We start from the raw sequence: 115,343 nt of genomic DNA, 5'->3' as shown, positions 1-115,343 counted from the left end.
TTTCCAAGGGTCACGGACCTGAATCAGGTTCACCGGACCGTGGTAACGCGCGCCTGGGCGGTACTGCGTTTGTCTGGCGGCATAAAAGGTTTGCCACGGACCTTGCAGTAGCCGGGCAGACGAGTTGGCCGGGATCTTCCCTGCACGACTCAGGTGCTGATGTACGGCCGACAACATCTGCTCAATGTCATGACGGGCATAAAGCGATTCGTCTATTTCCAACGGCATCTCCAGCGTGAACCCGATACTCTCAACATACTCACGCATACATTCGGCCCTGCTCGGTGTCACTGATGATGCTTTGTGGCCCAAGGGGGCTTCGGAGTCGATGATCGTCAACGACGCCACCACACCGCCTTGTGCTTCCAGCCGACTCGCCATGTCGAACGCCACCTGTCCACCAAAAGAGTGACCCAGCAGATGAATCGGCGTCTTCTCACCGAGACCGGCCTGATGAAGCGCCATCAGGTTACGCAACGCTGCCGCTTCGACCGAGGGATCCGGTTCACTGGCGCCATCCCCTCCTTTCGGCATTAACCCATAGACCGTCTGCTGTTGGGGTAGCGCCTGTATGAAAGGCAGGAAATCCGTCACGCTCGCCCCGGCCCCCGGCACACAAAACAGCGGGATGCTGGTGCTATCGCCCTTCTGTAAGGTGATAAGTGGCTTGAAATCATCAGCCGCCATGCCCACCACCGGTAATGCCCCCACGCGCGCTGCCATCCCCACCGGTTTTGCCTGATCAGGCATCGCCAGCTGATGAATAGGCGCGTTCGGATTGGCGACTACCGCCTCTAGCATCGCGAGATAACCTGCAGCCATACGCTCGGCGGTTTCACGACGGAACAGATCGACGGCATACTCCATAATGCCCGCCAGCCCCAACGGTTCCCCCGTCTCGCTGTATTCTTCATACAGCGTGAAGTAGAGATCCCACTTGGAGTGCCCGCTGTGCACGGGATAAAGCCGCGCCTTCAACCCAGGAACGTTGAGGGTTTCCGAGGGGGCGTTTTGCAAGATCATCATGGTCTGGTACAGCGGGTAGTGAGACAATGGGCGCTCCGGCAGCAACTCACTGACCAGTTTCAGGTAAGGAATATCCTGATGCCCATACGAACTGAGTGCCTGCGCGCGCACCCGGGCGAGCACCTCATTCACGGTGGGTTCGCCGGAGGTATCAACACGCATCACCCACTGCGTCAGGAAGCACCCCACCAGGTTATGTAGCGCTTCATCGCTGCGACCGGCTGAAATCGCACCCAGCGGAATATCGGTGCCTGCACCAAGCTGGGTGTAATAGATGCCGAGTGCCGCCTGCAATACCATCGACAGCGTCATGTTGCGCTCACGAGCCAGCTCGTTCAGCCGCTGGTGCAAATCGACATTGATCTGCAACGGCACCAGTTCGCCACGATAGCTGGGTTTAGCCGGGCGTGGGTAGTCTTGCGGCAGCGCCAGCGTTTGCGGTACCCCGGCAAGGGTGGTTTTCCAGTACGCCAGTTGTTCCGCATACAGGCTGTTCGCATCATCGGGGTCGCCGAGCAGCTCGTGGTGCCACACCGCATAGTCGGCATACTGCACCGGCAGCGGCGTAAACTGCGGTGCATGACCGGCCACACGCGCCTTGTAGGCCAGGGTGAGATCCCGCGTCAGCGGTGCCAGTGAAAAGGCGTCACAGGCAATATGGTGAAATAGCATCACCAGAATGTGTTTTTGCGGCCCAACCCGCAGTATTGACGGACGGAACGGCAAATCTTTCGACAGGTCGAATAACGAGGTAATCGCCGTAAACACCGCCTGGGGTACCTGCTCGGCTTCCACTTGCGTATACGGGATATCGAGATGAACCTGAGCAAAGGGCTCGATGACCTGAACCGACTGGCCGTCCACCACCGCAAACCGGGTGCGCAGCGGTTCATGCCGTTCCACCAGGTCGTACAACGTGGCCGTTAACGCGACCACATCCAGCTCGCCTTCAAGCGAGACCACAATCGGTGTATTGAGTGACGAACCTCCACGGACAGTATGCCCCACCCACATCAGCTGTTGGCTGTAAGAGATGGGCAACGGATCCGGTCGCGGTTCCACACGGGTCAACGGTTTGCGCACTTTGACGTGCTCATCCAGCTGTTTCGCCAGTTTCTCGACCGTCGGGTTCTCAAACAGTAACCGCACCGGCAGCTCAATCCCCAGTCGACCACGGATACGGGCGATTAATCCGGTAGCCAGAATGGAGTGCCCACCCAGCGCAAAGAAGTCATCGTCAATGCCGATTTGCGGCTGCTGGAGCAATTCGGCATACAGCTCGCACAGCACCGCTTCACGCGTATTACGCGGTGCCCGATAGACCGCGGTATCGCTAAACTCCACCGCAGGCAGCGCTTTGCGATCCACTTTTCCGTTAGCTGTCAGAGGGAACTGTGACAGCGCAATAATCCGTGAAGGCACCATGTAATCAGGCAAGCGTTGACCAAGATAATCCTGCACCGCTGATTCAGAGAATGTCGATGCTGCTGCCGCTAGCCCTTCCCCTACGACGTAAGCCACCAGACGCTTGCCGCTGCCATTATCCACCGCCAGCACCAGGGCTTTCTCGACGTGCGGATGTTCAGCCAGGCGTGCTTCTATCTCGCCCAGTTCAATACGGAAACCACGCAACTTGACCTGTTGATCGTTACGCCCGATAAACAGCACGTTACCGTCGTCCTGGTAACGCACCAGATCGCCGGTACGATACAGCCGGGCGTGCGGGTCATCGACAAACGGGTCGGCGATGAAACGCTCGGCGGTTAAATCTTCCCGGTTCAGATAGCCAAGCGCAACGCCATCCCCACCAATGTACAACTCGCCGACCGCACCGACTGGCACCGGATGCTGGTGTTTATCCAGCACATAGAGCCGGGTATTACCGATAGGCCGCCCGATAGGAATGCTACTGGCGGTATCCGTCAGTTCATTGATCGGGTAGGTGGTGGCGAAGGTGGTGGTTTCCGTCGGGCCGTAGCCATTGACCAGTTTCACTGAAGGAACCGCACGCAGTACCTGTGCAATGATATTAGGATCAAGCGCATCCCCGCCGATAAACAGCGCGGTGAACTGCGCGAGAACCGGCGTCAGTTCGGTATAAAGCTGGTTGAACAGCCCCACCGTCAGCCACATTTGGCTCACACGCTGAGAATGCAATGTGCGCACCAGCCGGGCTGGGGTAAGCAGGGTATCCTGATCGATAACCACACAGGTGCCGCCATTGAGCAGCGGCCCCCATATTTCCAGTGTGCTGGCGTCAAAGGCGGTATTGGCTGCCAGCGCCATACGATCGCCCGGCCCAAACACACCAACGCCGCTGTTTATCACCAGCCGATTGATGGCGTAATGCGGCACCATCACGCCTTTCGGTATCCCAGTGGAGCCAGAGGTGTAAATGATATAGGCCGGGGCGTTGGCAGAAACCTGCACATTGACCTCGTCATCACTCGCCTGCATTACTTCGTCACTGTTGATATCAATGACGGTGATATCAATGACGGTGCCATCGATAGCGGGCACGAAGGCATCCGTCGCCAGCGCCTGATGTGCATCACTGACCAAAAACCGGGCGGCACAATCCTCAATAACCCACCGCACACGCTCTTGCGGTGCCTGAGGATCCAGCGGCACATAAGTCGCCCCCACCTTGAGTATGCCAATCGTCGCCGCCAGCAAGGCACTGCCACGCGGCAGCAACAAGGCCACTACGTCACCGGGTTTGACACCACGGGTAACCAGCACCTGCGCCAGTCGGTTAGCACACTGATTGAGGCTGCAATAGCTAATCTGTGCGTCACCTTCGATGACCGCTATCGCATGTGGACTGTGCGCTACCTGCTGCTCGAACAGACGATGAACCGGCGTATTCGCCGGATACGGTACCGTCGTGGCGTTCCAGTCAACCAGCAGTTGGGTGCGCTCGTCAGGCGGGAGAATATCCAGCGCATGCATCGGTGTTGCCGGAGCGTTATCCAGCGCATCCGCCAGGCTTTTCATCGCCTGCTGGAAATACCCTGCAATCCGTTGTGCCGACAACGATGGTGCAGCCAGCACACTCATACGCAGCGTTTCGCCAAAATCATCCACCGATACGGTCAGCGGATAGTCGGTATGCTCCTCAAAACCGTGCCATTCCACCTCATCACGCTCACCCGTGGTATCCACGCTTTCGTCTTCAGACTGCTGGTTATGACGGTAGTTGAATAACACATTGAACAACGGGGTTGGCGGTGCAATGCCGCTACAGCGCTGAGCCAGACTGAGTGAGGCGTGTTCATGACCCAGTAATGCCGCCAGACGTTTGTGCGTTTGACGGACACTCTCTTCCACACCGACGTCGCCCAAATCAAGGCGGATCGGCAGTGTGTTAATGAACGGCCCCATGATCTGATCGGCCCCTTCCCCGGCCTGCAAACGGCCGAGCAGGATGGTGCCGAACACGACAGTATCACTGTCGCTGGCACGCGCCATCACCTGTCCCCACACCAGATGGCAGAGGCTGCCCATGCTAACGCCAAGACGGCGCGCCTGCGCACGCAAACGAGCGACGACAGCCGGCTCGACATTCTGGCGTAACTCCGCCACCCCAGTATTATCCGCCGTGCCGGTCGACATACCGAATGCCAGCGTCGGCTCATCAATATCACCCAGCATCTGCTGGAAGAATTGCTCATGCTCCGCCTGCGTCGTCCCATTGCGCACACTGGCAATTAACCGGCGGAACGGCTGCGGTGCTGGCAATGACTGACCCTGTCCCATCAGGAAGGCGCGGATATCACGGATCATGATCTGCAACGAGGCGATATCATCGATCAGGTGATGCAACAGCATCAGCATCTCGAAACGCCCGCTTTGCGGGTCATGCGCGGTATACAAACTCAGCAACGGTGCCCGGGTCAGGTCAATACGGTAGTGCGCGGGGTTATAGCGCGCCACCAATTGCGCCATGATGGGGCCATTGGCTGGATCAAGCTCAACTTCCGTCACCTGCACCGGCGCATGACGCAACACCACCTGCGCGGTACGCGATACCCCGTGCGAGAAAAAAGCGGTACGCAAAATGTCGTGCCGATCCACGGTCTGTTGAACCGCCTCGATATAGCGCGTCATCACCTCACGGTTAGCCAACGAAATACGGGCAAACTGCAGGTACGGGTCCCCTTTTTCGCTCAGTTGGTGCAAAAAGAGGATCCCTTCCTGTAACGGCGTCAATGCATAAATATCCTGCACATTCGCCACGCCACCCGGCATATTGGCCACAATATGCGCAATATCCTCCTGGGTCAGCTCGATCAACGGCAACATATCTGGCGTCAGGTGGGTCGTCTGCGGCGTGATCAGGTTCGCCGGCACCCTTGAACCCCCACTCCCGTCTTGCGAGGAGAGCGCTCTTCCCTGGCGCAGGGCGTCAACGAGAGCCGCTTTGTGCTCCCGCAACGCCGCTTTGATATCAGGGGTCAACGACCCCTTTGCTGCCTTGATGACCAGTGCATCACCGTCAAGTGATAAGGCGATGTTGGCCTGATCCAGTATCTGCAACATGTCATCAAAATCGGTCATAATCTCATCTCGTCGAGTTCAATGGTACGAGCGGACAGTTCCGCCAACGTCGGGCTATCGAACAGGGCACGGATCTCGGTGCTCAAATCGCGCTGGCGCAGGTGTTCCATCAGTTGCACCGCCAACAGTGAATGCCCACCCAACTCAAAGAAGTTGTCGTGACGTCCGATGCGTTCGACACCCAGCAGTTCCTGCCACAGTTCCGCCATCGCGATTTCAATGTCACCCTGCGGGGCTTCATAAGCACGACGGGAGAACGACGAGTCATCCGGCTGCGGTAACGCTTTGCGATCGAGCTTGCCATTGGCGGTCAGCGGCAGTTGCTCCAGCGTGACGAATGCCGCGGGCACCATGTATTCAGGCAACTGAGCCGCCAGGCTGCTACGCCACTGGGCGATATGATCAGAGGTGCTTAACCCATCAGCCTGACCTTCTGCGCTCAGCACCACGTAGGCCACCAGACGCAGATCACCCTGAGCATCCGCACGGGCCACGACGACGGCATCACCGATAGACGGTTGTTTGAGCAGTTCCGCGTCAATTTCGCCCAATTCGATACGGAAACCGCGAATCTTGACCTGGTTATCGTTACGACCCAGGTACTCGATATCGCCGTCCGACAGATAACGCGCGATATCACCGGTACGGTACATCCGCGCATCGGCGTTGCTGGCAAACGGGTCGCGCACGAAGCGTTCCGCCGTCAGGTCAGGACGGTTGAGGTACCCACGTGCGACACCGACCCCACCGATATACAGCTCGCCGACGACGCCACGCGGTACCGGACGCAGGTGCTGGTCCAGCAAATAGATACGCAGGTTAGCGATAGGACGGCCAATCGGTACGGTGGCGGTTTCAGGCAAGTTTTTCGGACAGGTCCACGCCGTCACGTCGATCGCCGCTTCGGTCGGTCCGTACAGGTTATGTACCGCCGTGTCCGGCAGCAGTTTGTAGCAACGGGCCACACTGGCGGAACTGAGTGCCTCACCGCTGCACACAATACGGCGCAGTGAACGGCAGGCTGCCACGCTGTCGTTTGCCAGGAACAGGTTCAGCATCGACGGCACAAAGTGCATGGTGGTGATGTTGTTGGCCTGAATCACCTCAGCCAGCGCCTGGGTATCTTTGTGTGCGCCCGGAGGAGCCATGACCAGCGTTGCACCAACGGAAAGCGGCCAGAAGAACTCCCACACCGATACGTCAAAGCTGAAGGTGGTTTTTTGCAATACGGCATCGCTGCTGTCGAGCTGATAGGCGTCTTGCATCCACTGCAAGCGGTTGATCAGACCACGGTGTTCGTTTTCTACGCCTTTCGGTTTACCGGTTGAGCCGGAGGTGTAAATCACGTAGGCAAGGTTGCGTGATGTCAGGCCCAGTTCAGCAGGCGACAGCGACTCCTTCGACAACGCAGAATCTGCCAAAGACGCGGCATCCAGCTCCAGCGTGACGATACCGGAGGTATCAAGCTCAGCGGTCACTTCACGACCACGTTTGTCGAGCAGCAACAGTTTCGGCGCGGAATCCTGCAAAATGTAGGCAAGACGTTCCTGCGGGTAATCGGGGTCAAGCGGTACATACGCACCACCGGCTTTGATAATCCCCATCAGGCCTACGACCATCTCGATGCTGCGGTCCAGACAAATCGCTACGCGGTCATCGGGTTTCACCCCTTGCTGGTGCAAATGGTGCGCCAGTTGGTTAGACAGGGCGTTCAGTTCGGCATAGCTCAGTTCACGATCGCCAAAGCGCAGCGCCGTCGCCGAGGGAGTCCGTTTCACCTGCTCTTCAAACATCTGGTGGGTATAGGCAACCGCCGGGTAAACCTTGTCGGTGTTATTCCACTCTTTCAACAGCAAGTTGCGTTCTGCGGCCGGCAAAATATCAATCTGCTGCATCGGCGTAGTGGGCGCGTTATCCAGTGCCGTGGAGATGTTTTCAAGCGCTTGTTGCGTGTAAGCGAACAGCAGTTCCGGGTCCAGCGACTCCACCACCTGAATATTCAGGCCCAGCGCGTTGCCGTAGTCATCCACCGACAGCGTGATCGGGTAGGTGGTGCGCTCTTCAAACCCATCCCACTGGTCGGCTTCCGGCACCACGAAATCCAGCGAATTGCTTTCCGACTCGCGGTTATGGCGATAGTTAAACAAGGTGTTGAACAGCGGCGTAGAGCTGTTCACGCCACTGCAACGCAGAGCCAGCGCCAGCGAGGCATGCTCATGACTCAGCAATTCCGCCAGCCGTTTGTGGGTGGTACGCACGCTTTCCTCAACGCTGGCACCTTGCATATCCAGGCGGATAGGCAGCGTGTTAATGAACGGCCCCATGATCTGGTCCGCGCCATCACCGGCATGCATACGGCCAAACAGGATAGTCCCGAAGACCACCGAATCCTGACCGCTCACGCAGGACAACACTTGCCCCCAGGCCAGATGGCAGATACTGCCGAGGCTCACCCCCAGACGACGCGCATGCGCACGCAGGCTGTCGTTCAAACGCTGGGGTACTTTGCGGTTAACTTCGACTATCTCGAAGTCATCCAGCATGTTGACCAGGCCGTAAGGTGCGGTAGGTTCATCAATGTCGCCCAGCGTCGAGCGGAAATAGCGTTCATGTTCCTGCGGGCTCTTGCCAAGCCGTACCTGTGCAATCAGGCGGCGGAACGGCTGCGCCGGGGGCAGCGTGTGACCACGGCCCGCCAGGAAGGTATGAATCTCGGCGGAGAGAATCAGCACGGAGGTAATGTCATCGATCAGGTGATGCAATACACGGAACATTTCCCAGCGGTCGTTACGCTTGTCATAGGCGACAAACGCATGCAACAACGGCGGTTTAGCCAGATCGATGCTGTAGTGTGAGGGGTCAAAGCGCTCAGCCAGCTGTTCGGCGATCGGGCCATCGGCGGGATCCAACTCCACATCCAGCACATGCAGTGTCGCCTGACGCTGAACCACCTGGCACGGTGTCGATACCCCTTCCCAGTAAAAACCGGTACGCATGATATCGTGGCGATCGACAACCTTTTGCACCGCGGCAAGATAGTTGTCGACTTTTTCACGGCTATCAAACGTCATCTGCCCGGTTTGCAGGTACGGGTCGCCTTTGCTGGCCAGCATGTGGTGGAACAGGATCCCTTCCTGCAACGGTGCCAGCGAGTAGATATCCTGAATGTTACTCACACCGCCGGGTACCTGTGCCACCACGTGGTCGATATCTTTTTGGGTCAAATCGATAAGCGGCAGCAGTTCAGGGGTAATCGCCGTGGTCTGCGGTGTAATTTTGTTTTCAGGAACCACCACTTCAAACGCGTTTGACAGGCGTTTCCCATTACGCAGCGCATGCACCATAGTGGCTTTGTGCTCGCGTAACGCACTCTTAATCTCGCTGGTGAGCGCACCTTTGGCTGAGGTAATAACCAGGTCCTCGTTATCCAGCGATATCGAGATCTTTGCCTCTTCCAGGGTCACCAGTAATTGTTCGAAATCGCTCATTTTTTATCCTCCGTGATCATAACGTGTAGTCGATGATGCTTGACGTAATGCAATGCAACAAAACAGCCAGGGCTATGCAGCCAACCTACGGGAAACAGCCTGCTCACAGTCGAGTCTCCGCCAGTTCAATGGTTCTGGCCGCAATGTCTGCCAGAACCGGTGTATCAAACAGCGTGCGTATCTCGATGCTCAGCCCCCTGCGGCGCAACTGCTCAATCAAACGCACGGCTAACAACGAATAACCTCCCAACTCGAAGAAATGATCCTGACGGCCGACCCGCTCGACGCCGAGCAGCTCTTCCCAGATAGCGGCCATCGTGATTTCCATCTCCCCCTGAGGAGGCACATAAGCGCGACGGGCGAACGACATCTCATCCGGCGCGACCAGCGCATTGCGGTCTATCTTGCCGTTCGGCGTCAGCGGCAACGCTTTAAGCGTCACAAAGGCTGCTGGCACCATGTAATCCGGCAAGGCATCCTGCAGGTGCTTACGCAGCGCCTGACGGCTGAAGTGGCTTTGCACCATGTTTTTGAGCGTGGCCACGTGTTCCAGCGCCGCTAACGTATTCTCCGGCACAATCCAGTCGATCAGACACGACACCTCATCGACCCCGGCTTCCTGCAGATTCTCCGCCACAGACAGCGCGGACTCCGGCGTACCGATAAACGACAGTTCACGGGTATAACGCCTGAACGCGAACTCCAGGATGCGGTGTTTGTCTTCACTGGGCAGCGTGTCGAGATTGATGTTCTGTTCTTTAAGCCACCCAGACAGCAAGCTGAGGTGACCTTCCAGATAACCCAGGAACGGTCCTTTCGCCTGTGTCAGTACTTCGTCCAGGTTCTCTCCCAGATAGGTGTGGATCATCACCGTCACGATGCCGGTGCGAGGATCAAAGCCTGCTTTTTCACGCGCCTCACGGTATATCGCGATATGCTGGGCCAGACCTTCGATGTTCTGCGTGAGCAAGTGGGTCAGCAAATGCGCACCACTACGCCCGGCATACTCAAAGGTCTCTGGCGCACCCGCCGCCGTTATCCAAATCGGCAATTCTTTTTGCACCGGTGCCGGGTAAATTTGGACGTCGATGTGATTGCCGTGATGATCCCGGCGAGAAACACTGCCGCCCTGCCACAGCGTTCTCAGTTCCTCAATACGGTGTTGCATCACCGCGCGGCGGTCGTCGTAATGATCTGGAGCCAGCACAAAATCTCGCTGATTCCAGCCGGACGCGATGCCGATACCGATACGGCCGTTCGACAGGTTGTCGACTATCGACCAGTCTTCCGCCACGCCGAGCGCATCGTGCAGCGGCATGACCACACTGCCCGCACGCAGTTGGATATGACGTGTTCTGGCCGCCAGCGACGCGCTTAACAACGCCGGATTCGCGAACAACCCACCCACACCGTGGAAGTGACGCTCCGGCGTCCAGACGGCGGTAAAGCCGTGCGTATCGCCAAACTCCGTCACCTCGGTGCAATAGTGATACCCCTGCAGGGCGTCGGTATGTGCACCGAATAAAAACAGGCTGAAATCCAGGCTTTCAGAACGGGAAGAGGGTTCCTGTTCGCTTTTTTCGCCACGGCCGGGCACCACGTAGGCCACCAGTCGGGTCGCCCCGGACATATCTTCTCTGGCGACCACCACCGCTTCACGCACTGACGGATGACTCAACAACCGGGCTTCGATTTCCCCCAGCTCTATCCGGTGCCCACGTAATTTCAACTGGTGATCGGTACGGCCGAGGAACACCAGCCGCCCATCGTCCATCAGTTGCGCGAAATCACCGGTCCGGTAAAGGCGTGCCGCCGAATCGGTTGAGAACGGATCGGGAATAAAGCGTTCAGCGGTCAGTTCCGGACGCTGATGGTAACCACGGGCCACCCCATCCCCACCGATATACAGCTCGCCGATAGCCCCCATCGGCACCGGTTTGCCATGCTTGTCCAGCAGATAGACCTGGGTGTTGGCAATCGGGCGACCAATCGACTGGTTGTATTGCGTCACATCCCCGGCATTCACGCGATTACAGGTTGACCACACCGTGGTTTCCGTCGGCCCGTAGAGGTTCCACAGGGATTCCCCGAAGGCATGCAGGCGCGTAGCCAGATCGCTGGGTAACGCCTCACCGCCGCACAGAATCTTCAATTGCTTATGCGGTGTCGCGTCGGCATCCACCAGCAAGCGCCAGGTGGTGGGGGTTGCCTGCATAATGGTGATATCGAGGGTTTGCAGCAGCGCCAGCAGCGCGTGGGGATCCATCGCCTGTGTGCGGCTTGCCAGCACAATCGATGCCCCGGTCATCAGCGGCAAATAGAGCTCAAGCCCGGCGATATCAAACGAAATACTGGTCACGGAGAGCAGGCAGTCGCGGGTGCCCAGTTGGAATAGTTGCTGCATCCCGGTGAGGAAGTTGACCACCTGACGGTGTTCAACCATCACCCCTTTCGGCTTGCCGGTAGACCCTGATGTGTAAATTACATACGCCAAATGTCGGCTATGTTGCGTTGCTACCTCCGGATTGCCACCTGGCAGTTCGTCCCAGCGCGCGCTGTCACGTTCCAGATCCACCACGGTGACATCATGCCCTGTCTGCTCACCAAAGACTTCGCGTCCACGGCTGTCGACCACCAGTACCTTCGGTGAGGCATCGTCGAGAATATACGCCAGTCGTGTCGCCGGGTATTCCGGGTCAAGCGGCACGTATGCGCCACCCGCCTTGAGGATCGCCAGTAAAGCGATGAGCATGGTTTCCGAGCGTTCGGTACATAACGCGACACGTGTATCCGGCACGACACCCTGCGCTATCAGATAGTGAGCCAGACGGTTAGCACGCTGATTCAATTCGGCATAGCTCAGACGCACGTTGCCCATTTGCAGCGCCAGCGCCTGCGGTTGTTGCGCGACCTGCTGCTCAAACAATTGGTGAATCATCGTGGTCGCCGGGAAGGCCAGCGCCGTATTGTTCACGGTTTTCAGCAGGTGCTGGTGTTCTTCAGGCGGCAACACCGTCAGTTCATACAACGGAGCGGAGGCAGAAGACGCGGTACTGGCAGCTTCCAGCGCGGTCACCAGGCTCAGCATGCTCTGCTGGAAGTAGCCCCAGATACGCTCGCCCGACAGCGATTCCACCACCTGAATACCAATATCAAAGCCAGTGTCAGCATCATCCACCGAAACGGAAATAGGATAGTTGGTACGCTCGTTAAAACCGTGCCATGCCACACCGTCAAACTCGATCCCGCCTAACACGTCCACATCGGTCGGGCGGTTACGGCGGTAATTGAAGACGGTACTGAACATCGGCGTCGGTGCCACAATCCCGCTGCCTTGTTGCGCCAGCGACAAGGTGGTGTGCTCATGCTTTATCAGCGCAGTCAGGCGCTGATGGGTCTGGCGCACCGCATCGACGACCGAAACGTCACCGACATCAATACGCAGCGGCAAGGTATTAATGCACGGGCCCATGATTTTATCGCTGTTTTCACCGTGCATACGTCCTGACAGCACGGTGCCGAACACCACAGTATCGTTGCCACAGGCGGCGCTCAGTACCTGCGCCCAGCTCACATGACACAGGCTACTGACGCTGACGCCAAGACGGCGTGCCTGTGTCCGCAACCGTTCACCCAGCGCGCCCGCCAGCGGACGCCGGGTCTCATGGATACGCTGACCGTTGAGGTGGCCATTACGCAGATTAAACGGGGCCGACGGCTCGGTGATGTCCGACAGCATGTCACGGAAAAAGGCCAGTTCTTGTTGCGTATCACGACCGTGTTGCAAACGCGCCACGTGATGACGGAAAGGTACCGGCGCGGGCAAGCTCTCGCCCTTGCCAGTCAGGAACGTTTGAATGTCAGAGAGCAAAATCTGCAACGACGGGATGTCATCCACCAAATGATGAATATACATCAGCGCTTCCCAGCGGGCCTGCTGGTCGTCGTAAGCCACCGCCATGCGAAGCAGCGGCGGCTGCGTCAGATCAATGCGATGGGTTTGAGGATCGAACTGCGCTTTCAGTTGATCGACTACAGACAGTTGATCGACCACCGGGCCTTGCTGCGCATCCAGATTGAGCGTGGTGACGTGCAAGCGTGCATGACGCAGCACAACCTGTACCGGCGTTTCCACGCCTTGCCAGATAAAAGCGGTACGCAACACATCATGGCGGTCAATGACGCACTGAATAGCATCAAGGTAGCGGTCCAGCATCTCGCGGTGTGCAAACGACAGGTGACCGCACTGTAGGTAGGGGTCTCCGGCTTCATCAAACAGATGGTGAAAGAGGATGCCTTCCTGTAGCGGTGCCAGCGCATAGATATCCTGAATATTGGCCACACCACCCGGTATCCGCGCCACAATCTGGTCTATCTGCTGTTGCGACAGCGACACCAGCGGGAAAAGCGCCGGGTGCAGCGCGGTGGTGTCCGGCGTCACCTGATTTTCTGGTATCACCCATGTCTGCGAGGCGTCGTCTTCATCGCGAACCTGTTGCGCCAGGTCAGCCAGCACCGGGTGGGCGAAGACAGTCGGCACATCGGTGTAGTACTGCTGCTCACGCAGCATCGCCTGCAACTGCATCGCCATCAACGAATGGCCACCCAGTTCGAAGAAGTTGTCCTGCCGCCCAACCTGATGCACGCCCAGTATGGTCTGCCATAACTGCGCCAGCACGGTTTCGATACCGGCATGGGGCGCTTCAAAGTCACGCTGCACGTAGGCGTTGTCGTCCGGTAACGGCAAGGCTTTGCGGTCAATCTTGCCATTGGCAGTCAGCGGCAGTGATGCCATCACTACAAACGCCGACGGGATCATGTAACCGGGCAGTTGCGTGGCTAAAACGTCGCGCCATTGCGTAATCGCACCGTCGCTGTGGTAACCGGCCTCGGGTACCACATAGGCCACCAAACGCGCCTCGCCGCCATCCGGTGTGATACCGATAACCGTCGCGTCTTTGATATGCTCCAGTGCGGTAATACGTGACTCAATCTCCCCAAGCTCGATGCGGTATCCGCTCAATTTGATTTGGTGATCGCGCCGACCGAGGAACTCGATACGCCCATCGTCAAACCAGCGACCGATATCACCGGTGCGGTAGACGCGACCTCCGGCAACCCAGGGGTCGTCGATAAACTGCTGCGCCGTCAGCTCAGGACGGTTCATGTACCCGACCGCAACACCCTCACCGCCGATCCAGATTTCGCCCGCCATCCCCGGCGCGCACAGCTGCCCAAAATTATCGACCACGTACATCCGGGTGTTGGCAATCGGCCGTCCGATGCTCAGGCGCGTATCCTGGCTTTTCTCAAAGCCACGCATCCACGCCGACGACATAATGGTGGTTTCTGTCGGACCGTAGCCATTGATGTAACGACAGCGTTCACTCCAGCGTTCAATCAGCCCCAGTGTCGGCGCTGAACCGGCGGTCAAAATGGTCATGCCTTGCGGCACTAAAGCCGGATCGAGGTGCGTGAGGTAGGGCGGCGGGAATGCCGAGAAACGGATGTCGTTTGCCGTCATGTAGCTCATCAGCGCCGGTGGGTTCTGAATCAACGCGTTCGACAGCAGATGTAATTCACACCCGCGGGTCAACGTACCGAAAATTTCCCCCGCCGAGGCATCAAAGGTATAAGGCGCGAACTGGGTAATCGGCTGCCCGACGCTGAAAATACCGATGTGTTCACACCAGGCACAGAAGTTAATCAGGCTGCGATGGGCGATCTCCACACCTTTTGGCGTGCCGGTCGTACCGGAGGTATAGATAACGTAGGCAATCGTGTGTGAGTCGATAGCGTCAAACGCGCTATCGTCACGCAGGTCACCCTGCGGTTGCTGATGGAGATAATCCTCGACAAAAAGCAGCGTACTGCTTTCATCGTCACTAAAATCTGACTGATTGGCCCGGCTGGTCAGCGTCCAGCGCACGTTGGCGTCGTTAATAATAAACGCGCGACGCTCGCTCGGCGCATCCAGAGCGACAGGCACATAAGCCGCACCCAGCCTGATGATGCCTAACATGGCAGCGATCAGGTTCGGCGTTTTGTCCATACTCAGTACGATGCGATCGCCTTTCTTCACACCGACACGACGCAGCCCTGCGGCGATAAGCCCGGCGCGCTCGGCAAGTTGCCGATAACTTAAGCGTTCATCATCAGCCACCAGTGCGGTGGCCTCGTTTCTGGCCGCCACCTGTTCAGCAAACAAGGCGTACAGCGAGCGATCCAGCGCCACATCCAGTTGCGTGGCATTCCATTCGTGGACCACACGTTCAACTTCAGCGCTGTTGAGCAGCGACTGCGCCCCCACCGTGCGATCAGCGCCCTGACCAACACTCACCAACAGTTGTTGCAGGCGTTCGAGAATGTTATGCGCATCCGCATCGCTGATATCACCTGCGCGGTAATGCAGTGCCAGCAACAGGTTATCCCCGGTGTGCGCGACAAGATGCAGCGGCACAGACTCGTCCAGATTTTCCGGTTCCGGGTGTTGATCGTCACGCACACTGAGCAGTGATTCAAACAGTGGCTGGTTTGAGAAACCACTCACACCTTGCGATAAGGCGTCTGGCAGCAACCCGGCATATTGCCGATGCTGCTCAAACACGGCGGCGATATCACGAAACCACTGATGCAACGTGCGCCCGCCATCGAGCGTTAGCCGCAACGGCAACGCACACGCGTCCCCGGCCTCACCGGCGGCGAAGCGCTTGCCGAACAGCACCTCATCCTCACCGCTGTATTTACTCAACAACAGCGCCCAGGCAGCGGTCAGCAACACCTCCCAGGAGGTGGACTCACGCTGCACCAGCGCCAGTAATTCTGAATTCAGCGCCCGCCCAACGTGGGAAACGAGCACACGATTTTCCTGCGTAGTGGAGGCGGCCGTCTCCCCACTCTCAGTGGTATTAACAAAGTTGGCATTCGCCGTCCTTTGCGCGCCGGTAAGATGATGCTGCCAATACGCCACAGCTGTTTCCTTACGCGACAAGAGCATATTTTCCTGCGTGATAACCATCGGTTACGCTCCCTCTGTGACAACTTTTATAGAATTATTTTTTAACGTACTCAGTAAGTTGGATACGCTTTCGGCGTTCCTGCCGAATTGATTGATGGCTGCGCCGTGCTGAAAACGCCCGGCAAAACCGTATTTAATGAACGTCGACAAGGTGCCGGTCGGGCTGAGATCGACAAAGAATGTGCCGTCTTTCACCTTCAGCGATTGCATCAGGCGGTAAAAGTCGACAGGTTCGCGCAACACACGCCAGAAATACTCGCTGTCCCACCGTTCAACCGAGGTGCCCAACAGGGAGGAGTACACCGTCACTTGCGGTGTGTTTTTCGCCAGGGTATCAACCAGTGCGCGGAACTCCGTCTCGATGGCGGCAATGCCGGACGAGTGGAACGGTTGCTCAACCGGCAGCAACATCGAAATCACGTCCTGTTGCGTCAGACGCGTTTTAAGTGCCGACAGGCTGGCCTTGTCACCGCTGACCACAAAGTTATTCTGGAAGTTAATGCTGGCAAGCTCAGTCCCCTGATACAGCGCGGGGTTGCTATGAAAGTGCGACACCGGCGCCAGCACGCTCATCATGCCGCCGCCAGCCGTTTTCTCATGCAGCATGTGCGCCTGCGACACCACCAGCTTCATGGCGTCATCCAGCGTCAGTACGCCCGCGACGACAGCGGCGATACACTCACCCAGGCTGTATCCCAGTACGGCGTCGGGTTTGATGCCTTCGGCGTTGAACATGTGGGTCAGGCTAACCCCGACACTCAGCAACGCCACATTCGACAACGCCACATCCGAGAGCGGCAGTTGACGACGGGTATCGTCATACAGTGTTTCCACCAGACTGTAGCCGGTGTGTTTACGGCACAGCGCGTCGCAGCGATCCATCTGACGGCGGAACGCGTCATTACGGCGATACAACTCCTGACCCATGCCGTAATACTGCGAGCCCTGCCCGCCGAACATAAACACCACCCCAGAGCCAGTGGCATCTGACGCCGGTGAGTGGCGAGTGGGTTGCGCTGCGGGGGCGTTCGTGTCATCAAGCGCCATCGGTTGTGCTTTGATTTTCGCAAACAACCCGGTGAGCACTTGCCCCGGCCCGATTTCCTGTTGCCTGACCTCACCGGATGCCAGTAACCGAGACATACTTTCGTACCAGCGCACAGGGTGGCTTATCTGGCGCGTCAGCAGTTCGAGGTAATCCGACGTGGGGTAGTCGTGCGCGGTGTAGTTGGAAATCACCCGCGCCTTGAGCGGGTTGAAGGTAAAACGGCCAGCGAATTGCGCGAATTGGGTTTCAATGTCACGCATATAGCGGGAATGGAACGCCGCACTCACATTCAGCTTGATGTAACGCGCCCCGGCTGAGGTAAACAGCGACTCACAGGCAACGATGTCATCATACAACCCGGAAATAACGATTTGCTGCGCGCAGTTGATATTGGCGATATCGATACCGCTGAACGGTGACGACGCCAGCAGCGCCATCACCTGATTCAGATCGATACCCAAAATCGCCGCCATCGCCCCACGTGGCGCTTTCGACATCAGCAAGCCGCGCTCTCTGACTAGTGCAACGCCGGTGGCAAAGTCAAACGCCCCTGCCGCAAATAGCGCAGCGAACTCACCCAGACTATGACCGGCGTAGCAATCCGGCGCGTCTGCGCCGTCTTGCCGATTAGCCAGAACGCCGAGCGCTGAGACAACAAACAACGCCGGTTGGGTGAATTCCGTTTCACCCAGTACGCCCTGAGGATCGCTAAGACACAGATCACGAATCGAGAAACCGAGCACCTCGTCGGCCTCCCGAACACGCTCGGGGAAACGCTCAAACAGCGCACTCCCCATCCCTTTCTGCTGCGATCCCTGACCAGGAAATACCCAAATTGAAGAAGGCATAAATCCCCTATTACTGTTCCCCAGTATTGTCACTTAACGTTGCTTGCTGCTCTCACCTGCCATCCGCGGGATCAAGACTTGAGCGCGTCTTCCGGTAGATGAGCTTCAATCGTGCTGACCAGGTCGCCGAGCGTGTAAATACCGCGCTTATCGCCGTCATTGACCTTGATGTTGAGCCGCTTTTCTATCTCGTACCACGACTCCAACATCTCAACCGAATCCACCCCGAGCTCACCGCCAATAAAGGCATCCAGCTCCACCACATCGGGTGTAAACCCGGTGTTTTTGATGCCATTAATGATGCCGAGCACCACCGCGAGAACGTCTTTCTGAGCGTCCATTTCTTCTCTCCTTACATCCAGTCCGTTAGAGCGCGTCAAACTCGCGCGCAACCTCAGTGATAATCTCAACGACCTGATCGATCTCTTCACGGGTGTGGGTCGACATGACCGAGATACGCAGACGTTCTTTATCGGGGGGAACCATGGGGTATTCCATGATGTTGGCAAACACGCCGCGCTCGAAAATGCGGCGATTGATGTTGCCCACCACAGAGAGCTTGCTAAAGAAAATGGGAATAATGCCCGACTCGCCGCGCAGGATGTTGAACCCCTTCGCTTCCAGTTGGTCTTGCATGTAACGCACATTGTCGTGCAGACGGGCGATACGCTCAGGCTCACGCTCCATCACATCCAGCGCTGCGGAAATCGCCGCAATCGTCGGCTGAGCTAACCCAGAGGTGAACAAGTAGGGGTAAGAGAAGTTGCGCAGCATAAAGATGTGCTCGCGGCTACCGGAAATAAACGCCCCTTGCGCGCCCAACGATTTGCTACAGGTGGACATACGCAAGTCAACCTGACCCAACAAATCCAGATGCTCAAGCGTGCCTTTACCGGTCGGCCCCATGGTGCCCAGGCCATGCGCGTCATCGAGAATGATGATGATGTCATGCTTGCGGCAGATATCGATGTAACGCTTCAGGTCGATGATCGAACCGTCGGTAGAACGCACACCTTCCACGGTGGAGAAAATCTGGGTATTCGGTTTGGAGCGTGCCCGAATTTTAGGCAGCATCGCTTCAAAGTCATCCAGACGTTCCGGGTCGAAGGTAAAGAACGGCACGTTAGTCATTTTGACCGCGTTGATAACGCTGGCGTGGCTGTTCTGGTCATAGATGATGATATCGTTACGGTTCATCAGCCCATTCACCCAGCACAGGTTCGCCATATAACCGCTTGGCAGCAGCACCGCATCTTCGTGGCCCGCTAACGCCGCCAGACGCAACTCCAGATCACGATGCTGCTTGGTGTAACCGGAAAACGCCGGTGATCCACCGGTGCCAATGCCGTATTTTTCTACGGCTTCCATCACCTTACTTTTGACGTAAGGGTGATTCGCCAGCCCCAGGTAGCTATTCGAGCCAAACACCAGAACGCTTCTGAAGTCATCGCTGTACAGATCTTTGTATTGCATCTGTGCATCGACAGGCCCCATCCCCTGGCGGCTGAACATAAACCCTTTTTCGAGTTCTTTTAAATAGGTGCCATAGCGTAATTTTACACGCTCTTTGAAGGGCTTACGTTCAAGTTCGATCAGATCATGAAAATCCATTATAAAAACCTCCTTGATGATTTATTCTCTTTCAGAGAATGACTCCGCCTGCTAAGACGCAATAAAGCCGTTGACCCGATACCAGGACACACACTCATCCACCATCTGGCTTAAGGGAGAGGGCCGATAGCCCAACTCACGCTCCGCTTTTGCACTGCTAAAGTAATAAACGCCACCGAAAACACGCAGGCGGTAGGCATCCACCACCGGTTCGCCGCGTACCAGCCAAGGCAGTTTTTCCTGAAGCCACGTTTTCAGATAGACAGATGAATAAGGGGTTTGAGGCCGGTCGGCTTTACAGGGCACGACCGCTTCAATCGTGTTAATCAGTTCGCTATAGCGCGTATTGGCCCCGGCAATCAGATAGCGCTCGCCAACCTTACCGTTGGTTAAGGCGCTGACGTGCGCCTCGCCAACATCGCCTGCGCCGCAAAAGCTGGCACCGCCGGGAGGCAGGAACGGTAACTGGTTATAGGCAACCGCCAGCACCATACGCCCCCACTGCATGGAATAGTCATACTCACCCAGCACCTCTGCCGGATTAAGGATGACGGCGGACAAGCCGCGATCGCAGGCGCGATACACCAGCTCTTCTGCCTGCAATTTGCTTTGGGCATAGGGGTTTTTGGCACGAAAACCCGACAGCGCAGTGTCTTCGGTGGCTTGTGCCGCAGGATCGTTATGCGCCCCTATCGTCGAGCTGGTACTGGTATAAACCAGACGAGGTATCGCGCAGGCCAGCGCCGCGTCAATCACGGCGCGCGTGCCTTCCACATTCACCGCCGCCAGCAGCGGCCAGTCGCGTGGATTACTGCTGGTATTGCCCGCCGTATGGATAACCCCATCATGCCCTTCCATCGCAGCGCGCAGGCGCTGACCGTCATGCAATTCGCCACGCACCAGGGTGACGCCGAAAGGCTCCAGAAAGCTCACATTGGAAGACGCGCGCACATACGCTGTGACCTGATGGTTGGCCGCCAGCAGCGCTTTTACCACGTTGAGCCCGACAAATCCGTTTGCTCCGGTGATCAGTATTTTCATGGTGTTTGATCTTGCTGGTTAAGTTTCTCAAGCGTTTTCAAAAAGGCCTTACGCCCTTCCCCTTTGCTGCGCATCGGCAATGCGGCCGGATTTTTATCTGGATGGAGGGCAGCGCCATCCAGCAGCAGCACGAACTGTTCAAGCAGGTGATTAAGCTGCGTCTCCTGGATATCCATACCCCGGCATACCAGACGCACATGCACACCGTTCCCCTCAAGGCGCACCAACAGCGCCAGACGCAGTGACGGGTGTGTCGCAAACAACGCAGAGACCGCCGGGTTCACCGCGACATCGTCCGTCAGCAACGCCACCGTACTGTCGAACAACGCCACATCACCGCCCCACTGAGTCAGTTGTTCTGACGTGGCACCGCCATGTTCAAGACATTGACCCAGTTGTTTTTCAACACCCTTGAGCCAGGCGGCGGTCTTATGACGTCCCACCACCTGAATGCGGGTAGGAATCAGGCGGGGTTCATCGCTCTCAAGGTGTCGAATCAGACCAAACTGCGCCTGTTTGACCCGCGCATGGCGATTGATGAGCAGTGCCCAACCGGCGGTTAATAACGTTTCCACCGCAATTTCCTGACGTTGCGTGCAGGTCTGCATCGCCACCACGGTGTCAGGATCGATGTGCAGCTCGGCTGACAGGAGTGGCTGCTCCGCGTCGTCATCCAGTACGGCGGCGTCACCGAGCAAGGCTGATGCTGTCAGCGAGCCTACGTCCTCGTCGGCCTGCAACAGCCCACGCCAGAACGCCTGCAATGACGCGTCATCCTGGGTTGAGGTGTTGTCCACTGGCACGGCATACGCAAACCATGCCTGCGGCACAACCGGCGAGACTGTCGCCTCAGCGTCCAGCGCGGCGGTCTCCTGCCGTGGTGTTTGTCGCACTGGGGCATCAAGGCGCAACGCGGCGTACAGGTCGCAAGGCTGGCTGGCAAACGGGTAGCCGGGGAACGGCACACGCTGACGAGGCTCGCCGTCGTGCAGCAGGCTCCAGTCGATATCGCAGCCGCGAATCCACAGCGTGGCAACGTTGGCAAACTGCCGGTTTTGCACCAGTTCGCGGACAAAGTGCTTACCGGCCTCGCCAGCGATGAGTTGTGACACTTCTTTGCTGTCGTGGACGTTGCCGCTGTAGGTCTCCCGGCGGCTATGGTCGGCACCCGGTTCGGCAATAAAGCCCTCCAGTTTCGCCAGCAAGTCCTCCTGACTGGTTGCGACGATAGCCAAACGGTGATCCAGCATGACGCGCCCCGTCTGGCTGGTGTAGGCCAGGTCCGCGAGCGAAAGCACACGCCCTTGTTGCTGTTGCTGCTGGATAAAGTCACGCAGTTCACTGGCATAGGCGACGACACGCTCCGCCTGCTGAGCCGACAGCACCACTATTTGTGTGTGGGCAGGCGCGTTTTCTTCTCTGCTCGCCCGTTGGTGTGCGTGCGGTCTGACCAGCGCATCGGCCGACTCCACCACGACAAAGGCGGTCGAACCGCCCATGCCATAGGCGTTAATCCCGGCCAGACGAGAACCTCTGGCGTTGGTCTGCCATTCCTGCGCCTCACGCGGGAACACAAAAGCGGATGTTTCATGCTCAAACGAGGTGTTGATGCGCTGCAGGTTGACGCACGGTGACACACGCCCGTGTTGCATGCTCAGCAGCACCTTAATCAACGAGCAGATGCCCGATGCCGCTTCCATATGCCCCAGGTTGGCTTTGGTACCCAGCGCACAGAAATGTTGCGCCTGAGTCTGGCGACGTAACGCGTTAGACAGCGCCTTCAGCTCAATCGGGTCGCCCAGTTCCGTCGCCGCACCGTGGCTTTCGATGTAAGTCAGTTCGTTAACATCGATACGTGCTTCGTTGATAGCCCGCACGGCGGTTTCTTCCATTACCGTCAGGTTCGGCAGGTATTGCCCTGCACCGGTACCGGCATGCCCAATGCTGGAGCCACGCAACACACCGTAGATGTGATCGCCATCGGCCAGCGCACGGCTCAGACGTTTAAGCACCACGATGCCGCTGCCTTCGCTCGGAATCAGGCCGTTGGCCCGTTCATCGAAGGTGTGCTCCTTGCCGTCGGCAGACAACACCTTCATCTCCTGCAACAGCATGTATTTGCTGGGGTGTAGACTCAGGTTGACGCCGCCTGCCAGCGCCATATCGCACTCCCCACCGAGGATGGCTTTACGGGCGATATGTACGCTTGTCAGCGATGACGCACAGGTGGTGGCGATGCTGAAACTCGGGCCACGCAGGTTCATCAAAAACGAGATGCGATTCGCCAGCTCACTGACGACCGAACCGGCACCGGGGTAACGGCCTGTGCGGGCATAAATCTCTGCCATCACCCAGGTGAAGTCTTCGTTCATTGCCCCGACATAGACGCCCACCTGCTGATCGCTGAGCGCCGCCGGGGTATAACCGGCATTCTCCAGCGCGTGCCAGGCACTACGCAGTAACACACGCACTTGTGGATCGAGGCGACTGGCTTCTTCACCGCTCATACGGAACATCTCTGGATCAAAGACGTTCACGTTGCTGAGGAAGCCGCCGCGATTCACATAACGCGGGTTGCCGTTATCTTCCGCAGGGAGCGTCCAGCGCGCATCCGGAATGGCACTCAGGCTCTCTTTGCCCGCCTGAATGTCGGCCCAGAAATCAGCCAGACTCGCCGCACCAGGGAACTCACCCGCCATACCAATAATCGCTACCGCGTCACTATCGGCCTGCATGCTGGCCGTTGACGACAGCGATGAACGCATCGGTGCCCGCATCGCTCGTGAGCGCAACGCATCCGTAGCCGCAGCAGGTACCGTCCGTTTGACAGGCGGTGCAACAGGTGCACTGGCGTGATGGTGGCTGATTGTCTCTGTACGCTGCGGTGCGGCCTCTGGGGTGTGAACCACCGGTGTCGCGCCATAACGCTCGCACAGGTATCCCGCCAGCTTCGCGGTGGTGTTGTACTCAAACGGCGCGGTTTTTGGCAGCCCGTCGTACTCTTTTTCCAGCACTGCACGCAGTTCCATCAGCATGACGGAATCCATCCCGAGCTGTTCAAAGGTGGCATCCACCGCGATATCGCTGGCAGGCAGCTTGGTGATGGCTGAAATCCTCTCTTTGAGCGCGCTCTCGCTACGTGCATACGCACTGTCGCCAGCCGGTGTTGCTATCTCCGGTATTGCTATCGCCGCTGTCGGTTGCGGACGCGGTGCCTGTGTCAGCGTCGGCACAGCGATTGACGGTGCGGGCTGCACGGTTTCCTCAACCTGAATGCGCAATGAACGGGCAACCTTGTTGCGATCGCCAACCGCGACCAGCAGTTCCGGGCGTTGTTCAAGCAGTGCGCGTTCGAGCGCGATAATACCGGCCTCCTGGCCTAACGCCGCCATCCCTGAAAACTCGAACAGACTGGCATCATCTTGTTCTATGTTCATCTGCCCGCTGGCCCACAATGGCCAGTTGACAGAGAGCGTCTGACCGCTGCGTTGTCCCTTTTTCACCTGCTGGGTACGCCATAGCGCATGGCTATCCATAAAGCGGTTACCGGCGGCATACGCGCCAGACCCCAGATCACCCAGCACCGCAGAAACGGAGGAGAAGTTGATAAAGACAGCGAGTGGTTCTTGTGCGGTAGCACGGTCAAGGGCCACCAGACCGTCAACTTTCGGTCCGATCAGCGCATCAAACTCGTCATCCGACAGCTCAGTCATCGGTGTGGCACTGGCAACACCGGCGCAGTGCAGCACACCATCGAGTGCACCGAACGCCGCTTTAGCCTGCGCAATCAAGGCGTCGGCCTGCCCGTCCTGCGCCACATCGGCTGCGACGTAACAGACTTCAGCCCCCAGCTCACGCATCGCGGCCAGTTGCTGCATGACCGCCTCACTGGGCCTGGCCGAACGGCCGCTCAGCACGAGACGAGCCTGATAGCGGGATGCCAGATACTGCGCCATCAACAATCCCAGCTTGCCCGCGCCACCGGTTATCACATAGTGACCATGCTGGACGAAGCGCAATTGCGGCTGGCTGCCCTGACCATCGGCTGGCGGCGGCGTGATTGCGCCAGCCTGACGCTGATAGCGAACACCCTGCCGATAGGCCACTTCAAGCCCGGCAAGCGCCTGCGGACGTTGCACGAATTCCTGATACACCGCATCGGCCAGCGACGCGGCGTCATTCGCATCGCTACGCAGCGTGAACAGCTCGAAACGATGGTTGATGGTCAGCAATGAACGGGCGTACCCGCTGACCGCCTCCTGGTGCGGTTCCACCTGGTCATCAGACGCGGTATAGACGTTGACGCAGCGCAGCGCTTGCCCCGGATTGACCGTTTCCAGCGCCACAAACAGGTGCCGTAACGACTGTAATGGCGCATGCAATGGCGATGCGTTGCCAATGGCGGTGACATCATCAAAATGGTTATCGGTGCCAATCGCCTGCACGATGTGGGTCGGCCACAGCTGCTGTTCGGCCAACTGCTCACACAACGCCCGCATGCTGGAGGCCGATTGGGTATCAACGCTAAAGCGGTGGCTATCATGCTGGGCGAACGCGCTGGCCGCTGTCGCGGTGATGAGGCTGGCGTCATCGCCATAGCGTGCACGCAGCGCTTCAGCCAGGCTCTCGTTATCGCTGAGCACCAACACCCGCGTCGTCGCGGTACGCGTTGACGCATCAGAAACGACCGCCGGTAACGGTGATGCCTGCCATTCGTAGGCATAGTACTGTACGTCTTGCGATGCCGAAGGCTGTGCCGAACGGGCATCCTGCTCCAGTCTGCGGGCGGCGAAATCACGCAGCCGCGCCAGCACCCGACCGGTGGCATCCAGCAACGTAATATCGTGTTTCTGAATGGTGCTGCCCACCTGCTGACCCCCGGCTTGCGACTGGGCTGGTGTCACATAGGCATAGCACTCCGTACCGAGCGGATGGCGGAACTCCAGTTCCCCCAGCGAGAACGGCACGATAGGCGTGGCGTATTCCACCTGCTCCAGCCCGACCGCCAGACAGGTACGCAGTGCCCCATCCAACAGTGACGGGTGCAGATAAAACGCATCGGCATGCACGCCCTCCGGCAGGCACAGGTGGCTCAGCGCGGCGTCCGCGAAGCGATAGCGCTCACGGGTCACCTGATAGCTCGGGCCATACGCGAAGCCCATGCGAGCAAAATCGGCATAGATAGCAGCCTGATCGCTTTCGTGTTTACCGCTGTTACGCAAGGCTTCAAGATCGATCCACTCCTCTTCCGGCTGTTCCGCTTGCGGGCGGTAGACCAGTTCGGCCTCCAGCGAGAGCACATCGGTATGGCGGTTACGCACAGCGACCTGTACGTTGTCGTCGCCGGTATGCGCCAGTGCGATCTCCACCTCCACCGGCTCGCTGTCCACCTCAAGCGCGTTCATCCACATCAGGTTGCGGATTGCCGCTACCGTCCAGTCGCTTTCCATCGCCAGTTGACCGGCCGCATGGAGCATTTCGATGTAGGCCGAGCCGGGTAAAATCATCCGCGCGTCACGGCTACCGACCACATGGTCACGCAGGTAACGCTCTTGCCCGGTCAGTTGCTTGGTAAATTTCTGCTGCGCCAGCGTTGAAATATTCTGATCGATCAACGGATGCAGCGATGTCGCACGGTGTGAAGCGTCCTGAGTCGACGGCAGCGCCAGCCAGTGGCTACGCAGCATCAGCGGTAGCGGCGGGAACGACACCCGACGCACCGATCCTGCCGTTGTGCTGGTGGTGCTTCCGCTGGTGGTCATTCCCTTGGTAGTAAAAAGTGACGGTGCAAACTGCTGCCAGTTCACATCCAGCATCGTGGTCCACAACCGCCCTAAACGCAGCAGTTGGCGTTCCTGCACCAGACTAGTGATCAGCTCATCAAGCTGTTTGCCTTCAAGAATGGTATCCAGACGCTCGCCACCGCCCGCAAGATGTCCGCGGAACAGTTGCTTCGCCGCGCCGTCGCGCTGGTACTGCTCAAGCTGGTTCAGCAGGTCGTCCAGACTGCTCGCCACCACGGCCAGACGTTCCGTCATGGCATCGCGACCGACCAGTGAAGAGAAGGCCAGCGAGTCAAAATCCGGCGCGGTGTGTGGTTCACGTACCGCCTGGCGCAGGAAGTGCACCATCCGCTCGACATACAGCGCTAAACGCGCGTCGCTATCTGCCGAGAGCACAAACAGCCGTGGTTCACCCGGTTGCAGGTAGGCCGAAGCCCGCGTCGGTGCTTCTTCTATCAACACGTGGGCGTTGGAGCCACCTGCCCCGAAGGCGCTCAGGCCAGCACGGCGCGGGTGATCACTTGCGGCATCCCACGGTTCGAGCGACTGCACCACGCGAAATGGCGACGCGGCAAAGTTAATTTTTTCATTCAGCGTGTATGAATGCAGCGACGGTACTATCTGACGGTGACGCAGCTGCAGCAGGATTTTGGTCAACCCGGCGATACCGGCGGCAGACTCCAGATGCCCGATATTGCTTTTCACCGAACCGATGCGGCACTGCCCCGGCAACAGCGCAGGCGTGATGCCTTGCTGTGCGTGGTGTTGATCACGGTAATGTTGAGCACTGATGCGTGAAAAGGCTTTGGTCAGGCCGGAAATTTCAATCGGGTCACCCAGCATGGTGCCGGTGCCGTGCGCCTCAATGTAATCGACGCTGGCAGGATCCCAGCCTGCACGCGACAGCGCAGTACTGATAACGTTGCTCTGCGCCGCCTGATTCGGCACGGTAAAGCCGCTGGTCTTGCCGCCGTGATTCAGCGCCGTTGCCTTGATAACACCATAAATCTGGTCGCCATCGGCAATTGCCTGCTGCAACGGTTTGAGCAACACCGCCCCCATCCCTTCACCGGGAACATAGCCATCACCGCCTTCGCCGAAGGCACGGCAACGCCCATCGCTGGACAGGAATTGGTTCTGCCCCAGTTGGTAGTACTTCATCGGGTGCACAATCAGATTGATGCCACCGGCTATCGCCATGTTGCAATCGCCGTTTTGGATCGCCTGACAGGCCATATGCAGCGCCGTGAGCGAGGACGAGCACATGGTATCCAGCGCCACGCTCGGGCCATTCAGATTGAAATAGAATGACACGCGGTTAGCGACCGAGGAATGCAGCGACATCGCCCAGCCCGATTCATGCTGTTTTTCCGTCGTTTCAATGCATTGATAATGCGACCACATCACCCCGACATAGACGCCGACCTGAGCCTTACTCAGCGCCTGGCGAGAGTAGCTGGCGTCTGAGATACATTCCCAGGCGGTTTGCAGGAACAGTCGCTCTTGTGGGTCCAGCAGTTCGGCTTCGCGCGGCGAAATATTGAAATACTGGCTGTCGAACTTATCCACATCATCGATAAATCCGCCCCATTTGCTGTACACCTTGTTCTTCGGCCCCCGCTCTGGCGAGAAGTGCGGGTGATAATCCCAACGCGACAGCGGAATTTCGCTAACGCTATCAACACCGCTGGTCAAATTGGCCCAGAACTCATCGACATTGCGAGCGCCCGGATAACGTCCACTGAGCCCGATCACGGCAATATCGCTGCTCGCACCGGCTTCACCCGAGGTATGGCGTTTCAGCGCATCGATACGCGAATGGTTTAACAAACTGGCCAACGTCGGGCGTGCCGGTGTGGCCGATACCCCGTTGGTGTGTGCGGGTGCCGATGCTGGCTGCGGTGCAACCTGCAGCGTGTCAGCCCATTCCGCCAGCGTCTGATAACGGTAGACGGCGCTGGCATGCACACCGGTAAAGCGTGCGTCCAGTTCATGCTGCAGACGAATCAGGTTGACGGTATCGAGCGGCCATTGCCACAGCGGCGTCTGTACCGACAGGTTGGCCGCCGTCGTGCCGATCGCCGCCGTCAGACTGTCGAACAGTCCACGGCTGGCCGTATCATCGTTCCCCTCGGCATCGCCTGTCGCAGCAGACACCCGGCTTTCTTCTGGCAGCGTTAATGCCACCGGTGCCGGTGCAACCGCTGTCGTTGGCTGCAATGCGGCAACCTGTTCCGGGTAGCTTTCACACAGGAAATCAGCCAGCGAGTCGATGTCCGGGTATTCATAAAACAGGGTTTGTGACACCTCACCAAAGGTGGCCGCCAGCTTACCGTTCAGCGCCAGAATCATCATCGAATCCAGGCCGTAATCCGACAGTTGCGTGGCCGGTCTCACTTCGCTGGCATCCAGCTTCGTGACCTCCACGATATTAGCCATCAGATAATCCAGCACGCTGTCACGCACCGAAAGGGTGGGTGCTGTTGCGGATGCGATGGCTGGTGCAGTGGCTTCTGTTGATGCTATCTGTGGTGCCACCGCTTGTGGTGCGGCCGCGACGACGCCCGTGAACGCCGTTACCTGCCCAGGGTAATTCTCCAGCAGATAGTCTGCCAGCGAGGCGAGGTCTTCATATTCATAGAACAGCGTTTGTGGCAGCCCCTCAAACGCGGCGGCAAGTTTCTCGTTCAACGCCAGGATCATCATCGAATCCAGACCATAATTCGATAACGGCCCGCTGGCGGTAACTTCACCGATGTCCAGTTTGGTCACATCGACAACCTGAGCAATCAGCGTACTGACCAGAGCGTCACGGGCAGACACTGCCCCCGAGGATTGCTGCGATGCAACCGGTACTGTCGATGCAACCGCAACCGGCTGAGGCGCACGGGTGACGTCGGCACGCATCGGCGCACTGGATGTCGCTTTCACCGCCCGTGAAGATTTCATTCCCAGATGCGGCACCGCCTGCGTCTGCAATTGGGTGAGCCGGACCACTACATTACCGATGCTATCGAGCAAATCGATGTGGTAGCTCGCCGTCGCCCCACCGACGGCGTTATCACGACGCGCATAGGCATAGCAAATCCCGTCAATCGGCTTGAATATCTGCAGTTTTGCCAGCGCGACCGGGACTTCCAGCGTATTCGCCGTGGTGCTAAAGCCACCAATACCCAGCGCGGTGCGCAGTGCGCCGTCCAGCAGTGACGGTGGCAGGATAAACGGCTGCACAACCGACTCGGCTGACAAGCCATCAGGAAATTTCAGTTCTGCCAGCGCTTCTTCGGCATTGGCATACAGACATTCAATCACCTGAAAGGTCGGACCCAGCGTAAAACCACGTTGCCGGAACGCCGCGTCAATATCGTTACGCTGGTAAACCTGACCATTCGCCTGCAAGCGTTGCAGGTTAGTCGGTTCCGGCTGGGGAGACGCGTCTTCGCACAAGCGGCCGCTACCGTAGACATGACGTTGCTCGCCATCCGCACGGTAGATGTCAAAATCCAGCCCCCCTTGCGACGGAGTCAGCGCGATCTCCACCTCCATATCATCACTGTCGACCAGAACAGGCTGACGCCATTGAATATTCTGTACCTGCGACAACAGCGGCCGTTCGCCAGAGGCAGGCAACGCCCGGCCCTGCAACGCCAGCTCGCTGGCGCTCAGCGCCATCTCGATATACGCGGCACCCGGCAAAATACGGTTATCGCCAAGACGGTGATCGCTCAGGAAAAACTCCTCTGCCCGCAGCCGTTTGCGAAATGCCTGCACGGCCAGCGTGGAGATATTGGCGTCAATCAGCGGGTGCAGCACGCCAACCCCTGACGCAGCGTTAGTCAGCGATGCCGTGGCAGGCAATGCCGGTGCCCAGCAGTCCTGACGCTGGAAGGCATAACCGGGCAGAGACAGACGCTGGCGGCGTGTTGTCGCATGCAACTGGCTCCAGTCCACCTCATGTCCGTTCGCCCAGGCTTCACCCAGCGCGCCAAGACGCCCTTGTTTTAACCACTCAGCCAACGGCGGCGTTGACGTTGCCTGACGTGCATTCGTTTGACGTAGATTGTCCCGATGTCCGGTGCTCAGGCCCGATAATTGCTGTTGGGTATAGGCGCGCAACAGGTTGACCGCCTCGGTTGCCGTTTCAGCGACAAACGCCAGACGATACTCATGCGCCACACGCCCAACTTGCAGCGTATAGGCCATATCCTGTAACGACAGTGCCGGATGTTGTGCGATGAAATCGGCCAGTTGCCCAGCCATCGCCTGCAACGCTGGTTCACGACGTGCAGACAACACGATTAACGCCGGTTTACCTTTATCGGTATCAACGCTGGCTGATGGCGGTGCAATGTATTCCTCGACGATCAGATGGGCGTTGCTGCCACCTGCGCCAAACGAACTGATACCAGCGATACGCGGGATTTCCCGAGTCACGGACTGACCGTCCTGCTGTGTGACTTCCAGCACCGGGCGCTGCCAGTGTTCCAGCGATTGCTGAACCCGGAACGGCCCACTCTGAAAATCGATAAACGGGTTAATCACATCGGATTGGATGGACGGCACCAGTGTCTGGTGCTTCATTTGCAGCAACACCTTGGTCAGCGCCGACATGCCCGCCGCCGCCTCCAGATGCCCAATATTGGCTTTCACCGAACCGATCGCGCAGTATTTACTGCTGTCCCCGGCAATCGAAAAGGCTTTATTCAGGCCGCTGATTTCAATCGGATCGCCCAATTTGGTGCCGGTGCCGTGCGCCTCGACGTAGCTGATATGGCGTGGGTTCACCTTGGCGGTTTCCAGCGCCTCGGCAATCAAATCTGCCTGGCGCTTCGAGTTAGGCACCGTGAAGCCAGAGGTTTTACCGCCGTGATTAACCGCCGTACCGCGGATAATGCCGTAGATGTGATCACCGTCTGCCTGTGCACGCGACAGCGGTTTTAATACCACGGCACCAACCCCTTCACCCGGCACATACCCGGTGCCGCCTTCGCCAAAACTGCGGCAGCGACCGTCCGAGGAGAGGAAATGCATATTGGATAGCAGGTGATATTTATAAGGATGTAGCGACAGGTTGACGCCACCGGCAATCGCCACCGGGATATCGCCGCTGCGAAGCGCCTGACACGCGATATGGATAGCGGTCAGCGACGAGGAACACGCCGTGTCCAGCGCCATGCTCGGGCCTGAGAAATTAAAGAAATGCGATACCCGGTTCGCGACCGACCAGTAAGACGAATGCGAGGTGGTCCATTCCTGTTCAGGGCTGGTGACCGCATGAAGCTGGTAATCCCCCCACATCATGCCGACATACACACCGACGCGATTTTCCCGTCCGGCGTGCGCGGGCGCGAGCTTATCTGCCGTGTATCCGGCATCTTCAATGGCGTGAGTGACGCTCTCAAGGAACAGCCACTCGTTCGGATCCATGATTTCCGTTTCTTTCGGCGAAATATTGAAATAGCGCAAATCAAAGCGTTCCACATCACTCAGGAATCCGCCCCAACGGCTATAGCTTTTCCCCGGTGTGGCCGCCCCTTGCTGGAACCAGCGATCATCCCAGCGATCGGCGGGGATCTCGATAACGCAGTCACGCCCCTGACTCAGGTTGGCCCAAAACTGTTCAAGGTTCTGAGCTTCCGGGTAACGCCCGGCGATACCGATGATGGCAATGTCATCCTCGTTTAGCGTCGGTTGCGCCGCACGGGGGGCCGGTGCCACGGCACGCACGCTATTCGATGCGGATGCGGCGGCATGAAGCGCAGGCGGTACCACCGCCACCGCCGCTGACGTGGCATTCCCTTGCAAACCACGGCAGGCATCCTGACAGTTTTCCAGCAGGAAGCGACTCAATTCATCCATGGTTTGGTATTCAAAAAACAGCGTCATCGGCAACGCGCTGCCAAATGTCTTTTTCAGCTCATTGACCAAATCAATGACCACTACCGAATCAAAACCATAATCACGGAAGAAGCCATGACGTTCGAAATGCGGCGGGATCTGGAGTTTTCTGGCAAACAGCTCGGACAAATAACGGATCACCCCATCCTGCAAGGCGTGCGGGTCGGCCGCCTCCGTCGTGGTTACTGCTGCTGCATCAGGCTGTTGCGGCAATGATTGAGGCGACACGGTGGGTTCAACAACGCCCAACACCTCGTCTATCCGTGCACGTTCGCCCGGCACACCTGGCATAACTACCAGCTGCGAGGCCTGACTTTGCAGGGCATAGTCGAAAATCGCGATGCCGTCTTCGGTCAGCAACGGCACAATCCCGAACTGGCTTTTCAGGAAGCCTGCTTCTTTCTCGGTCAGGCGCATGCCACCATCCTGCCAATACGGCCAGTTCAGCGAGAGGGTTTTGCCGCTGCGCTCACCTTGCTGTTGCCGAACATTACGCTGGAAGGCGAAATAATCTTCGAAGGCATTACCAAAGGCGTAATCACACTGCCCCATGTTGCCCAGAACACCGGTGACGGACGAGAACAACACGAAAAAGTCGAGCGGCAGTTCGCGGGTCGCCTCATCCAGCAACCAGGTGCCAATCGCTTTCGGGGTGATGACCCGCCCAAAGGCTTCCGGGCTTTTACGCAGAATAAAGTTATCTTCGATAACACCGGCTGAGTGGATGACACCGTTGAGCTCATGCCCGGCCGTGCGAATAGCGCCAATCAGACCTTGCACGCTAGCGGGGTCGTTCATGTCACAGGCTTGATAAATGGCGTTGCCACCCAGCGTATTCAGGTCATCAAGCTGCTGCTGGCGTTGTTCATTCAGCGCCGAACGGCCGCTCAAATAGACGGTGGCACCGTAACGTGAGCACAGGAAACGGGCAAAAATCAGCCCCAGCGCACCCAGTCCACCGGTGATCAGATACGTTCCCTGCTGACGCAAAGCCGTCGGCGCGGACACTGGCCGGTTTAGCGCATCGGCCACATTTGCCGTATCCGTTGCCGCGATAGTGCGTGATGACGAGTGAGCTGAGGCGGATGACGGTGCATCGACGACAAAACGGCGCACCAGCCGCACACCCTGGCGATAACGCACATCCGCATCTTTAGATACATCACTGAATTCGGTTTTAATCAACGCCGCGATAGCGGTGGACGCATCCAGTTCGCCATTCGCTACCGCCTCGTACTGCACCACCCGACCGATGTACGCGGGTTTTTCAACACGCAACGTCCGGTAAAAACCGCTGATGGCAGCGACATCCGGCAGGTTCTCGTCGGCAAGATGGAAGTGAACAAAGCGGGCCTTCTTCACTTTACGCATCATTGCCTTCGTCAGCGCAAAAAGGCTATGTGGGCCCTGATTCAGACGAGTAGCAAAATCAACGTTAGCCTGTGGTGCACTGGCCCACAGCACCCGTTCAAAGGTAGCCCCCTGCGCTAACAGGGCATCGACCGCGGCGATAAAGTCATCATGATGACCGGGGCGAACCCAGGCACTTGCGGCTTCACGGTTCACGTCCAGCTCTGAGGCCAGCAGAACTCGCTGCATCTGCGGCGGGTTTTCTGACTGCGCCAGCAGGTTTGCCAGCCAGTCGACATCCTGCTCTTCGCCCACCAGCACCAGTTGCGTCATCGGCTCATCCGCCGCCGACACCGGTTTTTCAATCCAGTACGGCTGATACAGATTGATGCCATCAGATAACGCCGGTAACCGATGTTCCGGTTTCGACCGGTCAGCGGCCGTGAGGGTGTCATCCAGCACACGCAGGCTTAAACCACGGAATACCAGCGCCACGCGTTCAGGGTGGTTTGCCTCGCAAACATGGATATCGACCTTGAAAACACCATCATGAAGCAGATGCTCGTCAGACACGGTGATGGTCGCGGTCATAGCCGAATGGCAAGGGCGTAACAACACCAGCCCTTCCAGTGCGAAGGGGATGACCAGCGCCCCCTGCTGATTATCCTGACGCGAAGCGCGCAGTTTTTCCGTTGCCCAGACCACTGCGGACTGCAATGCACCGTCCGCTAACGACGGGTGGATAACAAAGTCGGTGCTATGAGCATCGGGTAATGCCAGTTGGGCAATACAAGCATGCTCATTGAATTGGATTTGTTGAATGGCGCGCAGCTCGGTGCCATAACACATCTGCAGACTATCAAGCAGTTGATAACTGGCTGTCGTATCACGCACCGCTGCGTCGTCTGTCAACGACACCGCAGGTAACGCCGGATGTTCTGCGTCGGAAAAACCGACCATCCCCTGACAGTAAAGAGCCTGGTCGTTATCGATGACCTGGAACAGCCACTGTTTACCCGGTTGATGCGGATCAAGCTGAATAAACAGATCGGTTGCGGCATCATGAAACTCAAGCGGTTTTAACCAGGCCACCTGAGAGAAACTGAGGGCGTCAGCCTCGTTTAGCGCGATAGCATCGGTAAACGCGGCGCGAACCAGTTCGAGATAAACTACACCCGGCAGTATGGTCTGGCCGCCAATCTGATGACCGGCAATAAAAAACTCATCGCCCTGCAACCGGGCCTGATAGCGAGAGCTGCCAACATTGACGACACGGTGACGCGCACCACGTAACGCTGAGGCAGCGGCGTCGGCACGATAGCTGTCACTCAGCCAAAATGCCGTATGAATAAACGGGTAACCGGGTAATGCTATGTGTGGTGGATTCGCGCCGTCAAATAACCGGGACCACTCCAGTTGCGCACCTCGCACATAACAAGCGCCCAATTGCTGCAACAGCGGCGTCGCGGCAGTCGAATCCGCTTCGCGCAACGCATCAAACAGAGATTCCCCCTCGATGCGGGCATTTTCCAGTGCCTGTGCGTCATCTACCACATGCTCTTGCAACGACACCGGGCCTTGCTCCACTGCCTGCGTCAGCGCCTGAATAATAGCCTGACGGTCACTGCCTACACAGCTATAGCGATAAGCGAGGTGATCACGGCGCAGCAGCAATGTTGCACTTACCGCGCTTAACGACGCGTCAGCATGCTCACGCAACCAGTCGATCAAATCTTTCTGACGCTGCAACAACGCGGCCGGGCTTTTCGCAGACAGTGCAATTAAATAAGGTGTATCCGCCGCTGGTGGGTTTTCCTGATGCACGGCGTTGACCGGCTCAGGCGCCTCTTCCAGTACGATGTGAGCATTGGTCCCGCCAAAGCCAAACGAGCTCACCCCCGCACGGCGAGGCGTGTTTTCTGTCAGTCGCGGCCACTCACGGGCCTTATCGACGAAGAAAAAGGGCGTTGAGGAGGTGTCAATTTTGGGGTTAAGCGCCTGGAAATGGCGCAATGGCGGTAACGTGCGGTGTTTAAACGCCAGTAGTACTTTGATGATACCGGCCACACCGGCCGCGGCTTCAAGGTGACCGATGTTGCTCTTCACCGATGTCACACCGCAATAAGCCTCATTTAACGTCGCCCCTTGTTGCTGGGCGAGCGTACTGAAAGCATGGGTAAGCCCGGAAAATTCAATCGGGTCACCTTTGGGTGTTCCGGTACCATGCGCTTCCACCAGACCAATCGAATCAACCGGTACGCCCGCGTTCGTGTGTGCGGCAATAATGACATCGGCCTGGGCTTCTGCGCTGGGATAGGTCAGCGTGTAAGTGGTACCGCAATGGTTAACCGCGCTGCCTTTAATCACGCCGTGGATGACATCACCGTCAGCCAGTGCTTTATCCAGCGGCTTTAATAACAGCACACCCGCGCCTTCGCCACGGACATACCCATCGGCCCGGCTGTCAAAAGAGTGACAGGCCCCGGTAGGCGACATCATTCCCATTTTTGCAAAAGACTGATGCCGGGTAGAAGTTAAAATAAGGTTAACACCACCGCTGATTGCAATATCACAATCACCACTGGCAATGGCCTGAATAGCATTATGAATGGCATTTAATGAGCCCGAACAGGCCGTATCAATGGCGACACTCGGACCGCGAAAACCAAAGAAGTGTGAAATACGGTTGGCAATAATCGATGTGGCGGTACCCGTGGAATGATGCGCTTCTATCGGCGCGTGGGTATTTTCCTGTAATTCTTTATAATCGTTATTGAAAACACCGAGAATAACGCCGACTTTATGCCCACGTAAGGTTGAGGGCGCAATACCCGCATCTTCCAGGCAAGACCAGGTCAGTTCCAGCATGATCCGTTGTTGGGGATCCATCGTTTCGGCGACTTTTGGGATGACGCCAAAGAATTGGTTATCAAAACCCTCAACATTATTAACAAACGCGGCCCATCGTTTTTCACTGGCATCAGGCCAATGTAACGATCTGCGGTTATCAGGCTGTGTATCGCGGTTAACATCAGCAATTTCAGAAACCGAATTGCGCTGATGGATTATATTTTCCCAGAAATCGCTGTAGTTATTGGCATCAGGAAAACGACAAGAGATCCCTATAATTGCAATATCCATACCCATCACCCATATCCATGTGATTATGTTTATTCTTTCCCGCAAAACAGATGCGAGTTAGCCGATCAAATAGCCCTTTTGACCGCGGTTTTAATCGTAGAACAATGAATTTGATATTCCATTACCATTAAACGGAGGATTCTGATGGATATTGCATTAAAAACAGTCACACATCTAATACTATCAAAAAATTTTTTTGTCAGGATGTTACTCACCCCCCTACCAACACGACAAAAAACAAATCATAAATAACATAACATGTTGTTTTATAATGATAAGTTAATGTAACAAAAATACATAACTCCAGATATAAACAGAATGAAATAGATGAAAAAATAAATCACCAAAATAAAGCATTATATTGAAAACGTTGTGTTAAATATCTTAACAAGATGGAAAATAATTTCAAACGAAATGAATACCATTCAAATCATGTCATCAATTCAATGCAATAAAAGTGCAATAAAATGCAATGAAACTGGGAATGCAATAATTGCTTTAAATGAAAATGGTTATCAAGCTAATATATTAACCACACTCATTCTATAGATGGGCAATAAAATATAATTTCATTTATCCAGAGAACATCGGATACCATAAACGCTGTCACCATTTTTATGGACAAACATTTATTACTTTTTAAAACCAAAACATTTTAAATGGAGTTATTATGTTAGGAATTGTAACGGACATGCCAGCATGGGTAATTATACTTTTAGTATTCTCCGCGCTTTATTGTATAAGTTTTTGCTTTAAAAAAGAGGTGAGTATTAAATTTCTGCTCATTATTCCCGGCTGCTTTATGATTTTCTCGATTATTTCTTTATTGCAGCAAGGTGATGTTATTATTACTGGCTTGATGTGGCTTGTCGGTTGTGTTGTCGGTGGCCTGGCGGCAAGGCGGATATTCTCACCTCAAACTTATCGCCCTGGTCGTAAAGCCGGTACCATTACCGTGCCCGGAACCTGGTCGGTTTTTATCATTTTTTTGCTCTACTTCCCTTTTCGCTATTACATCGGTTATCGCCAGGCGATGGCGGCCGACCATGCTCTCAGCATTCCGCTGATCCTGTTATTAGCTTTATCGTCCGGCGGTGTCGTCGGTTTCTTTACCCTTCGGTCATGCATTATATTCTGGCGTTATAAAAAATTAGCCGTGAAGGAATAGTATAATTGTTGAACATATTAAGTGGTAAATGGTTCCTATTTTCAAAAAATGCTACGGAGTATAAATACGTGCTTGGGTTAAACATAGTAGAGGGGGGGAGGATACCCCCCCCTCACTATGTTACAGGTTAGAGCGCTTGCTTGTACGAATCACGAATACCATCACGATAACCTTCTGCAAAAGCGGCCTGAGGGCTTTTATGACGAACCGTCCCCGCCTGGCTATCAGGAAGTGCTGCCAAATCAACCCAAACCTGTCCTGTGCGAGCTAAACCAGAGCGATAACCCTGATCATAAGCACACCCACAACACTTATGGCGTCCTTCACCACCTTGGTCATAAGGTAAACTAACGAAAAGATTGTCGTATCGGTGAGTCTGTTTACAAACTGTCATAAGTAAATTTCTCCGCTTTATTTAAACTGACTGTTTACATGACCAACCAAGCCGGGCACAATCAAGTCGTCAGAAATGAAGGTGGGGCTAACAATCGTTATGAGTTTGCAGACTCATGGTGGTCATTGCTTCATCAGTCGGATTCACAATTTGTGAGTCCGGCTTTTTGCGCCTTGGAGAAAGATGCACTATATCTTGCGTATCCTTCATCTAGCTAGGCCAAGATAGTGACAAAAGCGGCGTATTGCAAGTAAGCAAAACGCTCTCCTTTTGTGGATAACATAGGGAATAAATGTTACAAGAGCGCTGAACTCCAACCACTGTGCGGCTTCCTTATTTTGTCAATCAATTTGAAAAAAAATAAATATTTTTTCGCTTGCGGCTCTCTTAAGCGTTGGATGACTTTTATGCGACGGATGGCGAGATTTTCAACGGAGACAACAATCAGTAATTGCTGTTGGCAGGGATATTAAACCAATAAGCATTTAAGCTGATCCCGAGCGTATTAGGATAAATGGAATGCCTTCAGCGCTAAATAGCTGCGCCTAACATCGCTACACTTTAGCCAGCCCATGTTTATTGCCGGGAAATGGACTGGCCGAGGCCATAAAATGACGCACTTTTTCCAACAACTGCCACATTGAACGGCACTGATGATTACGGGTTATCGTGTCATGAAGCGCCTGCCATAATCGCTCCACATGATTTACCCACGGCGAGTAAACCGGCTGATAAATCACCTTAAACTTCGGGTTGGCCTCCAGCCAGCACTGCGTTTGATGACTTTTGTGAATAATGTAGTTATCCACAATAAGCGTAATCGTTTTTGCTCGCCTGTAGGTTCTTTTAAGATGCTTTAACAATCTGATGAATAAAGATGAAGCCTTACTGCTGCCACCTACATAGCTAACTTTTCCTGTACCACTGTGCAGTGCGCCCGCAAGGTAGTATTTCTCATTCTGACCCGGCGTGGGGACGCGCTTTTGCCGACCACGCTCCTGCCAGTCAGCGCCGATTTTGGGATTGAGATGAATATCCACCTCATCTTCGTAAAACACGGGATGTGCAGCGCTACATTTATCCAGCGCGTTGTGGATTACTGCCATTTTTTCATCTTTTTTCGGGTCGCGTATGTGTAGGGTTGGAGCCGCTCTGCGCCATACCAGACCCGCAGAAGGTAACCAGCGACGGATTGTTCCGGGATGAAGTTTGCATCCTGTTATCTCATTGATTTTTATTGCCAGAAATTCTGTGCTCCAGCGAGAGCGCTGATAACCAAAATCACCGGGAGAACGACGGACAAGCTGTACCAGCAACGCGCAGATGTGCTCAAACGGCCACCGACGTTCGCGGCCCGGACGCAGTGATAGCAGCCCTTGCGCACCATATAAAGTGAACCAGTTAATCCAGCGGCCCACAGATGAACGGGTACAGCAACGTGTTCTGGCAACGTCACTGACACGGCTCCCTGCGTGCAACATCAACATGGCGGTCAGTCTGCGTGAATAATCCTTGTCCCGGGTTTTATGAATGGTTTTCTGCATCAGGCGTCTTTCGTCACGGGGTATTGGTGCTATGATCGGCATCGCTCAGTCCGGTTGGTGATTCTGGTTGGTTTGGCGATTGATCAGATCGCACAATCCGGGCTGAGTTCCCTCAAAGTGATCTACTATTTGGCGCAGCTATTTAGATCATTTCACAAATCCTATTCTTCATCTCCCGGCAAACGCTACTGAAAATACGATTCACGATATATGGAGCCGAGTTCTGGTGGTAGACGCAATTGACATCGATAGTGACTTTTTTGCATTAGGAGGACACTCACTACTTATCACCAGAGTTCTGGCCTCTCTACGGGATGAACTACATGTCTCTTTAAAAGTAAAAAACGTGTTTAACGCACCCAGTATCCGTGAACTCGCCAGAGTGGTTACCGAACAGCAAGAATCTTCTCAACGCATTGATGATGCACAAGGTGTTTATCTCTAAGCACTCACCTTTTCATCATTATGGTGGTTAAAACTAGTAACAGCTATGCGGTGCGCCATCACGCCATAGCTGTTATCTATCCAAATAGCTATGGTGAAGCTATAGCACTGCAGGCCGATATTTCCAAAAAAGAGCAAGCCATAGAACTTTCGATCTTTTCTCAATACTGGTGCCAGGCTAAATCAGAGAATAACTGCGTGAACCGTACTTATTAACAAGTGTCACGAAGGTTCTACCAGCCGCACACGTTCGTCTCCTCGTCGGATTCGTAGCCTCTTACGATGTTAATCAATTCTTTGACAGCATCCGCCGCCACTGCCGGGTCTTTTAGCGCCGCCAGGGTCGCGAAATCTTTATCAACTGACACACCATTATTGTTGTTGGTCACGCTCAGTACCACTTCGCTGTCATCACCCGTTTTTCCTGACAGCGCACTGATCAAATCCGTCACCGCCTGCGCGGCCACATCCGGCACATACAACGCCATCGGTTTAAGAAACACCCGTTCTTCTCTTTGATGGTGTTCACGGCCTGATAACGCTAAGGAATAACCTTTATTCTCGATATCCACGATAGCTCCCTTACCCTTCGATTAAAATTTTAGGATCAACATAAAAATCGACGTTAAATAACGTGTCATCGGATAACGCTTCTATACGGTGCCACGTTTCTGGCGGGAAGACACCAAACTGCCCGGCCTCAATCGTCAGCGTATCAACAGGATCCGGACTGGTTTCGTCCGCATAACCGTAATAGCGGATAGTCCCCTGCATCACGCATAACCGTGGGTAAACGCCCTGCCGGGTTCCGGCATCCAGATGACGTTGCCAAATAGACGCGGGGGCAGTTTCTTTTGTCCAAAATGGTGTGGTTCGCGTGTGAATATAATGAGCGGGTATGACGATTCGTTGCATAGTTCAGCCTCTCTTTCCCCGATAAGATTGAAATGATGGGAAGATAAAACCATATGGTGCATATCATATACCTCTTTTTGTTTTTGTGGATTAATTTTTACATTCGATTGAAAAAAATAAAATAAAAACAATAAATATCAAATAGATAGAATAAAAACACTATGATATTCATCGATAAAAAACAATCACTTGAAATTAACAAGCCTCATTTAATAGCCTGATATCAATAGGCCTTTCTCCCCAATGGATCTACCCCATAAATACTCAATTGTAGTTATTGTGAAATGGAAACAGGAAGAGTAGAAATTGGCGCTAGAGTTCCGTTAGCAATAGGCATCGCTACGATGAAGAAGAACGTAAAATTAAATTCGTTTTATTATGGATTCCCGGTATTTCTCGTCACCACAATAGATACCAGCAATGGGAGCACCAATATTTCCCCAGTATCGTCATCCATTTCACTGGGGGATAAAATTATTATAGGCATTAGCAAAGGGAGTAAAACTCACAGTAACTTGCTGTCAGGTTCTGACGTCGTCATCAATATTCCTGATTATAATCTGTGGGACAAAGTGGAAGCACTCGGCAAGCTGACGGGAGGAGAAACACTTTCCGAAAGCCAAATAAAATGGGGCGTTCAGGTCTGTCATGATAAATTTGCCCAGACCGGACTTCATACGGAAAAAGCCACCCGCGTCGCACCACCACGCGTGGTTGAATGTCCGATTCAGGCGGAATGTAAAACCGTAAGCACAACGGATAAAGGCCGTTTTATACTCGCAGAGCTCGATATTCTGAGCGTGTGGGTGGAAAACCACCTCCTGGGTCAGAATGATGTTATCGATTCATCAAAATGGAAGCCGCTGATCTACAACTTCCGTGAATACGATACCACCGGCGACGCATTAGGCTTTAATTTTAAATACGGGCATTAATCGCCAGGCTCCCGTTATCCTCTAAATAATTCGAGTTGCAGGACAATGACCGTACCGCCATTGTCCTGCAACTGTATTTAGGGGAGCAACAGCGCTCACACAACGGCGGGAATATCCATCAGGAAATGAATTTCACGCCTTGCTTTAAGACGATATCGCACGCCTTGGTTTTGACCTTTTCCGCGAGTGGGCTGTTGCCAATCGCATTCAGATCAATCTGTTTTCCCTCACCGGTCTTTAACAAACCCGACAATCCTTGCATATAATCTGTCGGTTTTTTCTGTTCCGGTTGAGAAGCCAGCCCCAGCTTGCTCATCAACTGATTCTTGATATTTTCGGTATTCGTGGCCGCAACCAGTTTCTGTTTTATGCAGTATTGCAAAATACCCGCCGCATTATGCATGCTGCCAGCACTCAGCGAGCTCGCATCACTGCTGAGCAGGCTGCCAAGCCCGCTGGCATTGCCATCCGAAGCATTATGCTGGCTTAACTGGCTGGCCGCGCTGGAAAGCGAATCTTGCCAGCTGGCCGCCTGAACATAACCAGAAACTGCCATCAGGGCGGCAATACCCGCCATGTTCACTGCTCGTTTGATTACTGTCATAACACGCTTGCTCTTCTTTGTTATCGAAAACTGCGATGCAGTATACCTGCACTGCGGCAAGCCACCATCCGATAAAACTGAAACAGAAAGCGTCGTCATCACGTTGCGACAACCGAGACAATACGCCAGCGGACAGATAAGTCAGGCTTATTTCCGGTCAAACGGCGCGTAGTATTCCACTTCAAAATACCCGGTATCTATTTTGCCGTTTTCATCTTTCCTGCACCGAATGATCTCCAGCACGCCACCATTAACATGGGTATAGTCCTGGCCGGGTAGGATGTGATGGTAAATCGCTTTCAAAAACGATTTATACTCCTGTTCGTCACCGGAAAAGGCGAAGCGTAAATAACGGCCGTCTGACGTTTGCGCCTGACTGTCAACGTCATCAGCCAGAATGCGTTCATGCCGGTCTAACGTACTCATCTGGTATGTCACGCGCACATGGCGATTAACCCGATTTTCGTCCGGGGTCACGGTCGAAAAGGAATAAATGACCACATCGTCGCCATCATGCTGCTGGCTTACCTGCTCCCACCAGCGGACACGGTGTGAAATGTCATTCCCCGCGATAAAATCATCAATATTTTGCGAGTGTTCAAATGAAGACGTCTCCACCGGCCTTAGCGGTAAATTAACCAGTTCGGGGATCGGCAACCAGTCGGTGCCCGCGCCTAATGACGGTTGCAGATTGGAGAAATCCCAGAACGAGGTTCTGCGGTAATGACCCGGCGACATGCCAAAACGCTTTTTGAAGGTGCGGGTAAACGACTGCTGGGAGTCAAAGCAATAACGTAACGCCACATCCTGAACGGTTTGGCTGGTGAGCTTTAACTCAACCGCCGCCTTGCTCAGGCGCCGATTGCGGATATAGGTTCCCAGCGAAACGCCGGTTTCCTTCTTAAACAAACGCTGCAAATGCCATTTGCTGTAACCCGATTTCGCGGTGACGTCATTAATCATCAGTGGGCTTTCAAGATGGTTTTCTATCCAGCCAACCAGCTCAGTGGTAAATCTCACCATCGATGGCATCGTTGATAACATCATTGCAAAATCCTCCTTACTGACTACCAGAAATACACTCACCCCTACCGATGACACCCCGCCCCATACCGAAGAGAAGGACGTCAGTAAGGCAAGTAGCGCGCCACCACATCATCCGGCAGCATCTTGGTTAGCAGCCGTTTCAGTTGTTCCGTTTCCTCAGGCGTCAGGCGAGCAGTAATCTTCGCCGGCAAAACCTGCATCCCTTCCTGTTCAAACTGCTGGCAGATTTCCCGCCCTTTTTCCGTCAACGCCAGAATCACCTGCCGTTTATCACTGGGGTGAGACTGACGGATAAGCAATTCCCGCTTCGCCATCCGCTCAATCATGCGGCTCAGCGCGCCACCGTCCATCATCACGTTTTTGCTCACCTCTATCGGGCTGGTCACCCCTTTATAGATACTGATCAAGACCTTGAACTGTGGAGCAGTGATTTCGCTGTCAGCAAAATACTCATTGAGCAGGTGATCTTTAAACTGATTCGACAGGTGGATAAGCAAACCTATCTGGCAAAGCGCGCTGTTGTGGTTACTATTCATGACTTCGTAAAATTGACCAGGCATTAATTGAATAAGAAATTAATGCCTGGTCAGTGAAATGTCAACAGCGATTCGTGTCTGGTTACATTTTCTCAACAATAAAGGAGGAAATGAGGCGTCAACGAAAGGTCATGACCGACTGCAACAAGCGTTGCGCATAAGGGTGGGAGACGTTGGGCAATGCATTAACCGCGCAGCTTTCAACCATTTCCCCCTCACGGAAAAACATCACGCGATGGCACAGATACGCCGCCGCCTGAATATCATGCGTAATGAACAGGCAGGCAAGATTAATGCGTTTTTGCAACGCGATGAGCAAATCCAGAATCTGTACCTGAGAAGAGACATCCAGCGCGCTGATGGCCTCATCCAGCACCAATAACTGGGGCTGAGTTGCCACCGCGCGGCAAATGCACACGCGCTGGATCTGACCGCCCGACAGCTCATGGATATAGCGCTCGCGTAACGACGGTGCTAACCCGGCTAATGCCAGCAATTCGGTGATTCGGTGATCCTGTTCGGCACGATGGAGGGTTTCCTGTAGCCGCAACGGCTCGGATAATGCCTGATACACCGTCATCAGCGGGTTAATCGACGAGGTGTAATCCTGAAACACCGCGCTGATACGGTGCTTCCTGTTTTGGGCAGAGGAAACCGGTTCGCCCGCCAGCAACACACGTCCCCGATCCGGCTGCTCCAACCCACAAATCAGGCGCGCCAGCGTACTTTTCCCGCCGCCGCTTTCACCGACAATACCGAGACATTCGCCCGGCGCAAGCGAGAACGACAGCGGTTTTATCACTTTACGCTCTCGTTTACGGAAAAAGTGACCGTGCGTTTGCCAATAACTTTTTTCAACCTGCCGGACCTCCAGCAACATACGCTATGTCCCCATAATCCGGTGAAACGCCTGACTCAACCGCCTGCGGGTCTCAATCAACGTCCGTGTGTAGTCCTGCTCGGGGCAGGTAAAGACCCGTTCGGTCTCGCCCTGTTCAACCACCCGACCGTCTTTCATCACCACCACATACTGTGCCAGCGCTCTGACCAGCGCCAGGTCATGAGAAACAAACAACATCGCACTCTGCGTGCGTGTTTGCAGCCCGATAAACTGCTGAACGATATCGTATTGGGTAATACTGTCGAGTGATGCCGTCGGCTCATCGGCAATGATTAACGCAGGTTGCAATGCCAGCGCGATGGCAATCATCACCCGTTGCAACATGCCGCCGGAAAGCTGATGGGGGTAAGCGGCCAGCACACTGTCCACCTCCCGTAACCCCACACTGTCCAGCATATGCTGAGCGCGGGCGCGACGCTGCGCTCGCGATAATGACGTATGTTGCCTGAGCGTTTCATCCAGATGGTTGCCCACGGTGTACAACGGGTCAAACGCGCTGGGGGCGTCTTGCATGATGAGCGCAATCTGTCGGCCACGCAGCGAAAGCCATGCTTTGGGTGAAAGACGTTGCATGTCGCAACCGTTGAATATCGTTTCACCACTGGACTGCAACCAAGGCGGCAACAAGCCAAGCAGGCTCTTGCATAACAGGGTTTTCCCGCTACCGCTCTCCCCCACTATCGCCGTACAGCATCCGTGGTGGAGCGCCAGCGTTACATCCTGCACCAACAGGCAGCCGGTACGCTTGTCGGCCACCGACAGCCGATTGATATCAAGCAGTACCGGCCGTGTCATGATGGCGACATCTCCCGGTTGACGTAACCGGCGGGCTCCAGTGCGTCATGCAAGAAGTCGCCGACCACATGGCAGGCCGCCACCACCACGGCGATGGCGATACCGGCAGGCAACATCTGCGTCGGGTGAGTCAACATGACATTTTTTGCTTCGCTCAGCATATTTCCCCATTCCGGTAACGGTGGCTGAGCGCCTAACCCCAGAAAAGAGAGCGCGGAAATCATCAGGATCACGCTGCCAATATCCGCTGACGCCAGAATAACGCTGTCAGCGGCGGCGGCGGGCAACAAATGCCGTCGCATGATGTACGTTGGCGGAGCGGCGATAACGCGAACGTAGTTGATATAGTTTTTGCTGCTGTGTCTGAGCGTCATGCCGCGGATCATCCGCGCATACCAGGCCCATTTCGCCAGTACCACTGCCAACAGGATATTGGGCATACCCGGCCCAAGAATACCGACGATGGCAAAAATCATCACCTCACTGGGAAAGGCGAGCATGGCATCGCACAGGCGCATCACACCGCCGTCAATGCGACCTTTGAAATAACCGGCGATCACCCCGATGATCCCCCCGGTCAGTACGGTCAGTACCATAGCGGCGACGCTATAAAACACCGTGGTTCTCACGCCAAACACCAGGCGTGAGAACACGCACCGCCCCAGGTTATCCGTACCAAGCGGATAAAGCAGGCTGACGCCCTGATATTTATCCTTTATCGATATCAGCGTCGGGTCGTGTGGCGCAATCATCGGGGCAAACACGCCTGCCAGACACACCATCAGCAACAGCAGGCTACAGCACAACGCCAGCTTGTCCTGCCTGATTCGCGTCCTGATGCGCGGCCGCCTCATTCGCGTGCCTCCTTCATGCGCGGGTCAAGCCTGACCTGCATCACATCGGTCGCAAAATTCCCCACCAGAAACAGCAGCGCCATCAGCAACATGTAGGCCTGAATCATTGGGTAGTCGCGGTTAAAAATCGCGGACAAACACAGCCGCCCGACACCGGGCCAGGCAAAAATATTTTCTATCACCACCGTACCGGCAATCAGTTTGGGAATACTCATGCCTATCGCCACCAGCGACGCATGCAGCGAATTCACCAGCACATGCTTAGTGATAATCAGCGGTTCAGGCAGCCCTCTGGCTCTGGCGTACAACACGTAATTTTGCCGCAGATTGCCGAGCATACTGCCTCTGATAAGGCGGATATAAGTACCGATATACCCCAACATCAGGGTACAGGCGGGAAGAATCACGGCATGTGTTTCCTGCATGCCGCCAACCGGGAACAGGTTCAGTCTGACCGCCAGCCCCCACATCAGCAGCAGGCCAAGCCAGTAATTGGGGATGGACACAGCTAAAAACACCAGACTACGCACCAGCTTATCCCACACGGAATGCTCGGTTATCGCGCAGATGATGCCGAAGGTCAGCGACAGCGTCACGATCAGTGCCAGCGTGACCGACGCCAGATGCAATGTCGCAGGCAGTGCTTGCATAAACTCATACCAGACCGGCTTTCTGGTGATAAATGACGTGCCGAAATCCAGGTGCAGCGCCCGCCAGAGCCACCACACATAACGCTGGAGGAATGGCCTATCAAGCCCCAGCTCATGGCGCACCAATCGTATCGCGTCATCGGTCGGGACTATCTCATTGACACGCAGCGCAACCTCCGCCGGGTCGGAAGGCACCAGATTCAGCAACGAAAAAGCCAGAAACGAGATGACCGCAGCCAGCGGCACCATCATGAGTAGTCGTTTGATGAAATAAGCACGCATCAGTGTCGTTTTCCTCTCGCGCTCCCCGATGCTATCCCCGTTACAGCATCATCAGCCTGATCGCCCGGTATTCAGAACGACATGTTCTCGAACGGGATCTCATACTGTGAGGCATTAAATGACACCCCTTTCAGCGTCGGCGCATAAATCGCTTTCGTCCTTGAATACGTCAACGGGATATACACCGCTTCCTCCGCCAGCAGGGTGAATAACCGCGTGTAGCGTGCCTGACGCTGCGTTTCATCCGGCGTCAGTAAAATATCGCCAATCAACGTGTCGATCTCGGCCTTGCGGTGTAATCCTTTCTGCGCCTGATAATCCGCATGTGCAGGGGCGCGGAACGAGGAGATATACGACGCCGGGTCATAAGGCGTTCCCCACGACAGCGAGTATTGCAGGTCAAAATCACCGGATTTCTGGCGGTCTAAAAACGCCTGTTTTTCCTCTCCCAGGAGAGTCATCTGTACGCCGATTTTCTTAAAATCATCCTGAATCAGTTCGGCAATCTCCCGCTCCGCTGCGTTATTGCGGTTATACGACAGCATCAACACCAACGCCTTACCGTCTTTTTCCCGTACCGTTTTTCCTGCCGCCAGATGCCAACCGGCGGCGTCCAGCAACGCACTGGCTTGTTGCGGATTAAACCGGTAAACCGGCAAATCGATGTCACAATACGGCACACGGCGCGACAGTAAGGTATCGGCAACGCTTTCGGTATTCCCCATGATTCCGCTGGCGATAGCGGTTTTATCAATTGCGTATTGCAGCGCCTGACGCACCGCTTTATCGCCAGTGATAGGGCGACCGCTATTAAGCACCAGTGCACGTGAGGCAACCGGCGGGCTTATCAACGTCCGGTATTTCCCCGACGCCTCAAGTGCGGCAAAGCTATCCATATCCAGCATATCGCCGTCCGCCCCGAAAATGAGCTGGACACTTTCTTTTTGCAACGCCATCAGCATCGACTGTTGGTCAGGCATCACCTGCCACAGCACGCTGTCGAGATGCGGTCGGCGACCCCAGTAATCGGGATTGACGACAAACCGCGCATACTGATTGGGTTTATGCTCCGCCAGCACCCAGGGGCCGGTACCGACATACCCGCTGATGCCCTCTTTGGTTTTGCCGTTGATAAACGCTTTCGGCGACACAAAACGGAAAGGCCGGGTCAACCCCAGTTCGATTAACGTCGGGTAATAGGGGTGTTTGAGTGTTATCGCAACGCGGTAGCTATCCAGTACCGTGACCTTATCGATCTGATGAACCAACTCAAAGGCATGGCGCTGGTAGTTGTCTAACACCGCGTCGATATTGCGTTTAACCGCATCTGCCGTGAACGGTTCGCCATCGGTAAAGCGCACGTCGTGGCGTAACGTGAAAATATACTGTTTACCGTCGGGTGATATCGTCCAGCTTTCCGCCAGCCAGGGTTTAACCCCCTCAGGCGTATTGATGACCAGCGACTCAAACACCATATTCTGAGCAGCCATTTCACCCGCATAAAGATGAGGATTGATATCACGAATATCTTTGGTACTGGCATAAACCAACTGGTTGTCGCGCGTATCGGCAGAAACAGAAAATGCGCTGAATAACACACACAGTACCAGCGCTACCAGTGTGATGGGATGTACCCTAACCATGAGCTGTCACCCAGAGCCAATAAAAATAATGTCGATATATCTGCAACAAGAAATATGACGACGATCGCAGTTTATTTTTCTGCAACGATCATAAACATCGGTGTAGAGGCGTAATTAATTTTTTCGTCGTCATCCCACAGGTTTTCAGCGATATTTTCATCGATAATCACCTGCTGAAAACCACTGGCTAACAGAGTATGACGATCCCACTCTGGACGTATTTCCCGGCTTAACGGCAGTGCTCTGGCAATATTTTCCATCGCAACGGTATCGGTATTCGCGTAATGATCATCAATTTTTAATCGACGGGCGTTTTGCCTGTCACGCAAATAGCCTTCCCGCGCCTCAGCATTAAAAAGGTGAGCGTACCAGTTAGCATCAAAATTAATTAACCGTCCACCGGGTGCTAATACCCGCTGCCACTCCTGATAGGCCTGTTGTGGGTGTTCCAAATTCCAGGTCACGTTGCGGGTAACCAGCAGGTCAAAGTGATTATCGGGAAACGGCAAGGTATGCACATCCGTGGCAGTAAACCGGATATCAACACCATAGTGCGCGGCATTGTTCCGGGCCTGCGCCAGCATCGCGGGTGTCACATCCACGGCGCTAACGTTGTGCCCCGCCATCGCCAGTGTCACGGCAAAAAAACCCGGCCCGGTGCCCACATCCAGTATATTTAATACCGCTTTTTCCGGCGCATGACGTAAAATTATCGACTGCCATAAGTGACGTTTAGCGCATGCCAATTCAGCGACGTTAACGTCGTTATATCCTTCTGCTCTATTATTCCAGTAATGTTTGACATCATTAAGCAAACCATCACCGGCGATATCATCCATGACGATGTCATGTGTTATTAATTGCGTCACAACGGGTCACCCCTATTCGACAAATTAAATGATTACGACAAATTAGCATCAACAAGAAAAAATCGGGCGCAGGAAAATACACTGCGAGGAGATAATACACCGTGAAAAAAATAGATACCCGCGCCGCGTATGAAGTTTTATAAAAAAATCACACTTCATTGAGATAGATCATGAAAGCAATAACGCGCCAGATAGGTTAATTGCCTGTCGACGCGATGCTCATCACGGTTACGGATTATTGGGTGAGCGCGTCAGGAGGGATATCCATGTGGCGCAACACATCCCCCATGATCTGCCCAAAGACCGGGCCAGCGACTGAGCCGCCGAAGTGTTTTCCTGCATCGGGGTGGTTGATCATCACCACCAGTGCCACACGCGGGTTACTGGCGGGTGCCACACCGGCGGTGTAGTTGACGTAGCCACCGTCGTATTTACCGTCTGACCCCATTTTCTCCGCCGTACCGGTCTTAATCGCCAGACGATAGCCCGGCACCGCGGCTGTCACCCCACTCCCGCCGGGCAAAGCGTCGCTCTCCATCATGTGCACCACCGTTCTCGCCACATCTTCATCGATAACCCGGGTACCGAGCACCGGTGGCGTCACTTTGGTGATGGAAACCGGGCGATAAATACCGAATGAGCCGATAGTGGCGTACTCACGCGCAATCTGTAGTGGTGTGACGCGTAGCCCGTACCCGAACGCAAAGGTTGCCCGCTCAATGTCAGACCATCGCTCACGATGCAGCGGGAAATAGCCGCTGGTTTCGCCTTCAATGCCTAAGCCGCTGGCAACGCCCAGCCCAAAACGATGGTAGAGATCGACCAGCACGTTTGCCGGCATCGCCAGCGCAATATGAGACACCCCAATGTCGCTGGATTTTTGCAGGATGCCGGTAATGGTCAGTCGGCTCCAGTGCCCGACGTCTTTAATCAAATGACCATTCACCGGGTAAGGCGTGGTGTCGATAACCGAATCAGGCCGGATCAAATGGCGCTGCAGCCCCGCCATCACCACCAGCGGTTTAACGGTGGAGCCGGGTTCGAAGCTGTCCGAAATCGCCACATTGCGCATGTTCTTCTGCGGCTCGCCTTCGTAATTGTTGGGGTTATAGGACGGATAACTGGCCATACCGAGAATTTCGCCGGTGTTAATGTCAATCAACACCGCCGCGCCGGAATCCGCCTTGTTCAGTTGCACACCGTCACGCAGATGTGAATAGAGAACGAATTGCAGATAACTGTCGATACTCAGGGTCAACGTCGGTGCCTGCTGCGCTGGATCGTCAGCCATCAGGCTCACCACATTGCCGTAGCGATCTTTACGGTAAACCCGTAACCCCGGTTTACCCTGCAACAACTTGTTGAAACTCCGCTCAATACCGTCCAGCCCTTGCCCGTCCACACCCACAATGCCAATCAGATTGGATACCGCGTCACTCATCGGGTAATAGCGGCTGGCGTCCGCCGGGGTGGAAATACCGCTGATATGCAACTGGTGGATATAATCAGCGATACTGGATTCAACCTGACGTCCGATATAAAGAAAATGGCGGTGCGCATTTTCCTGAATCTTCTCTTTGATGGTGCCAAGCGGCAGCGATAAGGCGGTGGATAGTGCACTCCACTGCGCGCTGGCAAGCGACGGATCACTCTCCAGCACATGAATAGGGTCAGCCACCACGTCATTCGACGACACGCTGACCGCCAGCGGATGACCGTTACGGTCGGTAATGGTGCCACGCAACGGTTGCATCACCAGTTCACGTAACGAACGCTGATTCGCTTCTTTTTCCAGTTGCAGGCTGGTCACCACCTGCAAATACCCCACACGCGCCACCAGCAACACCAGACAAACACAGATGCCAACACACAGTAAAACAAAGCGCCCTTGAAAATAGGTCGCCGCCACCACACTGACAGAACGTCTTTTGAGCATACACCACGCCAACTGAACGGAGGTTGCGCCTCGCGATGCGGGACACCGCGGCGAAACGCACCCGATAACAATACTGATTTATCCTGTGGCGGCACTATAAATGACATCAATAAGCGGAACAGAAGCAGGAAACATCCTCACGTAATTTATTAATCATTGAAATGAAAGACACAGATGAAAACACCCTGTGACGGAAAAACAGCCAACACCGTCCACCTCTCGCCCTCATTTAACAATTATTTTACTTATCAATTTTCACAGTTAAATAGCCACCATCTATCACAATATTCATGTAATTCGATTTCATCTCTGAGCAAGCGGCGACTAAGATGAATAGTGAATTTCAGCCAGCGGACGCTAAGCACACAGTAGAGAGCGATTAACTCACTCATGAAATTCAATGTATTGCGTTAAATATTGACGCAACACCCACGGCAAGCACCATGAGCAATTTCTTGTCCACCGCTCACTGCCCGGCAATCTGTGCAGGCCGGGTCAATGGGGACACATAGCATAAGGTAGAGAACGCATGACAACCGAAAGCAAATGCCCGTTCCATCATCAAGGTACGCCGGTTACCGCCAGCGGTAGCGGCACCGATAACCGCGCCTGGTGGCCCAATCAACTGAATCTGAACATTCTGCACCAACACTCTTCCCTGTCTGACCCGCTGGATAAAAACTTCAACTATGCCGAAGCCTTTAACAGCCTTGATCTGGACGCCGTCAAAAAAGACCTGCATGCCCTGATGACTGACTCACAGGAGTGGTGGCCTGCCGACTTCGGTCACTACGGCCCCCTGTTTGTCCGTATGGCCTGGCACAGTGCCGGGACTTACCGCACTGGCGATGGTCGTGGCGGAGCCGGTGCCGGTCAGCAACGTTTTGCACCGCTCAACAGTTGGCCGGATAACGTCAACCTTGATAAAGCGCGTCGCCTGCTGTGGCCGATTAAACAGAAATATGGCCAGAAAATTTCATGGGCTGACCTGATGATCCTCACCGGCAACGTCGCACTGGAATCGATGGGATTCAAAACCTTCGGTTTTGCTGGTGGCCGCGCTGATGTGTGGGAACCGGAAGAAGATGTGTACTGGGGTTCGGAAACCACCTGGCTGGGTGGCGACAAACGTTACTCCGGTGAACGGGATTTGGAAAACCCGCTGGCGGCGGTACAAATGGGGCTGATTTACGTCAACCCGGAAGGCCCCAATGGCAACCCAGACCCGCTGGCCGCAGCGAAAGACATCCGCGAAACCTTCAGCCGCATGGCGATGAATGATGAAGAAACCGTCGCGCTGATCGCAGGGGGTCACACCTTCGGGAAAACCCACGGCGCAGGCGATGCCGCGCAAGTTGGCCCGGAACCGGAAGCGGCAGGTATCGAAGAGCAAGGCCTGGGCTGGAAGAGCTCGTTTGGCAGCGGCAAAGGCGGCGATACCATCTCCAGTGGGCTGGAGGTGACCTGGACACAAACCCCCACCCAATGGAGCAATTATTTCTTCCAGAACCTGTTCGGTTACGAGTGGGAACTGACCAAAAGCCCGGCAGGTGCCCACCAGTGGCGGCCGAAAGGCGGTGCGGGTGCCGGTGAAGTGCCGGACGCACATGACCCATCCAAACGTCATGTTCCGAGCATGCTGACAACCGACCTGTCGCTGCGCTTCGACCCGGCGTATGAAAAGATCTCCCGCCGCTTTTATGAAAACCCGGATCAGTTTGCTGATGCCTTCGCCCGTGCCTGGTTCAAACTGACGCACCGTGATATGGGGCCACGCGCTCGCTACCTCGGCCCGGAAGTCCCGGCTGAAGAGCTGGTGTGGCAAGACCCGATCCCGGTCGTTAACCACACGCTGGTCAGCGAACAGGATATCGCCAACCTGAAGGCAAAAGTCCTGGCTTCCGGCCTGACGGTTTCCCAGTTGGTCTCCACCGCCTGGGCATCGGCTTCCACCTTCCGTGGGTCTGACAAGCGTGGTGGTGCCAACGGCGCGCGCATTCGTCTTGCCCCGCAGAAAGACTGGGCAGTCAATCAGCCGGAACAACTGGCGAAAGTGCTGGGTACGCTGGAAAGCATCCAGAACGAGTTCAACCACGCGCAGTCCGACAACAAGCGGATTTCACTGGCCGACCTGATCGTGCTGGCGGGTGCTGCTGGGGTGGAACAGGCAGCGAAAGCCGCTGGTCATGCGGTAACCGTACCGTTCACCCCCGGCCGGATGGATGCCTCTCAAGAGCAAACCGACGTGGAGTCATTCGCCGTACTGGAGCCGATTGCCGATGGTTTCCGTAACTACCTGAAAGGCCATTACAGTGTGGCGGCTGAAGCGCTGCTGGTGGATAAGGCGCAGTTACTGACGCTGAGTGCGCCGGAGATGACGGTGCTGGTCGGCGGGCTGCGTGTACTGGGCGCGAATGTCGCTCAGGCATCACATGGCGTGTTCACGGCCAAACCCGGCGTACTGACCAATGACTTCTTCGTTAACCTGCTGGATATGGGCACCGTCTGGAAAGCCACCGCAGCAGAAGAAGGTGTGTTTGAAGGGCGTGACCGTGTCAGCGGTGACCTGAAGTGGACCGGCACCCGTGTCGACCTGGTCTTCGGTTCACACTCGCAGTTACGCGCGCTGGCCGAAGTTTACGGCAGTACAGACGCACAGGCGAAGTTTGTCCACGACTTCATCGCCGCCTGGACCAAAGTGATGAACCTCGACCGTTTCGATCTGGCGTAATCATCACCCTACCCCGGCGTGTTTCACGCCGGGGTATCTCCCGCTAACGTATACCCTTCATACTTCACGTTGCAGTTTTCTCTTCGGGTGCCAGAATGCTGTTATCCTGTTTTCTTCGATTTATATCCCGCCAAATATTCATAAAAGATTCACAGTAAGTAAAAAATAAATACGCCGCCGAATTTGTTTATCCATCGGGTGATAAAAAACATCCGTAGCGATTATTGAATACAAATATAGAACACAAAATAAACAAATTTAATCAATTGATTTTTAATATAAAAAATTAAATTCTCATGCAAAAAACACCCTCCTTTTTCACGAATATACTTTGGTATACATGACCTATACTTTTTAATCGTGGACGCTCTGTCTCGATTATTTTACTTTCCTGCCACGCATTAAAGAATAACGCCGCACCATCGTCGTATTGCTCAGAGCACACTGACAATGCCGGTATCATTTGGCTAATAGATTTGGCAAATAGCTCCGGAACCCCGTTCCGGCTACTGCCTGACTTACCGGGAGGAAAATCATGCGCCATCCACTCCAGGACATCATGACGGACAACCGTGCGCTGCTCACCAGACAGCGCGCGGCACCGTCCTATCGGGCCGATATCCTATTTTTTACCCTGCTGGCGCTGGTTGTTGCGCTGGTGGTGTACGGCATGGAGCAAATGAGCCTGCCGCTGTCTATTCTGGATGCCAGCCCGGTCAGGCTGGATATCGCCCTGCTGCCGGAATACGCGCTACGCACTACGCTGCGTATGTTCGTGGCGCTGGCAGTATCGTTACTGTTCACGTTGGTTATCGCCACGCTGGCGGCCAAAAGCCGTAAAGCCGAAATGGTGATCATCCCAGCGCTGGATATTCTGCAATCGGTGCCGGTACTGGGGTTTTTAACCTTCACTGTCACCTTTTTTATGGGGCTGTTCCCCGGCCGCCAGATGGGGGTGGAATGTGCCGCGATTTTCGCGATTTTCACCAGTCAGGCGTGGAACATGGCGTTTAGTTTTTTCCAGTCGTTACGCACCCTGCCGGGCGATCTGAGTGAAGTCAGCCAGCAATTCGGCTTTTCGCCCTGGCGGCGGTTTATCCGGCTGGAGTTGCCATTCGCCATCCCCGGACTGGTCTGGAACATGATGATGTCGATGTCCGGCGGCTGGTTCTTCGTGGTGGCCTCTGAAGCCATTACCGTCGGCAACACCACCGTCAGCCTGCCGGGGATCGGCTCCTGGCTGGCGCTGGCTATCGCGCAGGAAAACCTGACGGCTATCGCCTGGGCGGTGGTCGCCATGACAGTGGTGATCGTGCTTTACGATCAACTGCTGTTCCGGCCGGTGGTGGCCTGGGCGGATAAATTCCGTTTCGAACAAACCGCGTCGCAGAAAAGACCGCGCTCCTGGGTATACGACCTTGTTCGCCGTACCCACATCTCAACAGCGATAATCAACGTGTTGAGCTGGCCGTTCTACACGCTGGCGGCTTTGCGCTGGCCGTCGGTGCCGCGGTTTTTACGCCATACGCCCAGCCCTCGCTACAACAAAATCACCGACCGGTTGTGGCTGGCGCTGGTGATTATCGGCGTGCTGGCAGGCGTGGTACAGCTGGTGCAATACATTGGTGCCTCGCTCGGTATGGCGGATGTGATTGCCGTGTTTGGCATGGGGCTGGCAACACTCGCTCGCGTGGTGGTGTTGATTGCGCTGGCCAGTGTTATCTGGGTGCCAATCGGTGTGTGGATTGGTCTGCAACCCAGTGTGGCAGAACGTCTGCAACCTCTGGCGCAGTTTCTGGCAGCGTTTCCGGCCAACGTGTTGTTCCCGTTCGCCGTCATCCTGATTGCGGGTTTTAACCTCAATCCGGATATCTGGCTGTCGCCGCTGATGGTGCTGGGTACCCAGTGGTACATCCTGTTTAACGTCATCGCAGGCACGGCAGCCTTGCCGACCGACCTGCTGGAAGCGGCGCGTATTTACGGTATCCGGCGCTGGCAGTGGTGGCGTCAGGTCGCGCTGCCGGGCATTTTTCCCTACTACGTGACGGGAGCGCTCACCGCCTCCGGCGGCTCCTGGAACGCCAGTATCGTGTCCGAATCCATTTCCTGGGGGAAACAACATCTGGAAGCTACCGGCCTTGGCGCTTACATCGCCAACGCAACCACCGCCGCCGATTTTCATCAGGTCGCGCTGGGCATCGCGGTGATGTCGGTATTCGTGATCGCGTTTAACCGCCTGCTGTGGCGCCCCTTGTACCAATTCGCCGAACGCCGCCTGCGCCTCGGTTAAGGAGAACATGATGACTATTCTTCAGCCAATCAATCTGGCTCATCAGCAGAACTGTCTGGTAAATGTACAACACGTCCGGCATCTGTATGGCAAATCCGGCAGCGCCGAACGACTGGTGCTGGATGACGTTAACCTGACGTTGTACGACAACGAAATCGTCGGATTGCTCGGCCGCTCCGGCTCCGGTAAATCGACTCTGCTGCGTTCGATTGCCGGTCTGCTGACACCCAGCGCCGGTCAGGTGGATTTTCCACCGGGGCCAGATGGCCGACCGACGACCGTCAGCATGGTCTTCCAGAGCTTCGCCCTGTTTCCCTGGCTGACGGTGCAACAGAACGTCGAAGTCGGGCTGGAAGCGCAAAACGTACCGGTGGAGCAACGTCGCAAACGGGCACTGGCCGCCATTGACCTGATCGGTCTTGATGGCTTTGAAAACGCCTATCCCAAAGAGCTTTCCGGCGGGATGCGTCAACGCGTCGGACTGGCGCGTGCGCTGGTGGTGGACCCGGACATCCTGTTGATGGACGAGCCGTTTTCCGCGCTGGATGTGCTGACCGCTGAAACCCTGCGCACCGACCTGCTGGATCTGTGGGGCGAAGGCAGAATGCCGATCAAATCCATCCTGATGGTGACGCATAACATCGAAGAAGCGGTGTTAATGTGCGATCGTATCGTGCTGTTTTCCATCAACCCCGGTCGGGTCGCGTGTGAAATTCGTGTCGATCTGCCGCAACCGCGTAACCGTCAGGATCCGGCGTTTCGCGCGCTGGTTGAAGACATTTACGTTAAAATGACAACGGATAACAGCGCGGGTACCGCACGTCAGGGGATTTTCCCCGGTTCAGGATTGGGTATGGTGTTGCCGTTGGTCTCTACCAACTCGCTGGCGGGCCTGATTGAAGCCGTACACGCCGCGCCTTATGCGGGCAAGGCCGACCTGCCTGAACTGGCTAACGCCTTGCAGTACACGGCTGACGAGCTGTTCCCGGTAGGGGAAATTTTGCAACTGCTGCGCTTTGCCGAACTGCAAGGGGGCGATATTCGGCTGTTGCCTGCCGCCGCCCGGTACGCCAATGCCAGTGTGGACGAACGTAAACAGCTGTTCGCCCAGCATTTGCTCAATTATGTGCCGCTGGTCGCGCACATCCGGCGGGTACTGGACGAACGTTCGTCGCGCACCGCTCCGGCGCGCCGCTTCCGTGACGAGCTGGAGGATTTCATGTCGGAAATCGACGCGGCGCAAACACTGAATGCCGTCACACAGTGGGGACGTTATGCGGAACTGTTCGCTTACGACGACATCCACGACCAGTTCAGCCTGGAAAATCCGTCGTAATCACAGACTCATCGCGGTGTGATCGACACAGAAAAAGGCCTTGTTCATGAGAGAAACAACATGAGTGAGAAAACACGTGTCGGTCACGCGGCCACGACACTGCGGGCTATCCCGCTGGTGCTGATGGCCGTAGGCATCGCCGTGGTGGATACCCTCACCGATCTGGAGATCGCGGTGGGGGTATTTCAGATTGCCATTGTGCTGCTGGCGGTGCGTTTTTTACCGCCACGCGGCGTCACCGCCATCGCCACGTTGTGTATTATCCTAACCCTGCTCAGTTACAAGCTCAGCAAGCCTGACGGTAGCGAATCCAGCCTGATTAACTGCGGCATCAGCCTGCTGGCGATCACCTTGTCGACCTATCTGGCACTGAAAATGTCGTCAGCCATTAATGCTTTTCACGAAGCGCGCGCCCAACTGGTACAAATCTCCCGTGTTAACCTGATGGGGGAACTCACCGCCTCAATCGCCCATGAAGTTAACCAGCCACTGGCTTCCATCGTCACCAGTGGCGAAGCCTGCCTACGCTGGCTCAATGCCTCGCCGCCCAACCAGGCCCGCGCCGAGCTGGCAGTGCAGCGCATCATCAACGACGCGACGCGCGCCAGCGAAATTATCGCCCGTATCCGTGGCTTCGCCAGCCGCACCCCACCGCATAAAGCATGGCTGAACATCACCGATACCATTGACGAAATGCTACTGTTGATTCGCACCGAACTGATGCAACAGCATATTCTGTTTAGCCTCAATGTGGCGGAAGGGTTACCGCCCATTCTGGCTGACAAAATCCAGATTCAGCAGGTGTTGATGAACCTGATGCTGAACGCGCTGGATGCCATCGCGGCCACCGGTGCCGAACAACGCACACTGTCGGTCAACGTGGAGCGGGATATCAGCGGTGATATCCGCTTTGCGGTTTGCGATCACGGTGTGGGTTTTACACCGGAACAACGCGAGCGGCTGTTTGAAACCTTTTTCACCACCAAATCGACCGGGATGGGGATGGGCCTGACCATCAGCCGCTCGATTATCGAAGCCCACGGCGGCCAGATTTGGGCCAGCGCCAATAGCGACGGCGGCGCGACGTTCTACTTCACCCTGCCGGGGACGGAAAAAAAGCACCATGAATGACGCCTTACTGAATAACACCTTAGCGAATGACACCGCACCGCTGGTCTATATCGTGGATGACGACGCCTCGGTGCGCGCGGCACTGGAAGATTTGCTGGCATCCGTCGGGTTGGAAAGCCGCACCTTCGAGTCACCGCAACACTTCATCAGCGCATCCCGACCTGACCGCCCAGGCTGCCTGATTCTGGATGTGCGTATGCCGGGCATGAGCGGACTGGACTTTCAGGACGAGATGCACCGCCACGGCATCACGCTACCGGTGATTTTTATTACCGCCCATGGCGACATTCCCATGTCGGTACGCGCCATGAAGGCCGGTGCACTGGAGTTCCTGACCAAGCCGTTTCGCGAACAGGACTTGCTCGATGCTATCCAGAAAGGGCTGGAGCGCGATGGCGAACAACGCCGTCATGCCGATATGCAGGCTAAGCTACAAGCGTGTTACGACAGCCTGACCGCCGGTGAACAACAGGTGCTGGAGCACGTGGTGACCGGGCAATTGAACAAACAGGTAGCCGCTCAACTCGGTGTCAGCGAAATCACAGTGAAAGTGCGGCGCGCAGCGGTGATGCGCAAGATGAACGCCGACTCGCTGGCCGAGCTGGTGCGCTTGTACGATGCACTGAAAAAAGCCACGCAGGGGTAACCACCACGCTTGTCGTTTAACTTCGTCACATAATCGATAAACATCGTCCTGATTTGATAATAAGCGCCACGGCTAAGCGAGCGATAATCAACACCGTTATCCCCCCACTGCTTCAGTGGCAACTTTTATCCGTGGTAAATGCGTTCATGAATACCTTTATGACCCACTTCTGGCACCAGGCCAGGGCGTTCTTACTGATTTACGCCTGTTTGTTCCTCGGTATCGGCATTGCCGCCGTGCTGCCTATCACCTTGCCGGGCAGCATCATCGGTATGCTGATCCTGTTTTTGCTGCTGTCGTTGCAGATTATTCCGGCGCAGTGGGTCAAACCGGGCTGTCACGTGTTGATCCGCTATATGGCGCTGCTGTTTGTGCCGATTGGCGTCGGCGTAATGCAGTACTTTGATTTGCTACGCGCCCAGTTCGCACCGGTGATCCTCTCGTGCGCCGCCAGTACGCTGGTGGTGTTGATCACCGTCAGCAGCTGCTCGCATCTGATTCACGGGCGTAAATCGGCCCGTCATCCGACTGACGAGGAAAAAGGAGCCAACCATGTGGCATGATATCGTCTGGTCGCTGCCGTTAACGCTGCTGGTGTTCTTTCTGGCGCGTCGGCTGGCACAACGGCTGAATTCACCGTTGTTAAACCCCCTGCTGGTGTCGATGGTGGTGTTGATTGCGTTTTTACTGCTTTGTCATATCCCGTACGAACACTATTTCCGGGGCAGCTCAGTGCTCAACAGCCTGTTGCAACCGGCCGTGGTCGCGCTGGCGTTTCCGTTGTACGAGCAATTGCATCAGATCCGCATGCGCTGGAAGTCGATCATCAGCATCTGTTTTATCGGTAGTCTGGTGGCGATGGTGACCGGCACCTGGATTGCTCTGCGTCTGGGGGCCACCCCGGCGATTGCCGCTTCCATTATGCCCAAATCGGTCACCACGCCGATTGCCATGGCGGTAGGTGGTAGCATCGGTGGTATTCCGGCCATCAGTGCGGTGTGCGTTATCTTTGTCGGTATTCTTGGCGCGGTATTCGGTCATATGTTGTTGAATGTGATGCACATTCACACCAAAGCGGCGCGCGGCCTGGCAATGGGCACCGCATCACACGCACTCGGTACGGCCCGCTGCGCCGAGTTGGACTATGAAGAAGGCGCGTTCAGCTCACTGGCGCTGGTTATCTGCGGCATCATGACGTCGCTGATGGCACCGCTGCTGTTCCCGATGATGATGGCGTTGACTCACTAGATTCGGCTGTAGACAAACAGCCAATTGTCTTACGAACAATGAATTTTGTCCGATAAGTGAATGGTTTCGTGCGTGATAAATGACAGAGTATCTCTGCCATTCTACCGCACGCACGACAAGGAGAGGTTCAAAACGCCACCTCTCCTTGACCACTGGCTTGAGGGCTAAACTGTGCCGCTTCGCGGTACCTTCGGCGTTCGTCTTCGCTGTTCGGGCCGCCCGTGACGCGGTTACTCGCCCCATCCCTGGGGCTCGCCCTTCGGGCCAGCGTAAACGCTGTTCAAAAACATTCCCGACGTTTTTGTCCGACGCGACACGAGCTTTCGCGGCATCCATGCCGCTCACCCGGCGAAGTCGCCCACCTCAGCACAGTTTTAACGCCGGAACCCCCTTTGTCTTGTACTTATCGGGGTCGCTAGCAGTCTAACCGCAGGTAAAAAATGGTATTAATAACGCGTCGGTGGCACGCCAAACATTTGGCGAAATGCGAAGGTAAACGAGGCGGTGCTGGCATACCCCAGATCCAGCGCCACCTGCGTAACACTGCGGTTGTTTTTCAGCATCACCACGGATTCCAGTAACCGCATGCGTTTCTTCCACTCACTGAACGCCACGCCGGTTTCTTTCTTAAAACGACGCGAAAACGTGCGCACCGACATGCCGGTGCGTGCCGCCCACTCCTCAATGCCGTGAGGCGCATCCGGCGTTTGCTGGATATCGCGGCATACCCGCATCAAGGTGGCGGAAGACGGCCACGACAGCGAAAATCCCGCATCCGGCAACTGCCGCAGCAAGGTGGTCAGCACCTTCACCAACTGGGCGTCATCCCCGTCATAGTCATACTGTTCCGGCACGTGTTTGGTGGCATAGTGGATAAACTCGCGAATAAAATCGCTGACCAGCACCACCTTACAACTGCTGTGGTCGATAGCCACATAATCCGACTCGATATACAGGCTTTCCAGCATCACGTCGCTGGTTGACAGAATACAGTGCGGCACATGCGCCGGGATCCACACCCCATACAGCACCGGTACGATCAGCGTTTTGCCCTCAATCTCTACCCGCATTCCCCCTTCACGCGCATACAGGAACTCGACAAACGGGTGCTGATGCTGTGCCACCTCAGTCCCTTTCACCAGTGGATAAGAGCGAAAGTAGACCGGACGCGGTAAAGACAGCAATACCGGCGCGGGCTGCCCGGCTACCGGCAAGCGGGGAGATGACACAAGCGAATGGGACATATAACGACCTGACCTCTACTCGATGAAGTTTGTCTTGATAGGGTAACGCAGGCCAGCCTGATTTGCCCGATAATCAACACCTATTCAGCAGGTGCCAGCCTATGACCTGATGAACGAAGTCTCTGTGAGCATACGATTTTTCAAACCAGAAAATGGATTGGGGAACACTTCATGGAAGCGCCATTACGTTTATATCACGGCTACCCGCCGTTTTTAGCCATACCTTGTTCATCTTTTGAGGGAATACGTCATTTTGCGGCAGCAACCGGTGTCACGAAACAAGATGTCCCAAAACAACAGTACCCCAGTAGTCATTAGTACAGGCAATAAGCACTTGAATTAACTGTTATTTAAGGAGACATCATGAGTAATGTGTGCATCGTTGATGATATCAGCGAAAAAAATGAATGGCGGCGTATTGCGCAGGAACTGTTACATCAGGCTGGGATAACCATTAACGGCACCGAACCCTGGGATATTCAGGTTAACGATTCACGTTTTTTCAAACGGGTACTACAGCAAGGCTCCGTGGGATTGGGTGAAAGTTACATGGAAGGCTGGTGGAACTGTGCGCGGCTCGATATGTTTTTTCACCGGATACTCGCCGCCCGGCTGGATGAACAGCGCCCGGCACGCTGGGGCGACCTGATGCGTATCGGGCTGGCACGGCTGGTCAACCTTCAGTCGCGCAAACGCGCCTGGCAGGTCGGTAAAGTCCACTATGACCTCGGCAACGACCTGTTCTGCCATATGCTTGACCCCTACATGCAGTATTCATGCGGTTATTGGAAAGAAGCCGACACCCTTGATGACGCCCAGCAGCACAAACTGGCGTTGATCTGCGAAAAACTCCAGTTGAAACCCGGCATGACGTTGCTGGATATCGGCTGCGGTTGGGGAGGGCTGGCGGTATACGCCGCTCAGCATTACGGCGTTACCGTGCATGGCGTCACCATTTCCGCCGAGCAAAAGGCCTTTGTGGAAGCGCGCAACGGCGGGCTGGATATCCATATTCTGTTGCAGGATTACCGCGATCTGCACCAGCAGTACGATCGTATTGTCTCCGTCGGCATGTTTGAACACGTGGGGCCGAAAAATTACGCCACCTATTTTGACGTGGTCAATCGGTGCCTGAAGCCGGACGGCCTGTTCCTGTTACATACCATCGGGTCGAATAAAACGGCGCATAACGTTGACCCGTGGATCAATAAATACATTTTCCCCAACGGATACCTGCCATCCATTAAACAAATTGCCGACACCAGTGAATCCTATTTTGTGATGGAAGATTGGCACAACTTCGGTGCCGATTACGATAAAACCCTGATGGCCTGGCTGGCTCGCTTTAACGCCGCCTGGCCGCATCTGGCTGACGATTACTCACCCGCTTTCCGGCGCATGTTCAGTTACTACCTGACCGCCTGCGCCGGTGCGTTTCGGGCCAGAAATATCCAGCTATGGCAGGTTCTTTTTAGCCGGGGCGTCGAACAGGGATTGAACGTCCCCCGTTGAGTGTGACCCATGTTCAGGCTACAAGGCGCAGGCCGATGAGCATACGACAATAATGCGCCTACTGACGTTTAACCCGAGTGACTCACCCGAGTGGTTACCCCCTACAAACAGGAAGCTAAAACAACATGAATGTGAATTTTTTTGTCACCTGCATCGGCGATGCGCTCAAATCGCGTATGGCCCGTGACAGCGTGCTGTTGCTGGAGCAGCTCGGCTGCCATATTCACTTTCCCGAGCGACAAGGCTGTTGCGGTCAACCTGCCATCAACAGCGGATATATCCGCGACGCACTGCCGGGCATGAAAAACCTGATCGCCGCGCTGGAAGAGAACGACGACCCTATCGTGTCGCCTGCCGGCTCCTGCACCAACGCCATCAAACACTATGCCGACTGGCTAGTAGACGAGCCGGAGTGGGCCAGACGCGCCACTCAGGTCGCCAGCCGGATGGTGGACCTCACCTCGTTTATTGTTAACCGCCTTGGGGTTACCGATGTCGGTGCCCGTTTACCGGGCAAAGCGGTTTACCACCCGTCCTGTAGCCTGTTTCGTAAAATGGGGGTGCGGGAAGAGCCACTGGCGTTATTGCATCAGGTACGTGACCTGGAATTGCTGCCGTTTCATGGACAGGAAACCTGCTGCGGTTTCGGCGGTACTTTTTCCGTCAAAATGGCGGAGATCTCCGGTGAAATGGTGAAAGAAAAAGTCGCGCACATCATGGAGGCCAAACCGGACTACCTGATCGGCGCTGACGTCAGTTGCCTGCTCAACATCGGCGGGCGACTACAGCGCGAAGGGCATGCCGTTCGGGTGATGCATATCGCAGAAGTACTGATGAGCCGCTAAGGAGACGCCATGTACCTCAAGACCAGCAATACCCCGTTTCATGAGCGTATCCGCCAGCAGATAGACGACCCCATCATGCGTCAGGCGGTTGCCAACGCGCAGGAGCGTATCGGTGCCAACCGTCAAAAGATGGTCGATGAACTGGGCCAGTGGGACGTCTGGCGTACCCGTGCGGCGCAGATTCGCGCCCATGTGCTCGATAACCTCGACGCCTATCTGTATCAGTTGTCCGAACAGGTCACCGCTCGCGGCGGCAAGGTATTCTTTGCCGAAACACGCGAAGACGCGACCCGTTACATCTTGCAAGTCACACAGGCTAAACAAGCGCGCAAGGTGGTGAAATCCAAATCGATGGTGACCGAAGAGATCGGCATGAATGCCGTGCTGGAGAATGCCGGTATTGAGGTTATCGAAACCGATCTCGGCGAATACATCCTGCAACTGGATAAGGACGCGCCTTCCCATGTGGTAGTACCTGCCATCCACAAAGATCGCCACCAAATCCAGCGCGTACTGCAACAACAGTTGGGCTATGACGGTCCGGAAACGCCGGAAGCCATGACCCGTTTTATTCGCCAGAAAATCCGTGCCGACTTCCTCAGCGCCGACGTGGGGATCACCGGCTGCAACTTTGCCGTCGCGGAAACCGGCACCGTCAGTCTGGTGAGTAATGAAGGCAACGCCCGTTTGTGCACCACCCTGCCCCGCACCCACATCGCCGTGATGGGCATGGAACGTATCGTCCCGACCTTTGAGGAACTGGATGTGGTGCTCACCATGCTGGCACGCAGCGCGGTCGGTGCCCGCCTGACCGGTTACAACACCTGGCTGACCGGCCCCCGCGACCCGGGCGGCGTCGACGGCCCGGAAGAGTTTCATCTGGTGATCGTCGATAATGGCCGCTCGCAGATCCTGGGCTCGCCGTTCCAGGATATTTTGCGTTGTATTCGTTGCGGTGCCTGCATCAACACCTGTCCGGCCTACCGCCATATCGGTGGTCACGGTTACGGTTCTATCTATCCCGGTCCTATCGGCGCAGTATTATCACCGCTACTGGGCGGCTATGAAGACTTCAAGAACCTGCCTTACGCCTGCTCGCTGTGTACCGCCTGCGATGACGTGTGCCCGGTACGCATTCCGCTGTCCTCGCTGATTGTGCAGCACCGACGCACGCTGGCAGAAAATGGGATGACGCCTGCCGCTGAGCGTCGCATCGTCGGGTTGTTCAACTACGCCAATAGCCACCCTGGCCTGTGGAAAGTCGGGATGGTGGCCGGCGCGCGTGCTGCCCGCTTGCTCATTCGTAACGGCAAGATACCGTTTAACATCGGTGCAATCAGCGAGTGGACCGAAGCCCGCGACCTGCCGGATGCCGATGGTCAGAGCTTCCGCAGTTGGTTCAAACAGCATCAGCGTCAGACTAAGGAGAAACGCTAATGGAAAACCGTGACGCCTTTCTGTCCAACCTGGCCCGGCGACTGGGGCGCGAGCCACGTCAAACACCGCTGCCGTTGCCGCCGCTGGACAATAACCCGGCCCCGACCCGTCTGACCGATTTGACAGCACAACAGCGCTGTGACGCCTTTATCGATTACGCCAGTAACGTGATGCTGGCGCATTGCGAAGTCACGCCGCTTAATCAGGTCGCAGAAGCCGCCGGAAAGCTGTGCCAGCATTATGGCGGCGCGCCGGTACTGATCAGTGGCGATGAACGACTGGTCGAGCTGGGGGTCACCGACTACCTGCAACAGCACTATCAGGCACAGTGCTGGGACCCGGCCGCCGGGGAAGACAACCTGAAACTCGCCACACAGGCGCGTATCGGCGTGGTGTACGCCGATTATGGTCTGACCGAATCCGGTGGTGTGGTGCTGTTCTCTACCCCGCAACAAGGACGCGGCCTGAGCCTGTTGCCGGAATCAACTCTATTTATTGTCCGCAAAAGCTGCCTGTTGCCACGCGTCGCGCAGTTGGCCCAGCATTTACGCCAGCGGGCGCAACGGGGCGAACCCTTACCGTCGTGCATCAACCTGATAGCGGGCCCCAGTTCTACCGCCGATATCGAGCTGATTAAGGTGGTGGGGGTACACGGGCCGTTAAATGCCGCGTACCTGATTATTGAGGATTGCTGATAGCCTGCCTGCGGCATGAGGTGTCGGGTTATGGTGGAACAATGAGAGGTTTCGTGCGTGATGATCTCATGCCTTCCCTTGTAACATCATCGCACGCACGACAAGGAGAGGTGCAAGCGCCACCTCTCCTTGTCCACTGGCTTGAGGGCAAAACTATGAACCCTGACGGGTTCACCCTTGCGGGCCAGCGCAAGCGCTGTTCCATTTTGCGATGCAAAATGGTGTGCCGCTTCGCGGTACCTTCGGCGTTCGTCTTCGCTGTTCGGGCCGCCCGTGACGCGCTCCCTGCGCGGCACGGGCTTTCGCCGCGTCCATGCGGCTCACCCGGCGAAGCCGCCCACCTCAGCGCAGTTTTTTACGCCAGAAAACCCGATGCCGTGTAACCAAAATAATTCGTCGGTATTTTTACACCTCTGCAAACAGGCACGATCAACATTACACCAATCCCAGCAAGGCGTTGAGGCGGGCGATTTCCTGCCGCCACTGCGTCTGTAGTGCGGGTTTCTGGTGCTTCGCCTTACGCGCCAGGTCTTCAGCCAGCCGGTTTTCCAGTTCAACCAGTTGCGCCAGCAACCTGTCAGCTTCACCGATACTCTCTGATGTCACCTGAGACACCAGCGCTGGTGGCGGTGGCAAAGAGGGTGCAGTGTCAGCAGGCGCGGCCCCCAGACGCTGATAGATCAGGTCCAGATCGTGCCACTCGCTCAACACACCGTGCTCAATCAGCCAGAAACGGTTGCAACTGCGGCTGATTAGCGCCCGGTCATGCGTCACCAGCAATACACCACCGTCAAAGTCTTGCAGCGTATCGGCCAGCGCCTCTTTGCCTTCCATATCCAGGTGGTTGGTCGGCTCGTCCAGCATCAGTAGTGCGTAACGCGCCAGCGACAGCCCGACAAACAACAGCCGGGCGCGCTCGCCGCCACTCAGGGTGGCAACGGTTTGCTGATGGCGCGACCACGGGAAACCGGCGCTGATCAAGGCCATCTTGCGGTCCTGCGCCACCGGTGCGAACGGTGCCAGCGCATCGAACAGCGTGTCGTCGTCACGCAGTTGATGCAGCGTCTGGTCGTAATACCCCAGTCGAACACGGGGATGCAGACGAATCGCCCCCTCCGGCATCGCACTCGAGTACTGTTGCCACAAAAGGCGCAACAACGAAGACTTACCACAGCCATTGCGACCGATAATCGCCACCCGATCGCCGCTTTTCACCCGCTGTAACGGCAACGTGAATAACGGCGGGTGCTGCGGAGCCGGGCTGACGTCCAGCGTTGTCATCTCCAACAGCCGATCGGCACTCAGTGCTTCGCCTTTCAGCGACAGCCGCCACTGACTACCGGCGCTCAGTTCGGTTTGATCCTCTTTTAGCCGCTCGATGCGTTTTTCCATCTGCTTGGCCTTGCGCGCCAGGTCTTCGTTATCATAAACCTTGCCCCAGATAGCCAGCCGTTTAGCACTGGCGGTCACGCGGTCGATTTCCTTCTGTTCCGCTTTGTGGCGCAAGGCATCACTGCGATCGCGCTCCACCAGCGCCGCGCGGGCAGCACTACAAGGCAGTGCAAAGTAATGCAGTTGTCGGTCACGCAGGATATAGCTGCCATTGGTGACGTTATCGAGCAACTGGCTGTCGTGGGAAACCAGCACAAAGCTGCCACTCCAGTGTTGCAGGAACTGTTCCAGCCACAATAGCGTCGGCAAATCCAGGTGGTTACTCGGCTCGTCCAGCAACAGCAGGTCCGGCGAGGTGATCAAGGCTCTCGCCAGCAGCAGTCGGGTATGCTGCCCACCGCTGAGAGTGCCAGCACACAGTCGCCAGTCGTGGTCGCCAAAGCCCATCTCCGCCAGCAAGGTTTCCGCCCGCCAGCGTTCGCTGAGGCGTTCCATCTCGGGAAGGCGAGCCAGCACCGCATCCAGCATCGTTAACGGGTGCAGATCCATCGGCAGATGCTGCTCAACACGAGCCAGCAGGCAGTGATTAGCGCGCGTCACACTGCCGCGACCTGGCGATAGCGTACCGTCCAGTAGCTTTAACAGCGTACTTTTGCCACAACCGTTATGGCCGATAAGACCAAGGCGATCACCCTGGTTCAGGGTAAAAGAAATGTCGTTCAGCAGAGGGCCGAAAGGGGTATCCACGCTCAGGGCGTGTACAGTCAGTAAAGTGCTCATTGCTTACTCAAGAGTTACAGGCACAAGTGTGCCTCGTCAACACAACGCTGACGATAACCCGGTAAGCCCGAGAGAAGGGAAAATGCGGTTTGCTTCGCTCAAGCCACCGTTATCGCAGCACGATATCGATAACGCTTGAGCAGCGGCGATCGCCAAAAGGATGTGAAGTGTTAAACATTTCACAGCGCAGCATAATAGTCCTCCTTATTGTTATCCAAAGGTTAATCGATGAACGGATTGTAGCGGCAACGGGCGGTTGACACCACCCGCCCGCGACATTTTCCGCGCGTTATTTTCCTACCAGCATTACTACCGCAACGCCAACCAGCACCAGACAGAACGTCAATCGCAGCGCCACCACCGGCAACTTATGCGCCAGCGCCACGCCCCATGACACGCTGAGAATGCCGCCAATCGCCAGCGGAATGCCGGTCGCCCAGTCGACGTTCCCGGCCTGCGTGTACGACACCAGCGCCGCCAGCGCGCCGGGGACCACCAGCGCCAGCGCGATACCTTGTGCCTGTGTCTGGGTGAAACCAAACAGCGTTACCAGCGCCGGGACCACCACCAGCCCGCCGCCGACGGTAAAAATACCGGACATAAAACCACTCGCCACCCCCAGCACTGGAAGATAACGTGCTGATAATACTGACGTCGGTGTACGGCTACGTTGGCTGTTTACCCACTGCCAGATGTAGTAAGCCGCCAGCACCAGCAGAAAAATGGCAAATGCCTGTTGCAGGTTATCAACCTGAATAGCCGCCGCCATGTGCGCGGCGATATAGGCCGATACGGTGGCAAAGGCGCACAACATCAATGTCATACGGGTATCGATTTTGTTGCGCTGCCGATAGCGCAGAAACCCTATCAGCACATTCGGCGTAATCATGATCAGCGCCGTTCCCTGGGCGAGATGCTGGTTCATACCAAACAGCATTCCCAGCACCGGGATAGCTATTAGCCCGCCGCCAATGCCCAACATACCGCCACACACCCCAAGCCCCATTCCCAGTATCAGGCACACAGCCACCTGGGTTATCACTACACTCGTCATAAACTGCTACTGCATCCTGTTACATCGTTGGTAAAAACCGTTGATGAAAAATCGTTGATGAGAAATAGAGCATGGAATACCCATTCATACCCTGAATAAAAAACAGGCGTCGCTTAGCGCGCGCTGTCTGATAACGGTTCGGCTATCTCAATCAGGTTCAGATCCGGGTCACGCAGGTAAATCGAGCGGATTTTCCCGGTCGCACCGGTGCGCTCAACCGGCCCGTCGATAATCGGCCAGCCGCAGCGCTGCACATGCGCGATCACCTGTGTCAGCGGTTCGCTGGCAATAAAACACAGATCAAGCGCCCCTGGAGCAGGCAGATGAGCATGCGGCGCGAACTCACTTCCCCTGACATGAAGATTGATTTTCTGCTGCCCGAAGCAAAACGCAATGCGGCCATTACCGAAGGTTTCCAGCCGCAGTTGTAACACCTGCGTGTAGAACTGCTGCGTCGCCGCCGGATCAACACAGGTCAGCACAATATGGTCAATGTGACTAATCAACGAGACGTTTCCTGTCGTTAAGGCAATAAGATCAAAGGAACTAAGATCAAAGGAACTAAGATCAAAGGCAATAGAATGACATCCTAAGCGTTGGCGACACGTTTGATAATGCCTTAATCGTCAATCACCCTTTCCTGTCAGGAAAGGGTCACGGCTGTGGTAGGCTTACTCTGCTCACGCTTTCAAGGACCGTCACCCGCTCATGATCAATCCCACGCACTTTGACTTGCAGTCACTACGCCTGTTTTTGCAGGTCGCCAGAATCGGTAGCCTGACCAAAACGGCCGCCCATTTTCACATGACGCTGTCCGCCCTGAGCAAGCGCATGGCAGAGCTGGAGCGCACCGTCGATTGTGTGTTGTTTATCCGTATGCCACGCGGCCTGGCGTTGACTGCCGCGGGAAAAGAGCTGGTACACCACGCACGTCAGGTGGTAAACAGCGTCGATCGCATGGCGGGTGAAATGCAGGATTACGCGGTGGGCGTACGCGGCCACGTGCATATTTGGGCCAATACCTCAGCCATCATCGAATTTCTGCCGCAGGAACTGGCCGATTTTCTGCAACATCACCCGCTGGTACGTATCAACCTGGAAGAAAAACTGAGCGAAACGGTGGTCACCGCGCTGCTCACCGGGCAAGCCGACATCGGTATTTTCGCTGATAACGTCCCCTCGCCCGGCGTCGAAAAAATGCCCTATCGGGAGGATCAACTGGTGGTGTTGGTCTCGCCTCAGCATCCACTCGCCGGTTGCCGGGACATCCCCTTCGCCGACACCTTGCCGTACGATTTCGTCGGCCTCAACGATGGCAGCTCCTTGCTAAAACTGTTGCAGGACACCGCCGAAGAATACGGAAACCTGCTGCGCCTGCGCATTCAGGTCAGCAGCTTCGATGCCGTGTGCCGTATGATCGAAGCCGGGCTTGGCATCAGCATCCTGCCTGAAGGCGCAGTGCGCCCGGAAATTCTCGGCGTCGGGCTGCACGCCATTCGGCTGACCGATGACTGGGCCACCCGCAAACTGTGGCTGGGTATTAAATCCGGTGCGATATTGCAGCCTGAAGCCGCCAATTTGCTGGCACACCTACGCCAGCCAGTACCCACACACGCTGGTGATGCTGACCCCACCCTGTCACCCGAAGGTGATTGAGCGATGAAGGTGTTATTGCGCTATGGTCGGGCCTTCACGGTTGCAACCCGCAATCGGCCAGCTTAGTTCAAACACCGCGCCGCCGGATGGTGCCGGGTAACAACTCGCCTGCCCGCCGTGCGCCTGCGCAATCGCCTGCACCACCGCCAGCCCCAGCCCGCTGCCTTTGGTGTTATCCGGGTGCGAGGGTTCCCCCCGGGTAAACGCCTCAAAAATGCGCCCGGCAAAATCAGGGGCGATACCCGGTCCGCTGTCTTCCACGCGCAGAAATGCCTGTTCGTGTTCCACTCCGGCCTGAATACCTAACGGGCCGGGGGTGGCATGTTTTTGCGCATTTTCCAGTAGCGCCAGCACAGCCTGGCGGATGCGTACCGGGTCACAGGGCACTGGGTGGTCATCCAACGCCAGCGACAGCGTAAATCCCGCCTGTTGCAGTACCGGGCCAAACGCATTGACCACCGCCGTCACCTCATCAGACAAACGGGTCGGCATCGAGCGCAGTTCCAGATGACCGCTCTCTGCCAGCCCCACTACTCGCAAATCTTCAATCAATCGTCCCAGCCCTTCCACTTGCGTCAACAGATTGCGAAATAACCCGATATCCGGTTCGAATACCCCTTCCGTCAACCCCTGCAAACGGCCGCGTAAAATCGTGACCGGCGTGCGCAACTCATGGGCGATGGCTGCGTTCCAGAACGCCCGCTCTTGTTCCATGCGCTCCAGCCGTTCCGCCATCGTGTTGAAATCGCGCACCAGTAAGGCCGCTTCCCCCAGGGAGTAATCATCGGTTTCGGCACGCGCCTTCAGCTCGCCTTCAGCGATTTGGCGCAGGCTGTGCGCCACCGAATTCAACGGCACCAGAATGCGGCGGGCCAGTCGAACGGCTAACACCACCGCTATCAGCAACGCCAGTAAGGACGTTCCCCCCATCCAGAACCACTCGACCGTCGTCGGCATCCACTGATTGTCTGGCGAGAGGCTTTCCGGCGAAACACTCAGCATCAGCCCATAGAAGAGGTAGGATCCAACCACCATCATCAGCGTGACGGACAGCGCCAGCAGGATCATGGAGCGTATAATTTGTCGGCTCAGGCTACCGCTGTGCTTCATGACGATTCGCCTAACCGGTAACCGACACCGCGCACACTGGACGGGACGCCGTTTAACCCCAGGCGTTCGAGTTTCTTACGCAATTTGCTGATGTGGCTATCTACTGTGCGCTCAAGGGAATCCCCTTCTGGCAGGCAGGCTACCAGCAGTTCCTCACGGCTGAAAACGCGACGGGGCGCGCGCGCCATATGCGCCAGCAGACGAAATTCGGTCAGCGTCAGTTCAAGCGACTGACTGATCCCGTTGATCGCTACCGTCGCCTCATGGTTTTCCAGGTCTATCTGAAACAGGTCGGTACGCAAAAAACGCGGCGCTTGCGGGGCCTGACGTTCGGCACGCAGCCCGGCACGGCGTAGCACCGCCTGCACGCGCGCCACCACCTCAGCCGGGTTAAATGGCTTGACCACGTAATCATCCGCCCCAATACGCAACCCCATCAGCTTGTCGATATCCTGGTCCAAAGCGGTCAGCATGATAACCGGGGTATCTCCGCGCAGGCGAATCCCCGACAGCACCTGCCAGCCATCAACCAGCGGCATCTGTACATCCAGCAGCACCAGATCCGGTTTCATCGCGAGGTGTAATTCCAACGCCTGACGGCCATTGGCGGCGTGAAGCGTGCGTAAACCACTGCGAGTCAGGTAAGCGCGAAGAATGTCCGCAATTTCCGGCTCATCTTCGGCAATAAGCACCACCCCATGAATCTCGTCGGTCATCGGCATGGATTGCGCATGAACAGTCATTTATCGACTCATCATAAAAAATGCAGGTTCTCCATCATATCTCCATATTTCTCCAACGGAAACCGCACACAGCTGTCGCACACTCCCGCAGTCTGGCCACCTTATGGCCGGTAAACAGGGATTACGACGTTATATGAATACCAAGAAATCGCATCAATATTCGATCGCCTGCATGTTATCGGCCTTACTATTGGCCGTACCGGGTCAAACCGAAGCGAACACGCCAACAACACGCCTGCCGGTGTCACTCAAGCAGTTGTGCCGACACGGCGTACTGCTGGCACTGGTGGGCATGCTGCTCACCGGTTGCGACCAGCCCGAGATCCCGGTCGAAGCACCACCGGCCAAGGTCACCATCATGACCGTAAAACCGACCCCCATTACCCTGACTGACGATCTGCCCGGCCGGGTGACGGCGGTAAGAACAGCGGAAATCCGCCCGCAGGTGGGCGGCATTATCCAGCGCCGCTTGTTTGAACAGGGTGCCGAGATCCGTGCCGGACAACCACTGTTCCAGATTAACCCGGCACCGTTCAAAGCCGAGGTCGATACCGCCCACGCCACGCTGCAACGTGCCCTGTCGGTATTAAACCGGGCACAGATTCAGGTCGCTCGCCTTAAGCCCTTACTCAGCACCGGCGCTATCAGCCAGCAGAGCTACGACGATGCGACGGCACAGCGCGAACAGGCCGCCGCTGATGTCGCACAGGCACGCGCCACACTGGCACGTCGCCAGCTTGATCTGAGCTTCGCGACGGTCGACTCCCCCATTACCGGGCGTATCGATCAAGCGCTGGTTACTGAAGGTGCGCTGGTCAACACCAGCGACACCACGCCACTGGCACGGGTTCAACAAATTGACCAGGTGTATGTCGATGTGCGCCAGCCCGCCTCCTCGCTCGAACAGCTACGCAACATGCTGAACCAGCGGGCTAAAGACAGTGACGGTATCCCGGTGGAGATCCTGCGTAGCGACGGCCAGCCCTACCCGATGTCGGCGCGGATTCTGTTTTCCGGCATCAATGTGGATGCGAGCACCGGCGACGTGCTGTTGCGCATTCTGGTCGACAACCCGCAACGACAACTGCTACCGGGGATGTTTGTTCGTGCCCGCGTGCCGTTCAGCCATTACACCGATGCCTTGCTGGTGCCGCAACAGGCCGTCACACGCAACGGCGGCGAGGCCAAAGTCTGGGTGGTTGATGGCCGCAGCAAAGCGCACATCGTCACGGTTGAGCCTGGCGAGCTGGTCAACCGGCAATACCGCATCCGCGCCGGGTTGACCGCCGGTCAAGTGGTGGTGATCGAAGGTGGCGACAGGTTGAACGACGGTGCCTGGGTGGCAACCCAGCACTGGAAAAAAGTGCCGTCCGCCACTGACATGGCCTCACGCTAAGCGCAAAGGAGTCAGGTACCATGCCGCAATTTTTTATCCAGCGCCCGGTGTTCGCCTGGGTGATAGCCCTGTTCATCGTGCTGCTGGGAACGCTCGCAATTCCCCAGTTGCCGATTGCCCGTTATCCCTCGGTGGCACCGCCAACCATTTCCATTACCGCGTCTTATCCCGGTGCCACACCTAAAACGCTCAACGATGCGGTGGTCGGGCTGCTGGAGCGCGAGTTATCCGGTGTGAAAAACCTGCTGTACTTCGAGTCATCGGTAGATACAGCCGGACTGGCGCAGATCAACGTTACGTTCAAACCGGGCACCGACGCGGAGCTGGCACAGGTGGATGTACAAAACCGCCTCAAGTCGATAGAACCGCGGTTACCGCAAACCGTCAGACAAAACGGTATGCAGGTGGAATCTGCCGACTCTGGCTTTCTGCTGATGGTCAGCCTGACCTCGGATAACGGGCGCTACGATGAGGTTGAATTAGGTGACTATCTGGCCCGCCACATTGTCGAGGAGTTGCGCCGGATTGACGGGGTGGGCCGCATCCAGCTATTTGGCGCGGAACAGGCGATGCGTATCTGGGTCGATCCCAACAAGCTGTTGTCTTACGGGTTAACCATGAACGATTTGTCGACCGCCATTACCCAGCAAAACATGCAAATCGCTCCCGGGCGGCTCGGCGATGCCCCCACCTTGCCAGGGCAGCAGGTGACGATCCCACTGACGGTACAAGGGCAACTGGAAACCCCAGAGCAATTCGCCGCTATCGTGCTGCGCGCCAGAGAAGATGGTTCCCGGGTGGTGTTAGCCGATGTGGCACGCGTTGAACTCGGAGCCCAGTCTTACGGCTTTTCTGTGCGTGAAAACGGCAAAGACGCCAGCGCTGCCGCGGTGCAACTGGCACCGGGTGCCAATGCAGTGCGTACCGCCAATGCCATCGCCCAACGGATGGCCGAACTGAAAATATCCATGCCAGCGGGCATGGACTATTCGTTGCCATTCAACACCGCGCCTTTCGTTAAACTCTCCATCGAGCAGGTGCTCAGGACGCTGATTGAGGCGATGGTGCTGGTGTTTCTGGTGATGTATCTGTTTTTACAAAACGTACGCTATACCCTGATCCCAGCGATTGTGGCCCCTATCGCCCTGCTCGGCACCTTCACTGTGATGCTGGCGGCGGGATTTTCCATCAACGTGCTGACCATGTTCGGCATGGTGCTGGCGATCGGCATCATTGTGGATGACGCCATCGTGGTGGTGGAAAACGTTGAGCGATTAATGGCGCAGGAAAGATTGTCCCCCAAGGCGGCCACCATCCGTGCCATGAAGGAGATCACCGGCGCGATTATCGCTATCACGCTGGTGCTGTCGGCGGTGTTCATTCCGATGGCGTTCGCCAGCGGCTCGGTAGGCGTGATTTACCGGCAATTTACCTTGTCGATGGCGGTATCGATCCTGTTTTCGGCGTTTCTGGCGCTGACGCTAACACCTGCGTTGTGCGCCACACTGCTCACGCCCGTCGCCGATGACCATCACACCAAACGCGGTTTCTTCGGTGGTTTTAACCGCCGTTTCGAGCAACTGACACATCATTATGCCACCGGTACCCGTGCGCTACTGCGCCGTTGCGGCAGTATGCTGTTGCTGTTTGCCGTACTGACCGGTTCACTGGCGTGGATCCTCCGTGAGCTGCCTTCCGATTTTCTGCCAGAAGAAGATCAGGGGTACTTTATGACGTCATTCCAGTTACCGTCGGACGCCACAGCAGCGCGAACGCTGGATGTGGTCAACACCTACGAGCAGCACATTGCCTCGCGCCCGGACATCGAATCCAACATGTCGATTCTCGGTTTTGGCTTTTCCGGTTCCGGCCCTAACGCCGCCATGGCCTTTACCACCTTAAAAGGCTGGTCTGAGCGTGGCGACACCACCACGCGCGCTGAAATCGCGCTGGCGCAACAGGCGATGTCGAGCATCCGTGAAGGCACCAGCATGATATTGATGCCACCGGCTATCGATGAGCTTGGCACCTCGTCAGGTTTCACCCTGCGTTTGCAGGATCGCACCGGCCGGGGTTATCAGGCGCTCAAAGCGGCGGAAGCACAACTGCTGACGCTGGCGGCCCACAGCCAGATTGTCACCAGTGTCTACCCGGATAGCCTGCCGCCCGGTAGCGCGGTTCAGCTAAACATCGATCGTCAAAAGGCGGAAGCACTCGGTGTTTCGTTCAGCACCATCAGCGACACCTTGTCTGCCGCGATCGGTTCACTGTACGTGAACGACTTCCCCAATGCCGGGCGGATGCAACAGGTGATCATTCAGGCCGATGCGCCAGCGCGTATGCAACTGGATGACGTGCTCAAACTCTACGTGCGTAACAGCTCAGGCGGTATGGTTTCGCTCAAAGAAGTGGTCACGCCGGTGTGGAGCGATACCCCATTGCAATTGACGCGCTATCAGGGTGTGCTGGCAGCCCGCCTCTCCGGCATGGCCGCCACCGGCGTATCCAGCGGTGCGGCCATGGCCGAGATGGAACGACTGGCGGAACAGCTTCCACCCGGCTTCACCATTGAATGGACCGGGCAATCATTGCAGGAGCGGCAATCCGTCGCCCAGGCACCGATGTTGCTGTTGCTGTCGATGGTGGTGGTGTTTCTGGTGCTGGCGGCGCTATACGAAAGCTGGTCTATCCCCGTCTCGGTGATGCTGGTGGTGCCGTTGGGGCTGCTCGGCGCGGTGTTGGCCGTCGTTCTGCGCGGTATGCCTAACGACGTGTTCTTCAAAGTGGGGCTGATCACCGTTATCGGCTTATCCGCCAAGAATGCCATCCTGATTGTCGAGTTCGCCAGACAGTTGCGCGAGCAAGGATATGAATTGGTGGATGCCGCCGTCACGGCAGCGCGTTTGCGTTTACGCCCCATCCTGATGACCTCGCTGGCGTTTGTGCTGGGGGTGGTGCCGCTGATGGTGGCATCCGGTGCCAGCGCCGAAACCCAGCACGCCATCGGTACCGGCGTGTTCGGCGGCATGATCAGCGCTACCGTGCTGGCGGTGTTTTTCGTACCGGTATTTTTTGTGACGGTGATGCGGATACAAGAGCGCTACAACCACTGGCGTGAAAAACGCCGGACAACACACGTAAACACCCCACACTAACCCCATCAGAGCGGCGACAGGCTGGAAGCAACGGCACGTCGCCGCTCCCATTATGCGGTTCTTATCACGCTATGACCAATGATCGCCAGAGACCATCGCTGTATGTTTAAAGCAGGCCCTGCTGCGTTGTCTGCTTTGTGCCACAAGAGGACGTTCAACACTTCTGATTATGTGGCCAAAATCGGTGTGCCACTATAATGTGGTATTGTCTGAAACATTGCTTCCATTTTGGGGGCATGATTGTAATCATCTTGATTTTCATGTGGAAAGCATTAGATCTATTTAAGCACTAAAAAAAAGTACACTCGGGTGCTTTTTCCTTGCTTGCTCCATGATAACCATTACCTTGCAAAGGATATATAATGGATAAAAATGAACCATCAATATGGCCTCCGTACCAAGCCTTCTATATTCAATCTATGTTGTTCAATACAACATCGGCTCTACAGGCCGAGGAAAGAGCATCTGATCACATCCAAGCTATCAGTGAAGAGAAGTTAGGGCTACAAGATCGGAAAGATGAGCTTCTAGACTGTCTACAAAACTTCATCAATCATAGTGCTGCTGTCGCTCGATACTTCTTTCCATCAATGATTGGTGGGAAAGGTGAGAAGGCATTACATAAGAACCGAGCTGAGTTTCTGAGGCAGATTTTTGATGTGACAGAAAGTAGTCCTTTGCATGATAAGAAACTTAGAAATGCAATAGAGCACTTTGATGAACGACTGGATATGTATCTTGAAGGTGGAATTGCAGGACATATATTCCCAAGTCTAATTTTGGACAAGCCAGAAGTAACAGATGTTCCGCATCACATCTTCAGAGCCTACTATCTAAACGATAGAATTTATCAAATATTGGGGGAAAGACATAACATTCAACCTATTTTTGATGAAGTCATGAGAGTTCATGAGCTGTTGGCGACGTTTGATGAAAATGGTGGAATGTTTAGAAAATAAAAAAGCACCTTCGGGTGTTTTTTTAGATGTTTGGATGCTTCACGTGACCAGCTCCCCGTAGATTAATTTGTGACTACGTTAACAAGCCTTCATCTGTTGCAGAACAACTGTGAACGTCCGCTTCTCGCTCTTAGCGGACATTTACTTAAGGGGTATGTCCGCTTTGTGCCAGGAGCTGTACTAAAATTTCAGCAACGCACTGAAAAATATCAAGTTAGTTACATTTTAGTTATTTTTCATCAATCCTACTCAATTAGATTAACTGGTTTTTACAGTTCTGATATAATGGAGCGTTAATTTTAATAGTAGCGATGTTACTGTGTATGGTTTTTTGATATTATATTTGTATATTAAAATTAGAAGAAATCATTAATGTAAATAGGGGCTGATTTTGAAAATTGAATGGAAACAAGTTTTGCTATATGCATTAACTCCAGCTTTAATAGCCGGTTTCTTTTCTGTGCTGCCAAAATTATATGATATCGCCGTCGAACCAAAGGCAGAGCTTACATATTTAGTAACTAATGGTCCGGAAATTCAAGCGTCCGATAGTTTTCAAAGGATTATATCGATCACCATTAAAAATAGCGGAAAACGTTTCCTTACTAAAATATCTGCTGACTTAAGTATAAATAAAGGAGTTATCCAAGCATACAAACTATATGATCTCAAGGGGTTGGAGCCTAAAGTATCTTCTGCAAGTGATCTCTTGAAAATAGAACTGCAAAAAATGCATCCTGATGAACAATTCGTAATCTCTGCTTTGTTATCTAGCAATGAAAGTAATGTAAGCCCTGACTTTACTTTAAGAAGTGATGAGATACTTGGTGATATAAAGAAAAATTCCGATTCCAAGAAAGATAATTCCATATCTGGCGGGATACTTACTGGCGTGGCTGTTTTCATCATGTCCATAATATTTATGAGCCGACTTTCAACGTTAGGGGTTGGCTATAAGCAAGATTTTCTATTTTACATAATCGCTCGTCTGAGATTAACAGAAATCTCAAAAAAAATTGAATTGGATAATTCAAGTTTTACATATTTAAGAATGGCAGACATACTATTGATACATGGTTTGTCATGTGATGAACGCACTAAATTTATTACGGCTTTAAAAGCACTATTGTTAATTAAAGGCATGGCATCAGTATCTAAAGAGATAGTAATTAGCAATATTAAGACACTAGAGGGAGATAAATATAATCAGGATGAAATTAATAACTTGCTATCTAAATCAGTAGCCACAGGGAAAATTATTGATTTTAGAAGGTTAGTAGATGAGATTGTTGAAAAAGAAACTACACAAACTAATTGTTAGTAAATTCTATGAATGCGTGAAAGATTAGGCGTTATTTTTCCGCTATAGTTTTAAAACTATTTTGGATGGAATACTGTAACGTCTGCAACTCGCTCACAGCCGACATGATGGTCACGCAGCCTGTCCGCTGCGTGCCAGGAGCGGACATTACTATCGATAATATGTAATTTTCACCGAAGAGCAGAACATACCCCGTTGACACCATGCAATGAATGATCTGATACATAGGCGAAAAATTGATAAGCTATTTTCAGTAAAAGTAACAAATCCTGTTTCTGCTTTGGAAAGTTGAAACACTCATGATTAAAAGATATTGATAGCATAAAACCTCACGGCATCCGGGTTCCTGTGAGCGACCTACATTCACAAAGGCTAATATGAAACAAATTACGTTCAGTGATCTACAAGAACAAAGCGAACAGGCTGAAAATTCCCCTCGCTTACGTGCTCATCGTAATCTCCACCCTGAATTGAGCGATCCTGTTCAGCGCCTGGCTATCGCTATGGAACCGGGTACCTATGTTCGCCCTCACCGCCACCCGCACACGTTTGAGCTGCTGACATCCCTCATCGGACGCTTTTTGGTATTGAATTTTGATGACGAAGGCAACGTGACCCACCGCGTTGTGTTAGGTGAAGACTGCAAGGTGCTGGAAATGGATGCTGGGACCTGGCATGCAGTGTTGTCGATGGATAAAGGAGGCGTTATTTTTGAGGTAAAACACGGGGGTTACCAGCCAGTAGCTGAGCAAGATATGGCCCCATGGGCCCCCGCCGAAAACGAGCCGGGAACGGCTGAGTTGATGAAATGGTATGCACTGGCGCAAGTGGGTGATGGTGGTTTTACCCTGTAATTTTTGCTTTGAGCAGTGAATCGACACGGCATCGGTAGTCATCTTTTTAGCGCCAACTTCCGCTCCCCGCTCATATCGGACCTTTCGCTCATGTGCGTATTAAGGCTGGGGTCAGTATAAGCGCCATTGCGCGGAAGTTTAATACCACCCGGAGAACCATCCTCTGGGTAAAGGCAGGAAAAAATGATTCTGAATGCATGTACATACCCAATATTCCCGCGTTGACGGTCTGCTCAGTACTAAATATTTCGGAAACACAGATTTAGTCATGCCATAAACAGGGCGTCCGTCTTATGAAAAATCATAAAACGGACGCTTTAACATACTGATATTACTGAGATAGCATAGGCTGTTGCTGCCTTGTCCGCTACTCATCTTACCGTCAGTTCTGGGGCATACTTATGAACTTATCTTGGTAGTGCAGTATCGCGCAATCTTCCATGCTCCAGCAGCGGGCTTATGTAGCAGAAACAGCTCCTGATACGCTGCTGGAGTGACGATGCTCGTCGCGTTGTCTGTTTCTGTTCCTTCCGTCGCGCTTCGAACGAATGCCCAGTCGGGGCTGATTTGCTCCACTTCCTTTATTTCATATTTCATACTGAAGCCGGTTGTTTCAAATACGCTATGATAGGCCAGCTCAAGCTCATCCTTGCCTATTGACGCTGGCCTGCCCGGCCCCATAAGCACGCCATCATGAGTATAGGTTTCGATTAAAGCAGGAATGTCGGCACGATTGAATGCAGTCAGGTAAGCTACTGCTGCCGCTTCAATTTTCACCAGCTCTTCATTCAATGTCTTACTCATTATTATTCCTCACTAAGTGTGCGAGTGGTATCGGGATCCTGATTTTGGCAGCCATGAGTGTTGGCGACTTAAAACTCGCTGGACACGATACCCGATAAATTTATGCTGCAATGCAACCCCGTGTGTCTTCTATTCAGTATCTGCACTGCTAAGAAATGATTTGGATTTGATAAACGTTACTTGGTTGCCTGCTCATTCTCAGCCAGTGGAAACCAGCCCTCTGACTTCTGAATCATCCCCCAAAGTTTGTCCGGGATACTCAGAGCCGGTACAGAGGATGTATTGAGGGTATTCACAATTTCATCTGCGCGATTAGCTTTGGCCAGTGCGACCCAATCCGGATTAATAACCAGTGCCTGGCCGATTGCTGTTAATGAGAGGCCCAGGTCTAATGCTGCCTGGGCTTGCGCAGGTGTCCTCAATCCTCCTGCTGCAATCAAAGGAACGCGGTTGCCCACATGCTCAATAAGTAATTGTGTGGTCGTCTTACCGCGATCATCCTCTTTCGGCTTTCCATTGAGTACGTCGTGCAAAGAGGCGTGGATATAATCAACACCAGCGTTGACCAGAGCGTTAAGCAGCACCTTCGTATCGGCTATCCGTAAGCCTCCATCAGCATGTTCTTCTGGTGAAATACGATATCCCAAAGCAAATGGCCGATCCGCGTGAACCTCAATGACCTGCTTAATGGCCTGAACGACCGCCAGAGGGAAGTGAAGCCTTTTGTCCACAGAGCCGCCCCATTTGTCATCACGTTTATTAGCCAGGGGTGAGAAAAAATCCTGAAGGAGAAATCCATGCGCGCCATGCAGCTCAACGCCATCAAAACCAGCTTCGATGGCCCGCCGTGTTGCATCACCAAATGCCTTTATTATGCTTTCAATCTCACTATGTTCCAGAGCAGTGACAGCGTTTCCTCCTCGGTTAAACAGACCGGCGGGCACGTCCATCTCACTGGGGCCAACTATCCGACCGCTCGGAACGAGTTCTGGCACAGCCTTACTGCCAGCATGAAAGATCTGCAGGATGGCGGGAGCACCACCACTCTTCGCTGCTTGTGCCAGCTTGCGCAGGCTGGGGATGAAGCGATCATCGTAGGCAGCGAACTCATCGGTAAAGCCGATGCCTTCCGGGGTGACGTGCGTACATCCCGTAATGACCATACCAACATCTTTTGCACGCGCTCGTACAAAGGCTATTTCCTGATCGGAGATGGTCCCGTCTGGGTTTGCCGACCAGGTTGTCATCGGCGTCATGATGACGCGATTTCTGAGCGTCATACCATTCTTTAAGCGAAAAGTATCAAAGAGGGAATTTAAATAATTCACAAGATTTCCTCGGTATTAGAGCTGCTAAATTTTTTGACCCGGGAGGGCCAGGAAACAATGCATTCGCTTAACATAAAGGGGATTGATTAAGTAGACTAGATGCATAAAAACACTTAGCCTTATCATTTAAATGATAAATGATATAGAGAGGAAGCTTTGCGTCGCGACGAAATTGCGGATCTGACAGCGTTCGTGGTTGTTGCTGAAGAACGTAGCTTTACCAAAGCTGCCCTCCGGCTGGGGATGGCGCAATCAGCCCTGAGCCAGATAATTCGCCGTGTTGAGGAACGTCTGGGTCTACGACTTCTGGCACGCACGACACGAAGTGTTGCGCCAACAGAGGCTGGAGAGCGCCTGCTTGCGAAGCTTGGCCCGATGCTTCATGACCTCGACCTTATGATTAGCTCTCTCGGTGATCTGCGCGACCGGCCTTCCGGAACGATTCGGCTCACGACGGTGGAACATGCGGCAAAGACGATACTCATGCCTGCCATTAAGAGATTGCTACCAGAAAACCCAGAAATTCATATTGAAATCAATGTTGATCATGCACTGGTGGACATTGTGGCCAATCAGTTTGATGCTGGCATCCGCCTTGGAGGAGAGATCGACAGGGACATGATTGCTATGCGGATTGGTCCAGACATCCCAATGGCAATCGTTGCCAGTCCGGCCTATCTGACAAGATTTCCAGCGCCAAAAATACCCACTGAGATAGTCAATCATAACGTCATCAACTTCCGGCTGCCAACATCTGGCACAGTAATAGGATGGCGCCTTATGAGTGACGGACGTGAAATAAAAGTTAAAGGTAAAGGACAACTGGTCGTGAATACTATTGAGCTACTGGTCAACGCAGTGCTTGATGGTCATGGTCTGGGATATATCCACCTTGACCAGGTGCAGGGTTTTATAGACAGCGGAGAACTTATCCAGGTACTCGATACATTCACGCCGGACATACCGGGTTATCATCTTTACTATCCTAATCGCAGGCACCACTCTTCTGCGTTCTCTTTACTCGTAGAAACGCTCCGATATCGCCACTAATCTGTTATGTATTTTGCGATGGAAACTTTCCTGTATATCTATAAACCGTTCAACTTCAATCTCTAACTCAAAACAGAATTCTAGCAGTTCCAGAATTTTATTTTTAATCAAATAGCAGGGTAATCTATTAAAGTACAAATAAATGCAAAAGCCCCACAAACCATACGGGGCTTTATCATGTTCAGACATTTTTAAACTGAGGACTTACATTAAAAACTCAGTGAATTAATCAAACTTCATATTCAGGACGGTGCCGTTTGACGTTGTACAGGTGCCTGTTGCCACATCACCGGGCATTTTATAGGCACAGCGCATTTTTCCGCCATTGCTGCCTTTGGCTTCAATGACGTTGTTTGCGTTCTGTCCTGTATAGGTTTCGTTTTTGTATGTGATGTTCAGTCTTCCGCTACGGTCCAGCGTACCTACAGGCTGAGAGAAGTCGCTACCGGGTCCGGCAAGGTAAAATTTGTATTCATCCTTTATTGATGCCTGCATTGAAGAGCAGCCTGCGATGGTTAACGCTGCAGCTGCAGCCATGCCCAGTTTGATGATGTTCACAATAAATCTCCTTGCTTGAATCAATAATTTTGTCCGGAGGACCAAATCAACCTTAATTACGCTGGCAATGTTACTTTTCCAACCTGTCATTAGTCTGTCCTGTCGAAAATTTTTATAATTATGAACCCCATGATTTAGTTGATAAAATATTCGAATTAATAGGTTAACTGGCACTGAAAATGAAAATTTTACTCGTTGAAGATGAGCCAGAAATGGCAGAAGTGCTTGCCGAAGCACTGAGTCATCACCATTTCCTGACAGACCATGCCGGGACGCTTGCTGAAGCATCTGAAGCTATTGCTCAATACGGTTACGACTTAGTTATTCTGGACCGGCAACTCCCGGGTGGAGATGGCATTGAACTTATCAGAAGCATGAGAGCGGCAGGTAAAACGTATCCAGTGCTTGTCCTGTCGGCCAGAGGTGACATCACCGATAAAATCGCAGGGCTTGATGAAGGAGCCGATGACTACCTGGCTAAGCCTTTTGATTTTTCGGAGCTTCTTGCCCGTATTCGGGCATTGATCAGAAGGCCATCGACGTTACAGGATGACGTAGTTACCGTGGGTTCCCTGACGTTCGATCACATTAACGGCGAAGCCAGCGTAAACGGTGCTGTTATTCGTCTCACCCGAAGGGAAACACTTTTGCTCGATTCGATGGTGCGTCGCTTTGGACGGGTGGTGTCACGGGAAACGCTTATGTCCTCAGTCTTCTCGTTTAATGATCAGGTTCAGCCCAACGCTCTCGATCTGCACATCTCCAGGCTCAGGCACAAACTGACCGAGGCCGGAAGTGGTCTTAAAATTAATGTCGTGCGCGGCGTTGGTTACTTTATGAATGAGGAATCATGAAACTGTTTAAACCGCGCTCTCTGCGCTGGCATCTGACATCAAGAATCATCATTGCCCAGATATTTTTCCTCATCTTCCTTGCAGTGTTACAACTCATTGGCGAGGCTTATTTCATTTCTGCGGGAAAAATTAATAACGGCACAAACCCCTGGGCAGCGGCAAACGCAGTTGCGGAGTCCACATTTCGAAATGCAGGGGGCAAATTAGAGGTTAACGCCAGTCCCCAGTTGAAAGCCTATCTGAAGCACTTTCCCGGCTTCTGGTACGTAATAAGAGACAAAGCTGGCCAGCAACTCCAATACGGTACAATCCCCGTTGGTATCGCATCCGCCATACCTGCTATGGACGCCGTCGCTTATGCTGACCTCGGGCAAGATATCAATAAAGATGGTGCACCCGCAGGTACCATCCAGTGGGCTCACTCGCCTGCCGGCGTTATCAAGATAATGACCACCCCGAATATTCCGGTCACCTTTTTGCAGGCCATCAGGCTTTCAGGTGTAAAAAATATCGTGATCGTCATTTTTCTCTCCTTCGTCATTATCATTGCTATGCTGATTGTCATGCCATGGGTGGTCAGGCGTGCACTGACCGGCATTAATCGGGCCGCCGCAGACGCCAGAAAAATTGACTATACGAAAGCGGGAATCCGCTTAAAAAGTAGTGAAGTTCCGTCAGAAATATCCCCCTTTATTGATACAGTGAACAGTGCTTTTGACAGGCTGGATAAAGGTCTGGAATCCCAGAAACGATTTCTCATAGATGCCGCCCATGAGCTGAGGACACCTATCACAATTCTCAATACAAGACTGTCAACACTTCCGCCCGGCCCACTCAAAAATCGCCTACTGGCGGACACAGCCCGTCTGACCGTGCTGACAGGGCAACTGCTGGATGTGCACCGTATTCAGGAAGGCAATATGAAACCTGAGAAAGTTGACCTGATAAAGCTGGCAGAGCGTGTGGTAGCTGATAACGCGCCGCTCGCAATCAGCGCAGGCTATGATATTGCTTTCGATGCGCAAGCAAATGAAGTCTGGACGATGGCTGATGCTCTCGCGATTGAGCGGGCGCTGACAAACCTCATTCAGAATGCCATTAAATACGGAGGCCATTCTGGCCTGATATCGGTATCTGTCGGGTCTGAAGGCTCTATTGACGTCCGGGACGAAGGTAAAGGCATTCCCGTCTCTGAGCGTGAAAGAGTATTTGAGCCATTTCACAGACTGATACACGACGGCAAAGGGACCGGTTTAGGTCTCGATCTGGTCAGAAAAATTATGGATTTACACAGTGGAGCCGCAGAACTTGTTTATGGCGAAAATCATTCCTATGGTGCTCATTTCAGACTCCGGTTTAATTACGTTGAAATAAGTTAACGTTCCCTTTCCTTAATGCGCCTGAAGATAAAAACCTCACTTTACGGGTGAATATGACATTTCCTGAGAGCTCAGAGCATAAACTGCTGATGGGCTGATATCGCGTTAATCTGATATTACTCTCTCAAATCTTCTGTATATAAAGCAAGCGCTTAATAAGGGATAACAGACTAATGACAGGTTAGCCTGTCATTATGCGACTGGAATCAAATCTTCAAGGTTTTATTTCTTATTGGCCGCAATTTAGTAGAACTGAATGTATATTGCGGGCTTTTTTACTGCTTCACGCAGCGGTAAGTTTGCTGTTGTCGAAGGGACGTTTATTTTTTGAAATCCTGTGCAAACAATCTCTGCAAACTTTTTCGCCGCTCTGGACGCAGCCTGAGCAGAATGTTTTTAGCGTGGCAGGGCTGGACCATTGCCTGCTGTCAGGAATTTATGGATTTCTTTTTCAGAGGAACAATCAGGTGAAGAAAGTTGTGCTGGCCGTGGTGCCGCTGATGGTGGCGTCCGGTGCCAGCGCCGAAAACCAGCACGCCATCGGTACCGGCGTGTTCGGCGGCATGATCAGCGCTACCGTGCTGGCAGTGTTTTTCGTACCGGTGTTTTTTGTGACGGTGATGCGGATACAAGAGCGCTACAACCACTGGCGTGAAAAACGCCGGACAACACACGTAAACACCCCACACTAACCCCATCAAAGCGGCGACAGGCTGGAAAGCGACGGCACGTCGCCGCTCTCATTGTGCGGTTCTTATCACGCCATGACCGCCAGATACGATTCTTGTGTGTTTGGAACAGAACCTGCTGCCCTGTCTGCTTTGTGCCAGGAGGGAAGTCACTAATCAAATGCTATTTTAAAGGTAACATGTTGAGTTTTATATTCAGATTATCGGAAGATAATACACTTAATAAAATGCAGCAGAATAGTGTGAAATAGGACAATGAATGCGGGAACTAACTGAATTAATCGATCAGCAGAGATCTGGCTGGCTTATCGTGGAGCAATGGCTGACAGATGCAGCCAACAACTATAAAGTACTCCCATGTAATCCAACTCTCGCGAAATCTGAGTTACATCAGCTTCAGGTGACAACATTCTCTCCGCTGGGTGCTGTTCTATTCGAAACAGGAGGCATAATTGTTGATAGTGGTTGGTTGAGGATTTTAGGCTCCGGCCATTCCATGTTGCCACGTACTCTGGCGTCCTGGACACGGTCAGTAACAACAGATCGGACGTTTCAGGCATTCTTAATTGCTGATGATGTATCCGGTGGATTTTTTGCACTTAACGGAGGTGAATTCGGTAAAGATCACGGTGGGGTATATTATTTCGCACCGGATACGCTCGAATGGGAGAGCCTTGATACTAACTATTCAGGTTTCCTGCATTGGGCACTTTGTGGAGATTTGGATTTATTCTATAAAAACGTACGCTGGACAGGTTGGCGAGAAGAAACGACTTCAATGAATTATGACGTAGTTTACTCCTTCTATCCTTTTCTTTGGACTGAACCGCAGTTGTCTATAGAACAGCGTTCGCGGGTTACTGTGCCTGTTGAAGAGCACTGGTCATTGTGCCAGAACTTACAACAAAATATCTGACAAACTTCCGCTACTCACAACTCACAGCAGACATCCATCACTTACAACGTCCGCACAACGTCTCCCCCACCTTATTGACATCAAACACAACTACTCCCCTTTGCTTTTCCAGCTAAATCCGTGGTCATCCCCCCATGTCAGCCACCGTAAAATCCCACCCAACACCAGCATAAAACACCAATAAAAAGCCAATAACTCGACATTTAAAACCACATAAAATATCAAAAAATGTCTATTATTTTTATAAATTAAAAAATTGTGATATTATTAACGATATTGCGTATTGAAGATGCCTGCCAGAGCGGTATCACCGCAGGACGTGATACGCGATCACGCTAGGTCAACATCACTCTGATGACCCGACCCGGCGGATGCTCAAGGGGGAGGATGAGAGGGTGTCGCACCACCATCACCGATGGGAAGCGCATGCCACCGGCAAGCGCGCCAAACTCTCTCACCACACTACCCAATAGCACCTGACGTCATACCCGGCCAGATGGTGTTTTCCCCACGCTTCACCTCCCTTTTCATGTCACGATAATAAAAAGGTTAGTTACTTTATGAAATTGAAGAGAAAACGTGTAAAACCCATTGCGCTGGACGATGTCACCATTATTGATGACAGTCGTCTGCGTAAAGCCATCACCGCCGCCGCACTCGGCAACGCCATGGAATGGTTCGATTTTGGCGTCTACGGCTTCGTTGCCTATGCGCTGGGCCAGGTGTTTTTCCCCGGTGCCGACCCCGGTGTACAGATGATCGCCGCACTCGCGACCTTCTCGGTACCGTTCCTGATTCGTCCACTGGGTGGCGTGTTTTTCGGCGCATTAGGGGACAAGTACGGCCGCCAGAAAATCCTCGCTATCACTATCATCATTATGTCGATCAGTACCTTTTGTATCGGGCTGATTCCCTCGTATGAACGCATCGGTATCTGGGCCCCTATCCTGCTGCTGCTGGCTAAAATGGCGCAGGGGTTCTCCGTCGGCGGCGAATATACCGGCGCGTCAATTTTCGTGGCGGAGTATTCACCCGATCGCAAGCGCGGTTTTATGGGAAGCTGGCTGGATTTCGGTTCTATCGCCGGGTTCGTGCTGGGTGCTGGCGTCGTGGTGCTGATTTCTACACTTATCGGCGAACAGGCGTTTCTGGAATGGGGTTGGCGTTTGCCGTTCTTCCTGGCGCTGCCGCTCGGCATCATCGGCCTGTATCTGCGTCATGCACTGGAAGAAACTCCGGCTTTTCAGCAACATGTCAACAAACTGGAGCAAGACAGCCGCGATGGGCTCACCAGCGGGCCTGGAACCTCGTTTCGGGATATTGCGACCCATCACTGGAAAAGCCTGCTGGTGTGTATTGGGTTGGTGATAGCCACCAATGTGACCTATTACATGCTGCTGACCTACATGCCCAGCTATCTGTCGCACAGCCTGCATTATTCAGAAAACCACGGCGTGCTGATCATCGTCGCGATTATGATTGGCATGCTGTTCGTACAACCGATGATGGGGCTGCTTAGCGACCGCTTCGGCCGCAAGCCGTTTGTGATTATCGGTAGCATCGCCCTGTTTGTGCTGGCGATACCGAGCTTTATGTTGATCAACAGCAACATGATCGGCCTGATTTTCGCCGGTCTGCTCCTACTGGCGGTGATCCTGAACGCGTTTACCGGGGTGATGGCATCAACCCTACCGGCCTTGTTTCCCACCCCGATTCGTTACAGCGCACTGGCCAGCGCCTTTAACATTTCGGTCTTGATAGCCGGTCTGACGCCAACCCTCACCGCCTGGCTGGTCGAGATCAGCCATAACCTGTATATGCCTGCGTATTACCTGATGGTGATCGCCGTCATCGGCCTGTTGACCGGCCTGTTTATGAAAGAAACGGCCAACAAACCGCTGAAAGGTGCCACCCCAGCCGCATCCGACCTGTCAGAAGCCAAAGCGATTCTGCGAGAGCATCACGACAGTATTGAACAGAAAATTGACGAACTCGCCCGGCAGATCGCCGAGCTGGAAGAGAAACGCAACCTGCTGATAGCACAGCATCCGCGGATTAATGGCTAGCAGGCATGCCTATATAAAACAACATGCCCGTCGGCCAGAGAGACGACGGGCATGTTTTACGCGTTAATGCACATGTTACAGGCTAACTCACCATCAACGGCAAGCCTGAAAGCCTATGGCCGACCTGCCACCATGCCATACGCCCACTAGCGAGCAAGTACCCGTCGGGTCGATGCCGGGTTATTCACCAGCTTTTCCGCCGGTCGGATCGGGCGGCGAACCAGTTCACCGCCACAATTGGGGCAGTGCCCGTTGAGTTTATCCTGCGCACAATCGGCGCAAAACGTGCACTCAAACGAACAAATCCGCGCTAGCAATGAGTCCGGCGGTAGATCGACATCACAGCATTCGCAGTTGGGGCGTAACTCCAGCATGGTGTGTGCTCTCCGGTTTTTCAGGGATGATTTCTGATCACTGACTTTACGCGCTCAGTAAGCCGCTCGCCAGCCAGTCATCCGTGCTTTTTATCCCCGGTAGCACGAAGAAATAGCCACCGCCGATCGGTTTGATGTACTCCTCCAGCGGCTCACCATTAAGCCGTTTTTGCACGGTCAGGAAACCTTTTTCCAAATCGGCCTGATAGCACACGAACAACAGCCCCATATCCAGCTGGCCGGAATTGGATACCCCCAGCGAGTAGCTGTAGCCACGGCGCAACATCAGGTTGGCACGGGTCTCCGGCGTGCGCGGGTTAGCCAGACGGATGTGCGCGTCCAGCGGGATCACTTTCCCCTCCGGGTCACGGCTGTAATCCGGCTCATCATGTTCATTCACCATACCCAGCGGCGCACCGCTGTGCTTGTCCCGCCCGAAAATGGTTTGCTGCTCCTGCAACGGTGTGCGGTCCCAGAACTCCACATGAAAACGGATGATGCGCGCTGCCTGATAGCTGCCCCCTGTCGCCCATGCAGGCTCGCCAGATGCCGCATCGACCCACACTATCTGGTTCATCAAGGCGTCATCCCCGGTGTTGGGGTTGGCGGTGCCGTCTTTGAAACCCAGCAGGTTAACCGGCGTTTCGTTGCCTTTGCTGCGCGCGGCGTGTGCGGAGATAAATCCTTCACGCTTCCAGCGCACGCTGAGCAGGTCCGGCGTTTGTTTGATGATGTCACGCAGCGCATGCAGTACCGTTTCGTTGGTATTGGCACAGATTTGCAACAACAGATCACCATGACACAGGCTAGCGTCCAGCGAATCGTTGGGAAAACGGGTCATGCGTTGCAGCTTCAGCGGCTTGAGTGCCTGCAAACCAAAACGTTCGTCAAACAGTGATCCACCGACCGACACGGTGATGGTGAGGTTATCCGGGTAGATCTCCGGCCCCATGATGCCGGAATCCAGCGGTGGCAAGCGCGGGTCTACATCCGGCACGTTGCCCCCTTGCGTCAAAAACGCAATACGCTGGGTCAGCAAGCGAAACAACCGAACCAGGTCGGCTTTGTTGGTCGCCAGCACATCAAACGCTACCAGCATCATCGCCGCCTGTTGTGGCGTGACGACACCCGCCTGATGTTCACCCAGAAACGGCTGCTTTTCCCAGCGTTCATCCTGCACTGCCTGCGGCTTTTCTTCCGCCTGCGCCAGCCGGTCCGCACCGAGCGCCAGCGCACCGCCCATCATCCCCAGCCCTTGTAATAAGCGACGGCGTGACGGTGAAGCCAGGTCAGGATGAGCCGGACACGCGGAGGGATGAGAAGACTTCGGCCCGCCTTGCGGGCCCGTGGTATGACTCATGATCGCTCGCCTCAATCCAGCCCAAGCACGCCGCGCAACTGTGCCAAATCTTCCGCCAGCGTCGTGATCGGCCCTTTCAGCGCCGTGCGATCGGCATCGCTCAGCTTCTCGTAAGACGCAAATCCGTCTTTGGTTTTGTACTTCGCCAGTACGCTATCAACGGTTTTGAAATTGGCGTCAACTTTGCCCAGCAACGTCGGATTGGCCTTCTCCAGCAACGGACGCAGCAGGTTAACAATCTTCTGCGCGCCATCAACGTTGGCCTGGAAGTCCCACAAGTCGGTACGGCTATAACGATCTTCCTCGCCGCTGATCTTGGTTGCCGCCACTTCTTCAATCAGGCCTGCGGCACCACCTACCACTTTATTCGGCGGGAAGGTCAGGCTGGCGATACGTTTTTGCAATTCCTGGGTATCGGCGTTGAGTTGGTCGGCGTAATGCTCCATCCCTTTGGTGGAGTGATCGGCGAACAGCGCCTTCTCAAGGCGGTGGAAACCGGTGAATTTCGGGTCATCGGCTTTCTTCTCGTAGTCGTCTTCGCGGGCGTCAATACTCCCATCCAGATCAGAGAACAGTTCGGCAATCGGCTCAATACGCTCGTAGTGCTGACGGGTCGGCGCATACAGTTTGCGCGCTTCATCCAGCTTACCGGCCTTGATGGCGGCCGTGAACAGCTTGGTCTGCTGAACCAACGCGTCCACTTCTTTGGTCACATACACCTTGTATTCGGCGATAGGCCCGACCAGGTCCAGTACGTTGGTTTTGGCCGTAGTCGCCTCGGCGCTGGCGGTGACCACCAGCTTACCTTTCGGGTTGCTGAGCAACCCGCAGGTCATGTCATACTCACCCGGCTCCAGATTCGCGGTCATCTTTTGGGTAAAGCCCGGCGCGATGTTTTCACGCTCTTCCACCACCATCACCCCTTTGAGGATTTCCCACTCCAGGTTTTTCTGGCTGGCGTTGGTGACCACAAACTGTGTTTTACCCGCTGCGACCGTCACCTGCATTGGCTCGCACTGTTTGTCATTGACGGTTATCTTAACCTGCGCAATATCCGCAGCCAGCACACCAAACGCAGGCATAACCAGCAGAGCGGCACACAGCGCCGTACGACGAAAAACAGGTGTAGACATAGACGTATCCCTTTTTGCATTCATTGTTTATGGTGATAGTTTCTTAAAATTCGAATGATTAGTGATGATGCTTACGTGCCGTTGCCATCTCACTCGGCTCCATGCGCTGGGGCAGGAAAAAAAACACCAGCGCTGGGATCAGGTACAGGAAATAGACCACCACTTCACTGACCGTCGGGGTTTCCTGATAACCGAACAAGCCTTCTAACACGGTGCCAAACAGGGTGTGGGTCGATAGCGTGGCGCTGAAATCAAACGCTATCTGCTGAAATTGATTCCACAACCCGGCTTCATGAAAAGCGCGGATCGCCCCGGCGGCCAGACCGGCGGCAACAAACAAAATGAACAGGCTGCTCCATTTGAAGAAACGGGCCAGATGCAGTTTCACACCGCCCCAGTAGATCATCACGCCGACCGCAATGGCGCACACAAGCCCAAGCACCGCGCCGATCGGCGCGTAAATACCGACATCCTGCTGGAAAGCGGCCAGCAAGAAGAACACTGATTCCAGCCCTTCACGCGCCACGGCGAAGAACACCATCGCCACCAGCGCCCACCCTTGACGCTTGCTGGCGCTGAGCGCCTGATCGATTGCCCCTTCCAAATGAACGCGCACCGAGCGAGAGACTTTGCGCATCCAGAACACCATGTAAGTGAGGATGACCACCGCTACCACTGCCACGATCCCTTCAAACAGCTCCTGCTGTTTTTGCGGAAACTCACCGGTAGTGGCGTTGATAAAGACCCCGAGTGCCAGACATAACGCCAGCGCCAGTACCACCCCCGCCCAGACGGCTCCCAGCCACTGTTCGCGCTGGGTACGCTTCAGGTAGCTGGCAATCAGACTGACGATCAGTGCGGCCTCCAGACCTTCACGGAACATAATCAGTAACGGCACAAACATGGATGGATACTCCTTAAGACAGCCTGCACATACCTGCAGCCGCAAATGATGCGAATCACACAAATAATGATAATAGTTCTTATTAATACAAAAAGGGAAGGAGGGAGTAACTCAATTTTTTCTAATCAAATATTTCAATGCGATCAGTGATACGGGTCAGCGACAAGGCGGATATCACGACCAGTTAATGGCAGTTTAATTTATTAAAAATCAATATTTTACATGGAAAAGTCAATGAACACGTCTGGCAATCATCCACCGACATTACAGTCGTACGCAACGGTTGCGGCCTTTCTTCTTCGCCAGATATAACGCCTGATCGGCCCCCTCTTTCAGACGCTGAATATCGCAAGGGTTGTCGTTGGAATGTGAATAAACACCTACGCTCACCGTCACCACCTGCTCAGGCAGTAGCGACGCTTCATGCGGCAATGCGCAACGGCGTATATTCTCCACCACTTTCTCACCGTATACCGCAGCCTGTTCACCATTCATCCCAGGCAAAATAATCGCAAACTCCTCACCGCCATAGCGAGCCGCCAGCGCGTTGTCCGGCAACGGCAGGCTGTTCAATACGCTGCCCAGTTGGTTAAGGCAACGGTCGCCTAAAACATGGCCGTAGGTATCGTTGTAACGCTTGAAGAAATCCACATCCAACATAATCAATGACAACGGCCCACCTTCATCACGAGCACGGTTCAGCGACTGCTCCAGGTAGAGATCGAAACGCCGACGGTTAGCCAGTTTGGTGAGTGGGTCGATCAGGGCCAGTTTTTGCAAAATTTTATTCTTGTCGGTTTCCTCCTGATGCAGACGACTAATCGCATCCTTGTTCTTTACCGTCTGCCGGACTTGCTTTAAAACAAAGTTCCCCAGGAAAAACATGGCGAGTAACACCATGAGATTAATCACTATCGCCGATATATTTTCCTTCAGCCAGCGCGCCTGTAATACCTCTCGCTCCAGACTTGCCGCCACCACCAGCGGATAACGATCCAGTTTGACATAACCGACAATACGCACCTTGTTGTCCAACGTAGTGCGCCAGATCCCCGTGCCGCTGCCCTGCTCCAGCCGGGATTTTTCAAACAGGCCACCGTCAGAGAAGTTACTGTTAATGTATTGTTCCCTATTGGGATAGAGGTAGATGGCATGCCCGTCAGCATTCATCAATGACAGCACACCGTTATAATCCAAAATGAAATAACTGTAGAAATTACCGAAGTAATTGTGATCGATAGAGGCAAGGAAAACGCCCTTGAATTCACCGTTCGGCCCATTGATTCGTTTTGCCACCGGGATAATACGTTTGCCGGTCAGCGCGCTGGTGGTCACCTTACCGATAAATAGCGATGTCGTATTATGTTCCTTGAGCCAGGAAAAATATTCCCGTCGGCTGGCATTATAGATATACAGCGGCCCTTTGCCGGTAGATGAAACCAGCGTCCCATTCTTGTCAAAGAGGTAGAACCCGACTAATTGCGGCAATACCGAACGGTGGGCATCAAGTACACTTTTGACCTGCATGGAATCCAGCATGCCGGTTTGTGATAATTCCCGCAGCATGTCGTCAATAGCCACTTCAATGGGGACAAAGGTATCCTGTGCCTGACGTGACATCGCCACGGATAAATTGACGACCGTTTTCTCTGCATGCATCAACAGACGGTGATACGAGTTCCAGAAATTCCAGACGCTACTGGTAATAAAAATCAGGCTACAGGCCACCAGAAACACCACGGTAGCCATGCCGGGAGAAGAACGAAAAGGCAATGCGCGAAGGAAACGCAAAACACTGGACTGAAAATTATTATTATCTGACATAGACGTTCTCAGTAGGGCCAACAACTTATCTATACCCGTCATACTTCACGTTGCAGGTGTGTTGTGTGTGCAGGTCTCTTGCATATTGAACAACACCGCACACGGGTGCAACAAAGTCAGGCAGCAGCGCCACTGAGGCGTCTGCTATCTACAATAGGCGGTGTCGTCATGCTACCCGATACTTCAGGCGCTGTCCTGCTGGCGCCACCGCTTACACCACCGTTCCAGATACATAAACACAAGACGGCCATCATGCTCTCGCCATCTTGCGTCAGGTTGCTGGCATCATAGCGGCCGTACGGTTATCTCTTCTTTCTGATACCTGAGTGTACACGGCATCAGCATGTATTTTCTGATCCCTGCACATTTCTGATCCATTTCAGTGCAGCCCATTCACCCGACATCATCACCAGCGTTCGCGTCTGCACGCTAGCTGTGCCTTTTATTAACGCGACAATGATAGCTCTTTTAGATTATTTTAACATTTCAAGAAAAAAGACAGATGCTTTTTTCTGATAATGTGCAGCAGCCCCAAAATAATGCAATTAGCGCACTGAAATAAACAAACTTAATTCTATCGACCTCTCGTTTTATAAAAAACTGTCGACCATTTCATTTTCAATTTCCGGCAGATTTTTACATCAAAAAAGAAACCAAACCAATCATACTAAGCGCATAAAAAACCGATAAGCTAGAATATAGTTCTTATTTTTAACCGTCATTGACAATATAAAACTGCTTGATAGTATCAAAGAACAGCACGTCGACTTTATTCTTCAATCTTATTCTTTTTCAAAAAAGACGGCGGCGTTCATTATTTTTATGATTTTAATTATCTATACCCTAAATAATTCGATTTGCAGGACAACACCATGTGTTGGCCCTTTAGGGCAAGGCTTGTTCGAGCCTTGTAACACAGCCTGGCACGCCCTACAGCGCGAGACTCATTGATAGGCCAGGTAATCCGGCAAACTGAAATATGACGAATATATACCTCTTACTCATGGATTTATCCACGTGTAGATGGCGGCCTTTTCTCTTTGTTTTTTATTTTCATGATGGAGTTGGCGATGACAATCAAAAAACCGTATTTGTTGTTTCTGGGTGATGCCCATGACCAGTTGGCCGCCAAAGTGGCGATAGGCATTAAACAATGGCATCCGGAATACTGTGTCGGCCAGTATCGCATGTCAGGATGCCAGGCGGATTGCGGCCTGCCTGATATGACACTTGAGGAGGCATGGGCAGCAGGCGCACGTACGCTGGTGATCGGCGTAGCAAACCGCGGTGGTATCATTTCTGATGCCTGGGTAGCCATACTGCGTCAGGCACTGGAGTACGGCATGGACCTGGCGGCTGGCCTGCACAATAAACTGGCGGATGTAGCGGAACTCAGCGAACTGGCCACCCGGCTCGGGCGCTCACTGTTTGATGTGCGCCATCCGACCCAGCATTTCCCGGTAGCCAGTGGCCGCAAACGCAGTGGCAAACGTCTGTTGCCGGTCGGCACCGACTGCTCCTGCGGGAAAATGTACACCGCGCTGGCCATTGAACAGGCACTGCTGGCTCGCGGCGCTCATGCCACCTTTCGAGCCACCGGCCAGACCGGCATTCTGATTTCCGGTGCGGGTGTGAGTATTGACGCGGTGGTGTCTGACTTTATCGCCGGTGCGGTGGAAACCCTCGCCCCCGATAACGACGCTGACCACTGGGATATTATCGAAGGTCAGGGATCGCTGTTTCATCCCTCTTTCGCCGGGGTAACCACCGGTATTATCCACGGCGCCCAGCCCGACGCGCTGGTGCTGTGCCACGAACCAACCCGCACCCATATGCGGGGCGTGGACTATCCGCTGCCGGACTTGCAAGCCTGTATTGACCTCAATCTGGCGATGGCGCGGTTAACCAACCCACACGCTCGCTTCGTTGGGGTCTCTATCAACAGTGCGCAGTTAAGCGAAGCGGACGCGCTGGCTTATATGGCGAAACTGGAACAACAACTGGGATTGCCGGTGGTTGACCCCTTCCGTCAGGGTGTGTGCCGCATCGTCGACCAACTGTAAGGACCACATGATGGCAGAGTTAATCGTCGCCCATGAGCGGTGGGCGTTGAAAGAAACCTTCACGGTTTCACGTGGCAGTAAAACCCACGCCGATGTCATCAAAGTCACGGTACGTGACGGGCATCTTGAAGGACACGGCGAGAGCGTCCCTTACGCCCGGTACGGTGAAAGTATCAGTGATGTGACAGCGCAATTGACGGCGTTACAAGGCAAGGTTCGACAAGGGCTCGACCGGCAAACCTTACAGACACTGCTGCCGCCGGGTGCGGCACGTAACGCACTGGACTGCGCATTGTGGGATCTCGACAGCCAGCGACAGGCAACACCGGTCTGGCAACTGGCCGGGTTACCGCGCCCGGAGCCTGTTGTCAGTGCCTTCACCCTGTCGCTGGATACCCCGGAACGGATGGCGCAGGCCGCGCAACGTCACGCACACCGCCCGCTGCTGAAACTGAAACTGGCGGATGAACATGATATCGAGCGTGTCGCGGCGGTACGCCAGTGGGCACCGCAGGCACAGATCATCGTCGATGCGAATGAAGGCTGGACTGCCGATCTGTATTTGAAGCTGGTACCCGAACTGCAACGTCTTGGGGTGAGCCTGATTGAACAACCGTTGCCGGCTCACGGCGATGAAGTACTGGCCACGCTGCCACGCCCTATTGCGCTGTGTGCCGACGAATCCTGCCATGACCGCCGGACGCTACCGGGGCTGGCGACACGCTACGATATGATCAACATCAAACTGGATAAAACCGGTGGATTGACCGAAGCGCTGTTGCTGCGTCAGGCGGCACAAGCGCAAGGGCTGAAAATCATGGTGGGGTGCATGGTCAGTACCTCGCTGTCGATGGCACCGGCCTCGCTGGTGGCGCAGGGTGCGCATATTGTCGATCTTGACGGGCCGTTGCTGCTGGCGGAAGACCGGGTCGGCGGGCTGGAATGGCGCGGCAGCCAACTGTATTTATCTGAAACCGGGCTGTGGGGCCACCCTCGCCCTTGTTTAACGGGAGCGGTGTAATGTCACGTACTGTTTATGTTAACGGGCACTATCTGTCTGAGGAACACGCGACGGTTTCGGTGTTCGATCGTGGTTTTCTGTTTGCTGATGCAGTGTATGAGGTCACGGCGGTGGTCAACGGTCGGTTGGCGGAATTCGACGGCCACATGGCGCGGCTGGAACGCTCCTGTCGTGAGCTGAACCTGCATCTGCCCGTCAGCCAGGCCGCGCTGCGGGAGATTCATCTGCAGCTTATCGAGCAAAACCGGCTGGAAGAAGGCGGTATCTACCTGCAACTCAGTCGGGGCAGTACCGGTGATCGTGATTTCGCCTTCCCGACTGACGCCGCGCCGACACTGGTGTTGTTTACCCAGTCACGCCCGGTGATTCATCACCCGTGTGCGGAAAAAGGTATTCGCGTCATCACCTGCCCGGACCTGCGCTGGCATCGGCGTGACATCAAAACCGTCAGCCTGCTGATGGCTTGCATGGCGAAAGAGTGGGCGCACGCAAAGGGTGCCGATGACGCCTGGCTGGTGGAAAACGGCATGGTGACCGAAGGCAGCTCCAGTAACTGCTATATCGTCGATACCCACAACCACCTGATCACCCGGCCGCTGAGTAATGACATCCTGCACGGCATTACCCGTAAGGCGTTACTGCAACTTGCCGCCGAACACGGTTTGACGGTAGAAGAACGGGCGTTTAGCCCGCAGGAAGCACGGGCTGCCAAAGAAGCGTTTATCAGTTCCGCCACCACCTTTGTCTGGCCGGTGGTGGAGATAGACGGCGTAACCATCGGGGAAGGTCGCCCCGGCCCGCTGGCACGACAGTTGCGGGACATCTATATCGCCATGATTCGCGAACAGACCGCCGGGTAAGCCTCGGTAGTAGCGGGTCATTGCTCGGTCAAAACGGCACTCGCCTTACTGCAGCAACACCCGTATCAGATCCTGAATATCGTCCAGCGCCCTGGCTCGTCTTGCCGGGTCAGGGTGCAACGCCAGCGTATCCGCATAGCCATTCACCACAGCCCCCAACTGACGGGCAACGCGTGAAACCTCTACCGACTTATAAACATCAGCAGCGATGCCGTCACGGATAATTTGCGCTATCAGGTTATCCCATTGTGCGATCATCGTGGCAATCATGTTGGCCAATGCCGGGTCATGCATCGCGTATTTCCAGATATCGCTATACAACACCCAGGTTGCGTCGATGGATTCAGGAAGATAGTGGTCGATCAGCGCCGGTAAGCGTGACTCTGGCGGCAATGTGCTCACCCGCGTGGAAATATCATCCAGATCCGCTTGCATAAAGCGCAAAAATGCAGCAGCACGCAGCCCGTTCCAGTCTGAAAAATAATGGTAAATATGGCTGCGTGAAATCCCCAAAAAGTCAGTGACATCGCGTGTTTTCACCGCCGTCACCCCTTTTTCCTTAAACAACGAGATGGCGGCATCCAGAATTGTTTCTTTCACCCCGTTGCCCGACTCACTTTTCATACACTTGCTCCCGCATTGACATTGAGCATTTGCTCAAGTACAGTTTTCCCACTTTTGAGCAACTGCTCAATATTTTAATCTTAACACGAGTTTTCATGATGTTTCATCGCAAGCCAGCTTCGCATAACGCCTGGGTGACGCTTAAGGCGCTAATGCGACTGCACAATAAAAAATTACTTCTGACCTTTGGATTGGTGATCGCAGAGAATACCTTACTGCTGACATACCCGCTATTTGCTGGCTTTGCCATCAACGCGATTATTAGTGGTAACGTCGCACTGGCACTGGTATACGCCCTCATTGTGCTACTGATGTGGTTTGTCGGCGCGGCAAGACGCAGTGCCGATACCCGCGTTTTTTCACGCATTTATGCCGAACTGGCGGTTCCGGTGATTATCACTCAGCGGGAAAGCCAACATTCGCAGTCGACAGTCGCCGCCCGGGTAGCCTTATCGAGAGAATTTGTGGATTTCTTCGAAGTGCATTTGCCTGTGCTGTTGACCTCGCTATTTTCGGTCAGCGGCGCAGTATTGATGTTAATGGTGATTGAGTTCTGGGCTGGTTTTTTTTGTCTGGCGATCCTGCTGGTTTTTAGCTTCTTTCTGACTGGCTATATCCGCAAGAATGAATACCTGTACAACCGCCTGAACAATCGCCTTGAAAAAGAGGTGGGACTGATCGGGCAGGCGAAAGCGCACACGCTTATCAGGCACTATGCCATGCTATCCAGACTACGGATCAGACTTTCCGACCGCGAAGCCTGGGGTTACCTGTCTATCGGCGTGGCGGCAGCATTGCTCTTCGGCGCAGTGATCTTGCTGATGCTGGTGAAGGGATACAGTAATGCCGGGCACATCTACTCCGTCATGACCTACCTGTGGATGTTCGTCATGAGTCTGGATGATGCGCCGCAGTTACTTGAAAAATTCTCCAAACTCAAAGACATCGGCAAGCGCATCAACACCGGATTAACCTGATTTTCCACGCTATCACAACGGCCCTGCCCTCTTGGGATAGGGCCTGTTCTCGCCACATCACCGCTTATCTGCGGCACATCTACGGCTCAACTGACGGCTTACCCCTTGCGACACAGCGGACGATCATTGACCTTACCGGAGCCACACAACCAGCGGGCCTTGCCATCCGTGATGGTATAACCGTTAGCATCCGGCTCGACTTTAACATCGCGCAGGCTCAACCCGGTCAGTTGCACCGGCTCTACACCCAAAAACCAGAGGTGTTCGCCGTCGGTCGCCAGCTTTTCATTATTCGGCAGCATGCGGATATCCGCCGCTGTCACGCCGTCAGGAAGGCCTGGATACGCCCGCCCAAATACATAGAACCCGGTTTTATCCAGCGCCGTATTGAATGTCAGACAGCGGAAACTGGCGGCATCACCATCGGATCGCTGCTCACCCCGGTAATACAGGTTGCCGTCGATAGTCGCCCAGCCAAAACACTGACCCGCGCTCGGTGCTGATTTCTGATAGGGAATGACGCTGGTTTCGTTCTCCACAAAATAATAATTCTGCTTGTCGAACGCCTGATTTCTGGCCAGTGTTTTAAAACTGGCGACATCCACACCACTCAGTTCTTCACCATCAGGCAACCAGATGTGGTGACGATCGCGGAAAAACGGAAAATCCAGCGCCTGAAAACTGTCGGCGTCAATGTCCTGTTTCATGCGCTCGCAACCAACATAGGACCCGACATTGGTAATCAGAAACGTGTCATAGCGCAATTTGGCGCTTTCCGGCTTGAAGCCATTCGGCAGCGGTTGCTGATTGCAGTAGTAACGTGAGCCGGATACCGCCAGCGCAACGCGCTTTTCCCGCAGTAACACCCGAAAATCGTCCGGTTTTGCACCGGCCAGCACCTGCGGATCGGCATTCACCGACACCCGGTAGACCACCTTACCCTGTTCAACCTGATAAGGTGTCTTCACCTCCGCCTGCGACGACAACGCCGTCATACCCAGCAGCAAAGCAAGATATCCGTTCCGTTTCATACAATTTCCTTGGGTTTTATTGGTTTTATTTTTAGCAACGTTATTGCTGGCAACGTTGATTTTATCATTACTACCGACCCACCTTCGACGGCATAGCGCACACATCACTGCGTATCGGTCTCTTTCCCGCTTGACCAGTGCATCGCCAGTTTTTGGGCAGCCTTAATCTCATCTGGCTGCATGGTCGCTTCCAGGTCATTACGGGCAGCGAGCGCCTCCGCCATGCCTTCAGTCGCCGCCAGCGAATACCAGGCGTAGGCGTGGATACGATTACGTGACGCGCCCAGCCCATCCTGGCGCATCATGCCCATACGATACTGTGCCATGCGGTTGCCGTCATGCGCCGCGAAGCGATATTGCTTCATCGCTTCCACATAATCCGCTTTACCGCCCTGACCCAGTCGCAATATCTCGCCATAGGCCAGCCGGGATTCGGTATCGCCGGTCGCCGCCGCTTTGGCGAACACCTCGCGGGCCCGCTCCAGTTCGCCGCGTTTGAGCAACCAGTTGCCCAGTTCTCGCGACGCCGGGACATACCCCGCCGCCGACGCCAGCACCAGATAGTATTCCCGTTTAGTGGCGTCTGACTGCATCTGGCTCAGCTTGTAATCCGCCTCGCCATTGCCCTTGCCAGAAGCGCGATCCAACCAGTAGTGCGCTTGTTTGTCGTTCTTCACCAGCCCTTTATTGCCGTCGCGGTAAGCCTGTGCCAGCCACAGTTGTGCATCGGCTTCGCCGTTAGCCGCCGCTTTCTGGTACCAGTCGAGCGCGTCTTTCCCCTCGGCATGTTTTGCCATCCACAACTGGGCCTGCGGTTGCCCCCGGTCTGCCGCCCGGAAATACCATCGCTCAGCCAGATCGGTACGCTTCGCGACACCTTTGCCTTGCTCATAGCGCTGGGCAAGCTGGTACTGCGCGTCCCGATCGCCCAAATCCGCCGCCTTTTCTATCCACCCGGTCGCTTCTTTTTCCGCACCGGGATGCGCCGTATACCACTGTGCGACCACCAGTTGCGCGGGTGCATACTGGTTATCCGCCGCACGTTCGAAAGCATCCAGACAGGCGGCAACCAGTTTACCCTGATGCTGTGCCTGACAATCGGTCCCCAGCCGGTAACCCGCCTCGCCACTCCCCAGCCGTGAGGCTTTCTGCCACCACTGGCGTGCCAGCGGCGTATTTTTCGGCTCACCCAATCCGGCCTGATACCAGTCACCCACCTGTAATGCCGCTGCGGCGCGGGTGTCTTTGCTGGCAGCGGAGACATCCGTCAAGGCGGCGGCTTTTTGCATCCACTGCATCGCTTCAACGTAATGCGAGCGAGAAGCGAGTTGCTTCGCCAGCCGATACTGCGCTTCACCGTTGCCGCGCTCCGCCGACTGGCGCAAATCCGCGTCGGACAGCGACGACACCGGTGCCTGACAGGCGGCCAGCAAACCACAGGACAGCGCCGCCACTAATCGTATTTTTCTCATCATGTTACCGTCATTACCCTGGTGATATCCGGCGGGCGGCCGACGATGCCGCCCAGCGCGCCAGTATTTACTTCACGGCAGTCTTTACCTGCCGCTCTCGCCTTGTTGCAAACGGTACAGCCGGATGGTGAAAGCACGCAGTTCGTCTTCCATACCGCGTAATTCCGCCGGGGTCAGCGACTGACGGGCGGCTTTGCGCGCCTCCAGCGTCCGCAGGCGAATGCCAAAAGGCACGTCGGAGGACAAATCTTTTTGGATATCATAAAGTTGAGATTTCAAGTACGAAATGGTTACCGTCCGGCGCTGTTTTTCCAAATCCAGCAACTGTTGCAGGGTATCGCCCACTTCGGCGCGCGCCAGCTCGTAACCGCTGACACGCGGCGGCTTGTCACCTTGCTGACGGTCGAGGGCTATCTGCCACTGTCGGTCCATCTCTTTCACCGCCAGCGAATCGGGATACAGTTGTTGCATCACGCCTTTAAGCCCCTCGCCATACTGGTAGAGGTAGAACGACGAGGCGTTTTTCACCTGTTCCAGTTGCGCCTGATAGCGGTTGATCAGTTCGCCTTCCATGCTTTGCAGCTTCTGCTCACCCAGCACGATGCGTACCCGGCGAATGTCGTTGTGATCCGGCGCGGCAGGCAGCGTGTACGCCGGTTGCTGTAACAGCGCCAGCGCCTCGGCTTTCTGATTCTGCCAGTACTGCCAGCCGGTAATGGCCGCTACCGGCAGCGCACAGCTCAGCACACCGCAAGCAAACCAGAACCAGCCCGGTTTCGGCTTACGGTGCGCTTCAATTTTCAATACGGTAGGTTTCATCTGCCCTTTCTCCCGCCCGACCAGAATACTGCCCGACGGCAGCGCTGGCTGGGCCGCCGCCGCCGCAGACGCCATGCCGCCCAGCTCCATATCAGACTGGAAGAACACCATCGGCGGAATCTGCATATCCTGCTGTTTCTTCAGCGTCTGATCGTCAGACACAATCACAATCTCGGTTTCATCGAACAGATGGGTATAACCTTCGATAAAGTGCAGCAGGTTTTCCACCCGCGGAATACGGCTCAGGCCCGAGTTATGCAGCTTTTCGCTCATCAGTTGCAGCGCGCGCTCGCAGCGATACACCAGCCGCTTATGTTCGTGGCTGATGGCGTACTGGCGGATCACCTCGCTGATGCGAGCGATAAACCAGTCCAGCACTTCGATACGCGCCCGTTCCTGATGCACCGGCGGCCAGAAATTCTCCCACTGGGTCACGATCAGGTTGGCAAGAAACTCGCACCCTTCGGTAAAACCGTTCAACCCGGCCAGACGCGAGCGCGCCAGGGTGAAATAGATAGCGGTTTGCAGGTCGACGCCCTGCTTTTCAAAAATCGCGGTCGCCATATCGTGCACCCGCATCCAGTCCACTTCCGGGCGGGATGCATGGCTTAGCTTGTTGATTTCCGCGCGTAACGCCTCGTACTCAGGCAGCATCCGTGGATCACGGCCCACTTTCAGGGCCTGTTGTGCATCTTGCATATCACGTCATCCGGCTACGGGCGAGCAGGGCCAATGCCCGCTCGCCCTCTGGGTTAATAGAGAGAATCAGGCAGCTTGAACTGGCTAAACAGGCCACCGGCAAACGGGTTATGGCTGGCATCGGTATACACCCGATAGGTCATGCCACCTTGTTCCAGTGAGAAGCGCACGTCGAACGTATTGTCGTTGACCTGGGTTAGCTGGCCGTTAGTCAACAGGCGGAACATCGCCCACGGTCCGGTGAAGCTCAGGCTACGTGGCGAGCGCTCGCGGTCATCCGGCACCAGCGTCAGCTTGCTTTCAGCGCCGTCACGCATGCTGTTCGGCCACACCAGCGGCGTCTTAGTGCGGCGTCCGTGGCTGTATTCCAGCAACTGTCCGTCAAGGTTCAGTACACTGCGACGCTTGTTAGCGGTCAGTTCCACCGGTTCCACCACAAAGTGGATTTCCAGGCTGCCTTGTGCGTTAAACAACGTCTGGCGGATACGGGTCGCGCGATCAAGCTGTTTCACCAGATCGGTTTGCATTACCGACGCGCCTTCCCCTTCCAGCATCCCGCCTTCCATGATGGATTTGAGGTTGGTCTGGTAGAAGTTATCCAGCGTGCCGCCAGCCGCGAAGAAGCGTTCCATCTCGGAGAGCGGAACATCCTTGTCAGACGAGGGGTTGAACGGGTAGCGATCCGCCAGTTTTTCATTAAACGGCGTCACCACCTTGTCCAGCCATTCCTGATTCAGTGACGACATGGCAAGACCGGTCACCAGACTGGCGCTTTCTCCCGCCAGTTGACCGACCCAGCGATCGAGCGGCGACGGCAGGCTGCGAGCATACTGCTGCAACGCGAACACCGGGTCAGCGAACTTGTTGCCCTGACGCGCCTGCACCGCTTTCAGTGCTGCCTGCCCCGGATCCGTTGCATTCACAATCTGATCGAGATAGTGGTAGAGATCGGTCAGCTTCTGATTGACCTCCTGCACCAGCGGCCCCTGTTCACCCCGCCCGCTCAGCGCGGCGTTAATCGTCATGAACGGACGACCAATACGGGTATTGATGCCTTGCGCGGTGTCGTTCTCATCGTCCGCCAGCTTGCGGATACGGGTGTTGTCACTCACCGTGGTCAGCACCCGCTGGAACGGCTGATCATTACCGGTAATGTCGGTCAGGATGTTCAGCGCCTGCTCCGGGCTTTCCAACGGCTGCACATCGATATTCGCCAGCGCTTTTTGCCACTGGTTGATGTAGTCGGTGATGTAGCGGTCATTCACCTGCCGCAGAATTTCCTTACGGTCTGCCTCGCTCAGGTGAGCACGCTCACGCTGCCCCAATACCCAGGCATCCAGCGCGGTCAGGTCCAGCAGTGTCTTATCCTGCTTGAGGTAAAAATCGCTGAAACCGGGATAGGTCAACAAGCGGGGTACGGTGCCTGCCTTGTCATTACGCAAACTAAATACCGAGTCAAACGTCGGCCCGACCTCGTCGCGGAGCGCCAGATCCGGTGGCAGCACCTGCGTCGCTTTCATCACCAGACTCTGGTAGACACGCTGGTACATCGGCAGCTTGCTCAGCTCGCGCTGGGCACTGGCGATCGGGTCGACAAACGGTGCAAACGTCGAGATCGCCACCGTATCCTTTTGCTCGCGGGACTGATGCCAGTCGGTATGATCCAGCGCGTAATCCAGATGCTGCATCAGTTGCTCCTGCACCTTGCCCTGACCGGGGAACGCCTTCTGCCAGCGCAGCGCCATAAACTGCTCCACCAGCGTCTTGTTACGCCCAGAGGCGTCGTCCAGCATCCGCATTACCCGCAAAATAGTGAGCTTTTGTTCACTACCCGCCGGAGCCTGATTCAGGTCTTCCAGCAGCCCTTGCATCACCGCAGGCAAGAAGCGCTGGTTAAGCATTTGCAGGTACGAACCTTCCACGTAGGGGCCAATCTTATCGCCCTGATACAGGCCAAGATCCGCCAGCATCGGCGTACGTTCATGGTAGTTACCGAACGACAAGGTGGCGTCGCGGATCAAATTCAAACGCGGCAACTGCTGGTAGCCGTATCCCGCCTGCCCTTCCAGCTCGTTGGTGCCGATGAACGCCTGCGCTTTGGTCAGCACGTTACGACCGGCCTCTTCGTTGACCCGGTAGAAATGGTGCCAGCTACCGATCATCGCCAGCCCAAACAGCACCATGCAGGTCACCCCAATGCTCATGCGGCGACGGCGATAGAGGCTGTGCAGCCGGTTTTCCCCTGCCAGACTGGCCTCCGGGAAAATCACCTCTGGGAACAGTTTCTGTACGAAGAAGGTATTAGATTCGCCGCGCATCGCCGCATTAATCGGCTCCGGCAATTGGTAACGGCGCGAAGCCGACTGAGCGAAGGCGTCAAACGGCACCCCCTGCTGATACACCGAACTGGCGTAAACGCCGCGTACCAAAAATGCACGGTCGTCGCCGGTCGCCAGTGTTTCGTTCAACACTTCCGTCACATAATCCTTAAGCCCGGCCAACTGACGCACGAAGGTAAACAGCGTATTGCGTACACCGCTGTCCGACTGCGTCAGCAGCATTTCCGGCAGGTTATTGTTAAGGCTGGTGATCCACTCATCCCAGAAGCGCTCCAGCTCTTCCAGCCAGCCTTTGCCGTGGCTGGCCTGTGGCGTAAACGTCACCCCGAGCACCGCCTGACGCGCTTCCCGGTTCAGCGAACGGTACACCACGTCAAAACCGCGCAGCATGTCCAGACGGGTCAGCGCCACATACAACGGCAAACGGGTATTGATGTTGACCGCAATCTCCTGCAGGCGGGCGCGCATCACCTGCGCATAGGCCTTGCGCTCCGACACGCTGGCCTGCGACAACCAGGAGAGGTCGATAGTCAGCACCAGCCCGTTGAGCGGCTGGCGACGACGGTTGAGGCTCAGCCATTGCAGCAGATGCTGCCACAGACGCGCGTGACGCCCGGCCGACGGCTCTGCGCCGATCTCCGGTTGCGCCAGCAAGTGACCGCTCGGATCCCAGATAACCGCTGACTCACCAACCCAACTGTTCACCTGCTGGCCGCCCGCGACTTCACGCAACTCCGCATCCAGCTTCGGGTTGAGCTTATTGGCCGGGTTAGCACGATGGATCAGGCTGCTTTTACCGCTGCCGGACAAACCAATCGCCAGATACCAGGGCATGGCGTACAACGCCTTTTTGCCGAGCTGGGTTTGAAACGCCTGTAGCCAACGGTCCAGAAAGGTTTGCTGGCTATCAACGTATACCTGCAAGGGGTCTTGCTCGATAGTCTGCTGTTCACGGCGTTCCGCACGCAGTTGCTGTACCCGACGCCAGACACGCCAGGCACTGTAGGCAAACCCCAGCCACAGCCAGACCAGCGTGAACACCACGCGACCCCACACGCTTTGCAGTGGGCGCATCTCGCCAAGCAGCAGACGCGGCCCCAGCCACCAGGCCAGCACCAACGCGACTACCCATACCACCACCCCCAACAGCAGCCAGGACGGTTTCAGTTTCGGCAGCTGTTGCCGCAGAAAGGTAATGATTATTTTCAACATAAGTGACCATTCAACTCCGAATGTCTTATTTCCTGCGGGACGCGCCCAGCCGCTCCAGTCGACTGACCATTCCCGGTTCCCACTGCATCAGGCCCAATCGCTCGCTTTCCTGCCACAGGTGCTGATAATGCTGTGCCGCCAGTGCTTTCATGCCTTCTTCCGCCAGTAAATCCGCCAATACCAACTCGGCCAAAAAACGCTCACGCGGTTCTTTCAAACGTCGAATACGTTCATCCAGTAACGACAGCGCGGCGCTCAGCCCTTGTTCGGCGCAGCACGCCGCCGCCTCTGCCGCCAGGTCGTCCTGTCTCTGAATGCCACCGCTACCGCGCCCTGGCTGCGCGGATTGCAGCCACTGGACGCATTTGGCCGACAGAAACGGCGACCCGTCGCTAAACGACAGCTCGCGTAATTCCGGCAGCCGGGTGAGAAACGCCGACAGTTCATCGGCGATGGCGCTGGCGACAGCGCCATGCCCCAGCCGGGTCGCTACCGTCGCTGACAGCATGTGGCCATCAAACCAGTACGGTGCCAGCGTCAGGCTCTGTTCAATCTTGTTCCACAGCGCCAGATCTGCCTGTCCAAGCGCGCTGTGGTACTCATCCACCCGGTCGAGCGATACCGGCGCTAACTGGGTTTTGTTACCTCTCGCCGCCATCGGTGGGGTGGTAATCCCCGCCCAGATAGCATTGCGGCGCAGGCGATATCCCACCGGCGCTTCCGGCTGGCGCTCGATCAGTAAAGCCGCCACGGTCAGTTGCGTCTGCTTCCAGCTACGATCGTCCGAACTGTTGATATCGACCGTCGCCGCCACACTGGCTGTACTGCTGTGACCGCTGTTACCGGTGCCCCCCTCCGCGCTGGTTGCGCCTTGCGCGCCCGATGTCGGTGCCGCCGCCGCTTGGTTGGCTTTCTCCTGCGCCTGATGGCGTTGCCGGGCACGCTGAAGCGCCGCCACCAGTTCATCAGTAAGGTCCGCATTGCTGGACGCCAGCCTACGCCAGCGCGAGGCCAGTTGTTCCGCCAGCTGATGCAACTGGCCTAATTCCGCCCCCGAGGCCTGCTCCGTCATACGGGGCAGTACGCCTTCAAAACGGCGGATGATTTGCACCATCAGCTTCTGTTTTTGTGCCGGACTGGCCGGAAACGCCACCGTCCAGTAAGCCTCCAGCCAGCTATCGAGCAACATGATGGCGGTGGCGAATGGTGTCGCCTTGGCCGGGTGTTGCAGGCAACGCAGCAGTTGCACCAGCACCCGCATGTCTTTGGTTCGGCTCTCCAGCAACGTCAGGCATTGACCGGCAACCGCGTTAAGGTCCACCTGGCTGTGCGCCAGCGATCCCAGCTTGACCAGCTCGGTTTCCACCTGCTCCCACAGCGGGTCATCCGCGGCTACCGCTGCGCGCAGCGCCTCATCAGGCAATGACGTCAGTAATCGTTTACACCAGGGGTGTGCATGCATACTCATCGCCCCTACCAGCGGCACTGCTGGCGCAGCGGTGTCAACGCGTCACCCAACCCGGTGAGGTCGATACGCACTATCTGGTTTTGTTCGCCACTGAGCACCAGTTCCTGATGGCCGACCCAACGCTTGAGCGCATCGATAGCGGGCAGACCACGGCCAAATTCCAGCAAGGTGCCGCGATTACGCACGAACCAGTTATCCGGTGCGCTGGCCCCATCCAACTGAGAGGTCACGTTGTCACCTGACCACGGCTGGCTCAGCGTCAGCCGCAGGTGGGTAATGCTGCTGGCGCAACTGATAACCAGCGTGTTGCCATCCGCCAGCGTGCGCGTCAGGGTGATATCGCCATTGGCTGCCTCACGGTTAAGACGAAACGCATTCTCCCCCGTACCGCCATGATTCATCGCGGACGACGGGTCGTTGGCACGCGCGCTCTCGCGTCCCAGCGCGTCATAACAGGCCAGACGCACCTGCGGCGATGTCTCATTACGGCACTGTTCCCACAGCGATTGCCAGGCGGGGTCGGGCGAGCCGACTGCCGCCATCAGCAACGGCACCATCGTCAGCATCATCAATTCACCTCCAGTTTCTGGCACTTGTGATCCAGGGTTCGTTTAGGAATATTCAGGCTTTCCGCTACCAGCAGGCGGTTACCCTGAAACTGGCGCAGACGCGCGGCAATCACCGCCGCCTCGTACTGTTGGGTGGCGATACGCAGGTCCTGAATATGGTGGAACGCGTCGCTGTCGGCGGCAGCGCTACTGCATACCCGCTGGTGTAATTCAGGCGGCAACGACTCCAGGCGGATCGGCTCACCTTCCGGCGTATGGGCGCACGCCACTTCCAGCAGGTTGCGGAGTTCACGCACATTACCGGGGAAGTCATACCCCAGTAGTTGCTTAAGAAAGGTGCGATGCAGCGGCCCCAACGGTTTTTGCTGTTGTTGGGCGAACTGCCCGATAAAGTGCTCACACAACAGGCTGATGTCGTCCGGGCGATCGCGCAGCGGTGCCACCTGCACCAGACACTGGCACAGCCGGTGATAGAGATCCTGGCGGAACAGCCCTTCCGCGACCCGCTGCTCCAGCGGTTGGTGCGTGGCGGCGATCAGCCGAAAATCAGAGTGACTCTCCTGGCCTGCACCCAGCGGGCGGAAGCTGTGTGTTTCCAGCACCCGCAGCAATTTGGCCTGCATCAGCGGTGGCATGTCGCCCACTTCATCCAAAAACAGCGTGCCGCCATTGGCCTGCGCCACCAGCCCGATTTTGTTGCTCTGCGCGCCGGAAAACGCCCCTTTCTCATAGCCGAATAGCTCGCTTTCAATCAGGTTTTCCGGAATAGCGGCACAGTTAATGGCGATAAACGGCCGCCCGGCGCGATCGGAGCACTGGTGCAACAACCGCGCCACCACCTCTTTGCCCACACCGGTTTCGCCGTGAATCAACACCGCCAGACGATGAGCGGCCGCCTGACAAATCTGTTGATGTAACTGCCGCACCGCGACGGACTGCCCAATCAACGCGTCCGCCACCCGTTTTTCCCGTTCCTGCCGCAATGCGCCTTCGTCTTTCATCTGGCGTAATGAATCGCGCAGCGCGGTCTGTTCACGCTGGCTGCGCCCCAGATCGCGGATCAACGCCAGTTGGCTGCAAAATATCTGTGCCAGTTGCACGTAGTCATCACGTCGCCCCAGCGCCTGCAACCGCTCCGGCGTATCCAGCAACGCCAGTACCGCCAGTGCACGGCCATCCTCGGCCAGCAACGGCATGGCGTGCAGACCACAGGCGGTGCCGGCATCAGCCAGTAACTGGCGAAATCCTTCGTGTTCAACACGGGCACCGCCGTACAGCGAGGCCCAACTGCGCACCTGATTCTTAAGCAGCACATAGGCCAGCGGATGGCTGAAATCATCCACACCGAGCGACAACGACAATGGCGTGCGATGCACCCAGCCGTTACAAACCAACTGACGCCCGCTAACGTCCACCATCCCCAGCAACACCCCTTGTGGCTGCCATGCCGAGCGCAGCGTGCCGAGTAGCCAGTCACACAGACCAGCTTCATCCCGGTGGCGGGTTAGCGAGAACGCCAGAGAGAGGGCCGCTTGCATGCTCAGCCCTCCACCTCAGACCGGAACTGGCCGTCTTCCACCCGGAAATGAATGCGGCTGACCGGCTGACCGGTCGACAGACGTTGCAGCAACTGCAACGACACCGGCGGCAGCAGCGCACCGTCGATCACCGACTCCAGCATGCGCGCCCCGTTCTCGCTGCGGTTGGCCAGACGCAGAATTTCTTCCGGCACGGCGTCGTCGATGACTACCTCGGCACCAAAGCGCTGTTGCAGCAACGTCACCAGACGCGACAGCTTGCCCTGTACGATCTCAACCAGCGTGTCGTGGTCCAGCGGCAGGTAAGGGATCACTTCCATACGCGCCAGCAACGCCGGTTTGAAGAACGCCGCCAGTTCCGGGTAGAGCGCATCCAGCAGTTCGCTTTGCCGGTCGGCAAAATTGACAATCGTCTGGAACCCGAGGTTGGAGGTCAGGAAGAACACCACGTTGCGACAGTCGATCAGCCGCCCTTCGCCATCGGCCAGTTCGCCTTTATCAAACGCCTGATAGAACAGGTTGAGGACATCCGGGTGGGCTTTCTCCACTTCATCCAGCAGCACCACCGAATAGGGCTTCTGGCGAATCGCTTCGGTCAGTACCCCGCCTTCGCCAAAGCCGACATACCCCGGCGGCGAGCCGATCAGACGAGAAACTGTGTGCTTCTCCTGGTATTCGGACATGTTGATGGTGGTGAGGTAATGACGACCACCGAACATCAGATCGGCAATCTGCACCACGGTTTCGGTTTTACCGACCCCGCTCGGCCCCACCAGCAAAAAGGCCCCCAGCGGTCGGCCGGGACGGCGCAGGTCGGCACGGGCGGTCAGCAGGTGCTTGTGCAACTGGGCGATAGCCAGTTGCTGCCCTTTAATGCTGTCACCAAGGTAATCCGGCAGGCGGGTGACCACGTCCAGCTCGCCCTGGGAAATGCGGTTTAGCGGCACACCGGTCCACTCGGCGATCACCGAAGCAATCTGGGTTTTATCCACGTGTGGTGACACCAGCACTGACGGCTGTTGCAGTTCAGCCAGCGCCCGCTCGTTATCGGCCAGCTCCGCCGCCGCAGCAGCGGCATCAAAATCTTCCGGCGGCGCATCATTGAGCAGCGCGGTACGCAAGGCAACAATCTGCTGCACCAGCGTTTTTTGGTGTTGCCAGTCGGCTTCCAGTTGCGCCAGTGTCGCGGCGTCGGTTTCACGAGCCTCACGCAGCGTGACCAGCCGCTCCTGCGTGTCCCCCAGGCCAATGCGGCCTTGACGCTCCAACTGGGCGATTTCCAGCGCCTGTTGGTGCAGACGGGTCTGCAACTGGCTGACCGCGCGCGGTGGTGTGGTCAGATTGATGGCGACACGCGCACAGGCGGTGTCCAGCACATCGATAGCTTTATCCGGCAACTGGCGTCCGGAGATATAGCGCGCAGACAAATTGGCCGCTGCCTGCAAGGCTTCCTCGTCAATCAACACGCCGTGTGACTGTTCGTAAATGCTGCGCAGCCCACGCAGGATCACCGTGGCTTGTTCGACGTTCGGCTCCCCCACCTTCACC

The 115,343-nt window shown here is 55.1% G+C and carries 75 protein-coding genes and 1 pseudogene (2 of these 76 only partly in view); 30 read left to right on the top strand and 46 right to left on the bottom strand.

Annotation, left to right across the window (positions count from 1 at the left end):
• From DZE2538_RS06660 to DZE2538_RS06625, 8 genes are all read right to left on the bottom strand, one after another.
• A protein-coding gene (locus tag DZE2538_RS06660) for a non-ribosomal peptide synthetase (RefSeq protein ID WP_038915915.1) crosses the window boundary here: on the bottom strand, positions 1–5,586 show its 5' portion. Its footprint begins 207 nt before the window's first position; only the first 5,586 of its 5,793 coding nucleotides appear in the window; its start codon is at positions 5,584–5,586; its stop codon lies off the left edge, out of view.
• Complete coding sequence (solG, locus tag DZE2538_RS06655) at positions 5,583–9,074, bottom strand: solanimycin non-ribosomal peptide synthetase SolG (RefSeq protein WP_038915913.1); 3,492 nt, start codon at positions 9,072–9,074, stop codon at positions 5,583–5,585. Before solG ends, DZE2538_RS06660 begins: the two co-directional genes overlap by 4 nt.
• Positions 9,075–9,177: 103 nt before the next feature.
• Complete coding sequence (locus DZE2538_RS06650; protein WP_038915912.1) at positions 9,178–16,092, bottom strand: non-ribosomal peptide synthetase; 6,915 nt, start codon at positions 16,090–16,092, stop codon at positions 9,178–9,180.
• 3 nt (positions 16,093–16,095) lie between these two features.
• Complete coding sequence (fabD, locus tag DZE2538_RS06645) at positions 16,096–17,988, bottom strand: ACP S-malonyltransferase (protein ID WP_071603568.1); 1,893 nt, start codon at positions 17,986–17,988, stop codon at positions 16,096–16,098.
• Positions 17,989–18,059: 71 nt separating this feature from the next.
• Complete coding sequence (locus DZE2538_RS06640; protein ID WP_038915909.1) at positions 18,060–18,329, bottom strand: acyl carrier protein; 270 nt, start codon at positions 18,327–18,329, stop codon at positions 18,060–18,062.
• Positions 18,330–18,354: 25 nt separating this feature from the next.
• Positions 18,355–19,599, bottom strand: coding sequence for an aminotransferase class I/II-fold pyridoxal phosphate-dependent enzyme (locus tag DZE2538_RS06635; RefSeq protein ID WP_012884076.1), 1,245 nt, complete (start codon positions 19,597–19,599; stop codon positions 18,355–18,357).
• A gap of 51 nt (positions 19,600–19,650) precedes the next feature.
• Entirely contained in the window at positions 19,651–20,640 is a 990-nt protein-coding gene (locus tag DZE2538_RS06630; RefSeq protein WP_038915908.1) for an NAD-dependent epimerase/dehydratase family protein, read from the bottom strand.
• Complete coding sequence (locus DZE2538_RS06625) at positions 20,637–36,812, bottom strand: SDR family NAD(P)-dependent oxidoreductase (protein WP_236617004.1); 16,176 nt, start codon at positions 36,810–36,812, stop codon at positions 20,637–20,639. Before DZE2538_RS06625 ends, DZE2538_RS06630 begins: the two co-directional genes overlap by 4 nt.
• A gap of 670 nt (positions 36,813–37,482) precedes the next feature.
• Between DZE2538_RS06625 and DZE2538_RS06620 the strand changes: the two genes are divergently transcribed.
• Positions 37,483–37,980, top strand: coding sequence for a hypothetical protein (locus tag DZE2538_RS06620; protein ID WP_038915906.1), 498 nt, complete (start codon positions 37,483–37,485; stop codon positions 37,978–37,980).
• A gap of 127 nt (positions 37,981–38,107) precedes the next feature.
• Here the strand turns inward: DZE2538_RS06620 and DZE2538_RS20235 are convergent, their stop codons facing one another.
• Both DZE2538_RS20235 and DZE2538_RS06615 read right to left on the bottom strand, forming a co-directional pair.
• On the bottom strand, positions 38,108–38,374 hold the full coding sequence (locus DZE2538_RS20235) for a hypothetical protein (RefSeq protein ID WP_071603258.1): 267 nt from the start codon (positions 38,372–38,374) through the stop codon (positions 38,108–38,110).
• Between the two features lie 554 nt (positions 38,375–38,928).
• On the bottom strand, positions 38,929–39,960 hold the full coding sequence (locus tag DZE2538_RS06615; protein WP_038915905.1) for an IS630 family transposase: 1,032 nt from the start codon (positions 39,958–39,960) through the stop codon (positions 38,929–38,931).
• Positions 39,961–40,045: 85 nt separating this feature from the next.
• Here DZE2538_RS06615 and DZE2538_RS20225 point away from each other — a divergent pair, with 85 nt between their 5' ends.
• Positions 40,046–40,363 (top strand): phosphopantetheine-binding protein, encoded by a 318-nt coding sequence (locus DZE2538_RS20225; protein ID WP_080638960.1) that lies wholly within the window; start codon positions 40,046–40,048, stop codon positions 40,361–40,363.
• Between the two features lie 232 nt (positions 40,364–40,595).
• Here DZE2538_RS20225 and DZE2538_RS06605 read toward each other — a convergent pair whose 3' ends face one another.
• Together DZE2538_RS06605 and DZE2538_RS06600 are read right to left on the bottom strand one after the other, a co-directional pair.
• On the bottom strand, positions 40,596–40,934 hold the full coding sequence (locus DZE2538_RS06605; protein ID WP_038913566.1) for a DUF1869 domain-containing protein: 339 nt from the start codon (positions 40,932–40,934) through the stop codon (positions 40,596–40,598).
• Between the two features lie 10 nt (positions 40,935–40,944).
• The gene (locus tag DZE2538_RS06600; protein ID WP_019844735.1) at positions 40,945–41,277 is read right to left on the bottom strand and encodes a DUF1971 domain-containing protein; all 333 of its coding nucleotides are present in this window, start codon (positions 41,275–41,277) and stop codon (positions 40,945–40,947) included.
• Between the two features lie 344 nt (positions 41,278–41,621).
• On the opposite strand from DZE2538_RS06600, the gene DZE2538_RS06595 reads away from it, so the two are divergent.
• Positions 41,622–42,212: a flavin reductase family protein gene (locus tag DZE2538_RS06595; RefSeq protein ID WP_038915903.1), complete on the top strand. Its 591-nt coding sequence runs from the start codon at positions 41,622–41,624 to the stop codon at positions 42,210–42,212.
• Between the two features lie 118 nt (positions 42,213–42,330).
• Here the strand turns inward: DZE2538_RS06595 and DZE2538_RS06590 are convergent, their stop codons facing one another.
• The 10 genes from DZE2538_RS06590 to ftsI all read right to left on the bottom strand — a co-directional run bounded on the left by DZE2538_RS06590 (position 42,331) and on the right by ftsI (position 52,329).
• Positions 42,331–42,816, bottom strand: coding sequence for a YjjA family protein (locus DZE2538_RS06590; RefSeq protein ID WP_012884069.1), 486 nt, complete (start codon positions 42,814–42,816; stop codon positions 42,331–42,333).
• A 147-nt stretch (positions 42,817–42,963) separates the two neighbouring features.
• Positions 42,964–43,863: a helix-turn-helix domain-containing protein gene (locus DZE2538_RS06585; protein WP_019844732.1), complete on the bottom strand. Its 900-nt coding sequence runs from the start codon at positions 43,861–43,863 to the stop codon at positions 42,964–42,966.
• 80 nt (positions 43,864–43,943) lie between these two features.
• The gene (locus DZE2538_RS06580) at positions 43,944–44,399 is read right to left on the bottom strand and encodes a MarR family transcriptional regulator (RefSeq protein WP_152486128.1); all 456 of its coding nucleotides are present in this window, start codon (positions 44,397–44,399) and stop codon (positions 43,944–43,946) included.
• Positions 44,400–44,517: 118 nt separating this feature from the next.
• On the bottom strand, positions 44,518–45,279 hold the full coding sequence (locus DZE2538_RS06575; RefSeq protein ID WP_080638959.1) for an ABC transporter ATP-binding protein: 762 nt from the start codon (positions 45,277–45,279) through the stop codon (positions 44,518–44,520).
• Between the two features lie 3 nt (positions 45,280–45,282).
• Complete coding sequence (locus DZE2538_RS06570; RefSeq protein ID WP_038915900.1) at positions 45,283–46,095, bottom strand: ATP-binding cassette domain-containing protein; 813 nt, start codon at positions 46,093–46,095, stop codon at positions 45,283–45,285.
• Positions 46,092–46,949 carry a nickel/cobalt ABC transporter permease gene (opp1C, locus tag DZE2538_RS06565; RefSeq protein ID WP_038915899.1) on the bottom strand — a complete coding sequence of 286 codons (858 nt, stop codon included), beginning with the start codon at positions 46,947–46,949 and terminating at the stop codon, positions 46,092–46,094. The genes DZE2538_RS06570 and opp1C overlap by 4 nt, the downstream gene beginning before the upstream one ends.
• Positions 46,946–47,881 (bottom strand): nickel/cobalt ABC transporter permease, encoded by a 936-nt coding sequence (gene opp1B / locus DZE2538_RS06560; protein ID WP_038915898.1) that lies wholly within the window; start codon positions 47,879–47,881, stop codon positions 46,946–46,948. The genes opp1C and opp1B overlap by 4 nt, the downstream gene beginning before the upstream one ends.
• Before the next feature lie 71 nt (positions 47,882–47,952).
• Positions 47,953–49,524, bottom strand: a complete 1,572-nt coding sequence (nikA, locus tag DZE2538_RS06555) for a nickel ABC transporter substrate-binding protein (RefSeq protein WP_038915896.1) — start codon at positions 49,522–49,524, stop codon at positions 47,953–47,955.
• 71 nt (positions 49,525–49,595) lie between these two features.
• Entirely contained in the window at positions 49,596–50,393 is a 798-nt protein-coding gene (locus DZE2538_RS06550; RefSeq protein ID WP_080638958.1) for a class I SAM-dependent methyltransferase, read from the bottom strand.
• Positions 50,394–50,628: 235 nt separating this feature from the next.
• Positions 50,629–52,329, bottom strand: coding sequence for a peptidoglycan glycosyltransferase FtsI (gene ftsI, locus DZE2538_RS06545; RefSeq protein WP_038915894.1), 1,701 nt, complete (start codon positions 52,327–52,329; stop codon positions 50,629–50,631).
• A gap of 529 nt (positions 52,330–52,858) precedes the next feature.
• Between ftsI and katG the strand changes: the two genes are divergently transcribed.
• The 7 genes from katG (at position 52,859) to DZE2538_RS06510 (ending at position 61,711) form a co-directional block, all read left to right on the top strand.
• Positions 52,859–55,060 carry a catalase/peroxidase HPI gene (gene katG / locus DZE2538_RS06540; protein ID WP_038915893.1) on the top strand — a complete coding sequence of 734 codons (2,202 nt, stop codon included), beginning with the start codon at positions 52,859–52,861 and terminating at the stop codon, positions 55,058–55,060.
• A gap of 535 nt (positions 55,061–55,595) precedes the next feature.
• A complete protein-coding gene (locus DZE2538_RS06535; protein WP_023639344.1) occupies positions 55,596–57,350 on the top strand; it encodes an ABC transporter permease in 1,755 nt (584 codons plus the stop codon).
• 7 nt (positions 57,351–57,357) lie between these two features.
• Positions 57,358–58,686, top strand: a complete 1,329-nt coding sequence (locus DZE2538_RS06530; protein WP_019844721.1) for an ABC transporter ATP-binding protein — start codon at positions 57,358–57,360, stop codon at positions 58,684–58,686.
• 60 nt (positions 58,687–58,746) lie between these two features.
• Positions 58,747–59,817, top strand: coding sequence for a sensor histidine kinase (locus DZE2538_RS06525; protein WP_038913557.1), 1,071 nt, complete (start codon positions 58,747–58,749; stop codon positions 59,815–59,817).
• Positions 59,810–60,463, top strand: coding sequence for a response regulator transcription factor (locus tag DZE2538_RS06520; RefSeq protein ID WP_019844719.1), 654 nt, complete (start codon positions 59,810–59,812; stop codon positions 60,461–60,463). Before DZE2538_RS06525 ends, DZE2538_RS06520 begins: the two co-directional genes overlap by 8 nt.
• Positions 60,464–60,609: 146 nt before the next feature.
• Positions 60,610–61,026, top strand: a complete 417-nt coding sequence (locus tag DZE2538_RS06515; RefSeq protein ID WP_038913556.1) for a CidA/LrgA family protein — start codon at positions 60,610–60,612, stop codon at positions 61,024–61,026.
• Positions 61,016–61,711, top strand: coding sequence for a CidB/LrgB family autolysis modulator (locus DZE2538_RS06510; RefSeq protein WP_023639341.1), 696 nt, complete (start codon positions 61,016–61,018; stop codon positions 61,709–61,711). Before DZE2538_RS06515 ends, DZE2538_RS06510 begins: the two co-directional genes overlap by 11 nt.
• A 280-nt stretch (positions 61,712–61,991) precedes the next feature.
• Here DZE2538_RS06510 and DZE2538_RS21445 read toward each other — a convergent pair whose 3' ends face one another.
• Positions 61,992–62,081: a hypothetical protein gene (locus DZE2538_RS21445; RefSeq protein ID WP_152486127.1), complete on the bottom strand. Its 90-nt coding sequence runs from the start codon at positions 62,079–62,081 to the stop codon at positions 61,992–61,994.
• Between the two features lie 76 nt (positions 62,082–62,157).
• On the bottom strand, positions 62,158–62,955 hold the full coding sequence (locus DZE2538_RS06505) for a helix-turn-helix domain-containing protein (protein ID WP_026357905.1): 798 nt from the start codon (positions 62,953–62,955) through the stop codon (positions 62,158–62,160).
• 363 nt (positions 62,956–63,318) lie between these two features.
• On the opposite strand from DZE2538_RS06505, the gene cfa reads away from it, so the two are divergent.
• The 4 genes from cfa to DZE2538_RS06485 all read left to right on the top strand — a co-directional run bounded on the left by cfa (position 63,319) and on the right by DZE2538_RS06485 (position 67,444).
• Positions 63,319–64,467 carry a cyclopropane fatty acyl phospholipid synthase gene (gene cfa, locus DZE2538_RS06500; RefSeq protein WP_038915892.1) on the top strand — a complete coding sequence of 383 codons (1,149 nt, stop codon included), beginning with the start codon at positions 63,319–63,321 and terminating at the stop codon, positions 64,465–64,467.
• A 125-nt stretch (positions 64,468–64,592) separates the two neighbouring features.
• The gene (locus DZE2538_RS06495; protein ID WP_038913553.1) at positions 64,593–65,312 is read left to right on the top strand and encodes a (Fe-S)-binding protein; all 720 of its coding nucleotides are present in this window, start codon (positions 64,593–64,595) and stop codon (positions 65,310–65,312) included.
• A 9-nt stretch (positions 65,313–65,321) separates the two neighbouring features.
• Positions 65,322–66,749, top strand: coding sequence for a LutB/LldF family L-lactate oxidation iron-sulfur protein (locus tag DZE2538_RS06490; RefSeq protein ID WP_038915891.1), 1,428 nt, complete (start codon positions 65,322–65,324; stop codon positions 66,747–66,749).
• The gene (locus tag DZE2538_RS06485; protein ID WP_038913552.1) at positions 66,749–67,444 is read left to right on the top strand and encodes a LutC/YkgG family protein; all 696 of its coding nucleotides are present in this window, start codon (positions 66,749–66,751) and stop codon (positions 67,442–67,444) included. Before DZE2538_RS06490 ends, DZE2538_RS06485 begins: the two co-directional genes overlap by 1 nt.
• A 435-nt stretch (positions 67,445–67,879) precedes the next feature.
• Here the strand turns inward: DZE2538_RS06485 and DZE2538_RS06480 are convergent, their stop codons facing one another.
• From DZE2538_RS06480 to DZE2538_RS06470, 3 genes are all read right to left on the bottom strand, one after another.
• Positions 67,880–69,616, bottom strand: a complete 1,737-nt coding sequence (locus DZE2538_RS06480; RefSeq protein WP_038915890.1) for an ABC-F family ATP-binding cassette domain-containing protein — start codon at positions 69,614–69,616, stop codon at positions 67,880–67,882.
• A gap of 289 nt (positions 69,617–69,905) precedes the next feature.
• Positions 69,906–70,670 carry a sulfite exporter TauE/SafE family protein gene (locus DZE2538_RS06475; protein WP_023639335.1) on the bottom strand — a complete coding sequence of 255 codons (765 nt, stop codon included), beginning with the start codon at positions 70,668–70,670 and terminating at the stop codon, positions 69,906–69,908.
• A 113-nt stretch (positions 70,671–70,783) separates the two neighbouring features.
• Positions 70,784–71,176 carry a VOC family protein gene (locus DZE2538_RS06470; RefSeq protein ID WP_038915888.1) on the bottom strand — a complete coding sequence of 131 codons (393 nt, stop codon included), beginning with the start codon at positions 71,174–71,176 and terminating at the stop codon, positions 70,784–70,786.
• A gap of 202 nt (positions 71,177–71,378) precedes the next feature.
• On the opposite strand from DZE2538_RS06470, the gene DZE2538_RS06465 reads away from it, so the two are divergent.
• Positions 71,379–72,326 (top strand): LysR family transcriptional regulator, encoded by a 948-nt coding sequence (locus DZE2538_RS06465; RefSeq protein ID WP_038915887.1) that lies wholly within the window; start codon positions 71,379–71,381, stop codon positions 72,324–72,326.
• Between the two features lie 12 nt (positions 72,327–72,338).
• Here DZE2538_RS06465 and DZE2538_RS06460 read toward each other — a convergent pair whose 3' ends face one another.
• Complete coding sequence (locus DZE2538_RS06460) at positions 72,339–73,436, bottom strand: ATP-binding protein (RefSeq protein ID WP_038915886.1); 1,098 nt, start codon at positions 73,434–73,436, stop codon at positions 72,339–72,341.
• On the bottom strand, positions 73,433–74,179 hold the full coding sequence (locus DZE2538_RS06455; RefSeq protein WP_050568658.1) for a response regulator: 747 nt from the start codon (positions 74,177–74,179) through the stop codon (positions 73,433–73,435). The genes DZE2538_RS06460 and DZE2538_RS06455 overlap by 4 nt, the downstream gene beginning before the upstream one ends.
• 133 nt (positions 74,180–74,312) lie before the next feature.
• On the opposite strand from DZE2538_RS06455, the gene DZE2538_RS06450 reads away from it, so the two are divergent.
• The 5 genes from DZE2538_RS06450 to DZE2538_RS06430 all read left to right on the top strand — a co-directional run bounded on the left by DZE2538_RS06450 (position 74,313) and on the right by DZE2538_RS06430 (position 81,864).
• Complete coding sequence (locus DZE2538_RS06450; RefSeq protein ID WP_071603564.1) at positions 74,313–75,575, top strand: efflux RND transporter periplasmic adaptor subunit; 1,263 nt, start codon at positions 74,313–74,315, stop codon at positions 75,573–75,575.
• 20 nt (positions 75,576–75,595) lie between these two features.
• Positions 75,596–78,730, top strand: coding sequence for an efflux RND transporter permease subunit (locus tag DZE2538_RS06445; protein WP_038915884.1), 3,135 nt, complete (start codon positions 75,596–75,598; stop codon positions 78,728–78,730).
• Positions 78,731–79,092: 362 nt separating this feature from the next.
• Complete coding sequence (locus tag DZE2538_RS06440; protein ID WP_038915883.1) at positions 79,093–79,689, top strand: hypothetical protein; 597 nt, start codon at positions 79,093–79,095, stop codon at positions 79,687–79,689.
• 391 nt (positions 79,690–80,080) lie between these two features.
• The gene (locus DZE2538_RS06435; RefSeq protein WP_152486126.1) at positions 80,081–81,010 is read left to right on the top strand and encodes a hypothetical protein; all 930 of its coding nucleotides are present in this window, start codon (positions 80,081–80,083) and stop codon (positions 81,008–81,010) included.
• Between the two features lie 377 nt (positions 81,011–81,387).
• The gene (locus tag DZE2538_RS06430) at positions 81,388–81,864 is read left to right on the top strand and encodes a WbuC family cupin fold metalloprotein (RefSeq protein ID WP_012884037.1); all 477 of its coding nucleotides are present in this window, start codon (positions 81,388–81,390) and stop codon (positions 81,862–81,864) included.
• 399 nt (positions 81,865–82,263) lie between these two features.
• Here the strand turns inward: DZE2538_RS06430 and DZE2538_RS06425 are convergent, their stop codons facing one another.
• On the bottom strand, positions 82,264–82,668 hold the full coding sequence (locus DZE2538_RS06425; RefSeq protein WP_038915881.1) for a YybH family protein: 405 nt from the start codon (positions 82,666–82,668) through the stop codon (positions 82,264–82,266).
• A 176-nt stretch (positions 82,669–82,844) separates the two neighbouring features.
• Positions 82,845–83,996, bottom strand: coding sequence for an NADH-dependent flavin oxidoreductase (locus tag DZE2538_RS06420; protein ID WP_038915880.1), 1,152 nt, complete (start codon positions 83,994–83,996; stop codon positions 82,845–82,847).
• A 156-nt stretch (positions 83,997–84,152) separates the two neighbouring features.
• On the opposite strand from DZE2538_RS06420, the gene DZE2538_RS06415 reads away from it, so the two are divergent.
• The gene (locus tag DZE2538_RS06415; protein WP_038915879.1) at positions 84,153–85,046 is read left to right on the top strand and encodes a LysR family transcriptional regulator; all 894 of its coding nucleotides are present in this window, start codon (positions 84,153–84,155) and stop codon (positions 85,044–85,046) included.
• 225 nt (positions 85,047–85,271) lie between these two features.
• On the opposite strand, the gene DZE2538_RS06410 is transcribed toward DZE2538_RS06415, so the two are convergent.
• Positions 85,272–85,694, bottom strand: a complete 423-nt coding sequence (locus tag DZE2538_RS06410; protein ID WP_038915878.1) for a hypothetical protein — start codon at positions 85,692–85,694, stop codon at positions 85,272–85,274.
• Between the two features lie 89 nt (positions 85,695–85,783).
• Between DZE2538_RS06410 and DZE2538_RS06405 the strand changes: the two genes are divergently transcribed.
• The 5 genes and pseudogenes from DZE2538_RS06405 to proP all read left to right on the top strand — a co-directional run bounded on the left by DZE2538_RS06405 (position 85,784) and on the right by proP (position 91,508).
• On the top strand, positions 85,784–86,458 hold the full coding sequence (locus tag DZE2538_RS06405) for a response regulator transcription factor (protein WP_038915877.1): 675 nt from the start codon (positions 85,784–85,786) through the stop codon (positions 86,456–86,458).
• Positions 86,455–87,837, top strand: a complete 1,383-nt coding sequence (locus tag DZE2538_RS06400; RefSeq protein ID WP_038915876.1) for a sensor histidine kinase — start codon at positions 86,455–86,457, stop codon at positions 87,835–87,837. The genes DZE2538_RS06405 and DZE2538_RS06400 overlap by 4 nt, the downstream gene beginning before the upstream one ends.
• A gap of 482 nt (positions 87,838–88,319) precedes the next feature.
• Positions 88,320–88,529 (top strand): annotated as a pseudogene (locus DZE2538_RS21440) (efflux RND transporter permease subunit); the annotation flags it as partial.
• Between the two features lie 256 nt (positions 88,530–88,785).
• Positions 88,786–89,442, top strand: coding sequence for a DUF2625 domain-containing protein (locus DZE2538_RS20205; RefSeq protein WP_071603563.1), 657 nt, complete (start codon positions 88,786–88,788; stop codon positions 89,440–89,442).
• A 560-nt stretch (positions 89,443–90,002) separates the two neighbouring features.
• Positions 90,003–91,508: a glycine betaine/L-proline transporter ProP gene (proP, locus tag DZE2538_RS06385; protein WP_038915873.1), complete on the top strand. Its 1,506-nt coding sequence runs from the start codon at positions 90,003–90,005 to the stop codon at positions 91,506–91,508.
• 146 nt (positions 91,509–91,654) lie between these two features.
• On the opposite strand, the gene DZE2538_RS20200 is transcribed toward proP, so the two are convergent.
• The 5 genes from DZE2538_RS20200 to DZE2538_RS06365 all read right to left on the bottom strand — a co-directional run bounded on the left by DZE2538_RS20200 (position 91,655) and on the right by DZE2538_RS06365 (position 97,103).
• Positions 91,655–91,882, bottom strand: coding sequence for a DUF1272 domain-containing protein (locus DZE2538_RS20200; RefSeq protein WP_012884030.1), 228 nt, complete (start codon positions 91,880–91,882; stop codon positions 91,655–91,657).
• 46 nt (positions 91,883–91,928) lie between these two features.
• Entirely contained in the window at positions 91,929–93,242 is a 1,314-nt protein-coding gene (gene efeB / locus DZE2538_RS06380; protein WP_038915872.1) for an iron uptake transporter deferrochelatase/peroxidase subunit, read from the bottom strand.
• An 11-nt stretch (positions 93,243–93,253) separates the two neighbouring features.
• Positions 93,254–94,375, bottom strand: a complete 1,122-nt coding sequence (gene efeO / locus DZE2538_RS06375; RefSeq protein ID WP_038913532.1) for an iron uptake system protein EfeO — start codon at positions 94,373–94,375, stop codon at positions 93,254–93,256.
• Between the two features lie 58 nt (positions 94,376–94,433).
• Positions 94,434–95,279 (bottom strand): iron uptake transporter permease EfeU, encoded by an 846-nt coding sequence (efeU, locus tag DZE2538_RS06370; protein WP_023639325.1) that lies wholly within the window; start codon positions 95,277–95,279, stop codon positions 94,434–94,436.
• A 264-nt stretch (positions 95,280–95,543) separates the two neighbouring features.
• Positions 95,544–97,103: a sensor domain-containing diguanylate cyclase gene (locus DZE2538_RS06365; RefSeq protein WP_038915871.1), complete on the bottom strand. Its 1,560-nt coding sequence runs from the start codon at positions 97,101–97,103 to the stop codon at positions 95,544–95,546.
• A gap of 1,070 nt (positions 97,104–98,173) precedes the next feature.
• On the opposite strand from DZE2538_RS06365, the gene dgcN reads away from it, so the two are divergent.
• From dgcN to DZE2538_RS06350, 3 genes are read left to right on the top strand one after another with little or no spacing between them, the layout of a single operon-like run.
• Positions 98,174–99,166, top strand: a complete 993-nt coding sequence (dgcN, locus tag DZE2538_RS06360) for an N-acetyltransferase DgcN (protein ID WP_038915870.1) — start codon at positions 98,174–98,176, stop codon at positions 99,164–99,166.
• Between the two features lie 10 nt (positions 99,167–99,176).
• On the top strand, positions 99,177–100,187 hold the full coding sequence (dgcA, locus tag DZE2538_RS06355; RefSeq protein ID WP_038915869.1) for an N-acetyl-D-Glu racemase DgcA: 1,011 nt from the start codon (positions 99,177–99,179) through the stop codon (positions 100,185–100,187).
• Complete coding sequence (locus tag DZE2538_RS06350; RefSeq protein ID WP_038915867.1) at positions 100,187–101,047, top strand: D-amino-acid transaminase; 861 nt, start codon at positions 100,187–100,189, stop codon at positions 101,045–101,047. Before dgcA ends, DZE2538_RS06350 begins: the two co-directional genes overlap by 1 nt.
• A gap of 45 nt (positions 101,048–101,092) precedes the next feature.
• Here DZE2538_RS06350 and DZE2538_RS06345 read toward each other — a convergent pair whose 3' ends face one another.
• Positions 101,093–101,671 carry a TetR/AcrR family transcriptional regulator gene (locus DZE2538_RS06345; protein ID WP_038915865.1) on the bottom strand — a complete coding sequence of 193 codons (579 nt, stop codon included), beginning with the start codon at positions 101,669–101,671 and terminating at the stop codon, positions 101,093–101,095.
• A 98-nt stretch (positions 101,672–101,769) separates the two neighbouring features.
• Between DZE2538_RS06345 and DZE2538_RS06340 the strand changes: the two genes are divergently transcribed.
• On the top strand, positions 101,770–102,648 hold the full coding sequence (locus tag DZE2538_RS06340) for an ABC transporter six-transmembrane domain-containing protein (RefSeq protein ID WP_152486154.1): 879 nt from the start codon (positions 101,770–101,772) through the stop codon (positions 102,646–102,648).
• Between the two features lie 98 nt (positions 102,649–102,746).
• Here DZE2538_RS06340 and DZE2538_RS06335 read toward each other — a convergent pair whose 3' ends face one another.
• The 8 genes from DZE2538_RS06335 to tssH form a co-directional block, all read right to left on the bottom strand.
• Positions 102,747–103,679 (bottom strand): DKNYY domain-containing protein, encoded by a 933-nt coding sequence (locus tag DZE2538_RS06335; protein WP_038915863.1) that lies wholly within the window; start codon positions 103,677–103,679, stop codon positions 102,747–102,749.
• A gap of 104 nt (positions 103,680–103,783) precedes the next feature.
• Complete coding sequence (locus DZE2538_RS06330) at positions 103,784–105,154, bottom strand: tetratricopeptide repeat protein (protein WP_038915862.1); 1,371 nt, start codon at positions 105,152–105,154, stop codon at positions 103,784–103,786.
• A gap of 81 nt (positions 105,155–105,235) precedes the next feature.
• A complete protein-coding gene (locus DZE2538_RS06325; RefSeq protein WP_038915861.1) occupies positions 105,236–106,669 on the bottom strand; it encodes a VasL domain-containing protein in 1,434 nt (477 codons plus the stop codon).
• 53 nt (positions 106,670–106,722) lie between these two features.
• Positions 106,723–110,220: a type VI secretion system membrane subunit TssM gene (gene tssM / locus DZE2538_RS06320; protein WP_012884019.1), complete on the bottom strand. Its 3,498-nt coding sequence runs from the start codon at positions 110,218–110,220 to the stop codon at positions 106,723–106,725.
• Between the two features lie 25 nt (positions 110,221–110,245).
• A complete protein-coding gene (gene tssA / locus DZE2538_RS06315) occupies positions 110,246–111,682 on the bottom strand; it encodes a type VI secretion system protein TssA (protein ID WP_038917115.1) in 1,437 nt (478 codons plus the stop codon).
• Positions 111,683–111,693: 11 nt separating this feature from the next.
• On the bottom strand, positions 111,694–112,257 hold the full coding sequence (gene vasI, locus DZE2538_RS06310) for a type VI secretion system-associated protein VasI (protein ID WP_038915860.1): 564 nt from the start codon (positions 112,255–112,257) through the stop codon (positions 111,694–111,696).
• The gene (locus DZE2538_RS06305; RefSeq protein WP_038915859.1) at positions 112,257–113,795 is read right to left on the bottom strand and encodes a sigma-54 interaction domain-containing protein; all 1,539 of its coding nucleotides are present in this window, start codon (positions 113,793–113,795) and stop codon (positions 112,257–112,259) included. Before DZE2538_RS06305 ends, vasI begins: the two co-directional genes overlap by 1 nt.
• A 2-nt stretch (positions 113,796–113,797) precedes the next feature.
• Positions 113,798–115,343: the 3' portion of a type VI secretion system ATPase TssH gene (gene tssH / locus DZE2538_RS06300; RefSeq protein WP_038915858.1), read on the bottom strand. Its footprint extends 1,055 nt past the window's final position; 1,546 of the gene's 2,601 nt are visible here — the last part of the coding sequence; its start codon lies beyond the right edge, outside the window; the stop codon is at positions 113,798–113,800.

This window comes from Dickeya zeae NCPPB 2538 (assembly GCF_000406165.1).
GTDB classification, from domain to species: Bacteria; Pseudomonadota; Gammaproteobacteria; order Enterobacterales; family Enterobacteriaceae; genus Dickeya; species Dickeya zeae.
The sequence above is the reverse complement of the archived record's forward strand: the minus strand, read 5'-3'. Positions and strand labels throughout refer to the sequence as shown.

What these genes read in the sequence shown, in the direction of transcription:
- solG (WP_038915913.1), bottom strand. Translation starts at nt 9,074, where the DNA reads ATGAGCGATTTCGAACAATTACTGGTGACCCTGGAAGAGGCAAAGATC.
- DZE2538_RS06650 (WP_038915912.1), bottom strand. Translation starts at nt 16,092, where the DNA reads ATGGTTATCACGCAGGAAAATATGCTCTTGTCGCGTAAGGAAACAGCT.
- fabD (WP_071603568.1), bottom strand. Translation starts at nt 17,988, where the DNA reads ATGCCTTCTTCAATTTGGGTATTTCCTGGTCAGGGATCGCAGCAGAAA.
- DZE2538_RS06640 (WP_038915909.1), bottom strand. Translation starts at nt 18,329, where the DNA reads ATGGACGCTCAGAAAGACGTTCTCGCGGTGGTGCTCGGCATCATTAAT.
- DZE2538_RS06635 (WP_012884076.1), bottom strand. Translation starts at nt 19,599, where the DNA reads ATGGATTTTCATGATCTGATCGAACTTGAACGTAAGCCCTTCAAAGAG.
- DZE2538_RS06630 (WP_038915908.1), bottom strand. Translation starts at nt 20,640, where the DNA reads ATGAAAATACTGATCACCGGAGCAAACGGATTTGTCGGGCTCAACGTG.
- DZE2538_RS06625 (WP_236617004.1), bottom strand. Translation starts at nt 36,812, where the DNA reads ATGGATATTGCAATTATAGGGATCTCTTGTCGTTTTCCTGATGCCAAT.
- DZE2538_RS06620 (WP_038915906.1), top strand. Translation starts at nt 37,483, where the DNA reads ATGTTAGGAATTGTAACGGACATGCCAGCATGGGTAATTATACTTTTA.
- DZE2538_RS20235 (WP_071603258.1), bottom strand. Translation starts at nt 38,374, where the DNA reads ATGACAGTTTGTAAACAGACTCACCGATACGACAATCTTTTCGTTAGT.
- DZE2538_RS06615 (WP_038915905.1), bottom strand. Translation starts at nt 39,960, where the DNA reads ATGCCGATCATAGCACCAATACCCCGTGACGAAAGACGCCTGATGCAG.
- DZE2538_RS06600 (WP_019844735.1), bottom strand. Translation starts at nt 41,277, where the DNA reads ATGCAACGAATCGTCATACCCGCTCATTATATTCACACGCGAACCACA.
- DZE2538_RS06595 (WP_038915903.1), top strand. Translation starts at nt 41,622, where the DNA reads ATGAAGAAGAACGTAAAATTAAATTCGTTTTATTATGGATTCCCGGTA.
- DZE2538_RS06590 (WP_012884069.1), bottom strand. Translation starts at nt 42,816, where the DNA reads ATGACAGTAATCAAACGAGCAGTGAACATGGCGGGTATTGCCGCCCTG.
- DZE2538_RS06585 (WP_019844732.1), bottom strand. Translation starts at nt 43,863, where the DNA reads ATGATGTTATCAACGATGCCATCGATGGTGAGATTTACCACTGAGCTG.
- DZE2538_RS06580 (WP_152486128.1), bottom strand. Translation starts at nt 44,399, where the DNA reads ATGAATAGTAACCACAACAGCGCGCTTTGCCAGATAGGTTTGCTTATC.
- DZE2538_RS06575 (WP_080638959.1), bottom strand. Translation starts at nt 45,279, where the DNA reads ATGTTGCTGGAGGTCCGGCAGGTTGAAAAAAGTTATTGGCAAACGCAC.
- DZE2538_RS06570 (WP_038915900.1), bottom strand. Translation starts at nt 46,095, where the DNA reads ATGACACGGCCGGTACTGCTTGATATCAATCGGCTGTCGGTGGCCGAC.
- opp1C (WP_038915899.1), bottom strand. Translation starts at nt 46,949, where the DNA reads ATGAGGCGGCCGCGCATCAGGACGCGAATCAGGCAGGACAAGCTGGCG.
- opp1B (WP_038915898.1), bottom strand. Translation starts at nt 47,881, where the DNA reads ATGCGTGCTTATTTCATCAAACGACTACTCATGATGGTGCCGCTGGCT.
- nikA (WP_038915896.1), bottom strand. Translation starts at nt 49,524, where the DNA reads ATGGTTAGGGTACATCCCATCACACTGGTAGCGCTGGTACTGTGTGTG.
- ftsI (WP_038915894.1), bottom strand. Translation starts at nt 52,329, where the DNA reads ATGCTCAAAAGACGTTCTGTCAGTGTGGTGGCGGCGACCTATTTTCAA.
- katG (WP_038915893.1), top strand. Translation starts at nt 52,859, where the DNA reads ATGACAACCGAAAGCAAATGCCCGTTCCATCATCAAGGTACGCCGGTT.
- DZE2538_RS06535 (WP_023639344.1), top strand. Translation starts at nt 55,596, where the DNA reads ATGCGCCATCCACTCCAGGACATCATGACGGACAACCGTGCGCTGCTC.
- DZE2538_RS06530 (WP_019844721.1), top strand. Translation starts at nt 57,358, where the DNA reads ATGATGACTATTCTTCAGCCAATCAATCTGGCTCATCAGCAGAACTGT.
- DZE2538_RS06525 (WP_038913557.1), top strand. Translation starts at nt 58,747, where the DNA reads ATGAGTGAGAAAACACGTGTCGGTCACGCGGCCACGACACTGCGGGCT.
- DZE2538_RS06520 (WP_019844719.1), top strand. Translation starts at nt 59,810, where the DNA reads ATGAATGACGCCTTACTGAATAACACCTTAGCGAATGACACCGCACCG.
- DZE2538_RS06515 (WP_038913556.1), top strand. Translation starts at nt 60,610, where the DNA reads ATGAATACCTTTATGACCCACTTCTGGCACCAGGCCAGGGCGTTCTTA.
- DZE2538_RS06510 (WP_023639341.1), top strand. Translation starts at nt 61,016, where the DNA reads ATGTGGCATGATATCGTCTGGTCGCTGCCGTTAACGCTGCTGGTGTTC.
- DZE2538_RS06505 (WP_026357905.1), bottom strand. Translation starts at nt 62,955, where the DNA reads ATGTCCCATTCGCTTGTGTCATCTCCCCGCTTGCCGGTAGCCGGGCAG.
- cfa (WP_038915892.1), top strand. Translation starts at nt 63,319, where the DNA reads ATGAGTAATGTGTGCATCGTTGATGATATCAGCGAAAAAAATGAATGG.
- DZE2538_RS06495 (WP_038913553.1), top strand. Translation starts at nt 64,593, where the DNA reads ATGAATGTGAATTTTTTTGTCACCTGCATCGGCGATGCGCTCAAATCG.
- DZE2538_RS06490 (WP_038915891.1), top strand. Translation starts at nt 65,322, where the DNA reads ATGTACCTCAAGACCAGCAATACCCCGTTTCATGAGCGTATCCGCCAG.
- DZE2538_RS06485 (WP_038913552.1), top strand. Translation starts at nt 66,749, where the DNA reads ATGGAAAACCGTGACGCCTTTCTGTCCAACCTGGCCCGGCGACTGGGG.
- DZE2538_RS06480 (WP_038915890.1), bottom strand. Translation starts at nt 69,616, where the DNA reads ATGAGCACTTTACTGACTGTACACGCCCTGAGCGTGGATACCCCTTTC.
- DZE2538_RS06475 (WP_023639335.1), bottom strand. Translation starts at nt 70,670, where the DNA reads ATGACGAGTGTAGTGATAACCCAGGTGGCTGTGTGCCTGATACTGGGA.
- DZE2538_RS06465 (WP_038915887.1), top strand. Translation starts at nt 71,379, where the DNA reads ATGATCAATCCCACGCACTTTGACTTGCAGTCACTACGCCTGTTTTTG.
- DZE2538_RS06460 (WP_038915886.1), bottom strand. Translation starts at nt 73,436, where the DNA reads ATGAAGCACAGCGGTAGCCTGAGCCGACAAATTATACGCTCCATGATC.
- DZE2538_RS06455 (WP_050568658.1), bottom strand. Translation starts at nt 74,179, where the DNA reads ATGACTGTTCATGCGCAATCCATGCCGATGACCGACGAGATTCATGGG.
- DZE2538_RS06450 (WP_071603564.1), top strand. Translation starts at nt 74,313, where the DNA reads ATGAATACCAAGAAATCGCATCAATATTCGATCGCCTGCATGTTATCG.
- DZE2538_RS06445 (WP_038915884.1), top strand. Translation starts at nt 75,596, where the DNA reads ATGCCGCAATTTTTTATCCAGCGCCCGGTGTTCGCCTGGGTGATAGCC.
- DZE2538_RS06440 (WP_038915883.1), top strand. Translation starts at nt 79,093, where the DNA reads ATGGATAAAAATGAACCATCAATATGGCCTCCGTACCAAGCCTTCTAT.
- DZE2538_RS06430 (WP_012884037.1), top strand. Translation starts at nt 81,388, where the DNA reads ATGAAACAAATTACGTTCAGTGATCTACAAGAACAAAGCGAACAGGCT.
- DZE2538_RS06425 (WP_038915881.1), bottom strand. Translation starts at nt 82,668, where the DNA reads ATGAGTAAGACATTGAATGAAGAGCTGGTGAAAATTGAAGCGGCAGCA.
- DZE2538_RS06410 (WP_038915878.1), bottom strand. Translation starts at nt 85,694, where the DNA reads ATGACAGGTTGGAAAAGTAACATTGCCAGCGTAATTAAGGTTGATTTG.
- DZE2538_RS06405 (WP_038915877.1), top strand. Translation starts at nt 85,784, where the DNA reads ATGAAAATTTTACTCGTTGAAGATGAGCCAGAAATGGCAGAAGTGCTT.
- DZE2538_RS06400 (WP_038915876.1), top strand. Translation starts at nt 86,455, where the DNA reads ATGAAACTGTTTAAACCGCGCTCTCTGCGCTGGCATCTGACATCAAGA.
- DZE2538_RS20205 (WP_071603563.1), top strand. Translation starts at nt 88,786, where the DNA reads ATGCGGGAACTAACTGAATTAATCGATCAGCAGAGATCTGGCTGGCTT.
- proP (WP_038915873.1), top strand. Translation starts at nt 90,003, where the DNA reads ATGAAATTGAAGAGAAAACGTGTAAAACCCATTGCGCTGGACGATGTC.
- DZE2538_RS20200 (WP_012884030.1), bottom strand. Translation starts at nt 91,882, where the DNA reads ATGCTGGAGTTACGCCCCAACTGCGAATGCTGTGATGTCGATCTACCG.
- efeB (WP_038915872.1), bottom strand. Translation starts at nt 93,242, where the DNA reads ATGAGTCATACCACGGGCCCGCAAGGCGGGCCGAAGTCTTCTCATCCC.
- efeO (WP_038913532.1), bottom strand. Translation starts at nt 94,375, where the DNA reads ATGTCTACACCTGTTTTTCGTCGTACGGCGCTGTGTGCCGCTCTGCTG.
- efeU (WP_023639325.1), bottom strand. Translation starts at nt 95,279, where the DNA reads ATGTTTGTGCCGTTACTGATTATGTTCCGTGAAGGTCTGGAGGCCGCA.
- DZE2538_RS06365 (WP_038915871.1), bottom strand. Translation starts at nt 97,103, where the DNA reads ATGTCAGATAATAATAATTTTCAGTCCAGTGTTTTGCGTTTCCTTCGC.
- dgcN (WP_038915870.1), top strand. Translation starts at nt 98,174, where the DNA reads ATGACAATCAAAAAACCGTATTTGTTGTTTCTGGGTGATGCCCATGAC.
- dgcA (WP_038915869.1), top strand. Translation starts at nt 99,177, where the DNA reads ATGGCAGAGTTAATCGTCGCCCATGAGCGGTGGGCGTTGAAAGAAACC.
- DZE2538_RS06350 (WP_038915867.1), top strand. Translation starts at nt 100,187, where the DNA reads ATGTCACGTACTGTTTATGTTAACGGGCACTATCTGTCTGAGGAACAC.
- DZE2538_RS06345 (WP_038915865.1), bottom strand. Translation starts at nt 101,671, where the DNA reads ATGAAAAGTGAGTCGGGCAACGGGGTGAAAGAAACAATTCTGGATGCC.
- DZE2538_RS06340 (WP_152486154.1), top strand. Translation starts at nt 101,770, where the DNA reads ATGTTTCATCGCAAGCCAGCTTCGCATAACGCCTGGGTGACGCTTAAG.
- DZE2538_RS06335 (WP_038915863.1), bottom strand. Translation starts at nt 103,679, where the DNA reads ATGAAACGGAACGGATATCTTGCTTTGCTGCTGGGTATGACGGCGTTG.
- DZE2538_RS06330 (WP_038915862.1), bottom strand. Translation starts at nt 105,154, where the DNA reads ATGATGAGAAAAATACGATTAGTGGCGGCGCTGTCCTGTGGTTTGCTG.
- DZE2538_RS06325 (WP_038915861.1), bottom strand. Translation starts at nt 106,669, where the DNA reads ATGCAAGATGCACAACAGGCCCTGAAAGTGGGCCGTGATCCACGGATG.
- tssM (WP_012884019.1), bottom strand. Translation starts at nt 110,220, where the DNA reads ATGTTGAAAATAATCATTACCTTTCTGCGGCAACAGCTGCCGAAACTG.
- tssA (WP_038917115.1), bottom strand. Translation starts at nt 111,682, where the DNA reads ATGCATGCACACCCCTGGTGTAAACGATTACTGACGTCATTGCCTGAT.
- vasI (WP_038915860.1), bottom strand. Translation starts at nt 112,257, where the DNA reads ATGATGCTGACGATGGTGCCGTTGCTGATGGCGGCAGTCGGCTCGCCC.
- DZE2538_RS06305 (WP_038915859.1), bottom strand. Translation starts at nt 113,795, where the DNA reads ATGCAAGCGGCCCTCTCTCTGGCGTTCTCGCTAACCCGCCACCGGGAT.